The sequence below is a fragment of the Psychroserpens sp. S379A genome (assembly GCF_049800755.1).
In the GTDB taxonomy this organism is placed as follows: Bacteria; Bacteroidota; Bacteroidia; order Flavobacteriales; family Flavobacteriaceae; genus Psychroserpens.
In genome coordinates, this window is sequence record NZ_JBNAFQ010000001.1 from 120,343 (window position 1) to 235,685 (window position 115,343).

The 115,343-nt window shown below is 33.3% G+C and carries 107 protein-coding genes (2 of these 107 only partly in view); 63 read left to right on the forward strand and 44 right to left on the reverse strand.

Translation table 11 applies throughout. From position 1 onward, the window contains the following. From ACP15M_RS00475 to ACP15M_RS00515, 9 genes are all read right to left on the reverse strand, one after another. Positions 1-1,728, reverse strand: partial view of a choice-of-anchor L domain-containing protein gene (locus ACP15M_RS00475; RefSeq protein WP_425075196.1) — the 5' end (the start) only. 3,936 nt of this gene lie to the left of the window's left edge; 1,728 of the gene's 5,664 nt are visible here — the first part of the coding sequence; the start codon lies at positions 1,726-1,728; its stop codon lies beyond the left edge, outside the window. A gap of 168 nt (positions 1,729-1,896) precedes the next feature. Continuing rightward, a complete protein-coding gene (locus ACP15M_RS00480; RefSeq protein ID WP_425075197.1) occupies positions 1,897-6,741 on the reverse strand; it encodes a choice-of-anchor L domain-containing protein in 4,845 nt (1,614 codons plus the stop codon). 367 nt (positions 6,742-7,108) lie between these two features. Then, a complete protein-coding gene (locus ACP15M_RS00485) occupies positions 7,109-8,896 on the reverse strand; it encodes a gliding motility-associated C-terminal domain-containing protein (protein WP_425075198.1) in 1,788 nt (595 codons plus the stop codon). Between the two features lie 32 nt (positions 8,897-8,928). Then, positions 8,929-12,300 carry a T9SS type B sorting domain-containing protein gene (locus ACP15M_RS00490; protein WP_425075199.1) on the reverse strand — a complete coding sequence of 1,124 codons (3,372 nt, stop codon included), beginning with the start codon at positions 12,298-12,300 and terminating at the stop codon, positions 8,929-8,931. A gap of 165 nt (positions 12,301-12,465) precedes the next feature. Continuing rightward, complete coding sequence (locus ACP15M_RS00495; RefSeq protein WP_425075200.1) at positions 12,466-13,290, reverse strand: ABC transporter permease subunit; 825 nt, start codon at positions 13,288-13,290, stop codon at positions 12,466-12,468. A 51-nt stretch (positions 13,291-13,341) separates the two neighbouring features. Beyond that, the gene (locus tag ACP15M_RS00500) at positions 13,342-14,238 is read right to left on the reverse strand and encodes an ABC transporter ATP-binding protein (RefSeq protein ID WP_425075201.1); all 897 of its coding nucleotides are present in this window, start codon (positions 14,236-14,238) and stop codon (positions 13,342-13,344) included. A 121-nt stretch (positions 14,239-14,359) separates the two neighbouring features. After that, positions 14,360-14,878 carry an IS1096 element passenger TnpR family protein gene (locus tag ACP15M_RS00505; protein ID WP_425075202.1) on the reverse strand — a complete coding sequence of 173 codons (519 nt, stop codon included), beginning with the start codon at positions 14,876-14,878 and terminating at the stop codon, positions 14,360-14,362. 14 nt (positions 14,879-14,892) lie between these two features. Next, on the reverse strand, positions 14,893-15,909 hold the full coding sequence (locus ACP15M_RS00510) for a COX15/CtaA family protein (RefSeq protein ID WP_425075203.1): 1,017 nt from the start codon (positions 15,907-15,909) through the stop codon (positions 14,893-14,895). 84 nt (positions 15,910-15,993) lie between these two features. Then, positions 15,994-16,557, reverse strand: coding sequence for an adenylosuccinate lyase (locus ACP15M_RS00515; RefSeq protein WP_425076052.1), 564 nt, complete (start codon positions 16,555-16,557; stop codon positions 15,994-15,996). Positions 16,558-16,597: 40 nt separating this feature from the next. Here ACP15M_RS00515 and ACP15M_RS00520 point away from each other — a divergent pair, with 40 nt between their 5' ends. The 3 genes from ACP15M_RS00520 (at position 16,598) to ACP15M_RS00530 (ending at position 18,905) form a co-directional block, all read left to right on the forward strand. Further along, positions 16,598-17,068 carry a heme-binding domain-containing protein gene (locus tag ACP15M_RS00520; protein ID WP_425075204.1) on the forward strand — a complete coding sequence of 157 codons (471 nt, stop codon included), beginning with the start codon at positions 16,598-16,600 and terminating at the stop codon, positions 17,066-17,068. A gap of 20 nt (positions 17,069-17,088) precedes the next feature. Continuing rightward, positions 17,089-18,324 (forward strand): glycosyltransferase, encoded by a 1,236-nt coding sequence (locus tag ACP15M_RS00525; RefSeq protein WP_425075205.1) that lies wholly within the window; start codon positions 17,089-17,091, stop codon positions 18,322-18,324. Positions 18,325-18,386: 62 nt separating this feature from the next. Beyond that, positions 18,387-18,905: a hypothetical protein gene (locus tag ACP15M_RS00530; protein WP_425075206.1), complete on the forward strand. Its 519-nt coding sequence runs from the start codon at positions 18,387-18,389 to the stop codon at positions 18,903-18,905. Between the two features lie 91 nt (positions 18,906-18,996). Here ACP15M_RS00530 and ACP15M_RS00535 read toward each other — a convergent pair whose 3' ends face one another. From ACP15M_RS00535 to ACP15M_RS00550, 4 genes are read right to left on the reverse strand one after another with little or no spacing between them, the layout of a single operon-like run. Then, positions 18,997-19,740, reverse strand: a complete 744-nt coding sequence (locus ACP15M_RS00535; protein WP_425075207.1) for a hypothetical protein — start codon at positions 19,738-19,740, stop codon at positions 18,997-18,999. 7 nt (positions 19,741-19,747) lie between these two features. Continuing rightward, positions 19,748-20,647 (reverse strand): ATP-grasp domain-containing protein, encoded by a 900-nt coding sequence (locus tag ACP15M_RS00540; protein ID WP_425075208.1) that lies wholly within the window; start codon positions 20,645-20,647, stop codon positions 19,748-19,750. A gap of 11 nt (positions 20,648-20,658) precedes the next feature. Beyond that, a complete protein-coding gene (gene ggt / locus ACP15M_RS00545) occupies positions 20,659-22,362 on the reverse strand; it encodes a gamma-glutamyltransferase (RefSeq protein ID WP_425075209.1) in 1,704 nt (567 codons plus the stop codon). Then, positions 22,359-22,961 (reverse strand): ACP phosphodiesterase, encoded by a 603-nt coding sequence (locus ACP15M_RS00550; RefSeq protein WP_425075210.1) that lies wholly within the window; start codon positions 22,959-22,961, stop codon positions 22,359-22,361. Before ACP15M_RS00550 ends, ggt begins: the two co-directional genes overlap by 4 nt. Before the next feature lie 74 nt (positions 22,962-23,035). Between ACP15M_RS00550 and glmM the strand changes: the two genes are divergently transcribed. Further along, positions 23,036-24,424 (forward strand): phosphoglucosamine mutase, encoded by a 1,389-nt coding sequence (gene glmM, locus ACP15M_RS00555; protein ID WP_425075211.1) that lies wholly within the window; start codon positions 23,036-23,038, stop codon positions 24,422-24,424. Between the two features lie 147 nt (positions 24,425-24,571). Next, complete coding sequence (locus ACP15M_RS00560) at positions 24,572-26,077, forward strand: aminotransferase class V-fold PLP-dependent enzyme (RefSeq protein ID WP_425075212.1); 1,506 nt, start codon at positions 24,572-24,574, stop codon at positions 26,075-26,077. Here the strand turns inward: ACP15M_RS00560 and ACP15M_RS00565 are convergent, their stop codons facing one another. Further along, positions 26,078-26,968, reverse strand: a complete 891-nt coding sequence (locus ACP15M_RS00565) for a lysophospholipid acyltransferase family protein (RefSeq protein ID WP_425075213.1) — start codon at positions 26,966-26,968, stop codon at positions 26,078-26,080. A gap of 56 nt (positions 26,969-27,024) precedes the next feature. Here ACP15M_RS00565 and ACP15M_RS00570 point away from each other — a divergent pair, with 56 nt between their 5' ends. Beyond that, a complete protein-coding gene (locus ACP15M_RS00570) occupies positions 27,025-27,675 on the forward strand; it encodes a rhomboid family intramembrane serine protease (RefSeq protein WP_425075214.1) in 651 nt (216 codons plus the stop codon). Between the two features lie 12 nt (positions 27,676-27,687). On the opposite strand, the gene ACP15M_RS00575 is transcribed toward ACP15M_RS00570, so the two are convergent. Both ACP15M_RS00575 and ACP15M_RS00580 read right to left on the reverse strand, forming a co-directional pair. Next, positions 27,688-28,857, reverse strand: coding sequence for a redoxin domain-containing protein (locus ACP15M_RS00575; RefSeq protein WP_425075215.1), 1,170 nt, complete (start codon positions 28,855-28,857; stop codon positions 27,688-27,690). A gap of 2 nt (positions 28,858-28,859) precedes the next feature. Continuing rightward, on the reverse strand, positions 28,860-30,020 hold the full coding sequence (locus ACP15M_RS00580) for a redoxin domain-containing protein (protein ID WP_425075216.1): 1,161 nt from the start codon (positions 30,018-30,020) through the stop codon (positions 28,860-28,862). A 121-nt stretch (positions 30,021-30,141) separates the two neighbouring features. Between ACP15M_RS00580 and mnmE the strand changes: the two genes are divergently transcribed. The 4 genes from mnmE (at position 30,142) to ACP15M_RS00600 (ending at position 34,109) form a co-directional block, all read left to right on the forward strand. Continuing rightward, a complete protein-coding gene (gene mnmE / locus ACP15M_RS00585; protein WP_425075217.1) occupies positions 30,142-31,557 on the forward strand; it encodes a tRNA uridine-5-carboxymethylaminomethyl(34) synthesis GTPase MnmE in 1,416 nt (471 codons plus the stop codon). A gap of 415 nt (positions 31,558-31,972) precedes the next feature. Further along, positions 31,973-32,572: a Crp/Fnr family transcriptional regulator gene (locus tag ACP15M_RS00590; RefSeq protein ID WP_425075218.1), complete on the forward strand. Its 600-nt coding sequence runs from the start codon at positions 31,973-31,975 to the stop codon at positions 32,570-32,572. Positions 32,573-32,605: 33 nt separating this feature from the next. Then, entirely contained in the window at positions 32,606-33,511 is a 906-nt protein-coding gene (locus tag ACP15M_RS00595; protein ID WP_425075219.1) for a haloalkane dehalogenase, read from the forward strand. A gap of 10 nt (positions 33,512-33,521) precedes the next feature. Continuing rightward, positions 33,522-34,109 (forward strand): NAD(P)H-dependent oxidoreductase, encoded by a 588-nt coding sequence (locus ACP15M_RS00600; protein ID WP_425075220.1) that lies wholly within the window; start codon positions 33,522-33,524, stop codon positions 34,107-34,109. Positions 34,110-34,160: 51 nt separating this feature from the next. On the opposite strand, the gene ACP15M_RS00605 is transcribed toward ACP15M_RS00600, so the two are convergent. Continuing rightward, positions 34,161-36,278: a sigma 54-interacting transcriptional regulator gene (locus tag ACP15M_RS00605; protein WP_425075221.1), complete on the reverse strand. Its 2,118-nt coding sequence runs from the start codon at positions 36,276-36,278 to the stop codon at positions 34,161-34,163. Positions 36,279-36,602: 324 nt separating this feature from the next. Here ACP15M_RS00605 and ACP15M_RS00610 point away from each other — a divergent pair, with 324 nt between their 5' ends. The 9 genes from ACP15M_RS00610 to ACP15M_RS00650 all read left to right on the forward strand — a co-directional run bounded on the left by ACP15M_RS00610 (position 36,603) and on the right by ACP15M_RS00650 (position 43,939). Then, positions 36,603-37,319 (forward strand): pirin family protein, encoded by a 717-nt coding sequence (locus ACP15M_RS00610; protein ID WP_425076053.1) that lies wholly within the window; start codon positions 36,603-36,605, stop codon positions 37,317-37,319. Between the two features lie 60 nt (positions 37,320-37,379). Further along, complete coding sequence (locus tag ACP15M_RS00615; protein ID WP_425075222.1) at positions 37,380-38,075, forward strand: hydrolase; 696 nt, start codon at positions 37,380-37,382, stop codon at positions 38,073-38,075. 62 nt (positions 38,076-38,137) lie between these two features. Continuing rightward, positions 38,138-39,946 (forward strand): amidohydrolase, encoded by a 1,809-nt coding sequence (locus ACP15M_RS00620; protein WP_425075223.1) that lies wholly within the window; start codon positions 38,138-38,140, stop codon positions 39,944-39,946. A 36-nt stretch (positions 39,947-39,982) separates the two neighbouring features. Beyond that, the gene (locus tag ACP15M_RS00625; protein ID WP_425075224.1) at positions 39,983-40,507 is read left to right on the forward strand and encodes a YceI family protein; all 525 of its coding nucleotides are present in this window, start codon (positions 39,983-39,985) and stop codon (positions 40,505-40,507) included. A 77-nt stretch (positions 40,508-40,584) separates the two neighbouring features. Next, positions 40,585-40,998: a DoxX family protein gene (locus ACP15M_RS00630; RefSeq protein WP_425075225.1), complete on the forward strand. Its 414-nt coding sequence runs from the start codon at positions 40,585-40,587 to the stop codon at positions 40,996-40,998. Then, on the forward strand, positions 40,988-42,322 hold the full coding sequence (locus ACP15M_RS00635) for an alginate export family protein (protein ID WP_425075226.1): 1,335 nt from the start codon (positions 40,988-40,990) through the stop codon (positions 42,320-42,322). The genes ACP15M_RS00630 and ACP15M_RS00635 overlap by 11 nt, the downstream gene beginning before the upstream one ends. Positions 42,323-42,326: 4 nt before the next feature. Continuing rightward, the gene (locus ACP15M_RS00640; RefSeq protein ID WP_425075227.1) at positions 42,327-42,611 is read left to right on the forward strand and encodes a GNAT family N-acetyltransferase; all 285 of its coding nucleotides are present in this window, start codon (positions 42,327-42,329) and stop codon (positions 42,609-42,611) included. 42 nt (positions 42,612-42,653) lie between these two features. After that, a complete protein-coding gene (locus tag ACP15M_RS00645) occupies positions 42,654-43,538 on the forward strand; it encodes a pirin family protein (protein WP_425075228.1) in 885 nt (294 codons plus the stop codon). A gap of 2 nt (positions 43,539-43,540) precedes the next feature. Next, a complete protein-coding gene (locus tag ACP15M_RS00650) occupies positions 43,541-43,939 on the forward strand; it encodes an OsmC family protein (protein ID WP_425075229.1) in 399 nt (132 codons plus the stop codon). Between the two features lie 117 nt (positions 43,940-44,056). On the opposite strand, the gene ACP15M_RS00655 is transcribed toward ACP15M_RS00650, so the two are convergent. The 6 genes from ACP15M_RS00655 to ACP15M_RS00680 all read right to left on the reverse strand — a co-directional run bounded on the left by ACP15M_RS00655 (position 44,057) and on the right by ACP15M_RS00680 (position 49,066). Next, complete coding sequence (locus ACP15M_RS00655) at positions 44,057-44,443, reverse strand: VOC family protein (protein ID WP_425075230.1); 387 nt, start codon at positions 44,441-44,443, stop codon at positions 44,057-44,059. Continuing rightward, entirely contained in the window at positions 44,443-45,408 is a 966-nt protein-coding gene (locus tag ACP15M_RS00660) for a TIGR03571 family LLM class oxidoreductase (RefSeq protein ID WP_425075231.1), read from the reverse strand. The genes ACP15M_RS00655 and ACP15M_RS00660 overlap by 1 nt, the downstream gene beginning before the upstream one ends. Positions 45,409-45,466: 58 nt before the next feature. Beyond that, on the reverse strand, positions 45,467-46,405 hold the full coding sequence (locus ACP15M_RS00665; RefSeq protein WP_425075232.1) for an aldo/keto reductase: 939 nt from the start codon (positions 46,403-46,405) through the stop codon (positions 45,467-45,469). Between the two features lie 4 nt (positions 46,406-46,409). Further along, positions 46,410-47,615: an MFS transporter gene (locus tag ACP15M_RS00670; protein ID WP_425075233.1), complete on the reverse strand. Its 1,206-nt coding sequence runs from the start codon at positions 47,613-47,615 to the stop codon at positions 46,410-46,412. A 2-nt stretch (positions 47,616-47,617) separates the two neighbouring features. Beyond that, positions 47,618-48,370, reverse strand: coding sequence for a type 1 glutamine amidotransferase domain-containing protein (locus ACP15M_RS00675; protein ID WP_425075234.1), 753 nt, complete (start codon positions 48,368-48,370; stop codon positions 47,618-47,620). 123 nt (positions 48,371-48,493) lie between these two features. Continuing rightward, positions 48,494-49,066 (reverse strand): Crp/Fnr family transcriptional regulator, encoded by a 573-nt coding sequence (locus ACP15M_RS00680; RefSeq protein ID WP_425075235.1) that lies wholly within the window; start codon positions 49,064-49,066, stop codon positions 48,494-48,496. 127 nt (positions 49,067-49,193) lie between these two features. On the opposite strand from ACP15M_RS00680, the gene ACP15M_RS00685 reads away from it, so the two are divergent. From ACP15M_RS00685 to ACP15M_RS00705, 5 genes are all read left to right on the forward strand, one after another. After that, on the forward strand, positions 49,194-50,414 hold the full coding sequence (locus tag ACP15M_RS00685) for an efflux RND transporter periplasmic adaptor subunit (RefSeq protein WP_425075236.1): 1,221 nt from the start codon (positions 49,194-49,196) through the stop codon (positions 50,412-50,414). Positions 50,415-50,519: 105 nt separating this feature from the next. Then, the gene (locus ACP15M_RS00690) at positions 50,520-53,660 is read left to right on the forward strand and encodes an efflux RND transporter permease subunit (protein WP_425075237.1); all 3,141 of its coding nucleotides are present in this window, start codon (positions 50,520-50,522) and stop codon (positions 53,658-53,660) included. A 2-nt stretch (positions 53,661-53,662) separates the two neighbouring features. After that, complete coding sequence (locus ACP15M_RS00695; protein WP_425075238.1) at positions 53,663-55,138, forward strand: efflux transporter outer membrane subunit; 1,476 nt, start codon at positions 53,663-53,665, stop codon at positions 55,136-55,138. Positions 55,139-55,213: 75 nt separating this feature from the next. Next, a complete protein-coding gene (locus tag ACP15M_RS00700) occupies positions 55,214-56,107 on the forward strand; it encodes a helix-turn-helix domain-containing protein (protein ID WP_425075239.1) in 894 nt (297 codons plus the stop codon). 124 nt (positions 56,108-56,231) lie between these two features. Then, complete coding sequence (locus ACP15M_RS00705; RefSeq protein WP_425075240.1) at positions 56,232-56,909, forward strand: SDR family NAD(P)-dependent oxidoreductase; 678 nt, start codon at positions 56,232-56,234, stop codon at positions 56,907-56,909. Between the two features lie 132 nt (positions 56,910-57,041). On the opposite strand, the gene ACP15M_RS00710 is transcribed toward ACP15M_RS00705, so the two are convergent. From ACP15M_RS00710 to nfsB, 9 genes are all read right to left on the reverse strand, one after another. After that, positions 57,042-58,940 carry a monovalent cation:proton antiporter-2 (CPA2) family protein gene (locus ACP15M_RS00710; RefSeq protein ID WP_425075241.1) on the reverse strand — a complete coding sequence of 633 codons (1,899 nt, stop codon included), beginning with the start codon at positions 58,938-58,940 and terminating at the stop codon, positions 57,042-57,044. Between the two features lie 4 nt (positions 58,941-58,944). Then, positions 58,945-59,538, reverse strand: a complete 594-nt coding sequence (locus ACP15M_RS00715; protein ID WP_425075242.1) for an NAD(P)H-dependent oxidoreductase — start codon at positions 59,536-59,538, stop codon at positions 58,945-58,947. A 30-nt stretch (positions 59,539-59,568) separates the two neighbouring features. Further along, positions 59,569-60,165: a TetR/AcrR family transcriptional regulator gene (locus tag ACP15M_RS00720; RefSeq protein WP_425075243.1), complete on the reverse strand. Its 597-nt coding sequence runs from the start codon at positions 60,163-60,165 to the stop codon at positions 59,569-59,571. 5 nt (positions 60,166-60,170) lie between these two features. Further along, the gene (locus ACP15M_RS00725) at positions 60,171-61,580 is read right to left on the reverse strand and encodes an efflux transporter outer membrane subunit (RefSeq protein ID WP_425075244.1); all 1,410 of its coding nucleotides are present in this window, start codon (positions 61,578-61,580) and stop codon (positions 60,171-60,173) included. Between the two features lie 4 nt (positions 61,581-61,584). Then, the gene (locus tag ACP15M_RS00730; protein ID WP_425075245.1) at positions 61,585-64,722 is read right to left on the reverse strand and encodes an efflux RND transporter permease subunit; all 3,138 of its coding nucleotides are present in this window, start codon (positions 64,720-64,722) and stop codon (positions 61,585-61,587) included. A gap of 27 nt (positions 64,723-64,749) precedes the next feature. Then, the gene (locus ACP15M_RS00735; RefSeq protein WP_425075246.1) at positions 64,750-65,889 is read right to left on the reverse strand and encodes an efflux RND transporter periplasmic adaptor subunit; all 1,140 of its coding nucleotides are present in this window, start codon (positions 65,887-65,889) and stop codon (positions 64,750-64,752) included. A 6-nt stretch (positions 65,890-65,895) separates the two neighbouring features. Further along, entirely contained in the window at positions 65,896-66,396 is a 501-nt protein-coding gene (locus tag ACP15M_RS00740) for a GbsR/MarR family transcriptional regulator (RefSeq protein WP_425075247.1), read from the reverse strand. A gap of 291 nt (positions 66,397-66,687) precedes the next feature. Then, positions 66,688-67,542, reverse strand: coding sequence for a DUF4437 domain-containing protein (locus ACP15M_RS00745; RefSeq protein WP_425075248.1), 855 nt, complete (start codon positions 67,540-67,542; stop codon positions 66,688-66,690). A gap of 21 nt (positions 67,543-67,563) precedes the next feature. After that, complete coding sequence (nfsB, locus tag ACP15M_RS00750; RefSeq protein WP_425075249.1) at positions 67,564-68,223, reverse strand: oxygen-insensitive NAD(P)H nitroreductase; 660 nt, start codon at positions 68,221-68,223, stop codon at positions 67,564-67,566. Positions 68,224-68,460: 237 nt separating this feature from the next. Between nfsB and ACP15M_RS00755 the strand changes: the two genes are divergently transcribed. Together ACP15M_RS00755 and ACP15M_RS00760 are read left to right on the forward strand one after the other, a co-directional pair. After that, a complete protein-coding gene (locus ACP15M_RS00755; RefSeq protein ID WP_425075250.1) occupies positions 68,461-68,829 on the forward strand; it encodes a winged helix-turn-helix transcriptional regulator in 369 nt (122 codons plus the stop codon). A 54-nt stretch (positions 68,830-68,883) separates the two neighbouring features. After that, complete coding sequence (locus ACP15M_RS00760) at positions 68,884-69,618, forward strand: hypothetical protein (RefSeq protein WP_425075251.1); 735 nt, start codon at positions 68,884-68,886, stop codon at positions 69,616-69,618. A gap of 27 nt (positions 69,619-69,645) precedes the next feature. Here ACP15M_RS00760 and ACP15M_RS00765 read toward each other — a convergent pair whose 3' ends face one another. After that, the gene (locus ACP15M_RS00765; protein ID WP_425075252.1) at positions 69,646-70,005 is read right to left on the reverse strand and encodes a winged helix-turn-helix transcriptional regulator; all 360 of its coding nucleotides are present in this window, start codon (positions 70,003-70,005) and stop codon (positions 69,646-69,648) included. A 104-nt stretch (positions 70,006-70,109) separates the two neighbouring features. On the opposite strand from ACP15M_RS00765, the gene ACP15M_RS00770 reads away from it, so the two are divergent. From ACP15M_RS00770 to ACP15M_RS00785, 4 genes are read left to right on the forward strand one after another with little or no spacing between them, the layout of a single operon-like run. Further along, a complete protein-coding gene (locus ACP15M_RS00770) occupies positions 70,110-70,703 on the forward strand; it encodes an NAD(P)H-dependent oxidoreductase (protein WP_425075253.1) in 594 nt (197 codons plus the stop codon). Positions 70,704-70,707: 4 nt separating this feature from the next. Beyond that, positions 70,708-71,355 (forward strand): peroxiredoxin-like family protein, encoded by a 648-nt coding sequence (locus ACP15M_RS00775; protein ID WP_425075254.1) that lies wholly within the window; start codon positions 70,708-70,710, stop codon positions 71,353-71,355. Positions 71,356-71,364: 9 nt separating this feature from the next. Next, positions 71,365-72,444, forward strand: a complete 1,080-nt coding sequence (locus ACP15M_RS00780) for a bestrophin family protein (protein ID WP_425075255.1) — start codon at positions 71,365-71,367, stop codon at positions 72,442-72,444. Between the two features lie 42 nt (positions 72,445-72,486). Further along, positions 72,487-73,119: a transglutaminase-like domain-containing protein gene (locus ACP15M_RS00785; protein WP_425075256.1), complete on the forward strand. Its 633-nt coding sequence runs from the start codon at positions 72,487-72,489 to the stop codon at positions 73,117-73,119. Here the strand turns inward: ACP15M_RS00785 and ACP15M_RS00790 are convergent, their stop codons facing one another. Next, a complete protein-coding gene (locus ACP15M_RS00790; protein ID WP_425075257.1) occupies positions 73,120-73,965 on the reverse strand; it encodes a LysR family transcriptional regulator in 846 nt (281 codons plus the stop codon). 161 nt (positions 73,966-74,126) lie between these two features. On the opposite strand from ACP15M_RS00790, the gene ACP15M_RS00795 reads away from it, so the two are divergent. The 5 genes from ACP15M_RS00795 to ACP15M_RS00815 all read left to right on the forward strand — a co-directional run bounded on the left by ACP15M_RS00795 (position 74,127) and on the right by ACP15M_RS00815 (position 78,218). Next, complete coding sequence (locus ACP15M_RS00795; RefSeq protein ID WP_425075258.1) at positions 74,127-74,654, forward strand: peroxiredoxin-like family protein; 528 nt, start codon at positions 74,127-74,129, stop codon at positions 74,652-74,654. Between the two features lie 11 nt (positions 74,655-74,665). Beyond that, a complete protein-coding gene (locus tag ACP15M_RS00800) occupies positions 74,666-75,424 on the forward strand; it encodes a hypothetical protein (protein WP_425075259.1) in 759 nt (252 codons plus the stop codon). Position 75,425: 1 nt separating this feature from the next. After that, entirely contained in the window at positions 75,426-76,748 is a 1,323-nt protein-coding gene (locus ACP15M_RS00805) for an aldehyde dehydrogenase family protein (RefSeq protein WP_425075260.1), read from the forward strand. A 68-nt stretch (positions 76,749-76,816) separates the two neighbouring features. Beyond that, the gene (locus ACP15M_RS00810; RefSeq protein WP_425075261.1) at positions 76,817-77,395 is read left to right on the forward strand and encodes a Crp/Fnr family transcriptional regulator; all 579 of its coding nucleotides are present in this window, start codon (positions 76,817-76,819) and stop codon (positions 77,393-77,395) included. 58 nt (positions 77,396-77,453) lie between these two features. Next, positions 77,454-78,218 carry an MBL fold metallo-hydrolase gene (locus tag ACP15M_RS00815; protein WP_425075262.1) on the forward strand — a complete coding sequence of 255 codons (765 nt, stop codon included), beginning with the start codon at positions 77,454-77,456 and terminating at the stop codon, positions 78,216-78,218. On the opposite strand, the gene ACP15M_RS00820 is transcribed toward ACP15M_RS00815, so the two are convergent. The 8 genes from ACP15M_RS00820 to ACP15M_RS00855 form a co-directional block, all read right to left on the reverse strand. Further along, entirely contained in the window at positions 78,208-79,059 is an 852-nt protein-coding gene (locus ACP15M_RS00820) for a helix-turn-helix domain-containing protein (protein ID WP_425075263.1), read from the reverse strand. The genes ACP15M_RS00815 and ACP15M_RS00820 overlap by 11 nt on opposite strands. A gap of 93 nt (positions 79,060-79,152) precedes the next feature. After that, positions 79,153-79,908, reverse strand: a complete 756-nt coding sequence (locus ACP15M_RS00825) for an SDR family oxidoreductase (RefSeq protein WP_425075264.1) — start codon at positions 79,906-79,908, stop codon at positions 79,153-79,155. A 26-nt stretch (positions 79,909-79,934) separates the two neighbouring features. After that, on the reverse strand, positions 79,935-80,741 hold the full coding sequence (locus tag ACP15M_RS00830) for an SDR family oxidoreductase (protein ID WP_425075265.1): 807 nt from the start codon (positions 80,739-80,741) through the stop codon (positions 79,935-79,937). 31 nt (positions 80,742-80,772) lie between these two features. Continuing rightward, complete coding sequence (locus ACP15M_RS00835; protein ID WP_425075266.1) at positions 80,773-81,087, reverse strand: putative quinol monooxygenase; 315 nt, start codon at positions 81,085-81,087, stop codon at positions 80,773-80,775. A 246-nt stretch (positions 81,088-81,333) separates the two neighbouring features. Beyond that, the gene (locus ACP15M_RS00840; protein WP_425075267.1) at positions 81,334-82,353 is read right to left on the reverse strand and encodes an alpha/beta hydrolase family protein; all 1,020 of its coding nucleotides are present in this window, start codon (positions 82,351-82,353) and stop codon (positions 81,334-81,336) included. 94 nt (positions 82,354-82,447) lie between these two features. Then, a complete protein-coding gene (locus tag ACP15M_RS00845) occupies positions 82,448-83,281 on the reverse strand; it encodes a helix-turn-helix domain-containing protein (RefSeq protein ID WP_425075268.1) in 834 nt (277 codons plus the stop codon). 165 nt (positions 83,282-83,446) lie between these two features. Further along, the gene (locus tag ACP15M_RS00850) at positions 83,447-84,487 is read right to left on the reverse strand and encodes an ArsO family NAD(P)H-dependent flavin-containing monooxygenase (RefSeq protein WP_425075269.1); all 1,041 of its coding nucleotides are present in this window, start codon (positions 84,485-84,487) and stop codon (positions 83,447-83,449) included. A gap of 112 nt (positions 84,488-84,599) precedes the next feature. Further along, the gene (locus ACP15M_RS00855) at positions 84,600-84,947 is read right to left on the reverse strand and encodes a winged helix-turn-helix transcriptional regulator (RefSeq protein WP_425075270.1); all 348 of its coding nucleotides are present in this window, start codon (positions 84,945-84,947) and stop codon (positions 84,600-84,602) included. 91 nt (positions 84,948-85,038) lie between these two features. Here ACP15M_RS00855 and ACP15M_RS00860 point away from each other — a divergent pair, with 91 nt between their 5' ends. From ACP15M_RS00860 to ACP15M_RS00920, 13 genes are all read left to right on the forward strand, one after another. Next, positions 85,039-85,584, forward strand: a complete 546-nt coding sequence (locus ACP15M_RS00860) for a GNAT family N-acetyltransferase (protein WP_425075271.1) — start codon at positions 85,039-85,041, stop codon at positions 85,582-85,584. A 19-nt stretch (positions 85,585-85,603) separates the two neighbouring features. After that, complete coding sequence (locus tag ACP15M_RS00865; protein WP_425075272.1) at positions 85,604-86,380, forward strand: type 1 glutamine amidotransferase domain-containing protein; 777 nt, start codon at positions 85,604-85,606, stop codon at positions 86,378-86,380. 69 nt (positions 86,381-86,449) lie between these two features. Then, complete coding sequence (locus ACP15M_RS00870; protein WP_425075273.1) at positions 86,450-87,079, forward strand: NADPH-dependent F420 reductase; 630 nt, start codon at positions 86,450-86,452, stop codon at positions 87,077-87,079. Between the two features lie 48 nt (positions 87,080-87,127). Then, a complete protein-coding gene (locus ACP15M_RS00875) occupies positions 87,128-87,538 on the forward strand; it encodes an RrF2 family transcriptional regulator (protein WP_425075274.1) in 411 nt (136 codons plus the stop codon). A 42-nt stretch (positions 87,539-87,580) separates the two neighbouring features. Continuing rightward, a complete protein-coding gene (locus ACP15M_RS00880; RefSeq protein ID WP_425075275.1) occupies positions 87,581-88,471 on the forward strand; it encodes a nuclear transport factor 2 family protein in 891 nt (296 codons plus the stop codon). A 135-nt stretch (positions 88,472-88,606) separates the two neighbouring features. Further along, positions 88,607-89,527 carry a helix-turn-helix domain-containing protein gene (locus ACP15M_RS00885; protein ID WP_425075276.1) on the forward strand — a complete coding sequence of 307 codons (921 nt, stop codon included), beginning with the start codon at positions 88,607-88,609 and terminating at the stop codon, positions 89,525-89,527. Between the two features lie 76 nt (positions 89,528-89,603). Beyond that, on the forward strand, positions 89,604-90,536 hold the full coding sequence (locus ACP15M_RS00890; protein WP_425075277.1) for a nuclear transport factor 2 family protein: 933 nt from the start codon (positions 89,604-89,606) through the stop codon (positions 90,534-90,536). Positions 90,537-90,538: 2 nt separating this feature from the next. Continuing rightward, positions 90,539-91,561, forward strand: a complete 1,023-nt coding sequence (locus ACP15M_RS00895) for an alpha/beta hydrolase (RefSeq protein ID WP_425075278.1) — start codon at positions 90,539-90,541, stop codon at positions 91,559-91,561. 131 nt (positions 91,562-91,692) lie between these two features. Beyond that, on the forward strand, positions 91,693-92,130 hold the full coding sequence (locus ACP15M_RS00900) for a MarR family transcriptional regulator (protein ID WP_425075279.1): 438 nt from the start codon (positions 91,693-91,695) through the stop codon (positions 92,128-92,130). A gap of 78 nt (positions 92,131-92,208) precedes the next feature. After that, positions 92,209-93,147, forward strand: a complete 939-nt coding sequence (locus ACP15M_RS00905) for an NAD(P)H-dependent oxidoreductase (RefSeq protein ID WP_425075280.1) — start codon at positions 92,209-92,211, stop codon at positions 93,145-93,147. Between the two features lie 4 nt (positions 93,148-93,151). Continuing rightward, the gene (locus tag ACP15M_RS00910) at positions 93,152-93,745 is read left to right on the forward strand and encodes a short chain dehydrogenase (protein ID WP_425075281.1); all 594 of its coding nucleotides are present in this window, start codon (positions 93,152-93,154) and stop codon (positions 93,743-93,745) included. A gap of 12 nt (positions 93,746-93,757) precedes the next feature. Next, on the forward strand, positions 93,758-94,843 hold the full coding sequence (locus ACP15M_RS00915) for an ankyrin repeat domain-containing protein (RefSeq protein ID WP_425075282.1): 1,086 nt from the start codon (positions 93,758-93,760) through the stop codon (positions 94,841-94,843). 219 nt (positions 94,844-95,062) lie between these two features. Next, complete coding sequence (locus tag ACP15M_RS00920; protein WP_425075283.1) at positions 95,063-95,449, forward strand: hypothetical protein; 387 nt, start codon at positions 95,063-95,065, stop codon at positions 95,447-95,449. A gap of 1 nt (position 95,450) precedes the next feature. On the opposite strand, the gene ACP15M_RS00925 is transcribed toward ACP15M_RS00920, so the two are convergent. Next, positions 95,451-95,825 carry a winged helix-turn-helix transcriptional regulator gene (locus ACP15M_RS00925; protein ID WP_425075284.1) on the reverse strand — a complete coding sequence of 125 codons (375 nt, stop codon included), beginning with the start codon at positions 95,823-95,825 and terminating at the stop codon, positions 95,451-95,453. Positions 95,826-95,940: 115 nt separating this feature from the next. On the opposite strand from ACP15M_RS00925, the gene ACP15M_RS00930 reads away from it, so the two are divergent. The 13 genes from ACP15M_RS00930 to ACP15M_RS00990 all read left to right on the forward strand — a co-directional run bounded on the left by ACP15M_RS00930 (position 95,941) and on the right by ACP15M_RS00990 (position 112,600). Further along, entirely contained in the window at positions 95,941-96,777 is an 837-nt protein-coding gene (locus ACP15M_RS00930) for an SDR family oxidoreductase (RefSeq protein ID WP_425075285.1), read from the forward strand. A 15-nt stretch (positions 96,778-96,792) separates the two neighbouring features. Beyond that, positions 96,793-97,518, forward strand: coding sequence for a hypothetical protein (locus ACP15M_RS00935; RefSeq protein ID WP_425075286.1), 726 nt, complete (start codon positions 96,793-96,795; stop codon positions 97,516-97,518). A gap of 103 nt (positions 97,519-97,621) precedes the next feature. After that, complete coding sequence (locus ACP15M_RS00940) at positions 97,622-98,494, forward strand: helix-turn-helix domain-containing protein (RefSeq protein WP_425075287.1); 873 nt, start codon at positions 97,622-97,624, stop codon at positions 98,492-98,494. Positions 98,495-98,578: 84 nt separating this feature from the next. Then, complete coding sequence (locus tag ACP15M_RS00945) at positions 98,579-98,956, forward strand: nuclear transport factor 2 family protein (RefSeq protein ID WP_425075288.1); 378 nt, start codon at positions 98,579-98,581, stop codon at positions 98,954-98,956. 15 nt (positions 98,957-98,971) lie between these two features. Further along, the gene (locus ACP15M_RS00950; protein WP_425075289.1) at positions 98,972-99,712 is read left to right on the forward strand and encodes an SDR family oxidoreductase; all 741 of its coding nucleotides are present in this window, start codon (positions 98,972-98,974) and stop codon (positions 99,710-99,712) included. Positions 99,713-99,746: 34 nt separating this feature from the next. After that, entirely contained in the window at positions 99,747-100,733 is a 987-nt protein-coding gene (locus ACP15M_RS00955) for a quinone oxidoreductase family protein (protein ID WP_425075290.1), read from the forward strand. A gap of 330 nt (positions 100,734-101,063) precedes the next feature. After that, positions 101,064-105,011, forward strand: coding sequence for a PAS domain S-box protein (locus ACP15M_RS00960; RefSeq protein WP_425075291.1), 3,948 nt, complete (start codon positions 101,064-101,066; stop codon positions 105,009-105,011). A 231-nt stretch (positions 105,012-105,242) separates the two neighbouring features. Next, positions 105,243-105,668 carry a hypothetical protein gene (locus tag ACP15M_RS00965; protein ID WP_425075292.1) on the forward strand — a complete coding sequence of 142 codons (426 nt, stop codon included), beginning with the start codon at positions 105,243-105,245 and terminating at the stop codon, positions 105,666-105,668. After that, positions 105,655-107,493, forward strand: a complete 1,839-nt coding sequence (locus ACP15M_RS00970; protein ID WP_425075293.1) for a PAS domain-containing protein — start codon at positions 105,655-105,657, stop codon at positions 107,491-107,493. The genes ACP15M_RS00965 and ACP15M_RS00970 overlap by 14 nt, the downstream gene beginning before the upstream one ends. A 13-nt stretch (positions 107,494-107,506) precedes the next feature. Continuing rightward, positions 107,507-107,965 (forward strand): response regulator, encoded by a 459-nt coding sequence (locus ACP15M_RS00975; RefSeq protein WP_425075294.1) that lies wholly within the window; start codon positions 107,507-107,509, stop codon positions 107,963-107,965. A gap of 41 nt (positions 107,966-108,006) precedes the next feature. Then, the gene (locus ACP15M_RS00980) at positions 108,007-109,950 is read left to right on the forward strand and encodes a T9SS type A sorting domain-containing protein (RefSeq protein WP_425075295.1); all 1,944 of its coding nucleotides are present in this window, start codon (positions 108,007-108,009) and stop codon (positions 109,948-109,950) included. Between the two features lie 2 nt (positions 109,951-109,952). Next, positions 109,953-110,708 carry a hypothetical protein gene (locus ACP15M_RS00985; protein WP_425075296.1) on the forward strand — a complete coding sequence of 252 codons (756 nt, stop codon included), beginning with the start codon at positions 109,953-109,955 and terminating at the stop codon, positions 110,706-110,708. A 134-nt stretch (positions 110,709-110,842) separates the two neighbouring features. Further along, positions 110,843-112,600: a T9SS type A sorting domain-containing protein gene (locus ACP15M_RS00990; protein ID WP_425075297.1), complete on the forward strand. Its 1,758-nt coding sequence runs from the start codon at positions 110,843-110,845 to the stop codon at positions 112,598-112,600. A 133-nt stretch (positions 112,601-112,733) separates the two neighbouring features. Here the strand turns inward: ACP15M_RS00990 and ACP15M_RS00995 are convergent, their stop codons facing one another. Beyond that, on the reverse strand, positions 112,734-113,732 hold the full coding sequence (locus ACP15M_RS00995) for a helix-turn-helix domain-containing protein (RefSeq protein WP_425075298.1): 999 nt from the start codon (positions 113,730-113,732) through the stop codon (positions 112,734-112,736). A gap of 146 nt (positions 113,733-113,878) precedes the next feature. On the opposite strand from ACP15M_RS00995, the gene ACP15M_RS01000 reads away from it, so the two are divergent. Both ACP15M_RS01000 and ACP15M_RS01005 read left to right on the forward strand, forming a co-directional pair. Then, complete coding sequence (locus ACP15M_RS01000; RefSeq protein WP_425075299.1) at positions 113,879-114,973, forward strand: DUF2911 domain-containing protein; 1,095 nt, start codon at positions 113,879-113,881, stop codon at positions 114,971-114,973. Positions 114,974-114,984: 11 nt separating this feature from the next. Further along, positions 114,985-115,343: the start of a PDZ domain-containing protein gene (locus tag ACP15M_RS01005; RefSeq protein ID WP_425075300.1), read on the forward strand. The gene runs 1,012 nt beyond the window's last position; the window shows 359 of its 1,371 coding nt (coding positions 1-359); its start codon is at positions 114,985-114,987; the stop codon falls past the right edge of the window.

Here is a 115,343-nt window from a genome sequence, read left to right on the forward strand (position 1 = left end):
ATAACTAACGGAAACATCTGTAAGTCCTTGTAGAATATCATCTTCTACTGAAGTAATATCAAAAATTTCAAATCCGTCACCATCTGTTTCGCAAGCATTAATCCATTGTACTTCAGAGTTAATAACAGGATTCTCTAATACATTTATGAGTATTGAAGTAACGTTAAAACATCCTGTATTGGTGTCTTGTACTCTAATAAATAAAGTTTCCGTAGGATTAGTATTGGTATATGGTAATCCGATAGGATTTAAACCTATTTCAGCATCAGTTTGAGAAGTGTAATATGATACAGAATAGTTTGGATTTTCAGAGATTATGGCTGTTCCAGTTTCATGAAGATCAACCATGGTAATACCATCTGCAACATTGTCGTCACAAATATTTAAATCTAAAGGTTGGCTGTACACAGGAGAGTCGTTAACGACCAAATCAAAAGTTGTAAAGCCTAAGCAACCAGTGTTTACTTCTTCGGTTCTTACATAAATGGTTTGTGGATTAGTAATGTTTTCCCAAGGAACTATTATAGTACCAGTTTCTGTAAGAGCTCCAGCATTACTTAGATGGTAGCTAATATCATAAGTTCCGCTTGGTAATGCGTTTAAAATTTCATTGTCTTTTGTGGTTAAATCAAAAATCTCAATGCCATTATTTGAAACATCGTCGCAAATAGAAAAATTAGTAATAGTTCCAACATCTTGCTCGCCTCCTAAGTTAACAGCAATTTCATCTTCAATGGTACACGAATTATTATTTACTTGAATTGTAACTTCAATACCATAAGTTCCAGATGCTGTAGCTTGATATAAAGGATTTGTTTCGCCCAAAATAGGTTGACCATCTTTAAACCATTGGTAGGTTGCAATATCATTTTCAACATCACCATTAAGCACTAAAGATTGCGCACATGTATTTACATCTGGACCTAAATCTACCGAAGAAAGAGTGTTGGTACGTCGTATAAAAACAGCTGAATCATAATTTTTGTCAGTTTGATCAGCAATGATTAATTTAATTCTATGCAAGACATTTGGTTGAATGGTTGCAGAGGCAGTCAATACTGTAGTTCTTCCGTTGTAGTTTGTGTCTCCAATATTATAACCATCAAAATACATTTCGTTTTCAGCAGGACAAAATCCTACAATTTCATCATGAATAGTATTTGTGTTTACAGGAATAGTGGTACCAGGAATTAAAGCAATATTGACAAAAGGATCAGATGTACCAGCTCGTTTAATTAGAAAAGCAAAACCATCAGAATACTGACACGGAAAGTTAGAGTTGTACTCTTCTGAAGCCAAAATATAATCGAAAGATATTTGGCTAGTAGCTGAAAGGAAATCAAATTCTATAGATGTTGCATTTAGCGTTCCAGATAGTCCTAAAACATTTTCTAGATCAGGATCTGAAGGCCAATTATTGGTGCCATCATTTAAGTTGCTTGTATTTAATCCATTGCCAGCAGATTGAATGTCTCCAGTAGATAAAATAATTCCGTTTTGAAATGGAAAATCAGAATTTGCCTTATCAAAAGAACCAAAACTACTAATGCCATATGCTTGACCATTAACCGAAGATGATACGTTAGATATGTCTACACAACCTTGCCCTAAGTTAGCTTGTATTAAAGCTTCTAAGGCAGAAGAATCCTCTGTTGAAATTTGTTGTGCTGTAGTTGTATACATCGAACACAAAAACAGTCCAATACACAAGTACTTTAAAACTCTCATTTATTACGGTTAGCTATAATAAATAGGTTTAAATTCAATTGAGCAGATTTAGAGGGACATCTAATCTAGAACTTGTGAATGTAGAAAGAAATTATGTTTTTTTAGGTTTTATAGTGTCTAAAGGAGGTTTTATTAGATAAAATGCATTTTTAATTGGTTTGTCATGATTTAGTATTTCAATGCAAAGTGTCCTTTAACATCAAAAGCAATGTTCCCTTTTTTAACTTTGGCTAAAAACCAATAATCACTAGTAGGCATTAAGTTACCATTATATCTTCCGTCCCAACCCTCTGATGATGAGGTGAGTTGCGTTAGAAGTTTACCGTAACGATCGTAAATGTATATGATGGTTCCTGGTAAAGTTTCTACTCCAGTAATGTGCCATGTGTCAAAGTATCCATCACCATTTGGTGTCATAAATTTAGGAGCATCAATAACTACAATGTCTTTAGTAACCTCAGCACAGCCATTTAGATCTATTATTTTTAATGTATGATAACCAATACTTACGTTGTTGAATATGTTTGAGAGTTGAGGTTCATCATCATCTAACTGGTATATATAGTTGCCAATTCCGCTTACTGTAACTGTTATATTGTTTGGATCTGAAAAATCAACAGTTTCGGTTATTTCTATGGTTGCTGTTTCCGATTCTGAAACATTAAAAACTCGTGTGGTTTCACAGCCAAAAGGTGATGTTACAGTCACCGAATAAGTTCCTATTTCTGTGATTTCAATTTCTGGAGTAGTTTCGTTTGTAGACCAAAGATATGCATCACCAGCTTGATTGGTGTTGGCACTTACAACAAGTGGTAAATTGTTTAAACAAATTACTTGATCTTCAATATCTACAATTGGTTTTGGATTTACTGTGGTTGTAAATTGAGTTAACGCATAGCATCCAGTACTATTATTCTCTACACGAACATAAATGGTTTGTCCGTCAACTGCATCATAAAGTAGAGGAAGCTCATATTCGGCTTCTTCAGCTAAGATATAATCATCATAGTAACTTACTGAGAAGTTTGCTGGATTTTGACCATTAAGAACCGTAGTTGTTTGCTGACTTAAATCAAATTCAAAGAAACCATCGTAATCATCGTCACAACTAATTAAATCATTAGGTTGATTAGCAATTGGTGCAGGATTTACAGGTAAGCTAAACTCATGGATATAAAAGCAATGTGTTGTAGAAAATTCTACACGAGCAAAAATTGTATCATTATTAGTTTGGTAATTGTAGTTAGAACTTAAGGCGTTGGTTTGGTTTTCTGCATCTAATTGAGTAGGATAATACTCAATTAATACATTAGCTGTTTGTTCTAATATGGTTGAATTAATTTCGGTTAAATCTGTAGTATTGGTATCATTTCCGCAAACTTCATAACTTGAAATCTCGTTAATAGCAGGAGGAAGATTAACAATAAGGTCTAATGGTATAGACACAAAACAATCTGAAATAGTATTGGTTACACGTACATAAACCGTTTGCGTTCTTGTTAGGTTTGTGTAATTTTCAGGATTAGCAATTGCATTAGCTTGAATGAATGAATCTTCAAAAGTTTCATGATATGTAATTTCGATATTGTCTTGTCTTACATCTAAAATATCAAACTCAGAGAGTGTTAAATCAAAAGTGATAATTCCATCATAATCTGCGTCACAATCTACTAATGGTTGTGGCAAGTTTACATCTGGTGCAGCAATAACATTTAAAACAAAAGAGGTATAAGATTCACAAATAGTGCCATTATTTATTCTCACATAAATTTGTTGTGGATTCACAGTATTACTAAAGTTAAGAGGAAGCGGATTGACATTGTTTTCAGCATTCAATTGCGAGGTGTGAAAAGTAACTTCCTGTATTTCAGGTATGCCTTGTGTAATTTCGGCAAGCTGAACATTAAAATCAAATTCTACACTGCCATCGTTAGTAATATCATCACAAATAAAAATATCGGTTGGTTCATTAAATGCTGGATTTGTACCAACTTCAATAGGAAATGAAGATGTAGCATAGCAATCTGGATCTGAAAGATTTTCGACTCTTACAAATATGGTTTGCGGATTTGTAATATTTACATACACATCATCCTTATCAATTGGATTCGTGTTGTTTTCGGCATCTAAAGCTGTTTCAAAATAAAATACTTCTTTGCCTGTTTGACCGTTTAATATGTCAGCATCTTGAGTTGAAAATACAAACTCACCAGTATCATCGTTACTGATTTCACAAAACTTGTATAAACTTATTGGGTTAATCACAGGTAATGTATTTATAATAACTTCAAAACTTTCAGTTGAAAAACATCCCGTAGTTGTATTTTCTATTCTCATTATAATCGTGCCAGTTTCAGCAGCATGCATTGAAGTGTTTAGGATGTTGTTTATATCGTTGTCAGCATCTGCTTGATTATGATGAAATGTAATATTTCTATTAATTGTACTTGTAACAGCTTCAGAAATCTTATTATTTAGATTAATTATTGATATTCCGTCTTGATCTGTATCACAAATAATGATATCTGTTACATCAGAACTTTCAGGAGCAGGTAATACTTCAATTTGGAAAGAGTTTATGCTAGGACAACCAGTTGAACTGCTATTAACTCTAGCAAATAGAGTTTGCGGATTTGATGTATTTGTATAAGTGTTTGATAGTGTACCAATACCATTTTCTGCACCTTCTTCTGTTAAAAAATAACTGACTGAAAAACCAGGTTGGTTATTGGTTATTTGATCATTAAATTGTGTTAAATCAATTGCTGTAAATCCATCTTGGTCTGTATCACAAACTGAAACTAATCCAATAGAATCAAATTCTATGATTGGAAAAAGCTCAATTTCAATATCAGCTACTTCTTGACATGTAGGACTAGTAATTACTAAGTATAGTGTTTGAGGACTAGATGTTGGTTCAAACGGAATTGTTGGATCAATTGCGTTGACTTGATTATCTCTGTCATTCTCTGTAAGATAAAAATCTATAGTGATTTCTACGTCTAAAACTTCTTCTAAATCAAGAAGAATTTCTGCAGTCATATTTATTAAACTAAATTCTTCTTGTCCATCATTACCAATATCACATAACGTAAAATCTCTTAAGTTGGTTGCAGTTAACAAAAGGTTGGTATGCAACTCTATTGGTGTAATACTTGCACAACCAGTGGTTTGATTTTCAACTCTAATAAATACAATTTGTTCGTCACTTACAATATTTTGATAATTGGTTTCATTAGCAATAGCATTCGTCCCTAAATCTGCATCTTCTTGTGTTTCATGAAACGTCACATTAACACCTGTTGTGCCTTGTAAAATATCTGCTACGACTGAGGTTAAATCAAAAAATGCAAATCCGTCATGATCAGCATCACAGGCATCAAGATATTGAGGTTCAGTACTAATTGAAGGATTATCTAATACTTCGATATCTAACGATGTTGTACTAGAGCAACCTGTATTTATATTGGTTACATTAACAAATAAGGTTTCTGTAGGATTGGTGTTTACATAAGGCAATGGAATACCGTTTATACCATTATCTGCATCTTCTTGCAATAAGTGGTAGCTTACCTGTAAGTCTAAATTACCATTAGTGATTTCATCATCCTTTTGTGATAAATCAATAGTGGTTACTCCATCTGAAGTTGTATCATCACAAACTATTAATGGAGTAGGAGTTGTTATATTAGGTAAAGGATTAACGATTAAGTCAAAACTCTGATATGCAAGACATCCATTTATGGTATCTTCAATTTTTACATAAATTGTTTGCGGATTTGTTGTGTTTTGAATTGGAGATGTAATCGAGTTTATTCCAGCTAAAGCATCATTTATAGTATAATGATAACTTACATTATAACTTGATGAAGGTACCGAAGCTAAAGCTTCAGAATCTTTAGTAGACAAATCAAACAATTCTATACCATTAGCACTAAGATCGTCACAGAGCTGAAAATCTGAAATGACATCAGCAGATTGAGTAGAGCTTAATAAAACGTTTACAGTATCTTCAATTACACAAGTAGAATTTGTTAAAGGAATTTCTATTGATACAGTATAATCTGCAGATTGTGTAACGTTTAAAGTTGGTTGGTTTTCTCCAGGAATTAATACATTGTCAAGATACCAAGAATAAATGGCTTGAGGATTATCAATATTACCATCTAAAGTTACATTACTTGCACATGTTAGTATATCGTTACCTAAATCTACATTAGAATTAAAGCTATTACCTTCAATAAATACAGCCGAATCATAATTTTTGTCCGTTTGATCAGCAATAACAATTTTAATATGGTATTGTACATTCGGAAGAATGGTTGCTGTTGCAGTCATTACAGTGGTACGACCATTATAGTTTGTGTCTCCTTGGTTATAACCTTCAAAATATTGCTCATTTGAAGGCGAGCAAAAACCAACAATTTCGTCGTGAATTGTGTTGGTGTTTACAGGAGTGGTTGTTCCAGGAATGATTGCAATATTAGTGTAAGGGTCACTGGTTCCTGTCTCTTTAATTAAAAAAGCGAAGCCATCGGAATACTCACATGGAAAATTTCCAAAATATTCTTCAGACGCTAAGATATAATTAAACTGAATTTGATTAGACACAGAAACAAAGTCAAACTCTATTGATGTAGCGTTTAAGGTTCCAGAAATTCCTAAAGCAGTTTCTAAATCAGGATCTGTGGTCCAGTCGTTTTCTCCTTCGTTTAAGATTTCATTGTTTTGTGTATTACCACCAGATAACGGATTTCCAGTTGATAGCATGATACCATTTTCAAAAGGAAAATTAGAGCCAGCACGTTCAAAATATGCAAAACTGTTAAATCCGTTAACAGATCCATTTACTTGAGAACTTATGTTAGAGGTCTCTACACAACCTTGAATTAAGTTATTCTCAATAAGTTGTTGTTCCGAAAAAGAATTATCGATTGAAATTTGTTGGCCATAGGCTAATGAGCCAAAAACTAAGCAACATATTGCTGCGAGGGATTGTTTTAAAATTTTCATTATTAAGCGGTTAAGTTCATGGTGGTTAGCCATGAGATTTGGGACTTGGGCTAATTTGTAAAATTTAATTTGGCGAAATATAGAATCGTTTTAGATGAAATGCAAATATTTACGACGAAATGCACAAAACATTAACATTTGGGTTTTTTAGTCCAAACAATTTCTGAGGCTTTTTTGAGTAGTAGTTTTCGCTCTTTGGGTCTGAATATGTACAGGTAAATCATTACATAAATCATAATATAGTAGGTTAGGGGTTTTTGTTGCAAAAGCAATAATGAGGGAAGATTTCTAAAGGATAATACTCAAATTAGAATTAAATAAGATAAAACACAAATAAATACGACAAACAGTATTAAATTTTAACAATTTAGTAGTTTACGTATACCCAACCTATAAAAGGATCGAAGTTAGGATCGTTTAAATTTAAAATGTAATAATAGGTGCCAACAGGAACTAAGTTTCCAATATTATTTAAACCTCGATTTGTTTTTCCTAACCAAGGATTGTCGTTATCGCCTTCAAAAATAAGTGTGCCATATCTATTGAAGATTTTTAAGTCGTGTTTTTCGAATATGTTATAAAGCCCTTGAATGTTAAACCAGTCGTTAATATTATCATTGTTTGGTGAAAATCCTTCTGGGATTTGAGGAGGACAATTCTCAACTAAAACATCAAAAGCATAAGGTAAGTAACAAGGTGAGCTCTCTATTCTTGCATAAATAGTCTGAGGGTTAGTTGTATTGTTATAGCTTTCAGGATTGATAATAGCGTTGTTATTAGATTCTAAATCTGCAAGGTTTTCAAAAAACTCAACACCAAAAGTTGTGTTAATACTATTGTGTTCCATTATTTGAATTAAATTGAACTCGGCAGAATTAAAACTTTTATCACATAAAAGTGTAGCAGGTAAGATTTCAAAAGGTGGTGATTTTAATAACTCTATGCTAATTGATGCACTGTTATTGCTTTCGTCAAGTTCATTAACAATTCCATTTCCAGAACCATTATCATCAACGACAAGAGTTAGTTCAAAGCTATTATCAATAAACTCAGGAATAATTAGTGAAATGTTTCCATTTTCAAAATCATTTATATCTATTACGTTTGTTGTAGCGCTTTGTCCAACTAAAATTCCATCAGCATAAAATGCAATAGGAGTATTTGCTGGTAAAGGGTCTGTACTGTCAGTATTAAAAACGGAATAATCAACATCTATAATTCTATTATTACACTCTGTAATGAAACTATTTAAACCTATTGATGCATCAGGAAGTTGACTATTTAAAACTGTAATGATATTATTGATTACTACTACATCAGAATTAGAGGTTAATTGAATTGTAGCGCTATTGTCTCCAATTGAAATGTTGTTTTCAATATTATAGACATCAATATCCATATTATATAAATCTGATGAATTTGTAAAACTATTCGTTCCGTTAAATGCATTATTGATTGGATTTAATGGTGGATTTCCAATTATATTTCCGTTTATAGATAGTTGTTCGTTTACAGCCAATCCAGCATCACCTTCCCAAGCAATGAATCCAATTTTTGCGCCTTCATTATCAAGAACGTTCAAATTGTCTAAAGTGATGGTAATTGTTTCAGGAACTTTTTGAAAGCCATCGTAAACATTTAGTTGATTTAGCGGAAGACTGTTGTCCTCATAAATAACAGTTATTGCCCAACCTCCAAAATTGATACTAGCATCACAGTAATCTTGAATCGTATTAGAAATGTCAAACTCAGAAATAGTATATATAGTATTGCCTTCTGCTTGCACAATGTTGGTTATGTCTGCAAAAGCTCCAAAGTAAAAGAAGCCAAATCCTAGAGGAGGAGTAGTGAATGTTCGTTCAGCAGAGACAGAAATACCGTTAACTTCAATATCATAATCTCCAGAACCAGAACCTGCCCAATATAAATATGCAGCAACAATGTTTTGATTTGTATCTAAATTTAAAGCTGCAGATGAAGTAGTTAAAATATCACAAGTTGTTGCTACTTCATTCTCTTCAAGATTTAGAGTATTTCCAATAGCAGTGTAATCATATCGTCCGTTAAACTGCTGAAATAGTTCAACGTCTTGACCAAATACAGAATATGGTATAGCTAAAATGAAAAGAATAAATACAAATTTGCTAAACCTCATTGATTAATTTTATTAAATAATTTGCATAAACCTTAGCGTCTTAATGCAAAATGACTTCTAAATATTCTACCATCTTGAAGTGTTACTACAAACCAGTAATCACTTGAAGGCATATTTGTACCATTATAAGTACCATCCCAACCAGGACCAAGAGGATCTAATTCGGCTAATAATTTACCATAGCGATCATAAATCAATATTTGTGAGTTAGGCTGAAATTGTTGTGATAAACCTTTGACTTGCCAAAACGGATTAATCGCATCTCCATTTGGAGTAAAAAACTTTGGAAACCCAATAACCGAAACGTCTTCTTCAGAAATACCACAATTATTTTCAATGTCACGAATATAAACTGTGTGAAACCCATAATCTACATTGGTAAAAATATGACTTTCTTGGTATGGTCCATTAATGTTGTCTAAGGCGTAATCGTAAATACCTTCACCAGAAACAAAAACAGAAATTGTATTATTATCTGAAGCATCTGTTATGTGAATGTCTGTAATTGTTGCTATATCTGAAGGAGATACAATAATCGTTCGGTCTTTATAACATCCATCAGTATTGGTGACACGAACTGTGTAAGTGCCAGGTTCATTGACTTCTATTTCAAACATGTCTTCACCTGTAGACCATTCGTAATAATAATTATTTGGAATATCATTTATGAGACCACTTGTTAATGTTATTGTTTGCGGAAAGTCATTTAAACAATACAATAGTTCTTCTTCAGTAACAATGTTTGGCAATTCAAATACAGTTAATTCAATAGAACTAATACCAAAACAAGCATTAGCATTTTCAACTCTAGCATAGATAGTTTGCGAATATGGAATGGTATTGGTAAAGTTAGTTCCTAACGGATTGTCTTCAACAAGCGCATCATCATACGTTTCGTAATAGGTAACATCTAATCCAACAGGTAACCCAAATAAAATAGCACTTTCAGTATTTGAAAGGTTAAAATTATAAAAACCATCTTCAATGCCATCATCATCACATGCTTGTAAAGAGGTGTCGTTAGAAGCTGTAGAACTTGCTTGCAATGTGATTTCAGCAATATTAGTACAACCAGTATTAGTGTTGGTTACAAGCGCATAAATAATTTGAGGATTGAAATAGTTATTAAAAGCATCAGGATTAAGTTCATCTTCATCATTTTCTAAATCTTCTAACGATACATAAAAATTAATAGTTCTGTCTGAAGCGCTATTGGTAATTTCATTGAAAAATTGGTTTAAGTTAAACGTTGTAAATCCTTCAGGAATACCATCTTCATCACATTGTATAATTGTAGTGTCAATAGCTTCAGGAGCATCATTAACTGTTAGAATAAATGAATCTGTAGAGTAGCAATCTGTGTTAGCATTATTTTCCATTCTAACAAATATTTCTTCAGAATAAGCTATGGCATTTGTGTATGAATCTGGAAGCGTATTGGTATTATCGTCTGCATCTTGTTGTGTTGGATGATAAGTAATGGTGTATTGTGTTTCATCTTGTGCTATTAAAATGTCAGAGTTTAAATCTGTAAGCATTAATGTTTCAAACCCATCCATAGTATTAGCATTTGAATCACAAAGAGTAATGTCTTCTAATATTGCAATAGAAGGTCTAATAAAGACTTCTATTGTAAAAGTTGTTATGGCATAACAGTTAGGATTTTCGTTATTGTCAACTCTAGCATAAATGGTTTGAGAACTTTCGGTATTATCAAAATCTCCTACAATTTCATTTTCAGCATTGTCTGCATCAATTTGATTGGTATAATAGCGAACTGTATACTCATCTGGATTTTGTCCATTTAATATTTGTGCATCTTGAGTTGTTAAATCGAAAGTAGAAAACCCATATTCATCACATCCAGTAAGATTATTAGGTTGAGTAGCCGTTGGAATATCAAAAATGCCAACCACAGCTTCACCTTCAATTGGGCATTCGCCATTGTTTTGTTCTATATACACTTCATAAAATCCAGGTGTATCCACAAACAATTGAAATGTAGTTTCAGATAATGGCAATCCATCTTTAGACCAAGAATAATCAGCTCCAGGAATGTCTTCTGCTAAAAGCGTATACGAATCACCTGTACAGAGTTTTAGTTCGGTAGTACTAATACCATTTTGAATGATATCAATTTGCGAATTAAACAAAGATTGAATAAAAGGAGGTAAGCCAATGCGTCCTCTATTTTGAAAGGTATTATTAATATCTAAAAGTATTGCTGTTTCATTATAGCCAGCCATTACTCCATCAGCTTCAGGATTTTCTATAACACCAATATAACGTCCAGATGTGTTAGGATTTGAGAATTCGAATTGTACTCTATAAATTCTTTTATCAATTCCTAGTTGTAATGCACCAGCATTAATTGTAGATGAGCTATGAACAAGTTGTTGGGTTGATGGTATATCTAAAGCTTCTAAATCCCACTGTAAAATTCTGCTTGCTCCATCACCAGCATGGCCATCATTAATAGACGCGTAAACTTTTCTGTTTTCTGATGAAAATTCTACACCATATGGACTATCATTATTTTGTGGTCCATATAATTCAATAGCATTAGAAACAATGCCAGTATCATTATCAAAATCGAATAGATAAACGCCTCCTGCAGCATCAGCAGCTGGTGTTGTAGCAAAGCCGAAATGTGCTACAGCTAATTTAGAACCATCAGGTGACGCTTTTAGGTAACCCAAAGAATTTCTACGATAGCCAGAAACATCAACAACAGGACCAACTGTTGATATTATTGGTGTTGTATCTACTCCAGTTTCGGTCACTTTAAAAGCATAAAATTTATCTATAAAATGACTTATTACCCAAAAGGAGGTACAATCATCTGCTTTTACAGCTGTAATTTTTTCAGAACATTTATATTCAGTTTGAAGAGGATTACTGGTGTCATAGGTAATTAATGGCACATTTTTTTCAACAGGATCTACATCTCCTAAACCACCATCTAAAGTTAAATCGACTAACGAATACATGAGTCCATCATTAACACCATCATTAGCAAATCCTCCAGGAAAAGCAGATGTATTATCATGATGAGGCTCATCAACAGTAAAAATGTAATATAAATTAGGGTCTTGTGGTTTGGGTACAATTAATCCTGAAGAGGTACTTGAGTCATCACCTTTAAGTCCAGTGCCAAACAAAGTATTCGCGTTAGGCATTGGCAGATGATTGGCATTCCAAACAGTAATTCCATCAGAATAAAACAATAAATTGCCATTAGTGTCAGAAATTGAAGTACAGCCTTCTAAGGTGTCAATTTGACCATTAGTTACTGCTGTAACTGTTCCAGCTTCGGCATTAAAATGTAAGCCAGCATTTTGACCAAAATACCAATACGATGCTTCTTGTTGAGAATAGGTAAATATACTGCATAGCAGTGTCATCAAAAAAAGATAAAATTTTCTTTTCATTATTGTAATAGCAATTTGCAAGTCTGCCACTATAGATATAACAGCTTTTTGGCTAAAATTACTACGTAATATTTGATTATTTGCAGAACTTTAACATAAAAGTTAAGGTTGAAAAAATAGAATGAATTTATAAAACCATTACAAATCTCTCTTTTTCAATAATCTATACGATAAAAAGATAAAAAGGGCAGTCCAGCCTAAAACAATAACAATTTCATACCAATGTACTGCAAAGTCGTATAAGAATTCTTGTCCGTTAGGTGCTTTAGAAATCGCAATTCTTTGAAAAGGTTGGTCGATGAGTTTGTACATAGATTTTAAAGGAAAGAAATTCTGAATTTTTTCAGCAATATCAGCATTGAATTGCCAAGTAATTAATCCAAAAATAATCCATTCTAAAATGTATAACACAAACAAAAATGCTAAAGCAAAAGCTGAACGTTTAACCAGCATGCCTAAAAATAAACATAGACTAAAGAAACCTACAAGTTTTACAAAGTAAGCCAATAGAAATTCGGTTTCTCTAAAGATTAAATTTGCTTCATTAATACTCGAATAATACAAGCCAATGCAAAGACAAATGATAAAAATTAAAATAGTTGCTATAGCAGAAAAGAAAATGATGGTATAAAATTTTGAAAGGATGAACTCCTTTTTGCTTAGGCCATCAATGAGGTTTTGTTTAATTGTTTTATTGCTGTATTCGTTGCCTATCATACTAACGACAACAATGGCAAAGAAAAATTTAAACTGTGAAGCAAAAAACGTGGTGATATGCCAAACGATTGGAAAATTAAAAAGTCCGTAATGACCTAATTCTAAAGTAAAAAAACCAAAAAAGTCAATGCGTAATGACGATAAAATAATGACGAAAAACGGAAGTACAAATGAAATGAATATTAAAACTTTACTCGCTTTGTTGAGTAATAGTTTTTGGAGTTCTAATTGTAATAATCTTAACATGATGGATTGGTTTTGTACTGAATGCATTCAGTAAATAATGATTGATGATGATTAGTTGTTGTCTGTAAGTTGTAAAAATTGTTCTTCTAAGCTTTCTTTACGCTTTACTAAGTGCGATAATACAATCCCTTTACTAAACATGAGCTTATTAAAGGTTGGAGCATCCATTGGTTGATTTAAAAATGCAGTGATGAGTTCTCCTTCAATTTTAATATTTCCGAAGGATGTGTCATTCTTCAATAGTTGAACTAATTCGTCATGTCTTTCAGCTTTCAATTCAAAAAAACCATGACTCGAAATCATTTCGTCAACACGACCAGAATATAATTTTTCACCTTTTCGTAACACAACCACATGCGAACATACTTTTTCAACTTCATCTAAAAGGTGAGAGGCTAAAAGTATGGTTGTGCCTTGACTAGCAATAGCTTTTATAATAGCTCTAATTTGATGAATTCCTTGAGGATCTAATCCGTTTGTAGGTTCGTCTAAAATTAAGATTTCGGGATCGTTTAGTAGCGCAGAAGCAATAGCTAAACGTTGTTTCATACCTAAGGAATAGGTTTTGAATTTATGATCTTTACGATCAAGCAAGCCAACAACTTCAAGTTTTTCGGCAATTTTACTTTCATCAACATCTTTTATTTTACACACTAGCCTTAAGTTTTGTTCAGCAGTCATGTAAGGATAAAAATTTGGTCGCTCAATTATAGCACCTACTTTTTTTAAAGCATCATGTGTTGATGTTTTACCATCAAACCAATGAAAGTCTCCTTGTGTTTTATTAACGACATTTAAAACGATACCTAATGTTGTTGATTTTCCACTTCCATTTGGTCCCAAAATGCCATATACGTTGCCTTTATTAATAGTAAACGATAAGTTTTTTACAGCAGTGAGATAGCCAAATTTTTTGGTGAGATTGTTAATGGTTAGAATAGATTCCAAATTTGATTGATTTTTTTACTGAAACGTATTCAGTAAAGGTTGATTATAAAAGTAAGACGACACTGTATAATTTTTGTTACAATGTCGTCTTAATTATTAAATTTATGTTTTTAGAAACTTTCTAATTCCAGTTTTCGTCGAAGTCTAAATTATCGTAGTCATCAATATCTAAACCGTCGTCAAATTCACTACCTAAGTCATCAAAATTTTCGGCTTCAAATGCTTTTTCAGGAGCTGTATCAGGAATTTGTCCGTGAACAAACATGAGGTTCGGATAATCGGTACCTTCGGCTTCTTCAACAATTTCAGCTAGTTCGACCAAAAAGGTCCACATACTCATAAAGTCGTAAATGTAAATGAGTTTGGTTTGCGATTCATGAACCACATCACTAAGCGTAGTTTCACTCATTAATCTTACAGAAGCATGTCCTTCGCTGACATCAAACATTGAAATTTCTTCACCTTGATCCCATTCGTCATTACTGATATAAAAAGACGCCATTTCTAATCCGTTAAACCCAAAGGACTGTGTAATGGTATTATGTAAATCTTCAAGAGAATCTGTTTCACGAATTTCAATATCGCGAAATATGTCATCTTCAGTATCATTATCTAGTATAATTCGAAACCTATATATCATGTTGCAAAAATATATTATTTACTGAAACGATGCAAAGTAAATGTCATGGCTGTTAATAATAAAAATGCTCCAACTTGATGCACAACACCTAACCAAACAGGTACAGCATAAATGATGGTTAAAACACCTAAAAGAAATTGTATGCCAACCATAATCAATAAGGCATTTATACCATATAACTGATTACTTGTTAGGATTAATCGTTTCGCTCTATACCAAATGTATAATATTGAAGCAACAACGATATATGCTAAAGTTCGATGTACAAATTGAACACCACTTCTGCCTTCGATAAAGTTTTTATAAAGTGGACTTTGTTCAATATAAACGGTTTTATGCATAAATTTTCCTTCACTCATCATTGGCCAATGGTTATGAATAAATCCTGCATCTAAACCTGCCACAAAAGCACCATAAATAATTTGAAGAATAAGGATGCCTAAACCAAATCTAATAACATTTCTTACACTTGTATCTATGTCTTTTCGCTTCGGAAACATCAAATCTAAAGCGACCCAAAAGGTATAAGCAAAGGTGATAAAAGCTGTTGTTAAATGCATTGCCAATCGATAATGACTTACATCTGGATTGTCAACAAGTCCGCTTTTAACCATATACCAACCTAAAAAACCTTGAAAGCCACCTAAAGCAAGCAGCACAATTGATTTTTTTACGGTTGGTTTTGATAGTTGTTTTGTGATTAAAAAATATAAAAAAGGAAGGATGAACACTAAACCAATAAAACGACCAATAACACGATGAATCCATTCCCAAAAGTAGATGTCTTTAAAATCTTCTAAATCGAAATGGTTATTAAGTTTTTGATATTCTGGATATTGCTTATACAAATCAAAAGCGTCTTGCCATTCGGCTTCATTCATAGGAGGAATAGTTCCAGAAATGAGTTTATAGTTTGAAATTGATAAACCAGAATGTGTCAATCTGGTAATACCACCAACAATAACCATAATGAAAATAAGTACACAACCAGTTAATAACCAATAAATGACTCTTTTGTTGTCCTTTTTCATATTTTTTTTATTTCATTTATCATTCTGAAGCATTGAGGAATCTAATATGGTTTTTAGAGATTCTTCATTGCATTCTGAACGACATTATTTTTTAATTTTTTTTAAGATATGTCTTGCTCTAGCTTTAAAGCCTGAGCTTTGCATTTGATAATCTCTTTCAAGAATCATAACCAATTCTGGATGAATCCAATCAATATCTTGTCCTAATAAAAACAAGGTGTTCATTGCATAGGCTTTAGGAGCAATTTTTTCATCATTAATCATCCAATCAAAACAAGCTTCTACTATCTTTTCTTTGTGTTTAGAATTTAGTGCTGTTTTAATAGCATTTTCATTTTTAGAATAATAGGCAGTGATTAGATATTCACAAATTTTAGCAACTGGTCTTACTGCTGAATCTAAATGTACTTTGTGAATGCTTGCTGTAAATCGATCTAAATGCGGAATTATAGCCTCTAGCTTTTCGCCACACATAAATTCAAAAACCCAAGCTGCACGACAGGATATTTTATCGTCTACCGTAAATAAAACATCTAATAACTCAGGAATAAGCTCAGGTTGCGAAATGACTAAATTGGCATAATAAAGACGTTTTTCTCGCGAGTGGTTGACGTAATTTAATTCGTTATAAAGTTGTTCTGTTGTCAAACCTTTTTTTGTACTTTTAAGCATCACAAAAATAATCAAAATGAAACTCATAAAAAAGATACTTTTAGCTTTACTTATCGTTGTTATTGTTGCTCAATTTTTTGGTCCAGAAAAGAATGAAGGAGATATCACTTCTATAGAACCTTTTCTTGTTGAAACTAAGCCTTCTCCAGAAGTGAAAAAAATATTAAAAGAAACTTGCTTTGATTGCCATAGTAGTGTTACTCGTTATCCTTGGTATAATAATATCACTCCTGTAAACTATTGGTTAGCAGATCATATTAAGCATGGTAAAGGTCATTTTGATGTATCTAAATGGAATGAATACAACCTCAAAAAGAAAGATCATAAACTCGACGAATTGATCGAAATGGTTGAGGCTAAGGAGATGCCTCTAAATTCGTATACTTGGACGCACACTGAAGCGAAATTAACAGATGAGCAAATTAAAGCTGTTGTTGATTGGGCAAAAAGTGTTAGAGAAGACTATGCATCTCAACTTTCAAATTAATAATTAATTAGTTCTTTTTTGTGAACAGGAAATTGCTAATTATTGGTTTTGTTTGGCCTGAGCCTAATAGTTCGGCTGCAGGAAGCAGAATGATGCAGTTAATTTCGTGTTTTCAGTCTAAAAACTACAAGATCACTTTTGCTAGTGCTTGTGCAAAAACAGATCATGCTTTTGATTTAACGTCATTAGGAATTGACCAAGTTCACATTGCATTGAATCACTCTAGTTTTGATGCGTTTTTGCAAGAATTTCAACCAGATGTTGTACTTTTTGATCGGTTTATGATCGAAGAACAATTTGGTTGGAGAGTCGCTAAAGTTTGTCCGAAAGCACTTAGGATTTTAGATACCGAAGATTTACATTGTTTACGCAAAGGAAGAGAGCAAGCCTTTAAAGATGAGCAAACCTTTGATAATTCGTATTTGTTTAACGATGTTGCTAAACGCGAAATTGCTAGTATTTACAGATGCGATTTGAGTTTGATTATTTCTGAAGCTGAGTACGAATTATTAACTCAGGTATTTAAAATAAGTCCTTCAATTTTACATTATTTGCCATTTTTATTGGATAGTGTTTCTGACTCAACAATTAAACAACTCCCAAACTTTGAAAATAGAAAGCATTTTATCACTATTGGAAATTTTTTGCATCCACCAAATTTTCAATCCATTCAATACTTAAAACAACATATTTGGACTTTAATTAAAAAGCAATTACCTCAAGCAGAGTTGCATGTTTATGGAGCTTATGCTTCACAAAAAGTACTGCAGCTAAACAATAAGCAGAAAGGGTTTTTGGTTAAAGGCTATGCTGAAAATGTTTCAGAAATCATGCAGCAATCCAAAGTCTGTTTGGCACCTTTACAATTTGGAGCAGGTTTAAAAGGAAAGTTGATTGATGCTATGCAAAACGGAACTCCTTGCGTGATGAGTTCTATAGCAGCTGAAGGTATGTTTGGTAATTTACAAGCTAACGGATTTATAGCAGACGACATTCAAGATTTTGTAAATTCTGCTGTGGCTTTATATACCAATGAAGCAATCTGGAATGATACTCATAAAAATGGATTTAATGTGATTAATACGCGTTTTCAAGTTTCAGACTTTCAAGCAGAATTTATGCAGCTTGTTTTTGATGTAAAATCCATTTTGAAAACACATCGACAAGAAAATTTTATCGGACAAATGCTTCAGCATCATACACTACAAAGTACTAAGTTTATGAGTAAATGGATAGAGGAGAAGAACAAAGACTAATTTTTTGATGACATTTTAAAGCGCTTTCGATGATTTGGTATAATCTAAAAATCATTAAACTCATGAAAGTTATTTTAAAATTAATTCTAGTTTTTTTTGTATTCAATTTTTTTGCCTGTTCTTCAGATGACGATAGTAATAATGATAGTGAAGCTAGTTTAGAAGGTATATGGATACTGTCTTCATTACGTGTTGAAAGTACATTCGATTTTAATAATGATGGTACTGCTAGTCAAAATCTTTTTGAAGAAACACCTTGTTATGATAACGATTTTATAAATTTTAGAACCGATGGAACTGTAAACGTTGTTACTGCTTTAACCGAAATAACTGTAGACGTTACGAGTCCAACAGAATATAATCATGTATATGAATGCTTAGATGGTTTTGATCAAGAAACAACTTGGACTAGAGAAGGAAACACAATAACAGTTGAGTATGGAAGCACAGATTTAGTTGGTACGATTTCAGGTAACATGTTGACAGTACATATTGAAAACTTTTTTCAAATTGAAATGTACGATGGTATGAGTTATAGTTATCCTAATGAAGACGTGACTTTGGTGTATACAAAACAATAACTGTTACTAACTATGTAAAATAAAAGGGTTGAAAATTAATGTTTTCAACCCTTTTATTCTTAAACCATTTTGCTTTTTAGAGTGTAAGCTTTTAATTCAAAATTTGTGAATTTAATGTTTTAATATCCTCAATTTCCAACCCTAAAAACAATAGTTTATGAAAGGTTGGGAATTGCGCTTCAGTTTTACTTGTCGTCCAATCTGTCCATGAAGCTTCGAGACCATCTATTGGTAAGATATCGACCCACATTTGAAAACTTTTTGGTTTTCCGTTGTCGTCAAAATGCCATAAATACGAATCTCCAGGAGTTGTGCCACCAGAAGTATAAGTTACTAAAAGTGCGTTTTTATCATCTTCAGTTTTTACGAGCCTGCGCTCAACACCTTTATCAAATACTTTGTAAGGAGCTACTAACCAAAAGGTGTCGTTGTTGAAATAACTTTCGGCTTTGTGAATGTAATCGAGAGCATCTGATTGATTATATTCAGTATCGTTTATGTATACTTTTGAAGTTTCATGGTTTATTAGATTTAAATCAACTTTAATATTTTTCCAATACACTTCGCAAGTTTGTTCGGTTTTATGCCATTTGTAATGGTGTCGCTTTTTAAAGGTGAACTCAATATAGTCTGTAGCTTTATAAGCATCATGATTTAAAGCATTCAGCATTCTAGTCGCTAAAAGATCTGCCTCTTTTCCTTGAGTTCCAGTTGGCAAGTCTTCATTGTATTTAAAATACATAAATGTGAAGAGTAGAAGCGTAGGCAGTGTAAAAAACACAATAAGTCCACCAACGATTTTTAATACTTTTTTTAGTTTAGATTGTTTAGCCATCCTAATGTTATTTCAATTTATGATGTATTCCTTCTGCGAGAGTTTTTGCAGCTTCAGGATGATGTCTAAACCAAAGTTCTGGTTCAATCAATTCTAACTCTGAAAGTGCAATTTTTCCATCGTTATCTTCAAAAATATCAACTCTTGCATAGATAGGCAATTCGTTACATGCTTTAACTGAAGCTTCAGCAAACATAATTTCTTCAGCAGTAGGAGTGTAGTTGTGTACGCTTCCGCCAAAATCATCTTGCACTCTAAAATCACCAGTTTTCGCTTTTTTTAGAATAGCATGTGTAAACTTTCCGTTAAACACCATCATAGATATTTCACCTTTACTTACAATATGATGTTGAAACGGTTGAAGCATCATCGCTTCATTGGCAATTAACTCTTGAAATATCGTTTCATGTTGTTCTAAATTTTCAAGATTTAATTTATATGTATGTCGTGCTGCTCCCGAAATACAAGGTTTTAAAACCGTTTCTTTCCAATTTAAAATATGATGCAATTGTTTTAAAGTGACTTTAGCTCCTTGTTCTATAAAATGACTTTCAGCGATGTGAATGCCATTATTCTGCAAATCTAAAAGATAGTGTTTATCAATATTCCAGCGAATAATGGCTTCAGAATTTATTAAAGTGGTTTGCTTTGAAACCACTTCAAGCCATTTAGAAAATTCATCAAAACGATCAAAATAATCCCAAGTGGTTCGAAATAAAACCGATTTTGTTGTAGACCAATCAAAAAACATATCGTCCCAAGCCAATCGTAAAGTTTTGAGCTTGAGTTCTTCTAAAGCATGGTAAACAAGTCGATCTTCATAATAGACATTGTGTTTATAAGCATCTGTTTTAGAATCGTTAAGATATCTTTGGTCTGTGAGTATGACGCAATCGTATAGTTTCATTTCAATTGTTTTTAAAATCCAATAGCAGTATCATCACCTCTGTAATCTGCTCCACCTTCAAGTTGTCCGTTATCTAATACTAAAATGGCTTCAACTCGTGCTGTAATTGGAGCAGAAGCTTCATTAATATCATAGCCTTTAGTTTCTAATTGTTGTTTTAAATCTTCAGAAAACAAATCGACTTCCATTCTAATGCGATCAGGTAACCATTGATGATGTAAACGAGGAGCATCTACTGCCTCTTGCATAGTCATATCAAATTCTACAACATTTAAAATGACTTGTAAAACAGAAGTGATAATTGTAGAGCCACCAGGAGTTCCTAACACCATAAAAAGTTCTCCGTTTTTTTCAACAATTGTTGGAGTCATGGCACTAAGCATACGTTTTTCTGGCGCAATGCTATTGGCTTCACCACCAATTAATCCGTATATATTTGGTGTTCCAGGTTTGCTACTAAAATCGTCCATTTCATTATTTAAAAAGAAACCCAATTCGTCAACATACAATTTAGAACCATAACCACTGTTTAAAGTAGTCGTAACCGAAACAGCATTTCCAAAGGGATCTACAATAGAGTAGTGTGTTGTTTCTTCACTTTCATAACCTAAAACTTCTCCATGACTAATTGCTTCTGAAGGTGTCGGGTGTTCAAAAGAAAAATCTTCCATACGTTTTTTTAAGTAGGAGTCGCTTAATAGTTCTTTAGTTGGAATATCGACAAAATCAGGATCACCTAAAAAGAAACTTCTATCAGCATAAGCACGACGCTCGGCTTCAACCATAACTTGAATACTTTTTACAGAGTTATGACCATAAGATTTTAAATCGAAAGGCTCCATCATTTTCATAATTTGAGCCAAACACAATCCACCACTTGAAGGAGGAGACATAGATGTAATAGTGAAATCTTTATATTGAAACTCAATAGGATCTCTCCATTTAGGGTTGTATAATTCAAGATCTTTGAGCGTCATGATGGTTCCCTTTTGATTCAGAAAACGAATGAGCTGTTGAGCAGTTTCGCCTTTGTAAAACTCGTCTTTACCATTTTTAGCGATACGTTTTAAAGTTTGAGCTAGCGCAATATTTTTAAGAGTATCATTTGCTTTAATATGTTTTGTAAACAGGATATCTTTTCCGTTAACAACACGCATTATACTATCATAATGGTCTAATTTTTCGTGTTGTTTTTTAGTGACAACAAATCCATTTTCGGCTAGAGCAATTACAGGCTTTAATAATTCTTCAGTAGGTAAAGTTCCGAATCGCTCATGAGCAGCAAAAATACCAGCTATAGTTCCTGGGACACCAACCGAATGCACACCAACTGTACTCATGTCTTTAACAACATTACCTTCATTATCTAAGTACATGGTTTTATGAGCTGCTAAAGGAGCTTTTTCTCTGTAGTCTAAAGCTCCAGTTTTACCATCTGCTAAACGATACACCATAAATCCGCCTCCTCCTAAATTTCCAGCATAAGGATAAACGACAGCTAAAGCCATTTCAGTTGCAAACATAGCGTCAAAGGCATTTCCACCTTGCTTTAAAATGTCTGCACCAATTTTTGAAGCTTCTTCACGAGCAGTTACAACCATAGCGTTTTTGGCAATTACACCACGTTTTTTAGATTGTGAAGAACTAACAGGTGTATTGTTTTTACAAGACAAACAGAACACAACTAAAACTAGAATTGAAAATAAAGGTTTCATAAGTTATACATTTTCATTAGTTCCATTCGTTTAGTTTCTGAAGTTTCAATAAGTTCTTTAAAAAACAACGTGAATTCTTCTTCAAATTCAGAATAATATAGCTTTAATTCATTGGTAGCTAAGTGCATTCCAGATTTGTTGTTTGTGCGTTTGTTCATGCCATTTAAAACACGTTGTATGCCTTCAATTTCGGCATAACTCAGCAACCAATTGTCGGTAATCATAAAAGGCATAAGGTGTTGAAAACGGTCTGGCAAGACATCAAAATGTGCTTTTAAACTTTCGTAAAAATCTTGAATATAAATATCTAAAGGAATGTTTGAATAATGTTGCCAGTTTTTTGCTAAAAAATGATCGTATAAAATATCTACAATAACACCACTATAATGACTGTAGTTTTTGTGCAAACGTTTAGTGCTTTGTCTAACAATAGGATGTGCGTCGGTAAAGGTGTCTATATGACGATGTAGTTTTACGCCAACCTGAAACTCGGGAGAGAGCAATTTATATTTGCTTCCTCTAATGGCATCGGCAACAAAATTGCCAATTGTAATCTTTTCGTTATCTCCAGAAAGGTAAATATGGGCAAGAAAATTCATAGGCGTAATTTACGAATTGTGAGTTAAGATTTACGGTTTTGAAATAGTATATTTGCTGAAAATATTAACAAAATATGACACTTATAAAATCAATTTCTGGAATTAGAGGAACCATTGGAGGTTCGGTTGGAGACAATTTAACACCTATTGATGCTGTAAAATTTGCATCAGCCTATGGTATGTGGATCAAGCAACAACGCAATAAAGATAATTATAGAGTTGTGGTTGGACGTGACGCTCGTATTTCGGGAGAGATGATTCAGAATTTGGTAATGAATACTTTGGTTGGCTTAGGAATTCATGTGATAGATTTAGGACTATCTACAACACCAACGGTTGAAGTTGCAGTGCCAATGGAACATGCTGATGGTGGAATTATTTTAACGGCTAGTCATAATCCCAAACAATGGAACGCACTAAAACTTCTAGATGCCAAAGGTGAATTTTTAAATGCTGAAGAAGGGGCTAAAATTTTAAAAATTGCTGAAGCTGATGATATGTCATTTGCAGATGTGGATAGCTTAGGAAAAATTATCATAAATGACGCTTATATCGATTTGCATATTGATGAAGTCTTGGACATGGATTTGGTTAATGTTGATGCCATAAAGGAAGCTAACTTTAAAGTGGTAGTTGATGGTGTGAATTCTACAGGTGGAATGGCAATCCCTTTATTATTAGAACGTTTAGGAGTGCATCCTGTGAAATTGTACTGTGAGCCTAATGGACATTTTCCTCATAATCCAGAGCCTTTAAAAGAACATCTAACCGATTTATCTAAAGCAGTCGTTGATGAGCATGCCGATTTTGGAATAGTTGTCGATCCAGATGTAGATCGTTTGGCGTTTATGGACGAAAAAGGAGAGATGTTTGGTGAAGAATATACTTTAGTCGCTTGTGCAGATTATGTATTGAGCAAAACTAAGGGAAACACAGTGAGTAATATGAGTTCTACAAGAGCTTTAAAAGATATTACTGAAAAGCATGGAGGAACTTACGAAGCGAGTGCTGTTGGAGAAGTTAATGTGGTTAGTTTAATGAAAAAAAATAACGCTGTTATTGGAGGTGAAGGTAATGGTGGAATTATCTATCCTGAGTTGCATTATGGTCGTGATGCTTTGGTTGGAGTGGCTTTATTTTTAAGCCTTTTAGCTGAAAAGAAAATGAATGTGAGCGAACTGAGAGCGTCTTATCCTAACTATTTTATGAGTAAGAAAAAAATTCAGTTAACACCAGAACTTGATGTTGATGCGGTTTTAAGTGCAATGGAATCTAAATATGTACACGAAAACTTAACCACGATTGATGGTGTAAAAATTGATTTTTCAGATTCTTGGGTACATTTAAGAAAAAGTAATACAGAACCAATAATTCGTATTTATACTGAAGCGCCTTCTCAAAGCGAAGCAGATACACTTGCAGATCGTATTATTGGAGAAATTAAAAACATCGCAAATATTTAGTATCTTTAATAGGAATCTAAATACTAATTAAACAATACACAATACAATTGTCACCCTAAACTTGTTTCAGGGTTTTATTAGTGAAATGCAAATGAGATTCTGAAACAAATTCAGAATGGCTTTTTTTAAGAATTTAAATAAATTAAAATGATTTCCGTAGAAAATTCAAGGTCTAAACCTTCTAAACTTGAACAGTATTTTCAAAAGTTCAGACAACATATTATTGGCATAGATCAAGAGTTTGAATCGCCTTTCGGAAAAAAACAAATCATTTATACAGATTGGACAGCTTCTGGTCGTTTATATAGACCAATAGAGGAGAAGCTTTGTAATGAGTTTGGACCCTTTGTAGCCAATACTCATACCGAAACGACTGTGTCTGGAACAGCCATGACCAAAGCCTATCATGAAGCAAAGCACATCATTAAAAAACATGTCAATTGTAATGATGAAGATGTATTGATTGTCTGTGGAAACGGAATGACTGGAGTCGTAAATAAGTTCCAACGAATTTTAGGCTTGAAAGTTCCTGAAAATCTAAGTAAATATACAGAGATACCTGACGAAATGCGTCCAGTGGTTTTCATTTCTCATATGGAACATCATTCTAATCAAACATCTTGGTTAGAAACCATTGCTAAAGTCGAAGTGATTCCGCCAGATGAAGAAGGTTTATTCAGCTTAAAAAACTTAGAAAATCTTTTAGAACAGTATAAAGATTGTACTTTAAAAATTGCATCAATTGTTGGAGGTTCTAATGTAACAGGACTTCAAACACCACATCATAAAGTTGCCGAATTAATGCATAAGCATGGAGGTGTTTGTTTTGTTGATTTTGCGTGTTCTGCTCCTTACGTTGATATCGATATGCATCCTGAAAATGAAAATCAGGCTTTAGACGCTGTTTTCTTCTCACCTCATAAATTTTTAGGAGGACCAGGAACATCTGGAGTATTGGTTTTTAATAAAAAATTATATCATAATATGATTCCTGATTGTCCTGGTGGAGGAACAGTTAGTTGGACGAATCCTTGGGGAGAACATAAATACATTGATGATATTGAAGATAGAGAAGATGGTGGAACTCCTGGGTTTCTTCAAACGATTAAAACAGCTCTTGCTATTAAGTTAAAAGAGCAAATGGGAGTTGACAACATTCTTAAGCGTGAACATGAGTTAAACGATATAATTTTTAAAGCACTTTCAAGAGTTGAAAATATTAATATTCTTGCAGGTCAGCATCAAGACCGATTAGGTGTGATTTCGTTTTATATTGATGATTTACATTATAATTTAGGTGTAAAATTATTAAATGATCGCTTCGGAATTCAAACTCGTGGTGGTTGTAGTTGTGCAGGAACTTATGGACATTTTTTATTGCATGTAGACCAGCAAACTAGTAGAGAATTGACCAGTGAAATATCTATTGGTGATTTAGTGAGAAAACCAGGATGGATTCGAATGTCGATTCATCCAACGACTACAGATGAAGAAATGAATTTTGTTTGCGATAGTATTATAGCACTAGCTAAAAACCATAAAGAATGGGCTAAAGATTACAATTATATTGGAGCTAACAATGAATTTATTCACAAGTCTGTAAAAGACGATACAACTCAAGACGCAGAGGTGAAATCTTGGTTTAGTATATAATTATTGAAATTGAGGCGGAACATCATTTCTGTATTTCCAGCGTTTATGCGTCCATAAATAATATTCAGGAGCTTCATAAATCTGTTCTTCAACCAGTTTTAGAAAGATGTCTGTAATTTCATAATTTTCGTACGCATTAGGAGTTGTAGTTATGGTTTTAAAAGTCGTTTCGTAATATCCTCTTTTAATTTTTTTTACACTAAAGAATACAACAGCCATATCTAGTTTTTTAGCTAGCATTTCGGCTCCAGTATGAACAGGAACCTTAATGTTCATGAACTCATTCCAATGAAAAGCTTTACGACGTCTAGGTGATTGATCAGACACAAAACCATTTATGGTTAATTCTCCTTTTTCTTTAGCACTTATTAGTGTTGGTACAGTCTCTTTAGTGGTGATGAGATAACTATTGTATTTTGCTCTAATTCGCTTCACTAAACGATCAAAATATTTGTTTTCTATACGTTTGTAAATTGCATAGCCTTTCGATTTGATATGGGTTTGTAAAATAAAAATCCATTCCCAACTACCATAATGCGCGCACATTAAAACGATACTTTTGTTAGCATTTTCAATCTTATGAACTTCTTCAATATTGGTAAACGTGAAACGTTTTTTCATTTCAGCTTCAGAAATGGTTAAAGATTTAATAGCTTCAACCACCATATCACATAAATGATGGTAAAACTTTTTGGTAATGGTTTTTATTTCTTCTTCAGATTTATTAGGGAACACTAGTCTTAAATTCTCTTTAACGACTTTTTTTCTGTATCCTATTACATAGTATAGCAAAAGATATAAACCATCAGAAACTGCGTATAAAAGTTTAAAGGGTAGAATAGAAACTAACCACAAAAACGGGTAAATTATAATGTAAGCTAGAAATTGCATTTATTAATCTTAGATTTGCAAAGGCAAATATATGTATAATTTAATGTTTAGAGTCTATGGGTGACTTAAGTTTAGTAACCATTATTATAATAGTAGCTAACGTCTTAATATCTTATAAAGGTTTTAATGACTTTGGTTTTTTTGAACGCTACAAATTTAATGTTGGAAATGTAAGACGAGGAGAGCAATTTAGAATGTTTAGTTCTGGGTTTTTACATGTTGATACCTCACATTTATTTATGAACATGCTAACTTTATATTTTTTTGCTGATGGTGTTATTTTTTCTGTAGGCGAATTTAATTTTGTGGTGATTTATGTGATTAGTTTAGTTTTGGGAAGTTTATTGTCTTTATATTTTCACCAAAATGAATATCATTATAGTGCAGTAGGAGCCAGTGGAGCTGTAACAGGAATATTATATGCTGCAATTTTATTAGATCCTAGTATGAGTTTGTTTTTGTTCTTTATCCCAATACCTATTCCTGCATATGTTTTTGGTATTGGTTACCTGCTGTATTCTATTTATGGCATGAAAAACAGAATAGGAAATATTGGTCATGATGCCCATTTTGGTGGAGCAATAGGAGGTTTAATAGTGACTTTAATATTTGTACCTTCATTATTTAAAACAGACTTGTTAATGATAGGATTACTTATAATTCCTATCATTATTTTATTTATCATGCATAAAATGGGCAAGATTTAAAGTCGACGGACTCTATTTTAAAAGTTCTTTTATTTGTGATTCTAAAGAATTTCCAGTAAGATTTTTTGCCACAATTATTCCTTTTTCATCAAGTAAAAATGTAGAAGGTAACGATTTAATACTGTATGTTTTACAAATAGTATCATTAAAGTAATTGAGGTTTGAAATTTGATTCCAAATAAGTTTGTCTTCTTTAATTGCTTTTTTCCAATCTGATTTTGGATGTGTTTGTTTTGAGCTTCCATCTAAAGAAACACCTATCATTTCTAAGCCTTGCCCATGATATTTATCGTAAAGTTGAGTTAATCTCGTGTTTTCTCTTCTTGAAGCCTTAAACCATGATGACCAAAAATGAATGAGTGTTGCTTTTCCTTTAACCTCAGATAGAGCAATGATTTTACCTTTAGGATTAGGCGCAGAAAAATCTGGAGCGACTTTACCTACATGAGTAGCTGCAATAATTGCATATTGTTTTCTTATTTCAGGAATGCTTTTGGCAACTCTTTTCCCTAAGTTAGATTTTTTTAAATCGCTATTAATAGCATCATAAGATTCAATAATCAATCCTTTGTCTGGAGCATTTCTTCTAATCATTGTGTTTAGCAAAGCTAAGCCATAGGGATTATCTGTATTATTTTTGATAAACTGATGTGGCAATCGCAAAATAACATCTTTTAAGTCTCTAATTTGTTGCGACATGCCAGCAACACTTTCTTTGTTGATAATCATTTTTCTATAACGATTGCTAAAACGATCAAGAGAATCGTTTAGTTTTTTCAATTTTGTATTAAACGTTGTAATGCTATTGTTAACAGAATCACCTTCAATTTTAGAATGTTTGATGTTGTCTTTGTCTACAGTAATTGTTAGTTTAGAATTGTCTATCACAAAAGGAATTGAACCATCTAAACTGTTTATTTCTAGATACCAAGATTCGGGTGCTTCAACCTTTCCTTCAAATACAAATATTTCATTCATGATGATGGCTGTATCTTGAGCTTTTAACAAACCTTTTTCATCAGTAGACTTTAAATAAGCTCTCAAACCATTGTAAAGTCCAGGAGCTGAGCCTGAAATAGTATAGCCATCATGCGTTACTATAATAGGTTCAGTTTTATGGTCTTCTTTACAAGAAAAAAGAACTAAGCCGACAAGAATATAGTATAGAAAAGTTTTTGTCATAATTAGTTAAGATATTCTGCTACTTTCTTTTCGAGAGCATCACCTCTTAAGTTTTTTGCAACAATTTTACCACTTTCATCAAGCAAGAATGTAGCAGGTATTGATCTAATATTATAAGCTTTTGCAACAGGATCGTTAAAATAACTAAGATTAGAAACATGACTCCAAGTAAGCTTATCATCTTCAATAGCTTTTATCCAAGCTGCTTTAGGATCTCTTTGGTTTCTGCTTCCATCAAGAGATACGCTTATAATTTCGAGTCCTTTGCTATGATATTTGTTATAGACTTTAACAACATTAGGATTCTCTCTTCGGCATGGTTTACACCAAGATGCCCAAAAGTCAATAAGTGTTAATTTACCTTTTACATCATTTAATGCTAATGATTTACCTTCTGGAGTAGGAGCACTAAAGGAAGGTGCAATTTGCCCAATTTCTGTAGCTTTTGTTGCAGCTAACTCAGCTCTTTTAGATTGAATTTGCTTTTTAAGTGTATTTGCAGGTATAGAATTTTGTTGACTTTCACTCAAATTAGTTAAAGCCTTTTCAATTTTAGAAAAATCTGCAGTTTTCTCTTTTGCTAATTTTTGAAGTTGAATTATAGAAAACGCATTATCTTTATTTTTTTCGATAAATTCATAAGGTAAGTTTTCTATTTTCAAACTAAGATCGTTCATTTTAGTTTTAAGTTCCTCTATATTTAGATTAGAATCTTGTTGTTGTGAACGCAATTTTCTACTTGATGCAAAACGTTTAGCGTTTAATTCGCTTATTGTTTTGGTATATTCAGCCAATGCAGAATTAGCGACTGATCCTTCAATTTTTGAATTGGTTAAATTGTCTTTATTAACTGAAATTGTAATGGTTTCATTTTCAAGAATTAATGGAATACTGCCTCTAACACTATTAATCTTTAAGTTTAACATTCTCGGATAATCAACTTTACCTTCAAAAATAAACGCTTCATTCATTACAATAGCTGTATCGATTGCAACTTTTCTTCCTCGTTCATCGGTTGTTTCTAAATACGCTCTAATACCATTATAAACACCAGGAGCAGTAGCAGAAATGTAATAGCCATCTCTTTTAACAGTTTGTTTTTCTTCAGTTTTACAAGAAAAAACAAGTAAACACAATACTAGAATAGAAATAATAGGTTTCATGATATAAATATTTTTGAGATACAAATATAGTAAGTCCGTTGATAATATAAACTTAAAGAACTTTTATAAAATGTTTTATAACGTTAAAAATGCAATACTTTTGTAAAAAAATAGATATCTAATGACTCATAAAGACACCATAATAGCTTTAGCAACAGCAGCAGGAAGTGGAGCTATTGCTGTGATACGACTTTCTGGCGATGATGCTATTACTGTTGTAGATACGCACTTTAAATCGGTTGTAAACCATAAGTTGTTGGTTAATCAAGACACACATACCATTCATTTAGGTCATATAGTAGATGGTGAAAAAGTTATTGATGAAGTATTGGTTTCGGTATTTAAAAATCCAAATTCTTATACAGGAGAAAATGTGATAGAAATATCTTGCCATGGCTCTAATTATATTCAGCAAGAAATCATACAATTGTTTTTGCGTAAAGGATGCAGAATGGCTAATGCTGGCGAGTTTACGCTTCGTGCTTTTTTAAACGGAAAATTAGATTTATCTCAAGCAGAAGCTGTTGCAGATTTGATTGCTAGTGATAATGAGGCATCACACCAAATTGCAATGCAGCAGATGCGTGGCGGATTTTCTTCGGAAATTGCTAAACTTAGAGAAGAACTGCTAAACTTTGCTTCTTTGATTGAATTAGAATTAGATTTTGCAGAAGAAGATGTAGAGTTTGCTGATCGTTCGCAGTTTAAAGAATTGATTGAGCGTATTCATTTTGTATTGAAACGACTTATAGATTCGTTTGCTGTTGGTAACGTGATTAAAAACGGAATACCTGTAGCTATTGTTGGTGAACCTAATGTTGGGAAATCTACACTATTAAATGCTTTGTTAAATGAAGATAGAGCTATTGTGTCTGAAATTGCAGGAACAACAAGAGATACTATTGAAGATGAAATTTCGATAGGAGGAATAGGCTTTCGATTTATAGATACAGCTGGAATTCGTGAAACAGCAGATGTTGTTGAAAGTATTGGCATTAAAAAAACTTTTGAAAAAATTGAACAAGCGCAAGTTGTGATTTATCTATTTGATGTATCTGTCACTTCGAACGCAGTCGAGAAGTCTCATACAGTTAAAGTTGAAATTGAGAAAATTAAAAATAAATATCCTCAAAAACCTTTGTTGGTAGTAGCTAACAAGATTGATCAAATTTCAGAATCGGAATTAAAAAAACTAAATGTCATGCTGAGTGCAGTTGAAGCATCTCATATAGCATTGATGTCTGCTAAAACAGGTTTTGGTGTAGAACAACTAACAAATGCATTATTGAACCTAATGAATACAGGCGCATTGAGAAACAATGAAACCATTGTTACGAACTCTCGTCATTATGATGCGTTATTGAAAGCTTTAGAAGAAATTAGTAAAGTAAAACACGGATTGGATACTGGACTATCAGGTGATTTATTAGCCATAGATATTCGTCAGGCGTTGTATCACTTTGGAGAAATAACAGGTGAAATTACCAATGATGATTTGTTGGGCAATATTTTTGCTAATTTTTGTATCGGAAAGTAAATAAAAGTGTGAATTCAATATTTTGATAGTTTATAGATGGGTTCATAAAAAAACATATTTATGAAAATTATTATAATGATTTTTTTGGGTGTCCCAATGCAGAAAAATAGATTTTCTTGAAATGAATTTATTCTTTGAAAAACAGGATCTCAATATAAATGTCGAAATAATACCTGTATAAATAATTATGGTTTCAAAATCACTTGTTTCTCAATACTCAAACGCTTCATTTTGACAAACAAGGTTTTAATGTTTATGTGCAAAATACTTGCAGCACCATTGTTTCTAATGACGCACCAATTGTATAATTGAGACATCCATTGTATAGTTAGGTTACATAGTTTCAAAATGATTTAAAATCTATATATTGTTCTGTAAGACTATTACCTTTGTTTAACCATTTTTTTAAAAGCTTATGATGATTACAAATTTCTTAAAGTCTTACAACATCTTAACCGATGAAGATATTGAGGCATACTTAAAGTTGGCTGAATCCAAAACACTAAAAAAAGACGATTTTTTAGTGAAAGAAGGCCAAACCAGTCAGTATATTGCTTTTATAAAATCTGGTATTTTTAGATCGTTTTACTATTCTTCAGAAAGTGAAGAAGTTACCTATTGCTTCACTTTTAAAAATACTTTAATTACTGCATACACCTCTTGGATTTTAGAAGAACCTTCAGCTGAAAATATTCAAGCCTTAACCGATATGGACCTTCTGCTCATTTCAAAAAAGAATATGACTTACCTTGAAGACCATTATCCTAATTGGATTAAGTTTTTTAAATACGTCGCAGAACTAGAATATGTCAATCTCGAAAAACGTTTGTTTTTACTGCAACGCGAAAGTGCCGAAAAACGCTACCAAGACCTTTTAGAAAATCAACCAGAATATCTTAAGCTCATTCCACTACATTATCTCGCGTCTTACTTAGGTGTTACCCAACGCCATTTAAGCAGAATTCGCAAGAATTTATCATTTAGACATTTGTCCTATTTTATGGTGAGTAACTAAAGTAATTTTGTGTCATAATTAAAATAAATAGTTATGATACAAGCATTAAGAACACCAGAACATAGATTTGAAAATCTACCAGATTACGACTTTAAACCTAATTATATTGAGGATTTGAAGGGCTGTGAAGGCTTAAGACTGCATTACCTAGATGAAGGAGATCGCAACGCCAAAAACACTTTTTTGTTATTGCATGGTGAGCCTAGTTGGAGCTTTTTATACCGTAAAATGATTCCTGTTTTTACAGCCAACGGACATCGTGTTATCGCGCCCGATTTATTAGGCTTCGGAAAATCTGATAAACCAATTGATGAAGAGACTTACACCTTTCATTTTCATAGAAATTACCTTCTTCAATTAATAGAGCGTCTAGACTTAAACAACATGACGCTGGTTGTTCAGGATTGGGGCGGATTGTTAGGCTTAACCTTACCTATGGAAATGGAACAGCGTTTTAAACGCTTACTTATTATGAATACGGCATTAATAAACGGGCAACCTGCAGGACCAGTTTTTGCCAAATGGAAAGATGAAATCGTATCCCCTAAAAATGTAGATTTAGTACAGTTGTTTAAAAAACATGCACCAGGAATTAGTGATGCAGATGCTAAGGCTTACGAAGCACCTTTTCCAGACGAAACCTATAAAGCAGGTGTTAGAAAGTTTCCAAAACTTGTAGCGCAAGAACCACATTTAGAAGGTGTCGATACATCCTTAAAAGCTGCCGAATTTTGGAATACCAAATGGCAAGGTGATACTTTTATGGCAGTAGGTATGAAAGATGATATGTTAGGTCCGGTTGTAATGAAACACATGCAAGCTTTAATTAAAGGTTGTCCCGAATGGCTAGAAATTGCTGAAGGAGGACACTTTGTACAGGAAGCTGGTGGCGAATTAATTGCTAAATCAGCATTAGAATACTTTAATTTAATTAAATAACACCCATAATATGAAAATATTACATTTGGTTTTTCATCCAAATCTAGAGCAATCTCGCGTTAATAGAATCTGGAAATCACAACTCAATGACAGCGGTAAAATCACGACCTCTAGAGACCTATACCAAGATTATCCAGATTTTAAAATAAACATAGAAAAAGAACAACAATTATTATTAGAACACGATAGAATTGTAATACAATTTCCGCTGTATTGGTATAGTATGACACCGCTTTTAAAACAGTGGTTAGACGATGTTTTAACCTATAATTTTGCCTACGAAAGCAAAGGTGTAAAGCTTAAAGATAAAGACTTGCAACTTATTGTCTCTGTTGGCGGACAGTCAAAATTTTATTCAGGATTTGATAAATTTTCAACCGTACACGATTTGCTAAAACCCTTTGAGCTTACCGCCAATTTAACCAAGATGAATTATTTAATTCCGGTTTGGATGTATAAAGCCGATGCGGTTTCAGAAAATATCATAAAACAATATGGTCAACAATGGGTAGAAATGATTGATGACCCTAAGCGTTCTAATCCTATACAGTTTTTAAATAATGAAATGGATACCGATAGTGATGAGTTTTATGAGTGAGTTGTAATTACAGTGCGTTTTAAAGCGATTTGGTTATTATCAAATCGCTTTTTATGTTTTCAATCCAACCTGTTTCTCTATTCCTAATCGCTTCATTTTGGCAAACAAGGTTTTGGCATTCATGTTTAAAATGCTTGCTGCACCTTTATTTCCACTCACACGCCAATTGGTGTAATTTAGGACATCTATAATGTAGTCACGTTGCATGGTTTCAAACGATTTAAAATCTTCTGTTGAAATAAAATTATCAGTTTTTGGTATCCATTGACCAGGATTTAATGTTGTACCATTTTCAATAATAACTGCGCGTTCAATTAAATTTTCTAACTCACGAATATTACCCGGAAAGCTATATGCCATTAAGGCTTCAACCGTTTTTTTAGATAAGCGTTTAAAGGCTTTGCCAGCTTTTGCCGAATATTTTTCTAAAAAATATTGTGCCAACATTGGGATGTCTTCTTTTCTGGCACGCAAAGGAATATTGTGGATAGGAAATACATTTAGACGGTAATATAAATCTTCACGAAACGTTCCTTCTTTTATCATCTCTTCCAAATGTCTATTGGTAGCTGCTACAACACGAACATTTACTTTTATAGTTTTATTGCCACCTAATTCGTCAAACTCACCTTCTTGTAATACACGTAGCAATTTTGGTTGAAGGTCGATAGGCATTTCGCCTATTTCATCTAAAAAAATGGTGCCACCATCGGCTAACGAGAATTTACCAACCTTATCGGCAACAGCACCTGTAAAAGCCCCTTTTTTATGACCAAACAACTCGCTTTCTATCAATTCTTTTGGTAAAGTAGCACAATTAATTTTTATTAAAGGTCGCTCTTTACGCATACTGTTATTATGGATAGCACTGGCGAGTAATTCTTTACCTGTTCCGGATTCACCTGTAATTAAAACGGTAGTATCGGTTGGTGCAACTTGGTCTACTAATTGTAAGACTTTCTCATAAGATTCACTAGTACATATAATATTATTGAAATTTATTTTATTGTTAATCTCTTCTTGCAAATATTCATTTTCATTTTCTAAACGCTCTTTTAAAGATTTGATTTCTTCGAGCGCTTCATATAATTTTAAATCACGTGCTTTACGTTCAGAAATATCTCTAATGACTGCGCAATTGTAATCTTCGCCATTATAATGAATATGGTTTGCTGTAATATCTACAGGGAATTTGGTACCATTTTTTCGAACAGTAAGCCATTCAAATCGCAAAGAACCTTTTTTTACAATGTCTGCAAAATGATTAGTCCACCAATCTTTAGTAATTCCCGGATCTAAATCAAAAATAGAAAAGTTATCTAACTGACGTTTTGAAAATCCCAGTTGTTTTATTGCTGAATCACTATAATGTAGTAGTTCGCCATTTTCCTTAATGACATAAATAATATCTTCTGCATTATCAATCACTTCTTTGAAGAGTTGTAACGAATTTTCTTTTTCTTGCTGCTCGGTCACATCCTGATAAATGCCTAAAAGTTTATAGATTTTATCACCTTTTAAAACAGGTTTGGTAACCGATCTAATATATCGTGTTGGCGTGCTTTTGGTTTCTAAAACTTCATCATAAGCTACACCTTTTCGCATAGCATCCCTAATTAAGGTTTTAACGCTTTCGGTATTTTTAAACTGATGAATAATGTTGGCAGGCGATAAATCCTCACTAGTTTCGGTATTAAATATGTTTAACGCTTCGGAAGTTGCTACTACAGCACCATCTTGAAGGTTGAGTTCCCAACCACCAACATTAGCTATGGTTTGGGTGTTATCCATTAATTTTTGGTAGAAACTTGACTCTGAAATGTCATTTGTTATCGCACAGATTAAATTTTTTCTGTTATTTGAGAAAAATTGAGCAAAAACTTCAACTTCATAAAACTTACCTTCTTTATTTTTATGGGTTTCTTTAAAACGATGGATTTGTTTTTTTTCAACTAAATCCCAATGCTTTTTCCAACTTTTGGGTTGGGTAGTGGGATTAATATCAAAAATGGAAAGCCTTGTTATTTCCGACTTTCGGTAACCTAATCGGTTACAAAACTTATTATTAGCATATACAATTTTACCATCTTCATCCATCCACATCACCTCATAGGGTAAGGTTTCAATTAACCATTGTTTTATTTCTAAATGTTGCGTATTTGTATCCATTTGCTTCAATTTCAGAACTTAAAAATACATAATATTTTCTCAAATATTAGAAGTTTCTCAAAATATGGTAATTAAAATTTTTGACACAAACACATAATCGCTTGATTGTTAGGTATTTAAATTTTTGGCACGAGAATAGCCTTTTATATGCCAAACAACAACAAAATGAAACGTAAAGAATTTATAAAGAAATCAATCGCAGGAAGTTCGCTTTCAATTTTAGGATTAAGAGCAATCGCAAAAACTAAAAGTGAAGATACAACATCTTCAAAAGAAAACGAACAGGTTGGTTATAATCATTTACCAAATAAAGAATATAAAACTATGAATACAATACTTCACAAAGCCGATACAAGAGGCGATGCTAATCACGGATGGTTACAATCTAAACATACCTTTAGTTTTGCAAATTATCACAACCCAGAGCGTATGCATTTTGGTGTATTACGTGTATTAAACGACGATACCGTTGCAGCAGGAATGGGTTTTGGTACACATCCACATCAAAATATGGAAATCATTTCTATTCCTTTAGAAGGTGATTTAGAGCATAAAGATAGTATGGATAATGTGGCTGTAATTAAATCGGGCGACATTCAGGTGTTAAGTGCCGGAACAGGTATCACACATTCAGAATACAATAAAAACAAAGATCAGCAAGTCAAGTTTTTACAAATTTGGGTATTTCCTAATAAGCAAAATGTACAACCGCGTTACGATCAAATTACACTTAATACAGAAAACAGAAACAACCAATTTGAACAAGTATTATCGCCAAATCCAGACGATGCTGGTGTATGGATTCATCAAGATGCTTGGTTTAATATGACCAATTTAGATCAAGGAAAATCACTGACTTATAATTTAAAAAATCCAGATAAAAATGGTGTGTATGTATTTGTGCTTAAGGGCGATGCGACCATAAATAATCAAGCTTTAAACACCAGAGATGGTTTTGGGGTTTGGGATGTTAATGAACTAGACATTACAGCAGACTCTAACACAGAATTGTTACTAATGGAAGTACCAATGTCAATGTAAATAATAATCAAATATAAATATGTATAACCGTCATAAAAACATGACACAATTAAATTAAAAATGAAAACAATAAAATTAACTTTCGTATTACTATTAGCGTTAACAGCAAATGTTTTTGCTCAAAAACCAAGTCCAGAATTATTAAGCCCAACCAATCACGCATTAGTGATGATCGACCACGAAGGTCAGATGGCTTTTGCAACAAAAAGTATCACTACAGACGAATTGCGTAACAATGTAGGTATTGTTATAGGTGCTTCAAAAATATTTAATGTACCAACTATTATTACTACTGTTGCCGAAAAATCATTTAGTGGTCCTGTGTTCCCAGAAATTTCAGAAACGTATCCAAATGACGGTTCTTATATAGACCGTACAACAATGAATACTTGGGAAGATAAAAATGCTTACAATGCAATAACAAAAGCAGCAGGTAAAGACAAGAAAATTGTTATTGGTGGTTTATGGACTAGTGTTTGTGTTGTAGGTCCTGTATTATCTGCAATTAACGATGGTTATGATGTGTATGTAATCACAGATGCATCAGGAGACGTCTCTAGAGAGGCTCACCAAATGGCTGTGCAACGTATGATTCAAGCTGGTGCAAAACCAATCACTTCTATCCAGTATTTATTAGAATTACAACGCGATTGGGCAAGACAAGAAACATATATCGCTGTAACAACATTAGTTAAAAAATATGGTGGTGCTTACGGTATTGGTATTCAATACGCTCACGATATGTTAAAGCACTAATTATCAATCTAAAAACACTCTTCTTCAACATAGAGGAAGAGTGTTATTAAACTCTCAATACAATGAAACGGTTTATACTACTTTTAATTTTCACTTTGGTTTTAGTGGCTTGTAATCAAGATAAAAAACAAGCTCAAGACGCTAAAACTTTAACAGCAGACCTTATTGTTACCAATGCTAAAGTAGCAGTTATGGATGCTAACAGAACAATTACAGAAGCTATCGCTGTAAAGGATGGCAAAGTATTAGCTACAGGAAGTACCGCAGAGGTTTTAAAATTGGCAAACGCACAAACTAAAACTTTAGATGCTAAAGGTAGAACCATAATTCCTGGGTTAAACGATTCGCATTTACATCTAACTCGTGGCGGACGATTTTTTAATGCCGAATTACGTTGGGATGGAGTAAAAACCTTAAAACGTGCTTTAGAAATGTTGAAAGAACAAGCAGCACGTACGCCAAAAGGGCAATGGGTAAGAGTTATTGGTGGTTGGAGTCCTTTTCAATTTGAAGAAAAACGATTTCCAACACCAGAAGAAATTAACGATGCCACAGGCGATGTACCAACTTATGTACTGTTTTTATACAGCAGAGCTTGGTTAAATAAAGCCGGATTAGATGCTTTAAGAATAGATGAAAATACCAAAGCGCCAGAAGGTAGCTCTTTTGAAAAAGATGCCAACGGAAAGCTAACAGGAGTACTTCTGGCAGAACCAAACCCAACCATACTTTATGCACGTATTGGTGCTTTACCACCTTTAAGTAAAGCCGCAATGGTAAACGGAACCAAACAGTTTTACAGAGAATTGAACCGTTTCGGAATTACAAGTGGTATTGATGCAGGTGGTGGCGGACACAAGTTCCCAAAAGATTATACAGGTACAAAACTATTAGCCGATGCTGGAGAAATGCCAATTCGCTTGTCCTATTATTTATTCCCTCAAAATAAAGGAGCTGAATATGCCGAATTTCAGGAATGGATGGCGCATAACGAAGTTGGTCATAATGGCGAAATTCATCTAGATCACGGTTATGAATTAGAAGGTGGTGGCGAATTTTTAGCGTGGAGTGCAGGTGATTTTGAAAACTTTTTAGCACCACAACCTATGTTAGAAGATAGACCAACATGGCGCGAAGACCTAAAACGAATTATCCGCTTACACGTTGATAAAGGCTGGCCTTTTAGAATCCACGCTACTTATGGCGAAACCATCTCTAATATGCTAGATGTAATCGAAGAAGTAAATAAGGAAACTAACGGAAAATTGGCTGCCGAACGTTGGATGTTTGATCATGCCGAAACCGTAACCGAAAACGAACTGAAACGCATTAAAGCACTTAATGGAGGTATTGCTATACAAGCTAGAATGGCTTATGCAGGCGAGTTTTTTGTAGAACGTTATGGTGCTGAAAAAGCAAAACAAGCACCATCAGTTAAAAAGATTATGGATATGGGTATTCCGCTTGGTGCTGGTACCGATGGTACTCGTGTAGCAAGCTACAATCCTTGGCCAGCTTTATATTGGTTAATTACAGGAAAAACAGTCGGTGATTTTCAATTAAGTGAAGATAGCAACTTGTTAACACGCGAAGAAGCACTGTATTTATACACCAAAGGAAGTGCTTGGGTATCTAAAGAAGAAAACGTAAAAGGAACGTTAGAAAATGGCATGTTTGCCGATTTCGCCATCCTTTCCGAAGACTATTTTACGATACCAGTAAACGAAATAAATACTATAAAATCAGTACTAACCGTAGTTGGAGGTAACGTGGTTTTTGGAGACGATGAGTTTAAAAACTTATCGCCAGAATTACCAGAAGTTATACCAAACTGGTCACCTGTAAAATATTATGGTGGCTACCAAAACTAAATAATAATAATTTTTAAATACATAAATAAAACAAACATGGAAACAGCAGTAAAAACAAATTGGAACATTGATACAGCACATTCAGAAATCGCTTTTAAAGTAAAGCACATGATGATTTCTACAGTAACTGGTCACTTTGAAGACTTTAACGCTTCAGTAGAAACCGAAAGTGAAAACTTTGTTGGTGCAAACTTCAATTTTTCAGCAAAAACAAATTCTATCAACACTAAAAATTCAGATAGAGATGCGCATTTAAAATCAGATGATTTTTTCAATGCAGAAACCTATCCAGAATTAAAATTTGAATCAAAATCTTTTGATGGCAACACTTTAGTTGGAGATTTAACCATAAGAGACATTACCAAAGAAGTAAGCCTAGATGTAGATTTTAACGGTGTTGCAGTTGATCCTTACGGACAAACCAAAGCAGGTTTTGAAGCTTCAGGAAGCATTAACCGTAAAGATTTTAACCTTACTTGGAGTGCTGTAACCGAAGCAGGAAGCATTGTAGTAAGCGATACTGTAAAACTTATAGCAGACCTACAGTTTGTAAAAAACTAAGATTGGTTGATTAGTAGCGTGAATTGGGTTAATGCAACCATAAGTCGTTAGCCCAATTCTTTAAAAAAAGAAGTATTATGAAACGTATTCTACTAAAGCCATCACTAGATAAAGGATTATTAGCCTTAAGACTTTTAGCCGCTTTTGCTTTAATTAGAGCTCATGGTTTACCCAAATTACTTCATCTGCAAGAGACTATTAATCATATACCCGATCCTTTTGGATTTGGCAGTACATTCAGCACTTTCTACGCAATTTTTACTAATGTAGTTTGTGCATTATTTGTGGCACTAGGCTTATTTACTCGTATTTCGGCAGCATTTATCCTAGGCTTAACATTAACAGGACTTGTTTTTATTCACTTACAAGATGGTGTAAAAATACAAGACACGCCACTCATTTATTCTGCTATTTTTGGCTTTATTGCCTATGTTGGTGGCGGTTATTACAGTTTAGATTACAGACTAAAAACTAAAAATTATGAAATCTAAACTTTTATTTTTCATAGGAAGTTTAATCTTTAATATCGTATTAGCGCAAGATGAGGTTTTAAATTTTAGTCTATTACGTCAAAATGATAAAATCATTTATTCTGAAAATCTTCCCAATCAATTTTACTACAAGCTAAAACAAATTAACCTCAACAATTCTACGACCGTATCTCTTGGTGGTAGTTGGCGGTTTCAAGCAGAATCGTTTATAAACGAACAATTTCAAAATACAGCACAACAAGACAACCTATGGTTTTTAAACCGATTGATGCTGCATGCTCACCTAAAAATAGATCAAAAATTTGAAGCTTTTGCCGAATTAAACTCAAGTTTACCAGCAAATAAAGATGCATTAATTCCGGTAGATAAAGATGCTTTAAGCCTTAATCAGTTTTTTCTACGATATCATTTTAATAGTAATTGGAATATTTTAATTGGCAGACAAAACATGAGATTGGGTAGTGGCAGATTAGTGGATATCCGCGAGGGACCAAATGTGCGCTTATCTTTTGATATGGCACAATTGCAATATCAAGATCATAATACAAATCTTTTAGGCTTTTACGCCATTCCTGTACAGCAGCAAGAAGGTGTTTTTGATAACGATTATTTAAAAAATAATGAATCTTTAAGCGCTTTGTATTGGACACAACAATGGACTAAAAACACCAACACCGATTTATACGTTCTGTACAAAACTGAAAAAAATAAAACTTGGAATAGCGGCACTGCAAACGATAATAGAGCATCTATAGGATTGCGACATTTTGGGAACTGGAACAGTTTTAAATACAACAACGAGTTTGTGTATCAGTTCGGGAATTTTGGCAATCAAAACATTAATGCATGGACGATGTCTTATAATGTTGAAAAAGATTTTTCAATCGGTACATTTGGTTTAAAAACAGAAGCTATTAGCGGTAATGATGAGGGGTCTTCTAGCTTAAATACTTTTGATGGCTTATATCCAAGAGGTGCTTATTTTGGCCGTGTGGCTCGCATTGGACCTTCAAACCTTATAGATATTCATCCTTATTACAACAAAAAAATTGGTAACTTTAACTTAGAGTTAGATTATGTGGCTTTTTGGCGTTTTTCAACGACAGATGGTGTGTATGGCGCACCTTTAATTTTAGATTATCCGTCTGTAAATACAGAACGATTTATTGGTAATCAAATTGGAAGTATTTTGACTTACGAGCTTAACAATAATATTAGTTTAGAACTAGAATCTAACATTATTTTTCCAGGTGCATTTTTAAGAAAAAGCCACTTAAACAACACTTTATATCACTTTGTGTTTACCACAGAAATTAAATTTTAAAATTATGAATGTAGAAATTAAAGAACAAAACAACAAAGGCTTTGCTATTGCAACCGATAACGATGTACGTGCTGGTGTAATGACATATTCAATTCCTGCTAGCGATTTTATTATTATCGATCATACCGAAGTTAACCCTGAATTTAAAGGGAAAGGAGTAGGTAAACAATTATTATATAAAATTGTAGATATGGCACGAGAAAAAGACTTAAAAATTTTACCACTTTGTCCGTTTGCCAATGCAATGTTTAAAAAATTAGATGACATTAAAGATGTCTTAAAATCTTAATTTTACCCTTATACTAATCTTCAAAATTAAATCAATCACACTATGTCAAATACACAACTTATTATTGAAGAACGCGCAGCAGATATTGGTAATTTTATGGTAGGACGTTTATTGCCTTTTCGTCAAAAACGAATGGTAGGACCTTTCATTTTTATAGATCATATGGGACCGGCAAATATGACGGCACAACAAAATATGGATGTAGATATGCATCCGCACATTGGCTTATCTACCTTAACATTTTTGTTTGAAGGTTCTGTATTTCACAGAGATAGTTTGGGTACAGCAGTAGAAATTAAACCTGGCGCAGTTAATTGGATGACAGCCGGAAAAGGTGTGGTACATACCGAACGTACACCAGACTATTTACGCGACAAGCCTAAAACACTACACGGTTTGCAAATTTGGGTGGCTTTACCTAAAGATCAAGAGCAATGCGAGCCATCATTTACACATATTACAGCAAACCAATTACCAACTTGGGAAACGGATGGTGTGCATTATAAACTTATTGCTGGCGAAGTCTTCGGAAAAACATCTGCAGTACCAGTTTATAGCCCTTTGTATCTTATTGAAATTAAAACTACCGAGGCTAAAACCATTAATATTGGCGAACATTTATTTGGCGAAAGTGCCTTATACATACTAGAAGGCGGTATTAATTCAGACAATAATAACTATGGCCCAAAACAAATTTTAGTAGCTAAAGACGCTACACTTTGCGCTTTTGAAATGGAAGCCAATACTACGGTATATATTTTTGGTGGTGATGCCTTTCCTGAAGAGCGTTTTATAGAATGGAATTTTGTGTCCTCTGATAAGGCATTGATTGAAAAAGCAAAAACCGATTGGCAAAACGATGCTTTCCCGCCAGTACCTAATGAAACCGTTCGTGTACCATTACCAAAACCAAGACGATTTAAATAATTATGGCTAAAAAAACAGTACAGGCAACTATTAGACAGCAAAAGTATAAAACTGAAATACAAGCTAAAAACCACATCCTTATTGCGGATGAGCCCATTGAGGTTGCTGGTCAAGATTTTGGGTTTACACCAACAGAATTGCTTGAAGCTTCATTAGCAAGCTGCACAGCTATGACTATTCGTATGTATGCAGATCGAAAAGGTTGGGATTTAACAGAAGCTAAAATAAACGTCAGCTTTAAACGAAATATTAGCACGCATTTAGTAACTTTTAAAAAGGATATTGAACTATTCGGTAATTTAAACGACAAACAACGCTTGCGTCTAAAAGAGATTGGCACAAAATGTCCTATTGAGAAGATTTTAAAAGGACAAGTGGACGTTGAATCTCGTTTATTTTGAAGTTTATGTTAGATCTTCTGTAAAGTTCTAGCTAAACCTTGAGCAATAATTTTTATGGTTGAAATCAAACATTAGAAACGTACAGTCTTTAAAAATAGGTGATTAGTTGCTTCTTTTTTATAACTCATATAATTCAATAGGTAGGTTGTCTGGATCATTAAAGAATGTGAACTTCTTATTAGTAAACGAATCGATTCTAATACCTTCATGAATGATGTTCTTTGTATCTAAGTACTGTAAACTTTCCTCTAAATTATTTACACCAAAAGCAATATGACGCAGTCCTGCTGCTTCTGGTTGTGATACGCGTTTTGGCGGATTAGGAAATGAAAACAATTCTATTGCATATTGATTGTTTAAAGTCAAATCTAACTTGTAAGAATCTCGGTCTTTACGATAGACTTCATGTTTTATGCTGAAACCAAGAATATCTGTATAAAATGCTTTTGACACCTCGTAATCTGAACAGATAATGGCAATATGGTGAATGGACTGTAACTGCATTATGAATTGAAATTTGGTAAAACAATATCGGAAATTTTATCTATTGCCTCATCCAAAGGTGTATCAGATTTCCGTAAATGTAATGCCATATGGTTTACACCTGCATCTTCGTAGGCTTTTAATAATTCGGTTAAATGATTAATACCAACTGCACCACCAAATCGATGTGGTTTAAAAGTCGCATTATCATCTTGTAACAGGTTTAAATGAAATGCCGAAATATAAGGTTTGCAAGCCTGATCTGTATCGTATAACGCTTCGCACCATCGTTTACGGTTTAAATAGGTTTCTTCTGGTGTTCTTGGATAATTAAACCAACCATTAGCATTTTTGGCAATCCACTCGAGACTTTGTCCAGAATGTCCTGCAACAACTAGTGGAATTTGATGTTTTGGCTTTGGGTACACAGCAACACCTTTATTTAAAAAAGGATATATGGTAGATAAATCGCTGTTGGTTTTCCAAGCCTCTTGCATAATATTAAGATGATCTCTAAACAATTTTGGTCGCTCTTGATAATCTATGCCATACATAGGAAACTCAACAGGTCTATCACCCAAACCTAAACCTAAAATAAGCCGGCTATCACTTAGATGTTCTATAGTAGCAGTTGCTTTTGCTAGTTTTATAGGTTGATGTAATGGTGAAACTATTGCAGCTGTACCTAACAACACATTTTTAGTTGCGGCAGATAAATACCCTAAATAACTTAAGGTGTCGAACAACTGTGCGCCATCACCAAAATTAGGATCGTAAACGGGCACTTCTCTTATCCAAACTGCAGCAAAACCAGCCTTATCAATTTGTTTAACGTACTGTAAATGCTTGTTTATATCTGGCACGCCAAATGGTCTACCGTCTTCCTTTCGTTTTTTATCGCCTTCTAAAGACCAATCGTTATCTAAAGGAAACTCAATACCAAGTGTCATTTTACCTGGTGTATATAGTTTATCAAAATTTTTCATAGCAATTTTTTCAATTCAATAACATCAGGTAACTATACAGCTACCTGATGTTGTTTTTTTAAGCATTCCAAATACTGTCTGCGGTATACGGACCGTTTTCAACTTCCCAAAATGTACCATCTATAAAACGATGATGTTTATCTAAAGCTTCAATACGTTTCATATCGTCATCATTCAATTCAAAAGCAATGGTATCAAAGTTTTCTTGAAGACGTTTTGGATTAATCGATTTTGGTATTACCGAAACACCACGTTGTATATCCCAAGCTAGAAGTACTTGTGCTGCTGTCATGTTATTAGCGGTTGCGATGTCGTTAATAGTCTTGTTTTTCAACAGATTTAAATCGTCATCTTCATTTGCACCAGAACCAATTGGCGCATAAGCCGTCATGTGAATGCGATGTGCTTTAGCGAATTCTAACAGTTTGTTTTGTTGTAAAAACGGATGCACTTCTACCTGAAGCATTTCTGGTAAATGTTTAGCATGATCAATAATGTCTGTTAAATCATTTTGGTTGAAATTACTCATCCCAATATGCTTAGCTAAGCCTTGTTCTAAAGCATCTTCCATACCTTTCCAAGTGTCTGTAAGTGGTTGGTCTTCAAGCGGAATAAATTCTTCTGCCGTTTTAGGAAAATCAACACCTTTTTTAAAGGCAACTGGCCAATGGATAAGGTATAAATCTAAATACTCTAACTGTAAATCGTTTAAGGTGTTTTGTAACGCCGGAATAACGTTTTCTCTTCCATGAGAATCGCTCCATAATTTTGAAGTAATCCATAAGTCTTCACGTGTAACAATACCTTCTTTAATGGCATCTGCAATAGCGTTTCCTACTTCTTTTTCGTTACCATATACTGATGCACAATCAATATGTCTATATCCAATTTTAATAGCTTCGTATACCGACGTGTATACTTCGTTAGGTTCTGATCTAAAGGTACCAAGACCTAAGATTGGCATTTCGTCGTTATTTCTAAATTGTAAAGTTTTCATTGTTTTAAAGTTTTTCTTTTTTGTATAAAATTAAAGTGATTAAAAAGCCGACTATTACTAATATACTACCTACCCATGGAGTTGCGCCAACTCCAAGTGAAGATTCAATAATAAGTCCGCCAACATATGCGCCAATTGCAATACCTACATTAAAGGCTGCAATATTTAAAGCAGATGAAACATCTTCGGTTCCTGGTAAATATTTTTCAGACATTTTTACCACATACAATTGTAATGCTGGCACGTTAGAAAAGGCTAATATGCCCATAAAAAACAGTGTAACAACCGACCATATTTGGCTAGATGCTGTAAAATAAAGTATTAATAATACTATAGCTTGTAAGGCAAACATCACCATTAAAGCTTTTCCAGGTTTTTTATTAGATACTTTACCGCCTATTACATTACCTAAAGCTATAGCAATACCGTAAACTAGTAATAAAATACTCGTCATATTTGCTGAAAAACCAGTAACTTCTTCTAATAATGGTGCTAAATAAGTAAAGGTTACAAAAGTACCACCATAACCTAAAGCTGTGATAGAAAGCACCAGTAAAATAGAACGGTTTTTAAGTACTTTTAACTGATCTATAATACGCAGTGGTTTTGATGATTTAATTGATGCTGGTACCAAAAAGTAACTTGCTACCGCACCAATAATTCCTAAGATAGCAACACCTATGAAGGTGGCACGCCATCCAAAATTTTGCCCTATATAGGTTCCTAATGGTACACCAGTAACAATTGCTACAGTTAAACCTGCAAACATTATAGAAATGGCAGAAGCACGTTTATCTTCTGGTACTAAACTAGCTGCAATTGTTGAGCCTATTGAAAAGAAAACTCCATGCGCAAAACCAGTTAAAATTCTAGCTAAAATTAGTAAGATAAAACTAGGTGCAATAGCTGCTAATCCGTTACCAATTATAAACAATAGCATTATTGCAATTAGCAGTCGTTTTCTTGCGATCTGGCTTGTTAAAGCTGTTAATACTGGCGCACCAATTGCAACACCAACGGCGTACAGGCTTACTAATAAACCTGCAGAAGATATTGAGGTGTTTAAATCGTTTGCTACTGTTGACAATAAGCCAACAATAACAAACTCAGTTGTACCAATACCAAATGCACTAATGGTTAATGCCCATAATGCAGCTGGTAGGCTTTTACTTTTTGACTTTGCTTTTAAAGTTCTTGTTTGCGTTTCCATTTTTAGTGTTTAGTCTCTAAAAGTTCTACAATTTTTTCTGCTGCTAATTTTGCAGAAGCAGGATTTTGACCTGTTACTAAACGTTCATCAACGCTTACTTTTTCTTGCCACATAGCTGCTTTATCTACAGTTGCACCTCGTTCAATAATTTTATCTTCTAATAAAAAGGGCACCACATTTTCTAATTTTACATTAGTTTCTTCTTCATTAGTAAATACGCTTACTATTTTACCATCAACTAAATAATTACCATTAGATAATTTAATATTCACTAAAGCCGAAGGACCATGACAAACAGCTGCTACAATACCGTCGTTTTCGTAAATTTTTGCAGCAATTTTTGCTAGCTTTTTGTTATTAGGAAAATCCCACATTGTGCCATGACCACCTGCATAATAAATAATGTCGTAATCTTTAGCTTTTACTTTTGAAACTTTTAATGTGTTTTGAAGTTTACTTTGAAACGTTGCATCATTCCAATATTTATTATTCACTTCATCTTTAAGATCAAAACCATCTACTGGTGGATTGCCGCCTTCTGGACTTACTAAGGTGATTTCATAATTATTAGCTTCAAAAACCTCGTAAGCATGAGTAACTTCACTTAAATAATAACCAGTGTCTTTACCTGTGTCACCTAATTCTTGATGACTAGAAAGTACCATTAATACGCTTGGTTTGTCTTGTTTTTTTTGTGCTATTAAGGCAATGCTAAAAAGCAAAGCGATTGCTGAGAAATAAAATCTTGTTTTCATTGTTTTGTTTTTGGTTTAAAATTCTAGTACAAAATTCAATGAAAAGCAAAGCTTATGCGAGGATGTAAATCACTAATTTAAAGTGATGTATCACAAACAAAAAGTGTGATGTATATCACTTTTTTAACCTTTAAAGCGGCTTAAGGTTTCTCTGGATACACCTAAATAGGCTGCAATCAGTTTTTTAGGTACACGCTGTACTAATTTTGGAAGTTTAAATAATAAAGCGTCGTAACGTTCTTCGGCAGTTTGTGTTAATAAAGACAGGATACGTTGCTGCAAACCAATAAATCCGTAATTAGATTTTATTCGGAAGAAATTTGCCATAGCAGGAATTTCTTCACAAATGGTTTCACGACTTTCTAAAGACAAACAGAAAAACTGAGAATCTTCAATACAATCTACAAAAATTGTGGCAGGTATTTGATGCTGAAATGCGTAGTAGTCGCTAACCCAATAGTCTTCCATAGCAAACTGAAGAATGTGCTCACTACCTTTTTCATCTACAGCATAAGATTTTATAAGTCCGTTGATAATCCAAAATTCGCAATCTACGGGTTGTCCAGTTTGAATTAAAAACTGATGCTTTTTTAGTTTTTTATGTTCAAAATGAGGTGCAATAAAATTCCACTCTTCATCTGTAAGTGTTACAATTTCTTCAAAATGTTGCCTTAAGAGTTGGTATTGGTTTTGCATTTGGCAAATTTATAGAATAATAAAATGAAATTTTGGTCATTTCTACAAAAATTATGGTTACAACTAACCTTGGTTTGCCCCATAATTTTGTACCCACAAAACAAACCAAAAAATAAAAACACAAAAAATGAAGAAATACATTAATTTAAACACAAAAGAAATTTCGAAGTCTATTTTTATGATCACAGGATTTTTAGCGATTGTTATAGTAACTTCGGCTTTTGCTTTTGGTGACACTGAAGAGGAAGACAATGAAGTCAGTGCTGTTTCCCAAGCCATGCCTGTAGAAACTGCTTTACCTATTACAGAAACCATCACAGAATGGGACGAATACACTGGTCGTTTTGAAGCCAGCAACAAAGTAGATGTTCGTGCACGTGTAAGTGGGTTTTTAGAACGCGTAAATTTTAAAGATGGTCAAATTGTTAATAAAGGTGATGTCCTTTTTATTATAGATGACAGACCTTTTGTTATTGCATTAGACCAAGCTAAGGCTGATTTGGCACAAGCAAAAGCCAATTTAGAAATTGCACAAGATAACTTTAACCGTGTTGAATATTTAAAAGAAACTGGTGCAGTGTCTATTGAAGAATTCAACCGAAGAAAACAAGCTCTAGCATATGCTAAAGCTAGTATTCAGTTATCACAAGCTCGTGTAGCAGATGCAAAATTAAACTTAGAATTTACACGTGTTAAAGCACCTATTTCTGGCTTAGTAAGTAGAGACCGTGTTAACGAAGGTAACCTAATAGATGGTGGCTCTTCAAACTCTACATTATTAACGACTATTGTTGCTACAAGTCCTATTCACTTTTATTTTACAAGTAGTGAATCTGATTACTTACGTTATGTGCGTTTAGCTAATAATGGCGAAAGAAAGGCAGTGCGTGCAGACGGACTTCCGGTGCATATTAAACTTCAAGATGAAGATGAATTTGTTCACGAAGCTAAAATAGATTTTGTAGACAATCAAATAGATAATAGTACAGGAACCATAGAAAACAGAGCCATTTTACCTAATAAAGACTTACTATTAGAGCCTGGAATGTTTGGTAAAGCCAGAATTAGTGGTAGTGCAGAGCACAAAGCCATAATGATCCCAGAAGATATTATTGGTACCAATCAATCGTTACGCTATGTTTATGTTTTAGACGAAAATAATACGGTAACCAGTAAAAACATCACCTTAGGGCCATTACATTCTAACGGCTTACGTATTGTTAGAGACGGTTTATTAGAAACTGACCAATTAATTCTTAATAATATTCAAAAAATTAGACCTGGTTTAGCAGTAGCACCTGTAGAAACTAATATAAATACCAAAAAAGAACTTGCCATAAACCAATAACAAGTTATTAACTAACCCATATTAAAACATACTCATTTACAGTTTCTTATTCTCAAAAAGAATGATGAAACAGCCAGAGTTATGTTTAAATTTTAACAAAATACAATGAAATTTAGTCACACATTTATTAAAAGACCAATATTTGCAGCAGTACTAAGCGTACTTATACTTATTGTTGGTGGTTTATCCTATTTTTCATTACCTGTCTCTCAGTTTCCAGATGTAGCACCACCAACCGTAGAAGTGGTTGCCACCTATCCTGGTGCAAGTGCCAAAACACTATCTGAAACTGTTGCTGCACCTTTAGAAAAAGAAATTAATGGTGTAGAAGGTATGATTTATATGACCTCACAATCTTCTGCCGATGGTAGAGTTACTGTACAAATTGCGTTTGAACTAGGAACCGATTTAGATCGTGCGCAAGTACAGGTACAAAACCGAGTTGCTATCGCAGAACCGCGTTTACCAGAATCTGTTAGACGTTTAGGAATTACAACAAAGAAAATATCACCAGATATTTTACTTCTGGTTAATCTTATTTCACCTAACGGCACATACGACCAAATTTACATGGGTAACTATGCCACGTTACAGCTTAAGGATGAGTTGGCACGATTAAAAGGTATAGGTGACATCCAGATATTTGGTGCGGCAGAATATGCTATGCGTATTTGGTTAGATCCTGATAAAATTTCTAATCTAGATATGACTGCTGGCGAAGTTGTAGCTGCCTTACGCGCACAAAACGTACAAATTGCCAGTGGTACATTAAACACTTTACCATCTGGAACACAATCGGCTTTCGAGGTAAATATTCAAACCCAAGGAAAACTTATTACACCTGAAGAGTTTGAAAACGTCATCATTAAATCTGCCGAAGACAACAGAATTGTAAAACTTAAGGATGTTGGTCGTGTAGAATTGGGCGCACAAAACTATGCTACAAAAGGTTATTTGGGTAAGAAACCGGCTATTGCAATGCCTATTTTTCAACAACCAGGCGGTAATGCATTAGAAACCTCAGCAAGTATTAAAGAAACTATGGAAAGATTATCTAAAAACTTTCCTGAAGATCTAGAATATAAAATTGAATATAATCCAACAGAGTTCATTCAAAAATCGGTAGATCAAGTATACAGCACCATTTTTGAAGCGGTAATCCTTGTAATTTTAGTAATCTTATTATTCCTTCAATCGTGGCGTGCCGCTATTATCCCAATTTTAGCCATTCCGGTATCTTTGGTAGGTACGTTTGCCATTATGCAAGGTATTGGGTTTTCGCTTAACAATTTAACATTATTCGGATTGGTATTGGCTATTGGTATTGTGGTAGATGATGCTATTGTTGTGGTAGAAAATATGGAACGTTACCTAGAAGAAGGCTATTCACCAAAAGAAGCTGCTTTTAAGACTATGGACGAAGTTGGTGGTGCTTTAGTTGCTATTGGATTGGTGTTAATTGCCGTATTTATTCCTACTGCTTTTTTAGACGGATTCTCAGGTCAGTTTTATAAACAATTTGGTATTACCATTGCTGTAGCTACTGCCATTTCGGTATTTGTCTCGTTAACCTTAAGTCCGGCTATGGCAGCATTATTAATGCGTCACGAAGATAAAAGCAAAGCGAAAAAAACACCTTTGGTATTAAAACCGTTTGTGTTTTTGGGTAATGCCTTTAACCGTTTTATGGACAAGATTTCTGAAAAATACGGTAAGAGTGTTCAAAAATTAGTACGAACAGGCACCATGGTTATGGTAGTTTACGGCGGATTAATTGCTTTAACAGGATTTGAATTTAACCGTGTGTCACAAGGATTTGTTCCTGCAATGGACCAACAGTATTTTGTAACAGTTGTACAACTGCCACCAGGCGCATCTTTAAGCAGAACGGACGAAGTGGTTAAAAACATATTAGATTTAACCTTAGATACCGATGGTGTAAAAACAGCGGTTTCTTTTACAGGTTTTGATGCCGCATCGTTTACCAATGCATCAAATGCTGCAGCTATATTTATTACGCTAGAAGATTTTGACGAACGTACCAAAAAAGGAATTGATTACCACAATTTATTGAACACATTACGTGGTAAAGTTGCGGTTGTAGATGATGCTGTTGTATTTATTATTCCGCCGCCATCGGTTGCTGGTATTGGTAATGCAGGTGGATTTAGAATGATGGTACAAGACCGTGCCAACTTGGGTACAGAAGCTTTAATCGAAGCGACTAATAACCTTGCGATGGCAGCCAACCAAGACCCTATCTTAAGTAACGTGTTTACCTTTTTTAATGATAGAACACCTCAACTGTATTTAGATATTGATAGAAACAAAGCTCAGCAATTGGGTGTTAATGTCAATGACGTGTTTCAATCACTAGAAATTTATATGGGATCTGCGTTTGTAAACGATTTTAACTATTTGGGTAGAACGTTTCAGGTAACAGCGCAAGCCGATTCACCAAACCGTTTAACACCAGACGACATTGCACGTATTAAAGTACGTAACAATAAAGGTGAAATGGTACCATTAGGAACCATCGCCACTCAAAAAGATATTTCTGGTCCATCTAGAATACCACGTTTTAACTTGTATCCTTCAGCATCATTAAATGGAGATGTGTCAGCAGGCTTTAGTTCTGGTCAGGCATTAGCACGTATGGAAGAATTGGCGGAAGATATTTTACCACAAGGTATTTCTTACCAATGGACCGAAATGGCCTATCAAGAAAAGCAAACAGGTAACACAGCTGGTATCGCCTTTTTATTAGCTGTAATATTTGTATTCTTATTATTGGCAGCACAATTTGAAAGTTTAGTGCTACCATTAGCGGTAATTTTTATTGTACCTATGGTATTACTATCGGCAATTGTTGGTATCGATTTAGCCGGATTAGACAACAACATCATGGTGCAAATCGGTTTAATTGTATTGGTTGGTTTAGCTAGTAAAAACGCGATTCTTATTGTAGAATTTGCCAAACAACTAGAAGATCAAGGTACCGATTTAAAAACAGCCGTTATACAAGCATCAAAACTGCGTTTACGACCTATTTTAATGACAGCAATGGCTTTTATTTTAGGTGTAGTACCGTTAGCCATTTCTACAGGTGCTGGTGCCGAATTGCGAGTGTCCCTAGGTATAGCGGTATTTAGCGGTATGCTAGGTGTTACCATCTTCGGTATTTTCTTAACACCTGTATTTTATTACTTAGGTAGAAAATGGACAACCAAAAAACAAACACTATAACAATGAAAACAATAAACTATATAAGTCTTGTCACACTAGCTGTAATACTAACATCTTGTGGTATTACAAAGCGCGATTTTAATGTGCAGTCTGGCGTAACCGTACCAAGCGATTTTTTTGAAGATAATCTACAAAAAGAAATTTATGCAAGTACAGAAACCACTCAAAAATGGTGGACTGAATTTAACGATCCTATTTTAGATACGTTAATTAATAAAGTTATGCAGCACAACTTAGATATTAATACTGCTGTTGCTAATTTTGAAGCATCTCGTGCCTTTTTAAAAGGTACAAAATTAGATCGTTTTCCAACGGTAACCTTAAACGGTAATTATACCAGAACACGATTAGGAGAAAACGTTTTTGTGCCTGGTGCAAACCCAACGTATAATAATTTTAACGGTAGTTTTGATGCCTTTTGGGAAGCCGATGTTTTTGGTCGTGTGTCTAACCGTATTAAAGGCGCTTACGCTAACAGTCAGTTAGCATTAGCAGATATGCAAAGCGTGTATATTAGCATATTTGCAGAAACCGCCCGAAATTATATGGAATTACGAGGTACACAACACATGTTAAGTATTGCCGAGCGTAATCTAAAAGGTCAGCAAAGCACTTACGATTTAACTGTGAAATTGTTAGAAGCTGGTACAAGTAATAATTTAGATGTTTCAAGAGCATTAGCACAATTAGAAAATACCAGAGCAACTATTCATCCTTTAAAGGCACGTATTGAAGCCTTAAAAAATAGTTTGAATGTACTAATTGGTGAAGTGCCAGGAGAGATTGATGATACCTTATTAACAGAACAACCATTACCAAGCTTGCCAGAAACGGTTGCTTTAGGTGATGTTAATGAACTATTGCGTCGCAGACCAGATGTTAAAAGTGCCGAAGCTGCTTTACAAATGCAGATTGCAAAATATAATATCTCGGTAGCCGATTTGTATCCTAAAGTACAATTTGGTGGTTCTATTGGGTTTTCGGCAGTAGATTTTTCTAACTTTGCACAAAAAGAGTCGTTTACATGGAGTATTATGCCTAATATATCTTGGGCAGCCTTTAATTTAGGACGTGTAAAACAACAAATTAAACAAAACGATGCGTTAACGCTTGCCGCATTAAATCAGTATGAAAAAACCGTTTTAAAAGCGTTAGAAGAAACCAAAACTGCATTGGCAGATTATGCTAACGAGCTACAACGACGCGAAAATTTACGCGCCTCATCAGAAGCTAGTGCCAAAGCAGCTACCATAGCCAAACAACGTTACGAGGCAGGCTTAGACAATTTTATAGATTATTTAAGCGCCGAAAACAGTATGTTGGTTTCAGAAAATTTATTAGCAACAAGCGAAATTGCTACAACCACATACCTAATTGCCATTTATAAAACTTTAGGTGGCGGATGGGATATTATAACAGAAGCAGATATAGATGCTAAAATGACGCAGTTAAAGCAAAAAGAAACCGCATTAAATTAAGTAATGAAATGCAATACGAAACGACCAAGGTAAGGTCGTTTCGTTACCAAACAAGTATTTAACCAACAGAAGAATATGTCTAAAACACAAGTTCCTGTTTTTAAAAATAGTAATGATTTATATGAGGCTATCGGTTTCCCTCACCGAAGTCACATACCTAATTTTGATGTACATCCTATTGCTAAACTCGAACCATCTTCTAGCCGATGTATGCCACCATACCGACAAGAATTTTTTCAAATTGCCTTGTTAACTTATGTTGGTACTAGTCGATTAAATATTAATACAGATTGGTTAGAGTTAGGTGACCATCCACTATGGTTTACAGTTCCAGGACAGGTAGTGTCTTGGATAAGAGACGAAGATATTTCGGGCTATAACATTATGTTTAAAAAGGAATTTTTAATGCAAGTTATACCTAATTTAACCGATGATTTTCCGTTTTTAAAAATGTCTGAAAATCGCGCATTAATGATGACTGAAGACGAAATGAATTCGTTATTATTTGATGCAAAACGAATGGTTTCGGTATTTGAAAACCCACATCCTTATCAAGAAAAAATGCTAGAAGGTATGTTGGTCTCTATACTCTATTACTGTAAAGCCATTTACGAACGACACAAGTCTTCCGAAAATAATTTATCTAGAGGACAAATTATTACACAGAAGTTTGAAAACTTAGTAGAAAAAATGTACGTAGATACTAAAAATGTAAGCGATTATGCCGAAGCATTAAGCATTACACCAAGCTACCTAACCACTATGATAAAACAACAAACAGGCAAAAGCGCTAAAGATATTATTCAAGATCGCTTATTGCTAGAAAGCAAGAGTTTACTGAAGTTTTCAGATTTAGATATTGCAGAAATAGGTTATCGTTTAAATTTTCAAGAGCCAACGCATTTTACCAGGTTTTTCAAAAAATTAAGTGGTACCACACCAAACCGTTTTAGACAAGAAGGCCTATAAATTAACATGTAGCCACTTACCAAAATTTTAAAAATAGAGCTTTCAATTTTGGACACTTAAGTAAAGAAAGTGGTTATTTTTAAAGTTAATTTATGATTAAATTTGATTATTAAATTTAGAATGTATGAACGTAAATAGAACAGCAGTAGTTACAGATTCTGGCAATGGGTTAGGAAGAACTTTTGCCAATATTTTACTAAAAAATAACTATGACGTTATTCTAGCTGCTACCCAAAATAGTTATAATACTTTATCTGTAGATACAGATGATTTGCATCAATATAAACTTGTAAATACCGATTTTACTTCAGATGAAAGTGTAGCTCAGTTAAAAGCAACTATAAGCAATACCTTTGGTCATTTAGATATGCTAATTAACAATGCCGAAATTGCTAATGGCTTTGGGCAAAAAATAGAACAACTTAATATAGAAGACGTAAAAGCGGTTTATGAGATGAATGTGTTTGCGGTAATACGTGTAATAAAAACATTAAAACCGTTGCTTGAACAAAGTAAAGCACCACGCATTATAAACGTTACCAGCGCTATGGGAGATCTTACAAAAATGGCTGACGATTCGTTTTGCTATTCTAATTACTGTATGACGGCTTATGCTAGCTCTAAAGCTGCTTTAAATATGTACACACATTTACAGTGTAAAGAATTTAGTCCGTCAAAAATTAGTGTAAAAAGCTTTGATCCTATTGCGTTAAAAAACTGCACACACAACTCGGTAGAAATTTGTAACGATGTAATGGATAAGTTTATAGGACTTATAAAATACGATAGCCTTGTTGATTAGATTAAAGCATCAGTGTTTATTAAATCATAATGGTCAAAACCTTCGTTATTTTAGCGAAGGTTTTTTGTTAATTTGAATAAAAACCTCATGCAATTTGATTTAAAGATTTAATTTTCTTGTTCAATAAAATAATTATGAATTATTAGAGGTGTTTCCCTTACTCAATACGTTTCGTATGTGTTCGCTATCCCAATGGTTATCATAACTTATAACCCCTCTTTTAAAGTCTTCTTCTAATAATTTTTCTTGCTCCTCAAGTTCTTTTCGAGCTTTAAAAATATAGTCGTCGTCTCGTTTTGGTTGTTCTGCTAATCGTTTTAAACTAGCTACGTCATATTTTATGAAATTTTGAACCTGTCTATTGAGTGTATATTTTCTAAATCCTAATTTATGCAAGGCATCACTAGCTAATGTTAATGAAGTGTCTAAGGTTTCTCGATAAATATTATCAATCCCCATATTTATTAAATCGTAGGCATCATACCTATTTTTAGCTCGAACTAAGAGTTCAACATTAGGGTAATTTGTTTTTACAAGTTTTGTGATGTCTTTGGTCACTCTAGGATTATCTACAGCACAAATAAGTAGTTTAGCTTCAGAAATGCCTGCAGATTCTAATAAGTCTAATCTTGTTGCATCACCATAATATACTTCAAAACCCATTTTCCGAAGAAAATCCACACGATTCGAATCAAAGTCAAGAATAGTAGCTTCAATACCATGAGATCTTAAAAAACGACCTACAGTGCTTCCAAAGTGACCAAAGCCAACTAGGATAACTTTCTGAGATTTAGCAATGTGATCCATAGGTCTTTTTATAGACTCCTTAGTTCCAAACTTAGGAAGTATAAGACGTTCATTAATTACACTTAAAATAGGAGTTAAGGACATTGAAACGGCTGTAATCACCAACATCATATCCATTTGATCTTGTTCTAAGATATTCAATTGAAAGGCAAATGAGAGCAATACAAAAGCAAACTCTCCAACCTGAGCTAAACTAAAGGTGAGTAATAAATTTTGGTCAAGTTTTAGTTTGAATACTTTTCCTGTTATGAACAATACCAACGCTTTTAGAAGAACGATTGCAACTAAAATGCCTCCTATGGTTAATGGACTATTAGCAATGACGATAAAGTTAATCGATGCTCCAACAGCCATAAAAAAGAGACCTAAAAGTAGGTTTTTAAAGGGTTCTAAGGTGCTTTCTAATTCGTGTTTAAATTCACTGGTAGATAATACAACACCACCTAAAAAAGCACCAAGAGCAGGACTCAACCCAACTAATTCCATGAGGTATGAGATTCCGAAGACAATTAAAAATGCTGCAGCAATAAGTAACTCCCTAACACCAGTAGTTGCAACTTTTCGCAACATAGGAACAATAACAAATCGGCCTGCAAGAACAATAATAACAACCGAAAGGATAATCGCTAAAGTTTGTAATCCTATAGGTAAACTTTCAATTAGGGTGGATGTTGTATGTGCTGAAGTTGAATCGTTATGTTCAGACGAATTACTCAAAAGTGGCAAGACACCAATCATAAAGATAACAATGATATCTTGAAATAACAGTATAGAAAACGAACTACTTCCGAAAGTGGTTTCCATTAATCCTTTTTCCTTAATAGTTTGCAGTGCTATAGCTGTTGAAGATAATGCAACAGCCATACCGATGACGAGTGCAACTTCCCAGTGATAACCTAAAATAGAGAAAAGGGCATAGGTTAACAATATGGTAAGCGATACTTGAATTCCGCCCATTCCTAGAATAGATTTTCGCATACTCCAGAAATTTTTGGGTTCAATCTCGAGTCCGATTAAGAACAGCATTACCACAACACCAAACTCTGCAAAATGCATAATATCTTCTCCTTCCTCACCAACAAATCCCAGTACGTAGGGTCCGATAAGAATTCCAGCTAATAAGTATCCTAAAACGGAACTCAATCCTAGTCGTTTGGCGATAGATACGCAAATGATTGCACCAGCAAGAAAAATAATGGCTTCAAATAGTAAACTTCCAGACATAGGCTTACACTGTTAAAGATTCTAAATCGTTTAAGAAAAAGTAATTTGTAACTTTACTACTATTAAAATCAGATTGTAGCATATCAATTAATTGTTCATACTGGTTGGCGTAATTGCTCAAATCTTGATCAGACAAGTTATGAGTACCCATAACAGCAAAAGGCGGTAAGTAGTTCATGCCACAAAGATTTGCAGTTTGCTCAAAAGGGCGTAAAAATTCGTTTATAGTATAAGTATTATAACCTTCGGAACAGTAAACTTCTCGTGATCCTCCTGTAGTAATCACGTTAAAAATTGTTTTATTTTGAAGCACTTTACCGTTGGGTCCATAAGCCCAATTAAATTCCAACACCATGTCTTTCCATTGTTTTAAAATAGCAGGACTACTATACCAATACAAAGGATGATGCCAGATAATTATTTCATGTTCAACCAAAAGCTCTTGTTCACGTTGAACATTGATATGAAAATTAGGGTAGTGTTCATACAAATCGTGAAACGTTACATGGGTTTTATCTTTTAAACGGTCAATTAAGGCGGCATTAGCCCTTGATTTTTCAAATTTAGGATGAGCAAATAGAATCAATACTTTTTTCATACTACGAATTTAATAAAAAGGAAATCTATTTTAAATTTCTATAAACTCATTAGTATAATTATTTGTAATAACACCACACAAATTGAAAATAACAAAGTGCTTTAATAGTGTTTCTTTAGAATAGGATTCAAATAAATTATTGTCTTTAAATAATAAATTGTCAACTCTAAAAAAATATATTTTTATGAGCAAATCAATATTAACATCGGGTTTTATATTGCCATTTTTCTGAGCTTCTTTTAGCAATGGACTAATCCTGTTGTTTGCTAAATCTTTTATAAAATCATTAAATAATAGAAAGGCCTTTGGGTAGTATTTTTCTAAACCAAAAAGAAAAGAGGGCTTAAAGTATTTTAAATACTCAAACCCTCTCTGGTAAATCAATATAACACATAAAATAGGGTCTTTACCATTGCTATTAATCAACCTATTTATATCTTCTGCGTAAGCATCAAGCAAACACGTTATACTTGCGACTACAAGATCTTCTTTCGTTTTAAAGTAGGTGTATATTGTTTTTTTAGAGATGCCTAAATCATTGGCCAACTCATCTAAAGTAACGTGTTTACTCCCAAATTGAGTAAACTTAGAGGTGGCGTAATTTAGAAGTTCATCTTTAGTAATCATAGCTTTTATTTCCAACCACCACCAAGTGCTTCGTATAAAGTAACGACACTTAGTAATTGTTGTAATTTGTTATCAATCACGTTTAACTCGGCATTAAGTGCGCTTTCTCTTGCGGTTAACAAATCAAGATAATTGGCTAAGCCATTTTTAAGCAACTCTTCAGAGTTTGCTTCAGCTTGTCGTAGCGCTTCCACTTCATTTTTACGATACTCGAATTTTTCGGTTTCGGCATTGTAAACGTATAAGGCGTTAGACACTTCGTTTCCTGCGGTTAACAAGGTTTTCTTAAAATTTAGCAGTGCTTGTTCTTGTTGTGCTTTAGCAACCTCGTGTTGAGTTTTTATTTTACGCTGATTAAAAATGGGCTGTGTTAAACCACCAATAACCGTTGCAAATAAAGAATTAGCATTCAATAATTTATCCAATTCTAAACTTTGAAATCCGCCATTTGCCGTTAATGTTAAGGATGGATAAAAATTACTTTTTGCCACATTGGTTAACTCAAACGCATTGATTAAGTTGTATTCTGAAGCAATCACATCCGGACGATTTCTTAACAAGGTCGCAGGCACGCCAAGTGTAATTTTTTCATCTAACTGTTGCTCGGTTAACTTGCTACGTTCTATAGGTTCTGCAGGTCTTCCTAGTAAGAAATTTAAAGTGTTTTCGGTTCTAAAAATAGCAGCTTGTAAATCTACTTTTAAAGCTTTGGCGTTATTAAATTGCGCAATGTATTGGTCTACCGCAACTTGTGTTACATTTCCGGCATCTTTTAAGGCTTTAATAGTGTAAACACTACTGTCTCTAGTAGCAATAGTTCTTTCAGTAATTTCTAATTGTTCATCTAAGGCTAATAACTGATAATAGGTAGAAGCTATTGCCGAAATTAATTCAGTTTTTACAGCTTTGTGTGCTGCTACAGTTTGTAAATAACTGGCTTCACCTGCACGTTTATTACTTCTTATTTTGCCCCAAATATCGGCTTCCCAAGATAAACTTCCCGATAACTCATACTGGTCTACAGACGAGAAAAAACCACCAAACTGACTGTTTGATGATAGCTCTTGATGTGTTGCCTGCGCAGTACCAGTTAAAGTTGGCAAATATCCTGCTTTACCTTGTTTCATATACGCATTAGCGACAGCAATTTGCTGAATAGCCACACGAATATCCAGGTTGTTTTGAAGCCCTTCTTCAATATATTGCCCTAAATATTGATCTTTAAACATATCTTTCCAAGATACATCGGCTAAAGACACACTATCTTGCGACAGGTTATCGGTTCTGTACAAATGTTCTGTTTCTTCTAACTCTGGACGTGCATAATCCTTTGCTACAAAACAACTTTGCAGTGTTAGTGCTAACATTAATAGGAAGGCGCCTTTACTAAAATTTCTATTTACAGTTAATTTCATTTTTTTAAGCTTCAATTGATTCTACTTCTGGTTTACGCGATACTTTTTCTTGTAACCATTGGAAAAAGATGAATAAGATTGGAATAACAAATACTCCTAAAAGTGTACCTATAAGCATTCCTCCAGCTGCACCTGTACCAATAGAGTTGTTTCCTTCGGCACCAACACCTTTGGCCAATACAAGCGGCATTAACCCAAGTATAAATGCGAATGAAGTCATTAAAATTGGTCGTAAACGTGCTTTAGCACCATCTATTGCAGCATCTACAATACTTTCGCCTTGTTTACGTCGTTGCAAAGCAAACTCTACAATAAGTATGGCATTTTTAGCCAACAGACCAACGAGCATGATGAGTGCTATTTGGAAGTAAATGTTGTTTTCTAATCCGAAAAATTTCGTACTAATATAGGCTCCAAATACACCAAATGGCAGCGATAATAATACCGAAAATGGTAAAATATAACTCTCGTACTGCGCACTTAATAAGAAGTACACAAACAGAATACTTAAGATGAAAATAAAGGTGGTTTGGTTTCCTGCATTGACCTCTTCTCGTGTTAATCCCGAATAAGCAACTGTATAATTACTTGGTAACTTAGCGACTTCTTCTTCAATAACTCTAATGGCATCACCAGTACTAAATCCTGGATTAGTAGCACCTGTAATAGATGTAGAGTTAAAGAGGTTAAAACGTGTTACCGATTGCGGACCATACACACGTTTTAAGGTTACAAACTGTGTAATTGGCGTCATTTCACCAGAACTAGTTCTTACATACATACTGTTTAAGTCGCTTTCGTCTGCTCTGTCTTCAGGTAAGGCTTGAATGTATACACGATACTGTTTTCCAAATTTACTAAAGTCAGAAGCATACACGCCACCTATATAACCTTGTAAGGTTCCAAAAATACTACTAACAGTTACACCTTTTTCTTTAGCTAAAGGTACATTAACTTCCATTTCGTATTGCGGATAATTAGTATTGAAAGCCGATTGCGCATACTGAATTTCTGGGTGACTCATTAAAGCTGCAGAGAACTCTCGGTTTGCTTTATCTAAGTCGGTAAACTCACCTCCAAATTTATCTAATAAGTTTACTTCAAAACCAGCAGAGTTTCCAAATCCACGAATACTAGGAGGAGAGAAGAAGATTATTTTGGCTTCTGGAATAGTAGCAGCAACACCAAATAGCTTTCCTGTTATAGCTTGAGCAGATAGTGCTTCAGATTCTCTCTCAGACCAGTTATCTAATTTCACAAAGCCAATACCGAAATTACTGCCAGCACCACTTATTAAACTTCTACCTTTAATAAAACTAACTGCAGTAACACCATCAAGATCTTTAATTTTTCCATATAATTTTTTGGTCACTTCATCGGTTCTATCTAAAGATGCACCAGCAGGCAGTTCAATATTTACAAAAATAATTCCTCTATCTTCATTAGGCACAAAGCCTGTTGGAGTTGTAGTTGCAGCCCAGTAAATTCCAATACCAGCAATGATTAATAGCATTACAGAAACAAACTTGTTTTTATATAAGAACTGAAGTGATTTTCCATATTTACTAACCGTTGCATCAAAGCCTCGATTAAACAACGTATAAAACCTTTGTAGTGCATTTTTACCTTTCAATTCTTCGTCGTGCTTATGTTCTTTTAATAAGAGCGCACATAATGCAGGACTTAAGGTTAGTGCATTTACTGCTGAAATTAGGATGGCAATAATTAAGGTTACACCAAACTGCTCATAAAATACACCTGTTGGTCCAGTGACAAAGGTAACCGGAATGAACACGGCAGACATCACCAAAGTAATAGATACAATGGCTCCTGAAATTTCATTCATCGCCTTGAGTGTTGCGTTCATTGGTTTTTTTTCGCCTTGATCCATTTTGGCATGAACCGCTTCAACCACAACAATAGCATCATCGACCACAATACCAATGGCTAAGACTAAGGCAAATAAGGTTAATAGGTTAATGGAGTAGCCAAAAACATTCAAGAAGAAGAAGGTACCAATAATAGATACAGGAACAGCAATAGCAGGAATTAACGTTGAGCGGAAATCTTGAAGAAATAAGAACACCACTAAAAACACCAATAAAAAAGCTTCCATTAATGTTGTAATTACTTTGTCGATAGACGCATTAAGAAACAAGCTCGTATCATAGGGAACAAAAATATTTAAGCCATCAGGTAAATCTTGTTCAACTTCTGCTAAAGTCGTTTTAATATTTTCAATAATCTCTGCGGCATTTGATCCTTTGGTTTGGAAAATTCCCATAAATACAGCAGGATGACCTAAACTCACAGCATTAGAGGAATACGATTGTGCATCTAATTCGATATCTGCAACATCTTTTAATCTCAAGTATTCGCCATTTCCTAGAGCTTTGATAACAATATCTGCATATTGGCTTTCCTGTTTAAATCGTCCGCTATACTTTAAAATGTATGAGAAGGACTCGCCATTATTCTCACCTAAAGCACCAGCAGCAGCTTCTAAATTTTGTTCGTTTAAAACCGAAGTGATATCTGAAGGAATTAGATTATAAGCCGCTAATTTTTCAGGCTTTAGCCAAATACGCATGGCGTAATCTTGCTGTGAAAATACCGATACATCACCAACCCCTTTGATACGTTGCATAGCAGGTATCACATTTATCTTTAAATAATTCTGAATAAAGGTCGCATCATAATCTTCACTATCAGAATACATAGATACAAACATTAAAGCACTGGTTTCTTGTTTTTGGGTAACAATACCTGTTTGAATAACCTCTGCAGGTAATAACGGATTGGCTCTTGCGACACGGTTTTGAACATTTACGGCCGCAATGTCAGCATTCATGGTTTGGTCAAAAAAGACTGTAATTTCTGCAGTACCATTATTAGAAGCTGTAGAAGTAATGTAAGTCATCCCTTCAACACCATTAATTTGCTCTTCAATTGGCACAATTACACTCTCTAAAACAGTCTCTGCATTAGCTCCTGTATAGTTAGCCGTCACCTTAATAGTTGGAGGTGCAATATCTGGATATTCCTCTATTGGTAAGGAGGTTATACTGATTATACCCAGTATAACTATGATAATAGAGATTACTGTTGAAAGCACTGGTCTTTCAATAAATGTTTTTAACATAGCTAAAAATATGTTTATGAGTTGATTTTAGTTTTTAAATAACGTTGCTACTCTTTTAGTGGCTTCTGAAAACGGAATTTCTTGAGGCGTAATTGCCATTCCGTCACGAAGTTTTGATACACCAGAAGAAATAATTTTTGTATTAGCATCTATACCAGATTCAATCACATAAAGATTATCAACTTTGGCTTCCACTTTTATAATTTTACTCGCAACAGTGTTGTTTTCAGCTAAAATGAAAATCATGACTTTACCTTGTTGTTCGTAAGTTGAAGATTGAGGCACTACAATAGCATTTTCATAAGTTGAAGGAATACGTATTTTACCACTATTTCCATTGGTTAACAGTTCGTTAGGGTTGTCAAACGAAGCTCTAACTTTAATCGTTCCAGTAGTTTCACTAATCTGACCAGTACTGGTTTGAATACGTCCTTTTTGAGAATAGAGGTCACCATTAGCCAACACTAAACTTACATCTGGCGAATTTTTAATACGCTCTGCTTTAGTTTTACCTTTCATTCGTTTAAGATAATTGATGTATTGCGCTTCGTTTAAAGTAAAAAAGGCATAGACCTTACTAATGTCACTAACTGTTGTTAAAGGTTTAGCATCTGCTGCACTTACTAACGCTCCTTCTCTAAAATGGATTGCACCTACATAACCATCAACCGGACTTTTTACTGTGGCATACCCTATGTTAGCAGCAATACTGCTATAACTAGCTTTTGCACGAGCTAAATTTGCTTTAGCGGTTTCTAATTGCACAGCACTAATAATATTTTTTTCTACTAATGGTTTAAGTTTATCAACCTCAACTTGTGCAACGTTCACTTGAGCTTTTGCAGCTTCGGCGTCTTGACTTAAGGCTTGTGTTTCTAAACTAAATAATGCTTGGCCTTTTCTTACTTTTTCGCCTTCATCAACTAAAACTTTTTGAATATATCCTGAAGTTTTTGCGCGCACATCACTGTTTACAATACCTTCAATAGTTACTGGATATTCATTATAACCATTAACAGTTTGTGATTGAATTTGAGTTACGGGAAATGGTAAGGCTTGTTGCTTTTTGGGAGCAGCTGTTTGACTATTCTCAGAATTTCCGCAGCCTATAATGACTAGAAAAACACTAGCAATTGAAAATATAGAGACTAATTTATTTGTTTTCATTGGTTATTATATGTTGAATTTATTTTTGATTAGGTTTTCTTTTAAATGTTCTATTGAAGCCGAAGCGTCTTTAACAAATTTTAGATAATCATTGTGAAAGGTTAAATCGAACTTTTCTTCATCATCTGTAATATGTTCATTAATGGCTTCTTTGTATGCTTTTATCTCTTTATGAAGCGTTGCAACTTCTTCCCATTCTTTAATCATTCCATTAATATGATGTAAAACAGAATCCTTATTAATGATGAAATATTTTTTTCTGTCACCTGTTTTAGTGAAATACTCTATTTTTTTTAAATCTTGTAAGTGGTTTAAATGCGTAGAAATTGTGCTTTTACTTGCTTGAAGTACCGTAACCATTTCTTCAAAAGTTGTTCCCCTTTTTCCTGTTAAAATCACGTAAGCCATGATACGCGCAGCAACTGGTGCAAGGTTTTCGCGATCTTCTAAATGCACACCTAGTTTTTCAACCAGTGCCATTTTTTTGCTACATATTTCTTTAGTCATAATGGTATTCTAAAAATTATGATACAAATATACAGTAAGTTCGGAACTAACCGAACTAAACGAAGTTAATGTTGTGTTAAGAAATTATAAGGTATTGTTAAGTGTGTATTTAAAGCTTATAATTTTTGTGATTATGCTAAGAAGTAGTTATTTAAAGATGTTGTTTTAAGCATTTAAGTAGATTAGCTTTTTAATTATTACAAGCAAAAAAAAGAAAAGCCACACTAATATTTTCATATTTGGCGGCTTTTCCTACTACTAATCAACCAACTTAACTTAAAACTATTTTTATCAATGCTTTCTAATAGTATCTATTTCAAAATTTCCATTACTACGTACGTACAAAATAGCTTCATCATCATCCTTTACCATTATGTTATGTAACGCATCTTTTTTTGCTCCAAAGTAGCTTCCTTTCTCTAAAAGGCTAATAAACTTGTTGCCATTAATTTGGTGTGCTAAAGTTCCTTTGATAACAACAGCTCTAAAATTTGAACTTAAATTTTTAATATAACCTTCAAACCCTTTAGGTAATTTTATTAGTGATGCACGCAATTTATTCTCATGATGTGTTCCCCATAAAAATGCAGTTTCTATTGCACTTTCATTTGTGAGCCATGAAATATCGGTAGCGTTAAGCCAAACTAAATTATTTTCATCTACATTTACAGGTCGTTCACCATTATCAAAAGCTTCGTTTGTAGGTTTTACTAAGTATGGACCTTCTTGAATTTCAATATAAGCTAAATTCTCTTCAGCATTTGCAGCTGTTATATGTGCTTCACCAGCTGGTTGTATCCAAAAAGATCCAGGAGGTAACCATTGTTTTTCAGCTTGGTCATCATCATTATGTAATAAACCTTTAATCACAACTCCACGATAAGTTACATTGTGAATATGTGGAGGTGAAGCGAAGCCTTTTTTAAACTTGACTAAAAACCCTGAAGCTAACGTGTCTGTTCGATCTCCCCAAAGTTTTCCTGCAGCTGGACTTTTATCGCCTCGTAAGGGATTGAGCCAACCCCATTCTACGTTATCTGCAGTAACAACTTCGTTTTTAGATTTTGCAGGATCTGTAGTTGGTGTTTGAGCATTTACAAAAACACTTGTTAGTAAAATTAATGCTGTTAAAATATGCTGCTTCATTAGGTAAAATTTAAATACTAATTATATTTCAGTAAAAATTTCGCTTTCTGGTAATCGAGATTTTGGTGTTTTATCTGTAGAGTTAAAGTCAGATTCTGCTCTATAGCCTATAGAAACGGCAACTAAGGCTGTAAACCCTTTTTCTCTGAACCCGAATTCTTCATCTAAAGCCTTTACATCAATACCTTCCATTGGTGTGGCATCAATACCTAAACTTGCTACACCTAACAAAAAGCTTCCTATATTAAGATATACTTGCTTTTCCATCCAATGATTTAAATCTTTTAAATCGTATTTATGAATATCTGCAAACGTTTTAACAGCACCTATATAGCCATTTTTTATGTCTTCATTAGGAAATCGTCCGTTGTTATCATCTACATCTGCAATATGTTTGTAATAATCTTCATCTGCATCTGTTTTAGCGCAAAAAAGAACAACAGCTGAGGCATTAGTTACTTTAGGTTCGTTAAAATGAAAAAAGCCTTGTGTACCTTTTGCTATACGTGCTTTACCTTCTTTAGTTTCAGCAATGATAAAATGCCAAGGTTGTAAATTAACACTTGAAGCACTCATTCTTAAGAGACTTTTAACTTGATCCATATCTTCTTTAGATATTTTTTTTGTTGGATCAAATTCTTTGGTTGTGTATCTCCAGTTTAAGGTGTCTTTTAAATTCATTTGTATGTTTTTCTTAAGTTGATTATTAATATTACTATCAAAAGTATAGTGACAAAAGTATTGGTAGTTTATGTTTTGCGCAATAACGGTTAAAAATGATAGTATACTTTTGCTTTTTATAAATCGTAAAAATCCTTGTTATATCAAGGGGTTTCACGTTATGTTAAATTTACTATAAAAAGTATAGTTGTTTTATTAATGATAGTATAATAGTTTTGCGTAAATATTTTATGAATCATGGAAATTGAGTATAAAAAACGACTAATCAAGTACAACGATAAAGAGTTTTCTTGTTCAACGAGTATAGCTATGGAATTGATAGGAGGTAAATGGAAAAGTGTGATCCTTATTTACCTATTAAATGGAAAGAAACGTTATAACGAATTATACAAACTGATTTCTACTATTACCGAACGTACTTTAAGTCTTCAATTAAAACAGCTTGAGAAAGATGGCTTAATTGCTAGAAAGGTGTATACAAAAAAACCGCCTTTAAAGGTTGAGTATGAGTTAACCCCTTTTGGAGAAACTGTAAGACCTGTGTTATTGACTATTGCTGCTTGGGGAACAACAGTTGCAGAAGAACGTGGTGAGATTGTAGAATGATTGTATTAATTTTAATACTACATTTGAATAATTAAGTAGAGTTAAAAAATATTAATGACAGTTTTAAGAAAAATAAATTTAATAATCAGCAAGTTAAATATTTTTGACTTGCTTTTTTTTACGCTGTTAATTAGCTCTGTGGTTATTAGCATGGTAACCGAAATGAAAAATTTGATTTTTACAATACCACCAGCCACATTATGTATCATAGGTAAGTATATTCAGATAAAAAGAAGGAAAATCAACATTCTATTCACTCTAGCTTTATTAAGCATCTTTGTTTCTGAGATTTTAGTGTTTTCAGATTTTAAAACTTATTTGCTTTGGATTACCATATTAAATATCATCTTCTTATTATTGACTTCTTTGGTTTTGAAGAACTATTTGAGGTTTGGCAAAATTAGATCATCAATTAATTTTTCAGTTTTTTTAAGTACAGCATTAGTTGTTTATTTGCTTTTTTCGGTATTTCATCTTATTCTAGAAAAAGTGTATGGCATTCAAGTATATTTCACCATCTTATGTGAGTTCAGTATTTTATTGTTTTTATTTCAAGTCGGAAAAATTTACTTAAGTAATTATTACAAAACAGGGACTATGTTACTAGCTTCTGGTCTCTTTTGTTTATTTCAAATTTTGTTAAGTATTATTAATGAATTTCTCTATTACAACACCACTTTTACAACACTAATAATTACATGTCACTCATTAGCATTATACTTACTTTCAAGATTTTTATTAAAAACAAATAGTTTGAATAAAGAAGATATTAGAGAAAAATATATTTAAGCTTGTAAGAAAAATTTGGTTGTGCCTTTATATGGTCACAATTCTACAAGTTTCAAATTCAATGTCCTTAAAACTGTCTTGAGTCCATTGGCTTAAACTTTTAAGAATTGGCAGTAAAGCTTCACCTTTTTCAGATAAAGAATATTCTACTCGTGGTGGTATTTCGGCATACTTTTTTCTAATGATGATGCCATCTTCTTCAAGCTCTCTTAATTGTTGGGTCAATACTTTTTTTGATATCGTAGGCGTAAACACTAACAGCTTACCAAAGCGCAAACTGCCATTTGCTAATAAGTAAATTAAAATCGGTTTCCACTTATTTCCAATGACGTTCATAGCGTGAACTAAAGAACATACATTTGGGTTATCAATTACCTTTCTTCCCATTAGTTACCATTTTGTAACCACTAATTTTGTGGTTTGTTTATTTATAGTTTCAAAAATAAACTATTATTAGTTTCTTTGCAATACTAATTTAATAAAAAATAAAAATGAAAAACATTTTAATCATTAATGGTCATCAATATTATCCCTTTGCAGAAGGAAAATTAAACCAATCTTTTGTTGAAAAGCTATCAGCTCAATTAAAAGAAGCTAATTTAAACATAAAGACTACCGTAACTCAAAATGACTATAATGTAGATGAGGAAGTAGAAAAATTCCTTTGGGCAGATGTGGTGTTTTTACAAACGCCTTTAAATTGGATGGGCATTACATGGTCGTTCAAAAAATATATGGATGATGTATTTACTGCAGGTATGATGGGAAAACTATCGCAAGGTGATGGTCGTACTTCTGAAGCGCCAAAAAAGAATTATGGTTTAGGTGGTTTGTTAAACGGAAAATACATGATGTCTGTAACTGCAAATGCGCCTAAAGAAGCCTTTAATAATCCTGACGAAGCTTTTTTTGCTGGTAAAAGTGAAGACGACTTGTTATTGCCAATGCACCTTAACTTTAAATGGTTTGGTTTAGAACCTTTACAAACATTTTTTGCTTACGATGTGATGAAAAATCCAGATATTGAAAATGACTTTGCAAGATTTGAAAAACATATTAATGAAGAACTAATTCAAAAACTATAATCTTATGACGCTACAAGACAGTTTAGACCGATTAAAAGCAAAAATAGAAGGCAGTATGCCACCAGAAGTGGTAAAAATAATGCATGATGCTACCAAGACTTTAGAAGATTCTGGTATTGAAAACCACATTTTAAAAGCCGGAGATGCAGCAGCAGAATTTGAGTTACAAAATCAAAACGGTGAACTTGTGTCGTCTAAAACTTTATTAAAAAACGGGCCATTAGTAATTACCTTTTATAGAGGTGTTTGGTGTCCTTATTGTAATACCGATTTAGGCAACCTAAAACGCTACACAGAGCAATTAAACGAGCTTAATGCTAGTATGCTTAGTATTTCGCCACAGACACCAAAATTTAACAAACAAATTATAGAACAACAACGCCTAAATTTTGATTTATTAAGCGATACCGAAAATACTGTTGCTAGCAAATTTGGACTACGTTGGGAAATGGTAGATCCGTTAAAATCGCTTTACAGAGATAGCTTTGGCATAAAATTACCAGACTTTAATGGTGACGAATCTTGGACCTTACCTGTACCTGCTCGTTTTATAATTGGTACTGATGGTATTATTAAATATGCCGAATTTTCAGTAGATTACACAAAAAGACCAAATCCAGATGTTTTGGTAGAAACGTTAAAGGCTATCTAATCATTTTATATGTACACAAAAAGAAATTATTCCGTAAGATTAATGGTGTATTGGACACGTAGAAGCATCTACAAGTTCATAGCTATTGCTGCTATTCCAACCATACTATACGTGGTATTCGATTGGAAATTTATTCATTTACCTTGGCTGCCAATAGCATTAGTTGGTAGTGCATTGGCATTTATTATTAGTTTTAAAAATAATGCATCTTACGGAAGGTTGTGGGAAGCCAGACAAGTTTGGGGTGGCATTGTTAACACCTCGCGCTCGTTAACCCTAATGTTTAATGATTTTATAACTAATGAGCACAGCCCAAAGCAACACTCTGAAAAAGCGCTTTTTGATATTAGAAAAGAACTTGTATTGCGTCACGTGGCTTGGATGACCGCTTTGCGCCATGCCTTACGTGCACCTAAACCTTGGGAAATGTCTCATGTAACTTCTTCAGATATTGAGTATATGAGTGATGTTGAAATTAAAGAGCGCAAATATACCTTAAGCGAAGAGTTAGACGGTTATCTCTCTGAAGAAGAAAAACATTACGTTTTAAGCAAAACCAACAAGCAAGCTGCATGCCTAAAATTACAGTCTAATCATATAAAACGATTAAAAGAAGAAGGATTAATTTGGGAATTTTCGTTTTTAGAAATTGAAAATCAAATTGTAGAATTATTTACGCTTCAAGGAAAATTAGAACGTATTAAAAACTTCCCATATCCTAGACAATTTGCTACTTTAAACCTGTTTTTTGTTTGGATTTTTATTCTTTGTTTACCATTAGGTTTAATTAATGTTTTTGATGAAATTGGATTAGAAATCATGAAAGACACTACCAACGGATCGTTAATGAATATGGTTGGTAAAGCATTTGTTTGGTTAGCCATACCATTTAGTGTTATTGTCTCTTGGATTTTTCATACCATGGAACGTATTGGTGAAGTTTCTGAAAATCCGTTTGAAGGCATTGCCAACGATGTACCAATTACAACTATGGCTAGAGGAATTGAAATTGATATGCGCCAAATGATTAATGATGACCCAACCTTAATACCAGAACCTATCCCTGAACAAAAACACATTCAAATGTAATTTTAATAATTTATTATCTTTAAATAGTTTACGTTGTTCCTTATGAATTACACCGAAAAAACCTATTATTTCGATTACGACAGTCCTGTCATTAAAGACATTATAAAAGACGTCGAGCATTTAAGCTCTCAACAAGATATTATAGAACAATTGTATCTAAAAGTTAGAGATGGTTGGCGGTATCTACCTTTTAATATTGGTTTAACGAAAGCACATTTTAAAGCCAGTAATATTGCAAAAAAACCAGATGGACATTGCATTGATAAAGCCATTTTATACATTGCTTGTTTACGCGCCTTTAATATTCCTGCAAGATTACATTTAGCTAAAGTATCTAACCATATTGCTACTGAGCGCTTAGAAAAAGTGATTGGCACTAACGAGCTGGCACCTCATGGTTTGGTAGATGTATTTTATAATGGCAAATGGGTTAAATGTTCACCTGCGTTTAATAAAGAATTGTGTGCTATTTACAATGTAGATGTTTTAGATTTTAATGGTACCGAAGATGCAGTGTTGCAAGAATACAATAAAGACGACCATAAATTTATGACCTACATTGAAGATTATGGTCATTTTGAAGATGTGCCATTAGATTTTATAAGGGACACATTTAAATCAAATTATCCTAGTCTTTATGAGAAATTTAAAGGCGAAGATCATATCACTATATAATTACACACTTAAAAACGCTTTTAAGACCTTAGAGGTGTTGTCTTTTTTCCATACCGCTACAATGTTGCGTTTAAACTCGTGACCTGCAAGTGGTATGTATACTACCGCATCAGAATGCGATTTCGGTTTTGCCATTAAGGATACACCTAAATTTGAAGCCACTAATGAGGTAAGCATATCGCTATGATTGGCTTTAAAAACAACATTTAAATTAACCTGGTTTTTATCAAAAGCATTAGAGACTTCTTTGTTTAGTACACAGTTACCATGCTCTATAAACGGAATATTGTCTAATTCATCTAATCGCAGTTGCTTTTTAGTGTGCAACTCGTGAGTTTTAGATAGCATAACATCAAGCTTTTCTTCATATACAAAACGTTTAGAGCATAAGGTCTCATCAATAGGCGCATCTTGTATAAAAATAATATCTAATTCTTCCTTTTTTAAACGGTCAAAAAGCGGACTTTGCTGGTCTTCAAATAATTCAAAATGATAGGATTGATAAAGTTCCTTAAACTTCTTGAGTACAGGTACAACAGCATCTGTATGATGTATGGTATCTAACAATCCTACCTTTAAAGGTTTAGTCCCTTTATCTTTAAACGATACCTCAATAGCATTCCAAAGGCGTAACAATTCTTTGGCTTTTGGTAATAAGTCTTCACCTTCTTTGGTAAGTGCAACATTACGCTTGTCTCTGTAAAACAGTTTGCAGTCTAATTCTTGTTCTAATTTTTTTATACCCGAAGAAAAGGTGGACTGTACTACAAAGTTTTTCTCTGCCGCTTTTGTAAAATTCTTGTCTTCAGCAAGGGTAATAAAATAACGTATAAATTGAAGATTCACTATATTATTTTTTTTCAAAATTAATAATAAATCTATAAAATCGATATATGTAATCTAAAAAATCTGTTTTGAAGATACATGTTAGTGCTGTTACTTTGTAATATAATTGAAAAAGAGAGCATTTTTTATTATCAATTAATTTCGAGTTAAATCTTAACATTATGAATACACAACAAAAAGCAATTCCTAAAACACAGGCACCAGATTTAAACGTTAGCCTGCTAAATGGTGAGCAATGGTCTTTAAAAAACCAAAAACCAGAGTTTTTTACAATGGTGGTATTTTACAGAGGGTTACATTGTCCTTTATGTAAAAAATACTTAGAAAAATTAAATGAGATTGTTTCAGATCTTAATACTAAAGGCGTAGATATTATTGCTGTTAGTATGGATCCTGAAGTGCGCGCAAGAAAAAGTAAAATGGATTGGAACATAGATAATGTTACACTAGGTTATGGTTTAGATGCACAATCTGCTGCAAAATGGGGTTTATATTTAAGTGAGTCTATTTCTGCTTCAGAAACACCTTTGTTTAGTGAGCCAGGACTTTTTTTAGTAAAACCAGATAACGAAATATACTATGCCAATATTAGCTCTAATCCTTGGGGTAGACCATTTTTACAAAGCTTCGTGCCTTTAATGGATTTTTTAAAAAATAGCGGTTATCCAGCAAGAGGCGAAGTCAAATAACACAAATAATTATGACAAATAATAAATTTAATGTAGTGACATATGAGCCTGGTTTTCATGCGCCAGCATTACCTACATGGACAGATAATTTAACAAAAGAAGATGTATTTACTAAAAGTTTTGACACTTCTAAGGTAAAACGTGTAGAAGTACCAGAAGTTCCTGGCGCATTTCAGCTACTTAACGTTTTAACAGATGAGGAAACTCAAAAACTGATTGATGTATCTGAGAATTTAGGTTATGATGAAGATTCACCAGTATCATTACCTCACGAAGTCCGTCACAACGAAAACTTCAATTGGGTAGTAAGTGAAGTTATAGATAAAACCATCTGGGAGCGTTCTCAACATTTAGTTACCGAAGAATGGCAAGGACAAACTGCAAAAGGGATTAATGCCAGATTTCGTTTTTACAAATATAAAGAGGGCGATTTCTTTAAACCTCACACGGACGGTGCTTGGCCTGGTAGCAGAGTAATTGACGACAAATTAATCACAAATGCTTATCCTGGTCTTTACAGTCAATACACATTCTTAATCCTATTAAGTGATGATTTTGAAGGTGGTGCAACACAATTTATGGTTAGTAAATCTAACCCTTCTGCACCTGCAAAAACCGAAAGCGATATTCAGCTTGTAAATGTAAGAACACCAAAAGGTAGTGTATTGTGTTTTCCGCATGGCACACATCCATTACACTGTTTGCATTCTAGTGAAGCAATTACAAGAGGTACTAAATACATTATAAGAACAGATATTTTATTTGGTTAGTATGGAAATGATTCAATCTTACAATCCGGCAACAGGACAATTAGAAGGAGAGGTACCTGTAACACCAATAGCACAAATTAAAACTATAGTTAGCAATGCGCATAACGCGCAAAAGCATTGGAAAAATTTATCTGTAGATGAACGCATATCCTATTTAGAAAAAGCAACAAACCATGCTGCACCACATGCCGAAGTACTTGCAGAGTTGTTAAGTAAAGAAATGGGAAAAGATTTTCGTCGATCCTCTGGCGAGGTTAACGGTGTTGTTAGTAGCACATCATACACCGCTTTAGAGGTGAAAAAAGCCATTCAGCCAGTTAAAAATGCTGGTAGCACAGTGTATTATGCACCATTAGGTGTGGTTGGTGTTATTTCACCGTGGAATTATCCACTTGCCATGTTTAATAATTTAATGATTCCTGCATTAGTGGCAGGAAATACTGTGGTTTTAAAACCTTCTGAAGAAACGCCACTTATTGCGCAACGTTATATAGAATTACTAAATGAAGTACTTCCGGAAAATGTATTGCAAATCATTCATGGTCGTAAAGAAGTAGGACAAGCATTGGTCGAGGCTGATGTACAAATGATAGCGTTTACCGGTTCTCAAGCTGCCGGAAAAGATATTATGAGACGTGCTGCTTCTGAAGTAAAACGTCTGGTTATGGAATTAGGTGGTAACGATCCAATGATTGTGTTGCCAGATGCCAATGTTAATCATGCTGCAAGGTATGCGGTAGCTGCTAGCTTAGAAAATTCCGGACAAATGTGTACTGCAGTAGAGCGTATTTATGTACACGACAGTATTAAAGCAAAATTTGAACAGGAGGTCGTAAATTTTGCCTCACAATATCAAATTGGTACATGGAATGACCCTAATACAAATGTGTTTCCTATAATTAATAAAAAGCAACGTACTAATATTATTGCGCATATTCAAGATGCGATAAACCAAGGCGCTAAAGTTCTTTTAGGAGGTACAGAACATCCTGAACATTTTATTAAACCTACCGTATTAACAGATGTCCCACAAACCGCCATCATGGAAACAGAAGAAACTTTTGGTCCTGTAGTAAGTATTTCAGGGTTTACTGATATAAATAAAGTTATTGCACGTGCCAATAACAGTGTTTATGGCTTAGGTGCTTCGGTATATGGTAAATCTAATGTAGAAGCTGTGGCGTTACAATTAGAGGCTGGCATGATTGGTATTAACAAGCCAGCAGGAGCTAGTCCTTGGGTTGGCGCTAAGCAAAGCGGTTTTGGTTTTCATGGGTCTATAGATGGACATCGCCAATTTACGCAGCTGAAAGTTGTAAATTAAAATCTTAAAATTTCAACATATTTTTTTATAAAATAACTGTAACTTGTCATTTTAGTGTTAAAAGAAATATGTCGAAATCGTTTACTAAAATACAAGCCTTTTTTAAAACCGAATACCCTTTAAACCAAAACGGATTAAACGAACTATTCGGTTTATTTAAAGTTGAAAAAATAGCAAAAGGGGAGAGGCTTCTTGTAGCAAATACCACCGAAAATTATTTAAGGTTTCTCAATTCTGGTGTAGTACGAGAGTATTATGCTACACCAGACAAAGAGACCAACATTAATTTTTATGCCGAACCTCAATTTATTACAGATTTAAGTTCGTTTATCAATGATACGGCAACTAACAAAAACCAAGAATGCATAACAGAAGTAGAACTATTAGCTGTTGAAAAAAATGCCTTTAGAGAGTTGTTAGATAAGTACGAATGTGGAAAATCGTTTATAGAAATTTCGTTTCAGCGATTATTGAAACAAAAAGAACTTTTTGAATATAATCGTATTACCAAAACACCAGACGAACTATATAAAGAACTTATTATTTACAGACCCAACTGGCTAGACAATATTCCACAATACCACATTGCGTCTTACCTAAATGTTACACCAGAAACCCTAAGTCGCATTCGAAAACGTATTTCTTGATTTGAATCAATGCTTAAGTGTAACACGTTTATAACCTTTGCAAAAACATGTAAGCATTATGAAAATTCATCACTTTAGAAATGCCACAATGGTTATTGAAGCCAATAATCATTTTATTTTAATAGATCCTATGTTAGGTCCAAAAGGATCTTTGCCACCATTTACATTTTTTAGGTTTAAACCTGTTAAAAATCCTATCGTAGAATTACCAGAAATTAGCAAAACCTTTTTAGATAAAATTACGCATTGTGTTATAACACACAACCATCCAGATCATATTGATAAACCTGCAGAAGATTTCTTAAAAGCGAAGAATATCCCTGTGTTTTGTAGTGTAAAAGATGAAAAAACATTTACTAAGAAAGGTTTAAACATTGTAAAAACTATAGAATATTGGACTAAATCTGAGTTTTTAGGTGGTAGCTTAGAAGGAATTCCGGCACAACATGGTTATGGTTTTGTAGCCAAACCAGCAGGTAACGTTATGGGATTTTTTATACAATTACCTCATCAGCCATCAATTTATTTAAGTAGTGATACTATTTATACAGATGCAGTAGATAAAGTATTTAGAGACTATAAACCAGAGATTAGTGTTGTTGCAGCAGGATCGGCACAGTTTGATATTTTTAAACCTTTATTAATGACTATGGATGATATTTTAAAGTTTGCTAAAAACGCACCAGGTAAAGTCATCGCCAACCATATGGAAGCTGTTAACCACTGTCCAACAAAGCGAAGTACCTTAAAAACTAAGATTACAGAATTAGGGCTTTTAGAAAAAGTGTTTATTCCTGAAGATGGCGAAACGCTTACTTTCTAAACTGTGTTGGTGTTACACCTGTTTGTTTTTTAAACAATCTTGAAAAATAGGTAGGATAATCAAAGCCTAAATCGTAACCAATTTCGGCAATGGTTTTGTCTGAGTTTTGAAGTCTTAATTTAGCTTCGTTTATGATTTTATCTTGAATAATTTCTGAAGCTGTTTTACCTGTATGATGTTTAATTAAATCGCCAAAATAATTGTTAGAAAGGTTTAGTTTTTCAGCAAAATAATTTACCGAAGGCATGGTGTTTTTTACATCTGTATAATAACTAGATAATGCTTTTTTAAATTCTACAACAACCTTGTTGTAAAGTGGTTGGCGTGTTTCAAATTGACGTTTGTAGCATTTGCCAATATAGGTAAAAATTAAATTACTGTAAGCCATTAGTAAGTCTAGCTCGTAATGATCTTTTTTATATTCTATTATAATTTGCTCGTAAAGGGTTTCAATATGTTGTTGCTCGTCGTTGGTTAAAAATAGCGCTTCTTTAATTTCATATTGAAAAAAGTTGAAATCCATATTATATTCTTGCAACAAAACAGGCGATACTATAATATGGTAGCCTTCCCAAGGTTTGTCGGTGTCCCAGCTGTAAATTTGGTTGGGTTTTATCATGTATAAAAAACCAGAATCATCGTCGTATTCGGTATTACCAAACCAATGCAAATCGGTCATATGTCGCTTATAAGCCATTAAATAAAAATCGCTATGCATACCATCGCATTTTAAACGCAGATTTTTATGTTCTTCATGCTTTACAACGTCTATAAGATCTTTTTTAGGCGAAGCGTATCCCATAAATGAATTAAAATCTTGAATTGTTTTAAAGTGATGCATAGTATGATGAATATAAAATAGAGGCTGCAAAATTACGACTCATTTTACAGCCTCTAGTTAAAGAAGTTTTAAATTACAATAAAATATTGAAGATTAAAAATCTTGTGCTGTAGGACGAATAACGATTTCGTTAACATCTACATCTGCAGGCTGCTCTATAGCAAACGCAATGGTTCTGGCAATAGAATCTGAAGGGATTGCAAGATTGTTATAAAAATCATCGATAGATTCAAAACTTTCTTTGTGAGAACTACCGTGTTTTAATTCAGAATCTATAGCACCAGGCTCAATAGACGTGGTTCTTATTTTTCCACCAACTTCGTGACGTAAACCTTCTGAAATGGCACGTACAGCAAATTTTGTTCCGCTATATACGGTTCCGCCTGGGCTAAATACTTTTACACCAGCTACAGACGATAAGTTAATAAAGTGTCCTGATTCTTGTTTTTGAAACTCTGGTAATGCTGCAGCAACACCATATAGTACACCTTTAATATTAATATCGATCATTCGGTCCCATTCGTCCACTTTTGTTTCGCTCATTGGTGCAATAGACATTAAACCAGCGTTGTTTACCATAACGTCAATTTTACCGAAGTCATTCACTGCCTTATCTACTAAAGCTTTAACGTCTTCTTTTTTAGTAACGTCTGTAGCTATGTAAGCAGCTTTTCCGTTGCCTTCTGCATTAATTTCGTTAGATATTTTTTCTAAATGCGCTTCACGACGTGCACCTAAAACTACGTTAGCACCTTTACTAGCTAAGTGTCGTGCTGTTGCTTCACCTAATCCGCTACTTGCACCTGTAATGACTACTACTTTTCCTTTAATATTGTTTTCTAAATTCATTTTTATTTGTGTTTAAGATTTATTATTTATTTTGTTGTTAAGTTCCATAAATTATCCTGATAGTCTTTAACCTCTTTTTCAAATTCTGCAGGACAAACATTTCTAAATTTGTGAGTGTCTTTAGGTATAATGTCTACCATTGCATCTGCCATTATTTTTGGGTCTAATTGAAAATCAGGGTCGGCAAACATACCTTGCATGTCTCTTATTCCTTTTTCTGGTGTGAAATTTTTATCGGTTTCAAACCATTGGTCTACCGTATCAAACATACGATCGTTAAATCCGGTATTAAAAGGGCCTGGGTTTATAAGTGCTACTTGCACACCCAAAGGTGCAAGCTCTTGATGCATGAGTTGAAAAATAGCTTCAATTGCATGCTTAGATGCACTGTAAGGCGCTAAAAACGGATAAGTTTGTAAGCCTGCTGTAGACGAAGTTACCATTATTTTACCAAATCCTCTTTTTGAAAAGACTTTTGCAAATTTTTGAGCTAGTTCTACAGTTCTAAATACATTAATTTCAAAAACCCATTTGTAGCGTTCTATTGGGATTTCTGCAGCAGGACCAGTTTCGCCAGTTGCGGCATTAAGCACAACGGTATCTACCTTTTCTGCATATTTCCTAATAATGGTATCATGATCTGCATCTTTGGTGTATTCTAATTTCTCAACGATTAGTTCTACACCAGCATTTTGTGCTTGCGTTTTTAAAAAAGTAACTTGAGGCCAGTCTTGAACTGTAGCAATTACTTTATGGCCGTTTTTTGCAAGCCCTAAAGCAGTTAACATTCCTATCCCTGAACCTGCGCCTGTAATTAAAATTGTTTTACTCATGTTGTAATGTATTATTAATGGTGTTTTGGTTTTATTGGCAACCAGATTCGCCAGTAGTTCTATTATATCTAGAGATTTGCATTTCGCTAATTAAATAAGGCTGAAGTTTTTTGCCTGCTTCTTTAAGATGAGGTGTTTCCCAATGTGCTGCTTCTGCTGCTACACTGTCCCAATGTTCTATAGTTGCAAACACACCTGTTTTGTTTTCAGCCTTAAAAAATTGATAATAAATGCATCCTTTTTCGTTTCGAGTTTGTGCTCTTAGTTCTTTTAAAATGTCTTCTACATTAGAAATTGCGTCTTCTGTACATGTCATTTCGCCAACAATAAAAACTTCTTTTTGCATCTTAAATTTTGGTTTTACTTAGTTTAATTTGTTGGTACAAAATTACATGAAGAAGGTACGGTAGGACTAAAACAAAAAAAGGAAAAGATGAAACAAATTACGGATTAAGACTATTTTAAGAGTTTTTAGTCTGTTTTGTTAACAATCTGAAGACTTAAATTCTTTATAAATAGAAATTCCGTTTAAGGATTTCAAATGTATAGAAATCCTTAAAACGGAATTATAGCTATTAATCTTTAAAAGTTTTTACTTCATATACTTATCAAAAAACGCAATCATTTTTTCTGGGTATAAACCAAAGTAATTGTAACCATCAAATCGTCTGTTGGTATTTTCAATCCAGAATAATTCTTTGTCTTCAGCGCTAATATTGTCAAAAATCTCTTGAGCGTCTGTTGGGTTATTAGTCCAGTCGTCATCTAATACTTGCGCCATAAAGTAAGGCATTTTTACAGCTTGGGCATAGTTTTGCGGACGCATTTCGGCATTGGTAAACCCGCCTAACTTTATTTGTTCTAAATCCATTAAATCCATATATGCATCTAATCCCATTAAACCTGCAAAAGAAGTCATTAAAGCCGTCATAGACACCGTTAATGGTCCAAAGAAACATTTTACATCTTCAAACAATTCTGGTCGTCTGTACATAGCTTCATAAGCTGCATTACCACCTGTACAACGGTTGTAAAGACCAACGGTCATTTTACTTAGTTTTGGATGTTTGTTTACATACTCTTGTGCGCCAACAACATCGCGCCATTCGTAACGTCCAATACCGCAAATACCACCATTGGCTGCACCACTGTTTCCGTGGTTTCTTAAATCGTAAGCCAAAATATTGTACCCAGCGTTAGATAAATGCTTCATATGTGCTACAAAGTCAATTTCAAGCGTATCTACACCAGAAAACGGCTCGCCTAAATGTCCTGTAAATCCAGAACGACTCATTGGCATTGGGTGATTGATAATAATTAATTTATCCGATTCTCCTTTAACCGAAGGAATATACCAGCCTTCTAACGGTGTACCATCGCTAGACGGAAAAAAGACATCTTCCCAATGTTCCATGCCATGATCTGCTGGTGTTTTGTGTACAGGTGTTCTAAACATTGGGCGCACCGCAAATTCGGCCAAATATTTTATGGTGCCATATTGTTCTTCTGTAATATTTTGCTGTTGTTCTAAAGCGCGATTATAGGCATCTTCGCCCATTCTTCCGTTTAAGGTATTGTTTAATGTGTAATCTAAAGTTTTTGTAAATGCCATTATAATATGTTTTAAATGAGACTAATACGGCAAATATCTTCATTAAAAGACCATTTTTATGAAAACAAATTAGGGCAATGTGGATACAAATTACTTATTTACGAAATTCGGATGGCGATACACCAGTTAGTTTTCTAAATAAGCGCGAAAAATAGTTAGGATATTCAAACCCAAGACTGTAGGCTATTTCGGCAATAGTTGCATTGGTAGTTTGCAACTGCTTTTTTGCAGTGTCAATAATAGTGGTATGAATATGATCTAAAACAGGTTGACCTGTATGAAACTTTATTAAATCGCTTAAATAATTAGGGGTAACATTTAACTGTTGTGCAAAATAAGATACCGAAGGTTGTGTGATAGCGTCTTTAGTTTGATTGTAGTAAGTGTTTAAAAGATTGAAGAAATTTTGAACCAACACATTGTGTTTCTCTTTATCTTCACCAAACTGACGGTCGTAAAACGTTGCAATATGCGCAAACAACAAATTACAATACGCAGTGATGATGTTTAACGAAAAGTGTGCTTTTTCATATTCTTTTATAGCACCTTTAAACAGTTCGGTAACAATGGTTTCTTCTTCTTTTTCTAAGTATAAAGGTTCGTGCAAACCGTAGGTTAAAAACGTATGGTTTAAGTGCTGATGATTGCTAATGAGGTCTTCGGTCATTTGAATATAAAATCCTGTCCATGGTGTTTCGGTTTCCCATTCAATAGGCTGATTGGGACTTGAGAAATACATAAATCCTTTGGTTTTTTCGTTTTCTAAACCATACTTAATAGAAATACGATAAAAATTAGGACGAACCGGTTGAGATGCCAACAAAAAGTCTTTAGAATATGCCCCAAGATCTATCCATTGGTGTTTTGGAGGTTTGGCATTAACGTATGCATTAAACGCACTAATATCTTTAAGTTCTGAAGCCATCATAACAAAAATTACACAAGAGTTTACGAAATTAATAAAATAAGAACGAAGTTAAAACTCAGCATACTGCGTTTTTATTTTTAGAACGACCAAGACTGTTATTGTTTCAATAAATCTCTTTAGTTTTTTTTGAAGTCTTTTAAACCTCAAACTTTAACGATATAATTATTACAGTGTTTCTATAATTTCCTTAACCGTTTGTCGGGCTGTTTTACCAACACCATAAATGGTTGCTGAAGCAAATCCGGTCCAACTGCCATAACCTACTAACCATAGTTTTGGTTCTTTTACAGCGCGTGTATGTTGGGTTTCAATACGGTTATTTTCTATAAGATTTAAGGGTTCAAGATGTTTTAAATTGGCTTTAAAACCTGTACACCAAATTACGGCATCAAAAGGTTCTTTAGTATTGTCGTTCCAAAGCACCCCTTGTTCGTAAAATGCTGTAAATGGACGTTTAGCGTGCAACACAGCTCTGGCTCTGGCTTCCTTAACACTTTCTACCATTACAATATTACTTAATGAGGCTTTTATGCCAGAAGAGGTTTCTTGTGGTTTGCCTAAATAGGTTTGTGTTGCCTCATTAAAGAGGTAACGACCATCAATATCATCTGGTAAAAAATTAGGTGGTTCTAGGGTTACCCATTGCGTGTGTGCTACTTTAGAAACTTCGGCTAATATTTGTGCTCCAGAATTTCCGCCACCAATAATTAAGACCCTTTTGCCTACAATCGCATTCGCATTTTGGTAGTTTAAAGAATGTAACTGTAAGCCTTTAAAAAGATGCTGATTTGGATATTTTGGTATGTAAGGTTGTTGTGCTGTTCCTGTGGCGCTTACCAAAGTCTTGCTATAAAACTCACCTTGATTGGTGGTAAGCTTAAAAACATCATGTTCTTTACTTACCGAAATAACATTTGTGTTGCGCTGTACAGGAAAATCATATCGGGTTTCGTATTGCTCTAAATATGAAATAAACTCATCTTTGGTTGGATAGTCCTTTTCACTTTGTGGCATTTGCCATCCAGAGAGCGAGCTGTAGGTGGTTGGCGAAAACAATTTTAGGCTATCCCAAGTATGTAACCAAGAGCCACCTGGTTTTTCATTGGCGTCTAAAATAAGATAATCGATGTTATGGCGTCTAAAAAAATAGGCAACTGAAAGTCCTGCTTGTCCACCTCCAATTATTAAAGTGTCGTATAATTTCATGTATGTAAATTATAAGGTTGTCTCTAAAACGTTTCTACTAAACAAAAATAAGTTTCAGGATTGAGAGTGTAGCTTTGCTTAGTTTTAAAATAGGAAAGATTTAACGGTTTCATTACGTATCTTTAATACCATCTTCTTTCATCAACTCAAAGCCGTAATCGCGTAAAGTGATAATGATAGGAATAGCGCGTTGTCCTTTTTCGGTAATACTGTAGATGGTTTTTACAGGCACTTCAGGGATAACTTCTTTAGTAGCAAAACCACTAGAAATTAATTCTTTTAAAGCCTTGCTTAGCATACGGTCTGATGCTCTATCAATACTTTTTTTTAATTCAGAAAAACGCCAGGATTTATCTTTTAATCGCCATAGAATAGGCATTTTATACAATCCGCCAATATGGTCAAAAACGTACTCAACTGGTGTGTAATAACGTTTACTATTTTTTAAAAAATCAGGCATACTTACATGGATGTTAGTTACTAACAAATATACGAATTTGTAAGATGTATTGTGTTTCATGTTAATTTTGTATTCATAAAACGTTTTTAAAATGAATATTGAAGTAAGAGCATTAAAGCCATCGGATATTGAAAGTATTGTAGACTATTTTCATAATTCTAGTATTGACTTTTTGAAAGGGATGGGTGCCGATAAAAGTAAATTACCAAGCAGAACAAATTGGATTAAAAACCTACAATCTGAATATAAAAAAACATTTGAAACCAAAGGCTATTATTATGTAATTTGGTTGCTAGATGGTGAAGCCATAGGGCATTCAAACATCAACCATATTGCTTTTGGTGAATCGGCTACAATGCATCTTCATTTATGGCAAAATAGTACTAGAAAAAGCGGAATGGGATTACAATTTCTAAAAATGACTATTCCTTATTATTTTGAAAATTTTCAATTAGAAAAATTGATATGCGAACCTTTTTCTGAAAATATTGCACCCAATAAAACTTTAAGAAAATTAGGTTTTGAATTTATTAAAACCTACGAAACCATTCCTGGACCAATTAACTTTAGTCAAAAAGTAAATAGGTATGAAATGAGTAAAACCCTATTTCATAAAATGAAAAATGAATCAAAATAACATGTAAAATAAAGGATCTATGAAAACAAACGTTAAAGAAATACAACACTATGTACACTTTCATGGTGCTGAGTATAAAGGAAAAATATTAATGGTAGCTAGCAGTCCTACCATATCTGAACAAACTGGTTGGCCTATTGGTTTTTGGGCGGCCGAATTAACCCACCCATTACATGTGTTTCAAGAAGCAGGTTACCAAGTAGATTTGGTATCTACCGAAGGAGGCAAAGTAGAAATGGATGGGTATTCTAACCCAACAGACGAAAGCGGATATGCAGCTCACGATGTAATTACTTTGGGCTATATGCAACAAGATTGGTTTAACCAGATGTTAGCCAATACCAACAAATTTACCGATGTCAATGCAAACGATTACGATGCCATCTTTTTAGTTGGCGGACAAGCACCAATGTACACCTTTAAGGGTAATGAAGCACTTCAAAATCTTTTTGTGTCATTTTACGAAGCTCAAAAACCAAGTGCAGCCGTTTGCCACTCGGTAACTTTATTATTAGAAGCCAAAACCACTAATGGTGAATTATTAGTAAACGGAAAAACATGGACTGGTTTTACCAATGCCGAAGAAGATTTTGCAGATAATGCTGTAGGGATGAAAATTCAACCATACCGCATTGAAGACGAAGCTAAAAAAATAACAAATACAACATTTAAGGTTGCCTCACCATTTGCGTCTTACGCCATAGAAGATGGTCACCTAATAACAGGCCAGCAACAAAATTCTGGTGCAGCTGCTGCACAATTAGTAGTAGCCCAATTAGAGAACATGTTGGATTAATAGCAGGTAATAAGGGAGCCAGTTTTGGTTCCCTTATTCATTTTTAGTAATTTAAAAACAAAACAGCTTATGACACTTGCATTTATCGGTATAGGAAACGTTGGTTTTGCCTTAGCCAATAACTTTCAGAAAAAAGGACATCACATTATTGTAGCACATAATAATCCTAATAGCACATCGGTAACAGAAGCTATTGCCAAGAATACGGCATTTAGCACACAACTCATACAAGAGGCAATTGATAGGGCAGATGTAATCCTTTTAGCAACACCTTTTTTTGCTAACGAAGCTATCTTAAAACCTTTAGATTTTAAAGGAAAAACCTTGGTAGATTGCACCAACCCTGTAGGGCAAGGCATTTCTCACGGATTAGAGAGTAAAATTTCTGGTTCAGAACAAATTGAAGCATGGGCTACAAATGCTAACGTGGTAAAATCGTTTACCATTTATGGGTTTGAAAATTTCATAAATGCCGAATTTCCCAATTACAATACAAAACCAGTAATGCTTATTGCCGGAAACAATACCAGTGCTAAAGAAACCGTAGCACAACTTATTAGCGATTTGGGTTATATTACCAAAGACACAGGATCTTTAGACCAAGCCTTACACTTAGAGCATATGACGTTGCTTTGGGTAAAAATGGCGCGTCGCGATGGACATCATCCTAATTTTACTTGGGCCTATTTGGAAAAATAAAATAAAGGTTCTACTTTTGTACTGTAATAAAAAATATTACAGATAAAAATGATTAAAAGTAGATTCGCCATTGTTACACATATTTTAACACTGCTAGCAAGTGTAGAAGGTGAATATCTGTCTTCTAACATCATTGCTGGCAGTATTAATATAAACCCGGTTTTGGTGCGAAAAGAATTGGCCGAATTGAAAAAACAGCACCTAATAGAGAGTAAAGAAGGTAAGCATGGTGGTGTAAGACTCATTAAGTCGGCTAAAAATATTAGTTTATCCGAAATTTTTAAGCTGGTTAAAGGTGAAAATTATACGCTCGGATTGGCTAAAAACGAACCAAACCCTAATTGTCCTATCGGCAAAAAAATAAACCAAAACTTAACCGATTTGTATAAAACCATTGATAATAATATAGAAGAAACCCTAAAAAATACAACGTTAGAAACGTTTAAAAATCAATTCTAAAATTTTTTAACAAAAACTGTAACAAAAATAATTACAATTAAAATGAAACACAAAGCCATTATTCTAACAAGTTACTTAGCCTTAGTGTTAAGTTGTAAAACAGAAACAAAAACAACAGAAGCTAAAACAGTAAACACCGTTAATACAGAAACCACTATGACAGATTTAAAAACTATTGTCAATAACGGACAAGATGCGTTCTTTAAAAATTACAGCGAAGAAGGAATACGCACGTATTTTGATGAAAATTACATTCAGCACAATCCGCACACACCAACAGGAATAGCACCTGTAATTCAGTTTTTACCAGCATTAAAAGAAGCTGGTACCACTTACAAAACCCATCGTCTTCTACAAGATGGTAATCTTGTGGTAGCTCATAATACCTATGATAATGCCGAAGCTTTTGGCGCCAAAGAAATGGTAACCTTTGATATTTACAGAATTGAGAACAATAAAATAGCCGAACATTGGGATGCTGTTACCCCAAAAGTAACAGAGACTGCGAGTGGCAGGTCTCAAATAGACGGCCCAACAGTTATTGTAGATTTAGATAAAACCGAAACCAATAAAAAAATTATCAAAAACTTTATGAAGGATGTTATGATGGGAGAAAATCCTTCAAAAATAACAGACTATATCAGTACAGAAACCTATAAACAACACAACACTGCGGTAAAAGATGGATTAGACGGTTTAAATGAAGCGATAGCCTATTTAACTTCACAAAATAATATGTTTGTGTATAAAAAAGTACATAAAATATTAGGTGAAGGCAACTTTGTATTTACACAAAGTGAAGGCGAGTGGAATGGTGGAAAACCTTATGCTTTTTACGATTTATACCGCTTAAAAGATGGTAAAATTGTAGAGCATTGGGATGTTATACAAGAAGTACCTACAAAACAAGCGCACACTAACGGCATGTTTTAAAAGCAAGTGATTGGTTTGTGAAAAAGATGTAGAAAAAGAAGAATAGATTAATAGTCTAAACAGCAATTTTAACCTAAAAAAAAATTGATGTATTATTTTGTAAATTTCAGCATTAATTCACTTTAATAGGTATAAATGCATCACTTTAAACACATAGCGGCTTATTGTAAGGCCATTAATATTTCGCCACCAAAGCATCCCGATTTTGATATTAGAAGCTTTAAAGACAATATGCCTACAATAGTAAGCCAAATGCCCGCGTTTAGGCACGAGTTTTATGCTATAGCTATAAAAGTAGAAGGAGGAGGTATTGCTATTACAGGTCATTTTAAAGATTTTCCAGACGGTTCTGTTATTTTTTTTAACTCGCCGTTTCAGCTTATTTCTTGGGATATTGTTCCAGATTGGGACGGTTATTATTTGATGTTTTCTAAAGATTTTATCGCAAAATCTAATTTTCTTCAAGATATTTTAAGTCATTTTTCGTTTTTAAAAATTGAAAAAAGTATGCCTTTTGAAGTAAGTAAAGACGATGTGACTAAAATTCTGTCTGTATATAATGCTATTTACAATGAATACCACAGCGATAACGTTGACAAGTTTCAACTTATCGAATCATATTTATTGCTATTACTAAATGTGGTAAAACGGTACTTTCACAAAAACATTAGCAATACAAATGCTGCTGCTGAAATACGTAAAACCGATTTAAAAATTCTATCTCGTTTTCAATCACAAATTGAAATAAGCTTTTACCCTAACTCAATTATTTCTAATAAAACCAATCCGCACACCACACGATTTTATGCCGAATTATTAAATATTCATCCTAATCATCTAAATGCTGTAGTAAAGCTAATTACTGGTCAAACTGCAAAACAAACTATACAAAAACACGTCTTGCATTTGGCTAAATCACGTTTAATACATTCAGAAGCCAGTATTAAAGAAATTGCTTATGGTTTGCATTTCGATACACCAAACAGTTTTAGTAGTTTCTTTAAAAAACAAACTCAAAAAACACCAGCTAGCTACCGTAAAATAGCTAATCTTTGATTTTCCTACCTCTTGCTTTGATTCTATAAATTTTTCTTCGCTGTTCCGTAGCATCTTTGTACCGTAAAACAAGATTATGAAATATTTATTAACGATTGCTACTCTCTTAGTGGCAATTACAATACAAGGCAAAACAATGACATCACCAAAAGACATCGTTTTAAAGTTATTTAAAGCATCTGATGAAAGGGATTGGTCTCAAGTAGAAGACTGTTTTAACACCGAAGTTGTATTAGATTATTCCTCTATGGGAAGTCCAGCAACGACCTTAAAACCATCAGAAATTACCAGCACTTGGAAAACCATTTTACCAGGTTTTACCTACACTCATCATCAAATAAGCAACCTTACGGAAACCATAAATGGTGAAACTGCCAAAGTGTTTGCTTATGGCACGGCAACCCATTATTTAGAAGACAACAAAGGACATGTTTGGACGGTAGTTGGCACTTATAATTTAGACTTAAAACTAATAAATAAACAATGGAAAATCACTAAAATGATATTTAATTTTAAATATCAAGATGGTAACCTTTCCTTACCGCAAAAAGCTATCAATAATGTTACAGGACATGTAAAAGAATTATCAACTTCAGAAAAAAACATCCGTACAGTTAAAGCATTCTTTAAAGCACTTGAAGATGAAAATGCAGGAACTGTAGCCAATCTTTTTGCAGAAGATGGTAAGCAAATTAATCCATACCATTCAGACCTTTTTCCTAAAGGAGCACAAGGACAAGCAGGAATAAAAGCCTATTGGGAACCTGTTTTTCCAAATTTTGAAGGTATGACGTTTAATATTGAAGAGATTTTTGCAATGGATAATGCTGCAATGGTATATGTAAAATATACAGGACACATAACACTAAAAAACAATGCAGGCCTTTACAGTAACAACTATTATTCAACTTTTAAATTTAACACAGAAGGTAAAATTACCGAGTATGTCGAAATTTTTAACCCAATTGTAGCCGCAAGAGGTTTTGGCTTAATTGATAAAATCAAATAATTATGAAAGCATTAGCAATAGCACTTGCAGCATTTATGGTAGTTACTAGCTGTAAAGACACAACAAAAAACAAAACGCACAATACCATTAAAACAGAAAAAACAACACAAAAAACTATGGAAAAAGTAACATTTAAAAGCGATGGATTAAACTTAGTAGGCCATTTATATTACCCAGCAAATTACGTAGAAGGTCACACGTATCCTGCAGTAATTGTTTCAGGAAGTTGGACTACCGTTAAAGAACAAATGGCAGGATTGTATGCTCAAAAACTAGCGGAAAAAGGGGTAATTACATTAGCTTTTGATTTTAGAAATTATGGTGAAAGTGAAGGTGAACCACGTTTTTACGAAAGCCCAAATCTTAAGAAAGAAGATATAAAAAATGCCGTCTCATTTTTAGAAAGTCTAAAAGACGTAGATAATTCAAAAATCGGTGCTTTTGGTGTTTGCGCAGGTGCAATGTACACCTTAATGGCATCTTCAGAAGACAACCGCATTAAATCTGTAGTCACTACAGCATCTTGGTTACACGATGCAGAAGCTGTAAAATTATTCTATGGTGGTGAAGAAGGTGTGCAGGCAAAAATTAAGGCTGCACAACAAGCTAAAAAAGTGTACGGAGAAACAGGAGAAGTGGCTTATATCCCAACGATTTCAGAAACAAACCAAACTGCAGCAATGTACGGACCATACGATTATTATTTAAATAAAGATCGTGGTGCTGTAAAGCAATGGAGCAACGATAAATTTGCTGTAGCAAGTTGGGAAGATTGGTTAACAGTAGATCCAATGCCAACTGCAAAGCAATTGCACAAACCTGTATTAATGATACATTCAGACGGAGCGGTATTACCAGAATACACCAAAAATTATTTTAATGACATTGCAGCAACCGACAAAGAATTACACTGGATGGATACAGAATTAGAGTCACCCTTTCATCAATTCGCATATTACGACCAAGATGCCGAAGTGAACGCAGCGGTAAGTAAAGCAAGTGATTGGTTTATAAAAAAGATGTAAAAAAAAGAAACTTCGATTAATAGCTAAAAACAGCAATTTTAACTTAAAAAAATTGCTGTTTTAATTTTAAGTTAAAAAGTTGTATGTACAACTAACAAGGTGTATTTTTGTCCTATCAATAGATATTATATATGTCAAAGCCACTAAAATCGTTTCAAGAATGCTGCCTGTATTTTACCACAAATACCTTATCCAGGTACATTGGTAAATTAGCAGACGACGCCTTTAAGGCTACAGGTTTAGCGCCTTCTTATGCACATTTAATGTTGCTTATTATAGATGAACCTGGTCTAAGTCAAAACGAACTTAGTAAACGTATCAACGTAAAAGCATCTACCATGACCCGTTTTATTGACAAGTTGATGCTAATGCAATTTGTAGAACGAACACAAGAAGGAAGAAACACCTTTATAATAGCAACCCAAAAAGGAAAAGAATTAAAACCAGACTTAGACAAAGCTTTGGGCGAATTATACGATGCCTACTGTGACGTTTTAGGCAAAGAATTCGCCGTAAAACTTACTACAGATATGCACTTAGCTAATACTAAACTAAATAATTTAGAATAACAATATTAAGTATTATTCATGCTATAACGTCAATCAAAGTTGTATGTACAACTAAAAAATAAATTAATACACAACAAAATGAAAACATTAATGATTTTAGCGCATCCAAATCTTAAAGATTCGGTAGCCAATAAACATATATCAACAGAAATCGCAGCACAATTCACTCATTTTGAAATCAGTGATATCTTCAACCAATATCCCGATTTTAAAATAGATGTAGAAGCCGAACAAGCCAAACTGCTTGCTGCCGATACGATTATTTTTCAATTCCCGTTTTTTTGGTACAACATGCCAGCCATTTTAAAACAATGGTTTGATGAGGTATTTAGTTTCAACTTTGCCTATGGTACTAAAGGCGATAAATTAAAGGGCAAAAACTTTTTGTTAAGCATTACCGTTGGCGGACCAGAAGAGGCATACACGCCAATAGGTTACAATCATTTTGCCATAGAAGAACTAATCAAACCCTTACAACAAACGGCATATTTAAGTCAAATGAATTATCTAAAACCGGTTTATACACATGGTTTAACTTATGTTCCGGGTGTGTATAATACCAAAGAGATTGTTTTACAACGTGCCGATAATCATATTAAAAAATTGGCTGCGGTTTTAGAGGGACTAATCAATACTAGTCCAGAAGCACGTATCGAACGGTTTGTAAAAGATTGGTTTGCCAAATTTGATGTTTTGGCAGATGTATCTTCATTTACACCGTACATTAAAAACGATACGCAATTTCAATTTGTTGAGGGTGAATTTAGAGGTGTTGAAGGATTTGAAACTTGGTACACCAACATTAAAAATACCTTAAAACCCAATAATGAACATCGTATAGAGTCTATAACTGTTCAGGAAGAAGACAATGCTTTTAATGTGGATTTAACCATAAAACTAAAAGCAGAAAAGGTTTCTGGTGAAGAATTACAGCTTAATGTTAAAGAACATTGGAAACTAGCCTTAGCAACTGATGGTCAAATACAAATTCAAGAATATTTAGTAAACGAAATATAAAAAAATGAAAAAAGTAATAATAGTAGGCGCAACAGGCGTTATTGGTTCAAAAGTACAAGAAGTTTTAGGTAAAGATTATGAGATTATTACCATAAACCGTACAAGTGGCGATTATCAATTAGACATGGCAAATGCAGAATCAGTAGATACTACGCTTAAAAGCATTGGTGGTTTTGACGCCCTAATAGCAACGAGTGGTTATGGCAAATGGGGAAGCATAGACGAACATAGCATTCAAGATTTTCATGATGGTTTGCAAAGTAAATTAATGGGACAAATAAACTTAGTTATGCTAGGTAGAAAGTATGCCAATCCAGGTGCAACTTTCGTGCTGTCTTCTGGTATTTTGGCACAACAACCAATGGTTGGTGGCTTGTCTTTAAGCGTTATCAATGCAGGTGTAGAAGCTTTTATTAAAGCAGCAGCTGTAGAAGGCAAAGACTTTAATATTAACGCGGTAAGCCCGTCTTTTGCTAAAGAAACCATGGAACAAATGGGAATGGATTCTACCTATGGTGTACCAGCAATTGAGTTTGCCAAATTGTACAAACAAGCTATAGAAGATGGTAAAACAGGCTTAATCTATCACGTAAAATAACAAACAATTGCTATGAAAAAGAAACAATTTTTTGTGATAATTTTTGCTGCCCTAATACTGTTAAACTGCACCCAAAAGCAAACAGCATCTTCAGAAAAAAAAGAAATCAAAACTATGGAACAAACAGCAACAGGCTTACCGCAATTGCACCAAGCCATTATAGATAATAACGAAACTAAAGTACGCGAATTAATCGTCAATGGTGCCGATGTAAATCAGTTAGATAACCGTATGGGCAACGCACCATTACATATTGCAGCGCAGACTGACAATCCTAAAATGATCGACATTTTAATAGATAACGGTGCATTTGTAAACCAAATGACACCACGTGCTGGTCATACCCCTTTAATGGTTGCTGCTTGGTACAGTAAAGGCAATAATATAAAAGCGCTTTTAAAGGCTAAAGACATAAATATTTATGCCAAAAGTACTAATGGTGGCGCTATGGCTAGAGATATTATTGGTGGTTGGGATCCGTCACCAAACGATAATGACAAAAAACGCTATGATTCTCTTCGCAAAATAATTGATGATTATGAGGTGAGTTTAAAAGAAAACATAGCTGGGCAAAAAATATATCAGGTGGTGATAGACAAAGAGCTAACCGAAGACCAAAAGCTTGAAAAAGTAACAACTTTAATAGCAGCAGGCGAGCCTGTTAATACAGAGTCTTACATTACCGGAAACGGAAACGACAAACATTCTGCATTATTAGTAGCTGCAAGGGACAATTATCCAAAGTTGGTAAAAGTACTGTTAGACGCTGGTGCAGATATCGGTCAACGTGGCTACCCAATGAATGCAATTGCCTTTCATAAAGGTGGTTATAAAGGCAATCCTGAAGTTTTAGAGTTATTGGTAGCGCACAAAGACGCCTCAAAATATATAGACGACCAAGGATTAAATAATGGTTACACACCTTTACATGATGCTATTTGGCACAACAATCCAAAAGCTGCACAGGTACTAATAGATGCAGGAGCACGATTAGATTTAAAAACTTATGAAGGCGATACGCCTTTAGATTTAGCAAAACGTTATAACTACACCGAAATTGTAAATGCGATAGAAGTCAAGTTGAAAAAAAATAAGTGATAAATTTCTAGAATATCTTCTTTACTAAAAGCGACCTTACAATCTTAAGGTCGCTTTTTTTGTGCATAAATTTTACTTAAATAGTAATTTATATTATTGATATTACTCATGCTTAAGTTCGTCTTATTAAATCTTAAACTGGTCGGTATTTACAAGTTTTTAGAAACCATGTCATTTAGTTTTGTTTTTTATTAAACCCATATAAAAACATCACAAAAAATGAAACAGTTATTTTCTTTAGTTTTAATGATGCTTTTGGTGTCCTTACATCAAACTAAAGCACAAAACAACACCAATGCAGCTAATGAAACAGAAAAAAAGAGTTTTCAACTTACGTTTGTTCCACCTTTAAGCACCAACGGAAGTCAGGCTCATAAAATCACCAATAAGGTATCTGTAAACCTTCTAGGAGGCGTAAGTAATGCTAACGAAGCATTTGAATTTGGCGGGCTTTTTAATGTAAATAAAAGTTACACAAAAGGCTTTCAGTTTGCAGGACTCACTAACATTACAAAAGCGGCAGAAAAATCGTATCAGGTGGCAGGAATTGCAAATATCGCCACAGAGGGTAATGCTAATTTTCAGCTTTCAGGTATTTTACAATAGGCTATTTTTCTACGAGTTGCCCATATTGTGTTCCCCATTCTTCCATAGCTTTAAAAATAGGTGTCAAGGTTTCGCCTTTTGCAGTTAAAGTATAAACCACTTTTGGCGGTACTTGAGCAAATACTTCACGATGTAAAACACCATCGCTTTCTAATTCGCGTAAATGATCGGTTAACATACGTTTACTAATTCCAGGTAAGCGTCTGTGCATTTCACCAAAACGATTAATGCCAATATCTACCAAATATAAGATAGCAGGTTTCCATTTTCCGCCTATAACATTAAGCGTTAATGTTACAGGACATTGCTTTAAACTCTTGAAAATTTCTTCAAACCGAAGTAATTTTTCAGATTTTTCTAAATTTTCTTCTTTCATAACTGTTTAGTAATCAGTAAAAGTGCGTTTTTTGTTACTATGTTATAAAATAATAACTACTTGCAAATGTAGTATATATCATTCAATTTTGTATAAAATTAATAAATAAATACTTATGAAACATATAACCGTAATAGGCGCTACAGGAAAGTTAGGAACACCAACCGTAAAACGTTTACTAGAAAACGGCGTACAGGTTAAAGCTGTAGTTAGAAATGTAGAAAGCGCACAACAACAATTACCAGAAAATGTAACGATTGTTGAAGGGGATTTAACGAGCGTAGAAAGTTTAAAAACGGCTTTAGAAGGTACAGAATACTTGTATCTTAACCTGTCTGCACCAGATCCTTATGCCAATTTTATTCCTGAAGTACAAGGTGTAGAGAATATTTTAGAGGCTGCAGGATCACAATTGAAGCAAATCATTCAGATTTCCGGTCTTGGTGCTTTGCATCCAGAATATCATGCTAAGGGTGAAATGATTATAGACAACAAATTGCGTAAAACCGGTCATGATATCATAAGAAAATATGGAGTACCACATACTGTGTTTCATGCCACGTGGTTTGTAAATGCCTTACCTTGGTTTATACAAGAAGACCAATTGTTTGTTTTTGGAACTTACAAAACACCAATGTATTGGACCAACACGCACGATTTAGCCGATTATATCACAAAGGCCATTGGTAATGAAGCTACTTTTAATAAAGATTTTGATTTGCAAGGCGAAACTGCCATGAGCTATTTAGAGGCTGCAAAACGATTTGTTGCATTAAAACAACTAGACCTTAATGTTATTAATGTGCCAGTACCAGAGCACGATTTAGGGCATTTTGGAGATATGTTGCGTTATTTTGAACAATTTGAAGAAGTATTTTCAGCTCAAGAAACCTACGCTATTTTAGGAAAACCAGAACGCAGCCTAGATGAGGCTATTGCCACAGTATTATAATCAATACTTTAAAATATGAAACATTTACTCTTTTTATTAACTAGCATGTTGTTTGTCGTTACAGCAACTGCACAAAACAACACTAACATGAATTCTATTTTTGAAATTGCCATTAACCAATCTAAAGACGGAGAGCATCAAAACTTTTTAGACACCAGAGCTAAATTTGTAGAGGTATTAGGAAAGGAAGATGCGACATTAAACGAAGGAAAATGGAACCCGTTTTTTACAGTAATGCCTAATGCTGATTTAAGCACTATTTTAGTAGGAATGACCGAGTGGAACTCTATGCAAGGTTTTGGAGAAGCAGCAGCACGTTTATTACCACAAGATGAAGCTGTCGCTTATTTTTCAAGTTTTAATCCGTTAGCTTATGCCTTATTAGAGCCTGTTGATGGAAAACCATTTGATATGAAAACTATTAAAAAAGAAGGCACCGTTGTAGAATTTGCCATAAGAAAAGGAAAGACAACCGATGCTTTTGGTGAGGTAAGAAATACGTTTTTTAATTCGTTAAACAACTACGAGGGTTATCAGTTTGCTAGAGAATTTAAAGTATATAAACTTAACGAAAAAGGTATGCCAACATTGGCAGAACACACACAAGCTGTAGTTATTGTTTGGGATAATGCTGAAAAATTTCAAGCGGCAGCTACACCAATTTTTAACTCTAAAGCTTACGCCGATTTTGCAGGTGTAATTGATGTTGAAACTTACTTTGCCACAAGTCCGACAAAGTAATTTTGATTAATAGCAAGTAAAAGGTAGTTGAAAATATTCGGCTACCTTTTTTTATTTTCAAAATTCAAAATAGTATCTTCAAGGCATTGATTTTTTTTTTGATATGCAGTTGCTAAAAACCTATCCAACCATAACTTCTTTTTACAAAGACACGGGTTATTATTTATCTTCGGAAGCTATTTCGTTCGATATTATAGATTTTGCCAGTATTAATAATGATGTAAAGCGCATAATTGCACCACATCGTCGTAATTTTTATACCATCATATTTTTTAAAAATCAGAACCAAGGACGTATTCAGTTAAATACCGAATACCATAAAGGCATGGAAAACGCTTTGTTATTTCACGGACCAGAACACGTGTTTAGCTTTGTGAGAGATCCTAATGTTGAAGGATTTGTAGTGCTATTTAGTAAAGATTTTTTAAAATCATATAATACCGATCTTCAAAAGAGTTTCCCGTTTTTTTCTGTTTATAATCAGAATATATTTCATTTAAGCGATGATGAGCTAGCACAATTTAGTACCATTATAGATGCGTTATTTGCAGAAAAAAAAGCTATAGAGGTAATACAACCGTTGCTCATGGCATTTCTTCAAAAAAGTTTAATCTTATTTAGTCAATACCAAGCGCAGACAAAATACATTTCAGCAAAAAACGTTCTAGTTAGGCGGTTCAAACAACTTATTAGTAATCATTATACCGAAAGCAAACAGGTAGACTATTACGCTAATCTTTTAGCCATTTCACCTACTTACCTTAATGAGGTTTCTAAAGCACTCACCGGAAAAACCTCTAAACAACTTATAATGGAACGTATTCTTTTAGAAGCCAAAAACCTTTTATTGCATACCAGTTATTCCGTTGCAGAGGTTGCACACTTTCTTAATTTTTCTGAACCAACACACTTTGTTAAGTTCTTTAAAAAGGAAACACAAGAGACCCCAAACACCTATAGACATCGAAAACATTGATTTTTACCATAAATACCTTGTTTTTGGTAATTAAAGCACCGAGTTTATTGTGAAATTTGCTATTATAATTAAACACAATATAAAATGAAAACACCAAAAGAACTTGTAGTAGCTTATATGAATGATGTATGGGTTAACAGAAACACCACAAATTTAGATACCTATATTTCTACTAAAACCTTTATACAGCACAATCCGCATTTAGATAACGGTATTGAAGCCCTAAGAAATTTTCTACCGCATTTGTTTAATAATATGATGCCAGAAGGTACTTGGCAGGTTGAGCGTGTCATTGCAGACGACCAAATGGTAGTAGTGCACAGTTTAGCAAAACCAACTGCCGAAGCTTTAGGTATGGTTGTGGTTGATATTTTTAGAGTAGAAAATAATAAAATAGTAGAACATTGGGATGTTACAGCAGATGTGCCAGAAACAACGGTAAGTGGTAATGCTGTCATTTAATTAAATCCTTTTATTATGAAGTTTAAAAACAAAACCGCAATTGTAACAGGTGCAGGATCTGGTATAGGCAAAGCTGTTGCAGAACATCTAGGAAGGCAAGGCGCTAATGTTGTTATTAACTATTATTCTGATGATCAGATTTCCAATACCCAAACGAGTATTTCTAAAATAAAATCGAATGGAGGTCAGGCTATTGCTGTAAAAGCAGACGTCAGTAATTTAAATGAGCTTAAAGCGCTTTTTGAAACTACTAAAACCACATTTGGTAGTATTGATATTGTGATAAATAATGCTGTACTTCCTGTTTTAAAACCAATTGCAGAAGTTACAGAAGCCGAATTTGATGCCATGTTTAATGTTAATGTGAAATCGGTATTTTTTGCTCAGCAACTATGTGCCACAATGATGAATAATGGCGGACGCATCATTAACTTATCTTCGCATACTACGTTCTTGTTTTTTCCAAACTACGGATTATACGATGGCACAAAAGGCGCAGTAGAGCAGATTACCCGAGTGTTTTCTAAAGAGATTGGGCACAAAGGCATTACCGCTAATGTGGTATCACCAGGCGCAACCGATACAGCCGAGTTTGCAACCCGTCCGCAAGAGCTAAAAGATCGTGTGTCTGCTATGTCTGCAATGAACAGAATTGCAAAAGTAGATGAAGTGGTTAACGTTATTTCCTTTTTGGCTAGTGATGAAGCCAGTTGGGTAACAGGGCAGAACATTAAAGTTAATGGAGGCGCTGTTTAACTAAAAAAACAAATCAGCTAATATTTTTTATCGTATGAAAGCAATTCAAATACAAGATCATGGTAGTGTTGATGTTTTAGAATACAGAGATGTGCCATTGCCAGCATTAAAAAAGGGGCAAGTATTAGTAAAAATAAAAGCGGCATCAGTAAATTTTAGTGACACAATGCTTCGGTCTGGAAATATGCCGCCAAACATGATGCCTAAACTACCTATTATTCTAGGGGTTGAAGGCTCTGGAATTATTGAAGATTCAAACGAAACCTTCTTACAAAAAGGAAATAAAGTTGCATTTTTAGGCCTATTAGGTTCATCTGTTTACGCTGAATATGTTGCTATTGATGCCGATAAATTAATAGTTTTAAATGAAGATATTAATTTGTATGAAGCAGCAGTAATACCTGTAAATTATTTTACGGCATATCATATGTTAAAAAATGTAGTAAACGCAGAGGCAGGAAAAATAGCATTGATTTACGCTGCTTCGGGTGGTGTAGGAACTGCGCTTATTCAGATCGCAAAGCTTCTTGGACTTAAAGTTGTTGCTTTAGAGCGTAGAGAAGAAAAATTAGCTATAGCCTTGAGTCAAGGTGCCGATTATGCCTACAATACTAGTAATAAAGACTGGAAGAAGAACCTAATAAATGATATAGGAAAAGATAGAATTAACTATGTGTTTAATCCTGTTGCAGGAGATAGTATTGTCAATGATCTAGATTTATTGGCAACTCTTGGCCATATTGTTGTGTTTGGACTTTTAGGAGGATTAGGAAACCTTAATCTTTTGCAAGAGGCAGTCAATAATTTCCATAAAGCACCAACAATATCATTTTCTGAAATTTACGCCACCTATAATAATGACTATTCTGTTGTTAAAAATGCATTAAACCAACTTTATAAATGGCTTAATGAAGGTAAGATTAAACCTAAATATGAAACTATGCCTTTAAGTCATGCCAGAAAAGCGCATGAGAAGTTAGAAAACGGACAGGTACAAGGTAAGTTATTACTAACCATATAGAAAGGATAAGCTCATGCAATTGCTGAAATTAAAAAATAGTAGAGCCTACCATTCAATAACTTCATTCAATTATTGATTCTTCATAAAACTAAGTAATAAACTATTTTCTAAATTGTTAGAGTTTTTTTTCTTCAATTGTTGATAAGTGTATTGATAACTATTATGTAGTATGTGTTTGAATTATAGCTAATTTTTATTTTTATGCGTATCTTAATAGTTGTATATCTTATTCAAGAAATTAGGGTCTATAGTTCTAGAATATTGATTACAACTTAAAAGATTAGCTATTATTTCAACAAAATATATTAGAGGGAGAATAATATATTTTAAATGAGTAACACTAAAAAGAATTTACTTGAAGAATTACAACAAATAAATGGTTTTACAGACAGTTATATAGAATCAATAAAAGATGGATTAGTAATTATTGATACCAATGGCTATATTGTAATTACTAACAACATTTTTTGTAGTATAACTGGTTATGCCAAAAAAGAATTACTTGGTATTAGTGCGCCTTTTCCATTTTGGCCTCCAGAGTTTCATAATGATTATAAGAGAATTTATGAAGAGGTATTAGATGGGAAACAAACGTATGAGTTTGAAGCTGTATACCTTCGTAAAGATAGTTTTAGGATTCCTATTTTTATGAAAACTTCAACTATTAAAAACAAAAAGGGAGCAACTATTGCTTATTTAATTTCGGTACAAAGTATAAATAATAACGAAGAAAGTCTTTTAAGTAATTCATTTCCTAGCAAAGAACTATATTCTGTTTTAAATTACAAAAAAGGATATTTAGATTTAATTGACGAAAAGCAAGTAAAATCTCAATTAAACACTTCTTTAGATTTAATCTCTGATGGTTTAGTATCGTTTGATAAAAATTGGTGTTATACTTTTATAAATAAGAAGGCAGGAGAACTTCTTGGAAAGAATCCAAGTAGCCTTTTAGGTAAACATGTTTGGACTGAGTTTCCCGAAGCAGTAGGAAAAACTACTTATAAAGCTTGTAATAAGGCCATCAAAACTAAAAAAACACAAATATTTAATGACTATTATGAAGCTTTAGATATTTGGTTTGAAAATAGAGTGTATCCTCATGCAGAAGGATTAACATTATACTTTACAGATATTACCGAACAAAAAAAAATAGAGAAACTTTTAATTGAAAGCGAAAAAAATCTTGATAATATCATTAATAATATTGGAGATCCAGTATTTGTAAAGGATGATAAAAGTCGTTTAAAATTCGTTAACGATGCATTTTGTAAAACTTTTAATCACTCTAAAAATGATATTATAGGACAAACTTTAGAGCAAGACGTTGCTCCCGAAGAACGTTTAAGCTTTTTGAAAATAGATCAAGAAGTCTTAGCTACAGGTGTTGAAAATATTAATATTGAAAAACTTAGAATAAAAGGTAAAGGAACTAAAATAATCTCTACCAAGAAGAATAGATTTATAGATTCTGAAGGAAAAAAATTTATTGTCGGAATTATTAGAGATATAACTCAATTAAAACAGATTGAAACTCAACTTTTAGAAAATGAATACTATTTAAGACAATCTCAAAAAGTTGCTAATATTGGATCTTATACAGTTGATTTAAAGACTTCAGAATGGACTTCTTCATCAGTATTAAATGCGATTTTTGGAATTGATGAGACCTTTGAAAAAAACGTAAAGAGCTGGAATGATTTAATACATGTTGAAGACAAAAAAAGGATGTTGCGCTATTTTTATAATTGCGTTAATAAAAAATTGAGATTTGACAAAGAGTACAGAATTATACAGCATAATTCAAAAAAAGAAGTTTGGGTGCATGGAATAGGAGAGTTTATTTTTGATAGCGATGCAAACCCAATAAAGATGATTGGTACAATTCAGGATATTACCGAACGTAAACAATCTCAAATACGTTTAGAACAAAGTGAAAAAACGTTACTAGAAGCTCAAAAAATAGCTAAGGTAGGAAACTATAACTTAGACTTAAAAACAGGTAAAGCTCAAACATCTATAACGTTTAACAATATTGCTAATTTAGATTTAGATCGTGAAATAACATTAGATGAATGGACTGACATGATGCATCCAAAAGATGTTTCTCGATGTTTAGAAATGATAGACAAAAGTATTGAGTCTGGAGAAAAATTTAATTTCGAGTATAGAATATTTACCAATAAAACAAAAGAGTTAAAATGGATTCATGGTATAGGTGAAGTGTTATATAATAATAAACAACCAACTAATTTTTTTGGTACCATCCAAGATATTACTCATCGTAAAAAAGCTGAGATTGAATTAAAAGTAGCTAACGATTTTACAGAAAACCTTGTAATGTCAATGCAAGAAGGATTACTTATGCTTGATAGTCAAGGTAAAGTGATTAAGGTAAACGATTCATTATGTAATATTTTAGGTTATTCGGAAGATGAACTTATAGGACTTGAATTACCGCTTCCATTTGTGAAACCAGAGGATTATGAAACCATGCAAGAGATTAATGAAAAGGTTGCAAATGGTGAAATCTCTTCGTTTCAATTTGAGTTTATTAGAAAAGATAAGAAAAAAATTATAGCTTCCTTTTTAGCAGGTAATATCAAAAACGATAAAGATGAAGTGGTTGCAATATTTGCTACAATCAAAGACATATCTGATGAAGAAAAAACTAAATCAGTATTAAAAGAAGTGGCTATTAAATCTACTCAAAAAAAAGATGTCATTATGAAACTAGCTGGTTTTGTAGGCAGTGATCTTAGAACAGCTTTTAAAAGTGTCACAAAATTGGCTTCAGAAACGTTAAATGTTTCACGAGTAAGTATTTGGAAATTCAACAAAAACAAAACCGAACTAAAATGCAGAAAACTGTTTTTGTTAAACGAAAACAGATTTGAGAAAGGACATATTATAACAGATGTAGACCGTTCAGAATACTTTAAAATTTTAGACGCAAAAAAATCTCTTCTTGTTAATGATGTTGAAAAGGAACCAATATTTAAGCAGTTTGCACAAGACTATTTAGTGCCTAATAATGTGAGATCTTTAATGGATATATTAATAAATGGTACAGATGGTTATTACGGAGTTATTTGCTTTGAACATGTTGGTGATCATATTCGCAATTGGACAGCAGATGAACAAGAATTTGCTGCAGCAATAACAACTGTAGTGTCTTCTGTGGTTGAAAGTTATGAACGAAAAATTGCAGACGAAAAAATTATAAAAGCAAATGAGAAACTTTTAGAAGCAAACGAAGAATTAAATAAATTAAGAGAACAATTAGAACAAGAAAATGTTTACTTACGTAACGAACTAGACTTAGTATTTAACTATGAAGAAATGGTATATGGAAGTGTTGAGTTTAGTAATGTATTAACAGAAGTAGAAACTGTTGCGCCAACAAGTGCCACAGTTTTATTACTAGGAGAGTCTGGTACAGGAAAAGAACTTTTGGCGCGAGCTATTCACAATACGAGTTTAAGAAACGACAAACCATTAATTAAAGTGAATTGTTCTGCTATACCTAGAGAATTAATCGAAAGTGAATTATTTGGTCATAAAAAAGGATCGTTTACAGGAGCTTTTAGTGATAAAGTTGGAAAGTTTGAATTAGCTGATGGTGGAACACTGTTTTTAGATGAAATAGGAGAACTGCCTATAGATATGCAACCTAAAATTTTAAGATTTTTGCAGGAAGGAGAAATAGAGGTTGTTGGAGGTGTTGGTTCAAAAACTTTAGATGTAAGAGTTATTGCAGCGACTAATCGAAATCTTTTAGAAGAGATTAATAAAAATAGATTTAGGGAAGACTTATATTTTAGACTTAATGTTTTTCCTATAAATATTCCTGCTTTGCGTGAACGAAAGGATGATATTCCGCTACTAGTTGAGCATTTTGTAGATAAGTTTAATAAGGCTTACGACAAACATATAAAATATATACCAGATGATTCAATGAGTAAATTACAGGCTTATAACTGGCCAGGAAACATTAGAGAATTGGAAAACTTAATTGAACGCGCTTCAATATTATCAAAAAGTGAAACCTTATCTATTCCTGGTTTTGAAACAACTCATCAAAAAACCAAACAACTTATCGCAGGAAAAGATTTATCTCTTGATTCTATTTTACGTAATCATATCCTTCAAGTTCTTGAAAGTTGTAAATGGAAAATTAGTGGAAAAAATAGTGCTTCAGATTTGCTAGATTTAAAACCTAGTACATTGAGAGATAAAATGTCTAAACTTGGCATAGTTAAACCAAAACATAATTAGCGGTATTCCGTGACTCGTGTATTTTATCAGATAAAAAACACGGTATACCGATTTTTTTGAGTATCACCTTTATTTTCTTAAACAAACACAAATCGTTGCTATCCAGTGGTTTGTGTTTTTTTTTGTGTTTCAATGCTCTTTTTGGCACTAGAATTGGCATAAGAAAAACCAATGATTAAGTTGTTTGTTAACAATTGACTTAGTTTAAGTTTTACAACTAATATAATATAAATGCACAATAAAGAGAATTACATAAAAATAGGAGCAACAACCTTTTGGCTAGATTTAAATGGTGTACTTAACTGTAAGTTTGGCAATAAAAACCCTAATTATAGGCTAGACAAATTTATATCTAGACTATATATAAGGGCAATAGAAAAATTATGTAAAGGCAAGCCTACAGCATTTTTAATAGATTTAAGAGGAGCTCGAGGTACTTTTACTCAGGACGCAATGAAAGTATTTGCTAAATCGGTTTTACTCAAAATGCTAAAAATATCTGAAGCTTTTATCTATGATTCTGTTAGAATGAAAATATTAATTCTCTCTTATAAAAGAATTTTTGATGATTTTATTCCTTACCAATTATTTAATGATTACCAATTAGGGCAAGACTATTGTAGACTTACAAAAAATGATTTCTATGGAAGCAATTAATTACTATACATCTTCTCACTTAGATCATACTTTATCCTCTTTGATTAAAGATAGTTCGATATATACCATATCAGATGCTTTAGGTCGAATAGAATATGTAAGTGAAAACTATTGCAAAATTTTTGAAACAAATAGAAATAGACTTATAGGAGAACCTCAAAAATTATTAAAATCTCATCTGCATTCAGATGTACTATATAAAGATTTATGGCGAACTATTAAAATGGGTCATAAATGGAATGGTATATTATCTGAAACATTAAACAGTGGTAAAACTTTACACCTTGATGCTACCATAATCCCTATACAAGATGAAATTGAAAATTGCATAAAATATGTAGGATTATATAATAACGTTACTAAGATTCATCAACAAAACAACGAGTTACAAACTGAAAGCATCATTGACAAAAACTTGCTAAACGTTATGCCTTTTCATGTGTTTTTAACATCTAAGCATGGTAAAGTCTTAAATGCAAATAAGAGTTATAATGGTATAGCAGTTTCAGAACTTATAGATACTTATATTTATGATTATTTCAGTTTTGAGTCTTTTGAAATAATAAAGAATAACATTGAGTTTGTAGCTTCAGAAAAAGTTTCTAATCAGTTTGAAATTACAGAATTTGACTCGACTAAAAAACGTCGCTACTATTCTATATTAATCGCACCAGTTTTCAATGAGCTTGGAGGCTTACTTTCTTTGACTGTCACAATTCAAGAAAATATAAAAAAGCATTCAATAAATAAAGACAGAGAGGCTGGAAGAAAATGCAGGTTAATTTATAAGTCTATTAACGTTGGTATTATTGTAGTAACTGACGATAAAGGAAAAATTACAGAATGGAATAAAGGAGCTGAAATTGCCTTTGGATACACAGAATCAGAAATACTAGGAAAACCGCTTACAGTATTAATCTCAAAAAAATCCAGAAAAACAAGTATAAAAGAGTTGTTAAATATTACTGAAAAAATTGATAACAATCAAGATGTTGAACTCATAGAATTACATTGTTTAAGTCAAAGTAAAAAAGAATTTCCAGTAGAGCTTGCTTTAAGTAGTCTAACGTTTAAAGGCAAAAAGATCTATTGTGCAATGATGCTAGATATATCTAAACGAAAAACATTAGAAAATAAACTAAAGCAAAAAACCAAAGATTTAGAGTTGTTCTTATATCGCTCGGCACATGATTTAAAAGCACCTTTTTCAACAGCTGAAGGCTTATTAAATTTATTAGAAAGAGATGCTTCAACAGAAAATTCAAAAGTATTAGACTTGCTAAATACTACAATCAAGAATGGAAAATTGCTGTCAGAAAGTTTAACTCAAGCATCCTTAATAACAGTGAATAGAAAGGAGATTACTAAAATCGATTTTCAGAAAACTATTGAAGATGTTTTACACTTACTTTCATTAAACCATAATTTAAAAGGTATTAATACAGTAAAAACTCTAGATACCTCTTTAGAGTTTTATACTAATCCAGACTTATTAAATACAATCTTCCACAATGTAATTCATAACGCAGTTATTTACTCTAAATCACCAACAAAAACAAAAAAGCCATGTATCACTATTGCTGTTAAAACGTTAAATAATAAGGCCATAATAGAAATTAGTGATACAGGTATAGGCATACACAAAGATAATTTGCAAAAAATATTTGATTTATACTTTAAAGCAAATAACCTTGATAATACTGGTAATGGTCTAGGCTTATATGTTGTTAAAAATATTGTGGAAGACCTTAATGGAGAAATACATGTAGAAAGTAGGCTTAAAAAAGGCACCACTTTTAAAATTATATTACCTAATCTAAACTAATTTTTACCTGCTTATGAAACTTAACTTTATGATTATTGATGATAATAAAATAGACTTATTTATTTGTAAAAAAATTATAGAAAAATCTTCTGTAAATCATCGTGTTAGAACCTTTAAAAAGGCTTATAGCGCAATTAAATTTTTAGAAGTTTTTACAAAGAAATTAGAATATCAAGAAGTGTTTCTTCCAGATATAATTTTATTAGATATCAACATGCCAGAAATGAGTGGTTTTCAATTTTTAAGTGAGTTTAATAAACTCGAGAAGTCAATTGAGAAACCTATCAAAATTTTTATGCTGTCTTCATCAACAAATATGCACGATGTAATTAAAGTAAAAAGTGAAAAACATTGTGTTGACTTTATAAGCAAACCTTTAACTGTTGAAGAACTCAACAAAATTATAAGTAAATCACAGTCATTTTTAACTCAAAATCATTATCCAAAAAATGAAATAGCAAATTATTATTAAACCCATACAAATCTATTATTAACCTTTAAACCTAATTATTTATGAGAATAAAATTTTACTTATGCATTATTTTAACAACTTCAAGTTTTATTTGTGGTTTCTCTCAAATTGTAAATGAGGGTTACCTTAAAATTAATTCTTTAACAGATGTTTATTTTAAAACAGAATACACCAATTCAGAAAGTGGTATTCATAAAAGCAATGGCAATCTTTATTTAAACCATAGCTTTATTAATCATGGTATAACACCTATGCCTACATATGGAACAACGTACTTTAAAAGTTCTAATCATCCTATATTATCCATTTCTGGTTCGTCTAATTATATTAAGTTCTATAACTTAGAAGTAGATGTGACTGGAGTGAATGCTAAAGGTGTAATGATTGACGATGATTTAGGAATTATCATTGAGAAAGGATTGCACTTAATAAATGGTGATTTTCGTTTATTAGGAGAGTCACAATTAATCCAAAACTCATCTTCTAATATGAATTTTATACTTGATGGCAATCTATTGGTAGATCAACAAGGCTATGCTTCAGGTTATAAATTCAATTACTGGTCATCACCTGTAAGTAGCGATGGAACATTCTCTCTTTCTGAATCTAAATTTGATGGTACAGACTCAAGTGTTAATCCATTTGAGCCTACAGAATTATTGTTTAATTCTAGTTCACCTTTTAATGGTATACCATCTGTATTAGATGGATTTGGCAATGTTACTACTGCATTAACAATTAATACGCAATGGATATACAAATATTTACAAGGAACAGGTTTGTATACTGATTGGGTTGCTCTAGATCAATATAGCAATTTAAATCCAGGTCAAGGTTATACCATGAAAGGTTCTAATTCTCCTTTGACAGAGCAGAATTATGTCTTCTTTGGTGCCCCAAATAATGGTGAATACTTATTACCAATAAATGCAGGAGAGCAATCCTTAATAGGTAATCCTTATCCTTCTGCTATAGATGCTAACCGATTTATAAATGATAATTTGTTACTCTTTGATACTTTATACTTTTGGGTAGATGGAGGATCTACATCACATGCATTAACCGACTATTTGGGAGGATATGCTCTGTATAATTTAACAGGTGGAATTACACCATCTATTGCGTCTCCATTAATTAACGGAATTGGCACTGCAGGAAATATTACAGAGCCTTCACAGTATATACAAATAGGACAAGGCTTTTTTGTAGATGCTTATGGAAGCGGAAACATTACGTTTAACAACTCTCAAAGAACCTTTGCTATAGAAAGCGCTATGGAGCCTAGACAAGATGAAGCTTCTTCAAATCAATACATTCGTTTAGGATATGAAGATCCAGAAGGTTTTCACAGACAACTACTGTTAGGCTTTTTATCAAATTCTAATGCAGATATAGATTACAATGCAGGTTATGATGCGACTTTAAATCAGCATAGAGATGATGATTTGTTTTTTGTGATTGAAAATGACGAAGAGAAAAAATATGGAATTCAAGGTGTAGGGAGTTTTGATGAAACATTAGAAATACCATTAGGCATTCAAATTTCAGAAACTGGCACTCATCAAATCATGTTAGATGGTGTTGAAAATTTTCAACATCCAATATATTTAAAAGATCATGAATTAAATATCACACATAACCTAAGTGACTCTAACTTTAATGTGAATTTACCAACAGGACATTATTTAAATAGATATTCTATTGTTTTTGAACCTGAGGAGACTTTATCAATTGCTGATGATACCACCTCACAAATAGATGTTTTCTATGCTGGAAATGAGCATATTATTATAAACAATTTAAAGCGACTTGAAATTAAGAGCATTAGTGTTTTTAATGTATTAGGACAAGAAGTTTTACAATTGAGTTCAAACTTAAATCATCAAGAAAGATTACAAATTCCCTTTAGCAAAAGCAAAGGCATCTACTTGGTGCAAGTTGAAACCAATAACCTCAAATTAACCAAAAAAATCTTAAACTATTAATTATGAAAACTTTACATTTACGATTAGCCCTATTGACTTTAGTGGTTTTTACAAGTTTTAATTACAAAGCCATATCTCAAGTAGGTATTGGTATTGAACCAGATGATTCTGCTATGCTAGATGTTAGCTCAACAGAAAAAGGGATGTTAACTCCTAGAATGACATCAGTACAAAGATTAGCTATTATAAATCCAGCTAACGGATTACTGGTTTTTGATACAGATGAAATTGCCTTTTATTTTTGCGATGGCGAGAATTGGAATAAACTTATAGATGAAAACAGTTCTAGTAATTTCACAGGTTGGGCACAGTATGCTGATGGTACATATACTTCAGTAAGCCCTTTTTCTCTTGCTGCTTCTACTAAGGTAACTTTACCTAATGATGCAAGTTCTATTAATGATTCTCAAATCCCTTCAGATATTTCAACATTTTATAACTCAACAACGTCTAAAGTACTAGGAAGAAATGGTGACGGTTTTAATGTAAAAATAGAATTTATGGTAAGACCAACTGTCAATATCAATACTACTCTTACTGTATCTGTAGATATTGGTTCGCCAGTAGGTGAAGTATGTTACAACGACTTTACAACTGCAAAAGGTATTGGTGCAGAGCACTATTATATGAACTCTTTTAATGTTCATACATTAGATACTTGGGAGGCAAATGGTGGTACTATTAAAATTGAAAGCAATTACCCTGTAGAAATTTACAATATCCAATATGTTTTTACTAGAACACACAAAGCAAGATAATCTATTAAGAAACTTTTTAAAAATATAACAACACCTATGCCTTTTAAAGCCCAATAAGGTATAGTGAATACAATTCTAATTAAACGAAACGCACGTTAGATAAACGTGTATAACCCAAATCTAAATTATTTATTATGAAACATTTTAACCTACGATTAAAATTATTGTTTTTAACCGTCTTTGCAGGCGTGAATTTTAGTGCAATAGCACAAGGCGAACCCGAACTACAACCATTTGCTTGGAATGGTTCTATATCTTCTGATTGGGATGATCCTAATAACTGGACACCAAATATAGTGCCTGTTATAACATCAGAAATTACTATTCCAATAACAGGCAATGCTCCTACATTTACTGGAGTAAAAACTGTTGAAAATGTTATTATTAATAGTGGCGCAAGTTTAACAATACCTGTTGGAGCGACACTAAACATAACTGGCGATTTAGACATGTATTCTGAATCAAATTCTTATGCTAGTTTAATTGTAAATGGAACAATTGCAATTACAGGTACAGCAAAATATCATCGATTTACCAATTCTCAGTCTAATGGTAACGATTTAATTGCGCCACCATTAGCAGGTCAAACATGGTCTTCTTTTTTAACAAGTGATGCTAACTATAATGAAGGTGTAATTTTTAATAATGGCGTGCAACCAACCACTACTTATCTTTTTGGACCTTTTGAAAAAGGAGCTACAGATGACTATTTATTATATGATGATAATAGTACAGAGGTATTGGTAACAGGTAGAGGTTATAGAGCTGCTACCAATACTGGTAATGGCGCAACTTTGACCTTTACAGGATCTGTTGTTACTGGACCAGTAGTTGCTCCAATTCAAAGTGATTCATCTGGACAATATTCTGAATGGAATTTAATTGGTAATCCTTATCCAGCTTATATTGATGTTGAGGCATTTTTAACTCATGTTGGATCTGTTTCTGAATTACCTAATATGACGTTGTTTGACGAATCAACAGCTGCTATTTATGGCTATAATGCTGAAACAGTAGATCCAGGTAACAAATGGACCGTTTTAAACTTAGCTACAGGTTCTACACTTATTGCTCCTGGACAAGGCTTTTTTGTATCGTCTAGTTATCCAATTTCTAGTCTTGAGTTTACACCAGATATGCAAGTAGCAGGAAATGCTGATGATTTTATCTTGGGAAGACAAGAGGATGAACCAAATGATTTTGCAAAAATAAAAATGCAATCTGCTACCAATCATTGGTCGACCTCTGTTTACTTTCATGAAAATGGTAGTAATGGATTAGATGTAGGTTATGATGCGTGTATTTATGGAAGTTCAGTTCCTGACTTTTGTCTATATACTCATTTATTAGACAATAATGAAGATTTACCGTTTGCTATACAAACATTAAATACTAATGTGTCTAATAATGTAACTGTTCCTTTGGGAGTTAATGCTAGTCAAGGAGAGCAAATTACTTTTAGTTTAGAAGATTCGTATTTACCAGAAGAAATAGAAGTTTACTTAGAAGATACTTTAACAGGTACCTCTACATTGTTAAACACATTGGATTATACTATTACTACAACTTCATCTATTAGTGGTACTGGTAGATTCTTTTTACATTTTGCAACAGATGATACGTTGTCATTAGATGAAACGAATCTTAATAATCTTAATGACTTAAATGTTTACAGTAATCCAACCAATCGAACAATTTTAGTAGAAGGTGCATTACAAAGTGAAACAAAAGCTAGTGTTTATGATATACACGGTAGAAAAGTGCTACAAAGCAAAATGGATACTTCTATAAATAGAAATGTAATCATGGCAAATGAATTAAGTTCAGGAGTATATGTTGTTCAATTACAAAACGACTATCAAGAAATAACTCAAAAAGTGATTATTAAATAAAAAATATAATGTTCAATAAAAAAACCACTCTTTAGGGTGGTTTTTTTATTGAATTTAATGAAACAATAACTGAAGCATTTTGACATGGTAATTAGACTTACATGTCATGTTATAGCTATATAAAGCTATTAATTTACTTAAATGTTTGTTCTTGAATTTCTTTTTGATATGCTCTTGGTGACATAGATGTTTCTTTTTTAAAAGCATTGTAAAATGTTGAGGCTGTATTAAAACCAACATCGTAGGCAAGGTCTTCAATTTTTTCGTTAGCAAACTCTGGTTGCGAAAGCTTCTGTTTAATAGTTTGTATTCTGAAACTATTAATAACTTCAGGGAAACTCTTTTTGTATATTGATTTTGTGGCTTTAGATACTAAATAGGTTGGTGTGTCTATTGCTTCAGAAAATTGAGCTAAAGAAATAGCTGGTTGCTTAAAAATTTGATCGTCTTCTATTGCCGTTTTTATTTTTTGCAATAAAATTGGTGACAAAGCTTTAGTATTTACTTTTTTTGTTACAACTGGCGATTGTAATGCGTAAAAGAATAAGAAATAGATTACTAAAGATGATAATCCGATACCAATAGCATAAGCATTAATATTTTCTCCTAGCAATTGGTAAATTAGTATGACAGCTAATACAACTAAAGCATAAAAAAGTACGTTATTCCATTTTGATAATTCTGTAGCTTTTGATTTTATTATAAACTGATTTGCTATAAATCCAAGATAAGCAGCCAAACTTATGTTTGCTAATAAATACATATTGTAAGCATAGGCATTACTATTAATTAGTATAATTATAAACCCAATAATAGGAAAAGCTAGATGCAAAAAGGTTGTAGGTTTTAAATTAGTAAGTTTATTGTGATTGATGTTGAAATACGTTAATGCCAATGGACCAATACATGAAAAACCAAAAAAGCCTAAACCAACTCCTATAGATGATATTTCAGGAAGCGCATAATAAAAAATAGATTTTGCAATTCTAAAAGCAATAGCAATAAATAATAACCCAAGAGACATATCTTTTAGTCTATCTTCTTTTTTTATAAATAAAAAGTAGCTAGCTAAAAATCCGCAAGAAGTTACTGCAATACTTGAAAAAACAATAAGCGCTGTGGATGGATTCATTTTTTTTGATTTATACAAATATAATAGTTAAAGCAGTTTCACTTTTGTTAAAATGCTCTTAAATCTATCTCCATATTTCAAGAATTAGGAGATTTTAGAGAAGATAAGACACTAGTTTTGTGTGTATAAACAATAAAAACCATAACATGTTAAAAAAGTACTACGCAACTTCAATCTTATTATTAGTTTCAGTAATTGCCTTTGCGCAATTTCATACATTAAACATTCCGCAATCAAGTCCTAAAGTTCAAGAAACTCAAAAACTAGGTGTTACCAATATCACAATAGATTATAGTAGTCCTTCAGTAAGAGGAAGAGATGTCTGGAACAATTCTAATATTATTCCTCAAGAAGGAAATCCTATTGCCTGGAGAGCAGGAGCCAATATGAACACCACAATTACTTTTAGTACAGATGTAAAAATCGAAGGACAACTTTTAAAAGCAGGAAAATATGGGTTTCATATCATTCCAAAGGGAAATACATATACCTTATTGTTTGCTCATAATAATGATCAATGGGGAAGTTACTATTTAGATATTGATAAAGACGTAACCTTACGTGTTGAGGTTGAAGCTGTAGCGTCTTCCTTTTCAGAACAATTAGATTATGAGTTCTTAGAGCGCACAGAAAACTCACTAATTATTGGATTAGAATGGGAAAATAAACGTATTCCTTTTAAGGTTGAAGTAGATCTAAACGCTACAACTGTCGCAAGTTTTAGAAGTGAATTAAGAGGAATAAACACCTATCATTGGCAAGCATGGAATGATGCTGCAAATTGGTGCTTAAATCATAATACCAATTTAGAAGAAGCTTTAGAATGGGTAAATCGATCCATAAATGGTGGTTATAACGGTTTTGCAGCAGATAAAAATCTTAGAAATTTAGGAACTAAAATAAAGCTTCTTGAAACACTGAATAAAAAAACTGAATTGCAAGCGACACTCAAAGACGCTAAAGCACTTTATGCAACATCTTATGATGCCAATGAATTTGGAATTTTCTTATTGCGCAACGGTTTTTATCAAGATGCCTATGATTATAATAATACAAATTTCAAAAAATATCCAGAAGCTTGGTCTTTACAATTAAATAGAGGTTTAAGTCAATATTTTTTAGGAAATATAAAGGCATCAGTAAAAGATATTAAAAAAGTAAAAGAATCTGCTCCTGAGCGATTTCATAATAGACTTAACGAAATTATTACAGAAGTAGAAACGGGTACATATAAATTATAAATACAAAACAAATGAAGCAATTAAAATATATAATTATAGTTTTTGTCTTGCTGTTTGTTCAACAAACTTTTGAAGCACAAACACTTAAAAGAAAGGGTTTGTTAGGTATTATGATGCAAACATTAACCGATAGTATAGCAATCCAGAATAATCTTAATATCAAAACTGGAGTGCATATTACTACAGTAATGCCAAGCACAACGTTTTCAAATTTAGGTATAAAACAAAATGATGTACTTACAAAGCTTAATGGTACACCTGTAAACACTATTCAAGATGTGCTTACACTAACTAATCAACTTCGTGAAGGAGATGCAATAGAGGTAGAGTATTATTCTAATAATAAAAAACTAACGAACTCTACTACTTT

Coding starts and splice junctions, on each gene's coding strand:
- ACP15M_RS00955 (WP_425075290.1), top strand. CDS start 99,747: ATGAAAGCAATTCAAATACAAGATCATGGTAGTGTTGATGTTTTAGAA.
- ACP15M_RS00920 (WP_425075283.1), top strand. CDS start 95,063: ATGAAACAGTTATTTTCTTTAGTTTTAATGATGCTTTTGGTGTCCTTA.
- ACP15M_RS00780 (WP_425075255.1), top strand. CDS start 71,365: ATGTACACAAAAAGAAATTATTCCGTAAGATTAATGGTGTATTGGACA.
- ACP15M_RS00530 (WP_425075206.1), top strand. CDS start 18,387: ATGAAAGTTATTTTAAAATTAATTCTAGTTTTTTTTGTATTCAATTTT.
- ACP15M_RS00770 (WP_425075253.1), top strand. CDS start 70,110: ATGAAAAACATTTTAATCATTAATGGTCATCAATATTATCCCTTTGCA.
- ACP15M_RS00825 (WP_425075264.1), bottom strand. CDS start 79,908: ATGAATTTAGAAAACAATATTAAAGGAAAAGTAGTAGTCATTACAGGT.
- ACP15M_RS00540 (WP_425075208.1), bottom strand. CDS start 20,647: ATGAAACTATACGATTGCGTCATACTCACAGACCAAAGATATCTTAAC.
- ACP15M_RS00855 (WP_425075270.1), bottom strand. CDS start 84,947: ATGCCTGATTTTTTAAAAAATAGTAAACGTTATTACACACCAGTTGAG.
- ACP15M_RS00725 (WP_425075244.1), bottom strand. CDS start 61,580: ATGAAATTAACTGTAAATAGAAATTTTAGTAAAGGCGCCTTCCTATTA.
- ACP15M_RS00640 (WP_425075227.1), top strand. CDS start 42,327: ATGAATGTAGAAATTAAAGAACAAAACAACAAAGGCTTTGCTATTGCA.
- ACP15M_RS00680 (WP_425075235.1), bottom strand. CDS start 49,066: ATGCAAAACCAATACCAACTCTTAAGGCAACATTTTGAAGAAATTGTA.
- ACP15M_RS00495 (WP_425075200.1), bottom strand. CDS start 13,290: ATGTTAAGATTATTACAATTAGAACTCCAAAAACTATTACTCAACAAA.
- ACP15M_RS00685 (WP_425075236.1), top strand. CDS start 49,194: ATGAAGAAATACATTAATTTAAACACAAAAGAAATTTCGAAGTCTATT.
- ACP15M_RS00720 (WP_425075243.1), bottom strand. CDS start 60,165: ATGATTACTAAAGATGAACTTCTAAATTACGCCACCTCTAAGTTTACT.
- ACP15M_RS00910 (WP_425075281.1), top strand. CDS start 93,152: ATGAAAAAAGTAATAATAGTAGGCGCAACAGGCGTTATTGGTTCAAAA.
- ACP15M_RS00505 (WP_425075202.1), bottom strand. CDS start 14,878: ATGATATATAGGTTTCGAATTATACTAGATAATGATACTGAAGATGAC.
- ACP15M_RS00930 (WP_425075285.1), top strand. CDS start 95,941: ATGAAACATATAACCGTAATAGGCGCTACAGGAAAGTTAGGAACACCA.
- ACP15M_RS00675 (WP_425075234.1), bottom strand. CDS start 48,370: ATGAAAACAAGATTTTATTTCTCAGCAATCGCTTTGCTTTTTAGCATT.
- ACP15M_RS00885 (WP_425075276.1), top strand. CDS start 88,607: ATGCATCACTTTAAACACATAGCGGCTTATTGTAAGGCCATTAATATT.
- nfsB (WP_425075249.1), bottom strand. CDS start 68,223: ATGAATTTAAAAGACACCTTAAACTGGAGATACACAACCAAAGAATTT.
- ACP15M_RS00805 (WP_425075260.1), top strand. CDS start 75,426: ATGGAAATGATTCAATCTTACAATCCGGCAACAGGACAATTAGAAGGA.
- ACP15M_RS00485 (WP_425075198.1), bottom strand. CDS start 8,896: ATGAGGTTTAGCAAATTTGTATTTATTCTTTTCATTTTAGCTATACCA.
- ACP15M_RS00705 (WP_425075240.1), top strand. CDS start 56,232: ATGAACGTAAATAGAACAGCAGTAGTTACAGATTCTGGCAATGGGTTA.
- ACP15M_RS00985 (WP_425075296.1), top strand. CDS start 109,953: ATGAAAACTTTACATTTACGATTAGCCCTATTGACTTTAGTGGTTTTT.
- mnmE (WP_425075217.1), top strand. CDS start 30,142: ATGACTCATAAAGACACCATAATAGCTTTAGCAACAGCAGCAGGAAGT.
- ACP15M_RS00580 (WP_425075216.1), bottom strand. CDS start 30,020: ATGAAACCTATTATTTCTATTCTAGTATTGTGTTTACTTGTTTTTTCT.
- ACP15M_RS00565 (WP_425075213.1), bottom strand. CDS start 26,968: ATGCAATTTCTAGCTTACATTATAATTTACCCGTTTTTGTGGTTAGTT.
- ACP15M_RS00615 (WP_425075222.1), top strand. CDS start 37,380: ATGAAAACAATAAAATTAACTTTCGTATTACTATTAGCGTTAACAGCA.
- ACP15M_RS00560 (WP_425075212.1), top strand. CDS start 24,572: ATGATTTCCGTAGAAAATTCAAGGTCTAAACCTTCTAAACTTGAACAG.
- ACP15M_RS00835 (WP_425075266.1), bottom strand. CDS start 81,087: ATGCAAAAAGAAGTTTTTATTGTTGGCGAAATGACATGTACAGAAGAC.
- ACP15M_RS00840 (WP_425075267.1), bottom strand. CDS start 82,353: ATGGCATTTACAAAAACTTTAGATTACACATTAAACAATACCTTAAAC.
- ACP15M_RS00815 (WP_425075262.1), top strand. CDS start 77,454: ATGAAAATTCATCACTTTAGAAATGCCACAATGGTTATTGAAGCCAAT.
- ggt (WP_425075209.1), bottom strand. CDS start 22,362: ATGAAACCTTTATTTTCAATTCTAGTTTTAGTTGTGTTCTGTTTGTCT.
- ACP15M_RS00980 (WP_425075295.1), top strand. CDS start 108,007: ATGAGAATAAAATTTTACTTATGCATTATTTTAACAACTTCAAGTTTT.
- ACP15M_RS00645 (WP_425075228.1), top strand. CDS start 42,654: ATGTCAAATACACAACTTATTATTGAAGAACGCGCAGCAGATATTGGT.
- ACP15M_RS00620 (WP_425075223.1), top strand. CDS start 38,138: ATGAAACGGTTTATACTACTTTTAATTTTCACTTTGGTTTTAGTGGCT.
- ACP15M_RS00650 (WP_425075229.1), top strand. CDS start 43,541: ATGGCTAAAAAAACAGTACAGGCAACTATTAGACAGCAAAAGTATAAA.
- ACP15M_RS00845 (WP_425075268.1), bottom strand. CDS start 83,281: ATGATGGCTTCAGAACTTAAAGATATTAGTGCGTTTAATGCATACGTT.
- ACP15M_RS00630 (WP_425075225.1), top strand. CDS start 40,585: ATGAAACGTATTCTACTAAAGCCATCACTAGATAAAGGATTATTAGCC.
- ACP15M_RS00775 (WP_425075254.1), top strand. CDS start 70,708: ATGACGCTACAAGACAGTTTAGACCGATTAAAAGCAAAAATAGAAGGC.
- ACP15M_RS00655 (WP_425075230.1), bottom strand. CDS start 44,443: ATGCAGTTACAGTCCATTCACCATATTGCCATTATCTGTTCAGATTAC.
- ACP15M_RS00940 (WP_425075287.1), top strand. CDS start 97,622: ATGCAGTTGCTAAAAACCTATCCAACCATAACTTCTTTTTACAAAGAC.
- ACP15M_RS00735 (WP_425075246.1), bottom strand. CDS start 65,889: ATGAAAACAAATAAATTAGTCTCTATATTTTCAATTGCTAGTGTTTTT.
- ACP15M_RS00755 (WP_425075250.1), top strand. CDS start 68,461: ATGGAAATTGAGTATAAAAAACGACTAATCAAGTACAACGATAAAGAG.
- ACP15M_RS00490 (WP_425075199.1), bottom strand. CDS start 12,300: ATGACACTGCTATGCAGTATATTTACCTATTCTCAACAAGAAGCATCG.
- ACP15M_RS00710 (WP_425075241.1), bottom strand. CDS start 58,940: ATGTCTGGAAGTTTACTATTTGAAGCCATTATTTTTCTTGCTGGTGCA.
- ACP15M_RS00995 (WP_425075298.1), bottom strand. CDS start 113,732: ATGAATCCATCCACAGCGCTTATTGTTTTTTCAAGTATTGCAGTAACT.
- ACP15M_RS00510 (WP_425075203.1), bottom strand. CDS start 15,909: ATGAAAAAGGACAACAAAAGAGTCATTTATTGGTTATTAACTGGTTGT.
- ACP15M_RS00915 (WP_425075282.1), top strand. CDS start 93,758: ATGAAAAAGAAACAATTTTTTGTGATAATTTTTGCTGCCCTAATACTG.
- ACP15M_RS00820 (WP_425075263.1), bottom strand. CDS start 79,059: ATGCATCACTTTAAAACAATTCAAGATTTTAATTCATTTATGGGATAC.
- ACP15M_RS00900 (WP_425075279.1), top strand. CDS start 91,693: ATGTCAAAGCCACTAAAATCGTTTCAAGAATGCTGCCTGTATTTTACC.
- ACP15M_RS00850 (WP_425075269.1), bottom strand. CDS start 84,487: ATGAAATTATACGACACTTTAATAATTGGAGGTGGACAAGCAGGACTT.
- ACP15M_RS00715 (WP_425075242.1), bottom strand. CDS start 59,538: ATGAAAAAAGTATTGATTCTATTTGCTCATCCTAAATTTGAAAAATCA.
- ACP15M_RS00635 (WP_425075226.1), top strand. CDS start 40,988: ATGAAATCTAAACTTTTATTTTTCATAGGAAGTTTAATCTTTAATATC.
- ACP15M_RS00570 (WP_425075214.1), top strand. CDS start 27,025: ATGGGTGACTTAAGTTTAGTAACCATTATTATAATAGTAGCTAACGTC.
- ACP15M_RS00865 (WP_425075272.1), top strand. CDS start 85,604: ATGAAAACAAACGTTAAAGAAATACAACACTATGTACACTTTCATGGT.
- ACP15M_RS00965 (WP_425075292.1), top strand. CDS start 105,243: ATGCACAATAAAGAGAATTACATAAAAATAGGAGCAACAACCTTTTGG.
- ACP15M_RS00700 (WP_425075239.1), top strand. CDS start 55,214: ATGTCTAAAACACAAGTTCCTGTTTTTAAAAATAGTAATGATTTATAT.
- ACP15M_RS00875 (WP_425075274.1), top strand. CDS start 87,128: ATGATTAAAAGTAGATTCGCCATTGTTACACATATTTTAACACTGCTA.
- ACP15M_RS00935 (WP_425075286.1), top strand. CDS start 96,793: ATGAAACATTTACTCTTTTTATTAACTAGCATGTTGTTTGTCGTTACA.
- ACP15M_RS00670 (WP_425075233.1), bottom strand. CDS start 47,615: ATGGAAACGCAAACAAGAACTTTAAAAGCAAAGTCAAAAAGTAAAAGC.
- ACP15M_RS01000 (WP_425075299.1), top strand. CDS start 113,879: ATGTTAAAAAAGTACTACGCAACTTCAATCTTATTATTAGTTTCAGTA.
- ACP15M_RS00905 (WP_425075280.1), top strand. CDS start 92,209: ATGAAAACATTAATGATTTTAGCGCATCCAAATCTTAAAGATTCGGTA.
- ACP15M_RS00785 (WP_425075256.1), top strand. CDS start 72,487: ATGAATTACACCGAAAAAACCTATTATTTCGATTACGACAGTCCTGTC.
- ACP15M_RS00535 (WP_425075207.1), bottom strand. CDS start 19,740: ATGGCTAAACAATCTAAACTAAAAAAAGTATTAAAAATCGTTGGTGGA.
- ACP15M_RS00765 (WP_425075252.1), bottom strand. CDS start 70,005: ATGGGAAGAAAGGTAATTGATAACCCAAATGTATGTTCTTTAGTTCAC.
- ACP15M_RS00610 (WP_425076053.1), top strand. CDS start 36,603: ATGAATACAATACTTCACAAAGCCGATACAAGAGGCGATGCTAATCAC.
- ACP15M_RS00925 (WP_425075284.1), bottom strand. CDS start 95,825: ATGAAAGAAGAAAATTTAGAAAAATCTGAAAAATTACTTCGGTTTGAA.
- ACP15M_RS00660 (WP_425075231.1), bottom strand. CDS start 45,408: ATGAAAAATTTTGATAAACTATATACACCAGGTAAAATGACACTTGGT.
- ACP15M_RS00575 (WP_425075215.1), bottom strand. CDS start 28,857: ATGACAAAAACTTTTCTATACTATATTCTTGTCGGCTTAGTTCTTTTT.
- ACP15M_RS00625 (WP_425075224.1), top strand. CDS start 39,983: ATGGAAACAGCAGTAAAAACAAATTGGAACATTGATACAGCACATTCA.
- ACP15M_RS00665 (WP_425075232.1), bottom strand. CDS start 46,405: ATGAAAACTTTACAATTTAGAAATAACGACGAAATGCCAATCTTAGGT.
- ACP15M_RS00810 (WP_425075261.1), top strand. CDS start 76,817: ATGTCGAAATCGTTTACTAAAATACAAGCCTTTTTTAAAACCGAATAC.
- ACP15M_RS00970 (WP_425075293.1), top strand. CDS start 105,655: ATGGAAGCAATTAATTACTATACATCTTCTCACTTAGATCATACTTTA.
- glmM (WP_425075211.1), top strand. CDS start 23,036: ATGACACTTATAAAATCAATTTCTGGAATTAGAGGAACCATTGGAGGT.
- ACP15M_RS00830 (WP_425075265.1), bottom strand. CDS start 80,741: ATGAGTAAAACAATTTTAATTACAGGCGCAGGTTCAGGGATAGGAATG.
- ACP15M_RS00730 (WP_425075245.1), bottom strand. CDS start 64,722: ATGTTAAAAACATTTATTGAAAGACCAGTGCTTTCAACAGTAATCTCT.
- ACP15M_RS00695 (WP_425075238.1), top strand. CDS start 53,663: ATGAAAACAATAAACTATATAAGTCTTGTCACACTAGCTGTAATACTA.
- ACP15M_RS00950 (WP_425075289.1), top strand. CDS start 98,972: ATGAAGTTTAAAAACAAAACCGCAATTGTAACAGGTGCAGGATCTGGT.
- ACP15M_RS00870 (WP_425075273.1), top strand. CDS start 86,450: ATGACACTTGCATTTATCGGTATAGGAAACGTTGGTTTTGCCTTAGCC.
- ACP15M_RS00600 (WP_425075220.1), top strand. CDS start 33,522: ATGAAAATATTACATTTGGTTTTTCATCCAAATCTAGAGCAATCTCGC.
- ACP15M_RS00595 (WP_425075219.1), top strand. CDS start 32,606: ATGATACAAGCATTAAGAACACCAGAACATAGATTTGAAAATCTACCA.
- ACP15M_RS00605 (WP_425075221.1), bottom strand. CDS start 36,278: ATGGATACAAATACGCAACATTTAGAAATAAAACAATGGTTAATTGAA.
- ACP15M_RS00895 (WP_425075278.1), top strand. CDS start 90,539: ATGAAAGCATTAGCAATAGCACTTGCAGCATTTATGGTAGTTACTAGC.
- ACP15M_RS00795 (WP_425075258.1), top strand. CDS start 74,127: ATGAATACACAACAAAAAGCAATTCCTAAAACACAGGCACCAGATTTA.
- ACP15M_RS00590 (WP_425075218.1), top strand. CDS start 31,973: ATGATGATTACAAATTTCTTAAAGTCTTACAACATCTTAACCGATGAA.
- ACP15M_RS00745 (WP_425075248.1), bottom strand. CDS start 67,542: ATGAAGCAGCATATTTTAACAGCATTAATTTTACTAACAAGTGTTTTT.
- ACP15M_RS00945 (WP_425075288.1), top strand. CDS start 98,579: ATGAAAACACCAAAAGAACTTGTAGTAGCTTATATGAATGATGTATGG.
- ACP15M_RS00690 (WP_425075237.1), top strand. CDS start 50,520: ATGAAATTTAGTCACACATTTATTAAAAGACCAATATTTGCAGCAGTA.
- ACP15M_RS00520 (WP_425075204.1), top strand. CDS start 16,598: ATGAAACTCATAAAAAAGATACTTTTAGCTTTACTTATCGTTGTTATT.
- ACP15M_RS00550 (WP_425075210.1), bottom strand. CDS start 22,961: ATGAATTTTCTTGCCCATATTTACCTTTCTGGAGATAACGAAAAGATT.
- ACP15M_RS00740 (WP_425075247.1), bottom strand. CDS start 66,396: ATGACTAAAGAAATATGTAGCAAAAAAATGGCACTGGTTGAAAAACTA.
- ACP15M_RS00800 (WP_425075259.1), top strand. CDS start 74,666: ATGACAAATAATAAATTTAATGTAGTGACATATGAGCCTGGTTTTCAT.
- ACP15M_RS00880 (WP_425075275.1), top strand. CDS start 87,581: ATGAAACACAAAGCCATTATTCTAACAAGTTACTTAGCCTTAGTGTTA.
- ACP15M_RS00890 (WP_425075277.1), top strand. CDS start 89,604: ATGAAATATTTATTAACGATTGCTACTCTCTTAGTGGCAATTACAATA.
- ACP15M_RS00480 (WP_425075197.1), bottom strand. CDS start 6,741: ATGAAAATTTTAAAACAATCCCTCGCAGCAATATGTTGCTTAGTTTTT.
- ACP15M_RS00760 (WP_425075251.1), top strand. CDS start 68,884: ATGACAGTTTTAAGAAAAATAAATTTAATAATCAGCAAGTTAAATATT.
- ACP15M_RS00860 (WP_425075271.1), top strand. CDS start 85,039: ATGAATATTGAAGTAAGAGCATTAAAGCCATCGGATATTGAAAGTATT.
- ACP15M_RS00990 (WP_425075297.1), top strand. CDS start 110,843: ATGAAACATTTTAACCTACGATTAAAATTATTGTTTTTAACCGTCTTT.
- ACP15M_RS00960 (WP_425075291.1), top strand. CDS start 101,064: ATGAGTAACACTAAAAAGAATTTACTTGAAGAATTACAACAAATAAAT.
- ACP15M_RS00975 (WP_425075294.1), top strand. CDS start 107,507: ATGAAACTTAACTTTATGATTATTGATGATAATAAAATAGACTTATTT.